Genomic DNA, 115343 nt, shown 5'->3' with positions numbered 1-115343 from the left:
CATCCGCGAAGATTGGGTGATCAAGCTCGACAAGACCTATGTTCCGATCCGGCTTGCTGCCGGGTATCCGGGGACGCCCGTCAAAATTGATGTCGCGATCGGCGATGGCCCCGTTGTCAATGTGGAGGCTGACTGGGCACCAGGTGATCCGCTCTGGTCGGGCAAGGTCGGCGCGAAGGATGTGACAGTGCAGGTCCGGACCCTGCGCGGTGGCTACCGCCTTGACTGGCAGGGTTATTCCGTGGTCGCGAAAGTGATGACACCGCGGATTGCCGAGCTGGATGCCCTGATGCCGGAGAAGCTGCCGCCGGACACGTCGAAGATGCTGCTGTGCCCGATGCCTGGTCTGGTGGTGTCCATCGCGGTGGCCGAAGGACAGGAAGTCAAGGCAGGTGAGCAGCTTGCCGTCGTTGAGGCCATGAAGATGGAAAACGTGCTGAGAGCGGAACGCGACTGTGTCGTGAGTGCCATCAAGGCAACGCCCGGCGACAGTCTTGCCGTAGACGCCGTGATCATGGAGTTTTCCTGATCCGGGGTGATGCGCCTAACGCAGCCTGATTGACAGGCATCGGATACTGCCGATATTCAGCGGCCTGCGACCATCCGGTCCAGGCCGCTTTCTTTTTCAATACGTTGCGGGGCATCATGACGACTTCGACCATTCTGTTCGATCTGGACGGAACCCTGACTGACCCCTTTGAAGGCATCACCCGTTCAATCGGGTATGCGGTTGAAAAGATGGGTGGGCAGGCACCTGATGTGGAAGAGCTGCGCTGGTGCATCGGGCCGCCGCTCTGGGACAGCTTCAAGGTACTTCTGGGATCGGAAGACAAGGCTGTGCTGGATCAGGCCGTAGCCTTTTACCGCGAGCGCTACACGGTAACGGGACTGTTCGAGAATTCCCTGATCGAGGGTATTCCCGAACTGCTGACAACACTCAGGAAAGACGGGTTTCTTCTTCACGTCTGTACCTCAAAACCCCACAGTTACGCAGGTCGGATCGTTGAGCATTTCGGCCTGATGGACTTTTTCGGAAAGGTCTACGGTGCGGAGTTGGACGGCACGCGGTCCGCGAAGGCCGAGCTGATTGCGCATATCCTGAGCGAGGAAAACATCCAGGCGTCGGAGACGGTCATGGTTGGTGATCGCAAGCATGACCTTGTCGGAGCAAACGCCAACGCAGTGGCAGGCATTGGCGTTTTGTGGGGCTACGGTAGCCGTGAAGAACTGGCCGCCGAAAATCCGGTATTGATAGCAGATAGACCTCAAGACATAGCCGCGTATTTCGCGAACCGCTAATGGCGTCCACTCCGACACGGTGGCAATGAGAGTGGCTTCTTGCTGCCGGCAAACTTTCTTAACTCCGAATTTATCGATTTTCCCGTAGGTTAAGCTCAAAGGAGTGCGCCTTGGCAGAACGGATGCATGCAACGGATACCCAAAATACGTCGGTACCGTCTGAAAAGGCGGTTGACGTCGGGTATTATTCGCCTGCCAAAAGACCGCCGCCGTCGCTTCCAGCCGGTTACGTCCTGCACCAGGTCACTGTTCAGCCGCTATCCTCTTGCCCGTTTCAGGTCTGTCTTCTGGATGTCGGGGCGACGGGGGAGTTGCCGACCTGCGATTTTCACAGAATACGGGATACGACCCTCATCATCGCTTGTTCGTCGGGAGAACTGGCAGCAAAAACTCAGCTGACATTGCTGGAAGGCGGGGTGGATGATGTTGTCGACGCCGACGACACGGACCTTCTGCTGCTTGCCCTTAAACGCGCGGAACTCGTGATCGCGCGGCAGGGTGGGCTGTTCCGCAAATGCCGCGATCTCGCCATTGAGAGGGATAACCTTCAGTCTGCAATCGACAACCTGCCTTCACCGATCTTCTTCAAGAACCGGGCCGGCATCTACAGCGGCTGCAACAAGGCTTTTGAAGCGTTTATCGGTTTGCCGGCCAGCAAGGTGAACGGCGCCAGTGTTTATGACGTGGCACCAGCTGAATTGGCAAAGGTCTATGAAGCGGCCGACGAAGAGCTGATGCAGCAGGGGGGTGTTCAGATCTATGAGGCGGACGTTTGCTATGCAGATGGTGAGCGCCGAACGGTGACCTTCCACAAGGCTGTTACCCGTGACCGGGTCTCCGGCGAGGTAAACGGCCTTGCTGGATCCATGCTCGACATCACTGAACGCAAACGTCTGGAAGAACAGCTCAAGTGGGCAGCAGAGCGCGATGCCCTGACAGAGGCCTACAACCGTCGCAGGTTTTTCGAGCTGGCGGCTGCAGCAAAGGAACGGGCACAAAAGACGTCAGCCAGCCTGTCCATCCTTGTGCTTGACGTTGACCATTTCAAACTGATCAACGATCGATACGGCCATGCCTGCGGCGATGCAGCGCTCAATCATCTTGTCGGCCTGCTGAAACGTGAACTTCAAGAGCCGCATATCTTTGCAAGGGCAGGCGGTGAGGAGTTCTATTGCCTGCTGGAAGGGTGCGACCTCAATGAAGCGTTCGAAATCGCCGAGCGCATTCGAAAGGCCGTCGAAACCGTGCCCCACTTGCACGATCAGCAGCTCATCTCGATGCGGGTCAGCATAGGGGCTGCCACCGTTCGTGACGGCGAGAAAATCAGCCAGACCATCGCCAGAGCTGATGAAGCGCTATACAGCGCCAAGCAAGCTGGCAGAAATCGGGTTTGCGTGGCCTGATGTGCCGTTGAGGTGCCTTTCGGCATGTTTCCACTATTGCATCCTGTCTATTTCAGGGATACTGAAAGCCCTTGGAGAGCAGTTCTCGGGGCGGGGTGAAATTCCCCACCGGCGGTATCGGGGAAACCCGGAGCCCGCGAGCGCTTCGGATAAGATGTTCGAAGGTCAGCAGATCCGGTGAGATGCCGGAGCCGACGGTTGAGGTGGCGTCAAACGAAGCCGCCCGAAAGTCCGGATGAGAGAGAACTTGACCGCCGCCATTTGATGATGGCCGGTGGGCGTGTGTCTTTTGAGACTGTTCTGAACGATGACGGAACGGATCGCAGATAGGACGCCCATGTCAAACAATTCGAAGAAGCCCATATTTGCCGCGCTTGCCATGATCGGGGCAGGGGCTTCGTTTGCCATCGTGAACGGCGCCCTGCAGGCCTCGACCATGCAACTGGGCGTGCCGTCAACGTCCGCGGCCTTCTGGCAATATGCACTGGGCCTTCTCGTTGGCCTGCCATTCGTCCTGCGGCGCGGCTTTTCCGCCTTGAAGACACATCAGATCGGATGGCATCTGACGCGGGGTGTTCTTGCGGTGATCGGGATCCAGTTGTGGGTCGCCGGTCTCGCGCGGGTCGAGATCTGGCAGGCAATCGCCTTGGTGATGACTTCGCCGTTTTTCGTGATCATCGGCGCCAAGCTGTTCTTCAGGGAACGGGTTGGCCTGATCCGGTGGCTCGCGACGTTGGCGGGCTTCTCCGGTGGCATGGTGATTCTGGAGCCCTGGACTGAAGGCTTCAGCCTGGCAGCACTTTTGCCGGTCGGGGCAGCTGCATTCTGGGCAGGAACTTCGCTCGTCACCAAAAAGCTGACTGCAACTGAAGATGCCGATTCCATCACCATCTACCTGCTGCTGCTCCTGACACCGGTCAATGCACTGCTTGCGCTGGGAGAGGGCGGTATCGTGCCAACCGGTCCGGCGCTGTGGCTGCTCGTGGGGGCCGGCGCCCTGACGGTGCTGGCAAACTACCTGCTGACCCTTGCCTACCAGAAGGCCGATGCGGCTTTCGTGCAGCCTTTCGACCACCTGAAGCTTCCGCTGAATATAGCGGTCGGCTTCTTCGCTTTCGGTTTTGCCCCGAGCGGTGCATTCTGGCCGGGAGCGCTGGTGATTGTCGGTGCGTCGCTGCTGGTCATGCTGGACGAGCAAAAGCGCGATACGCAAGTGTCCACAGCCTGAAGCACACGCAGGCGTTTGCGAACAGGCAGGTTTGCACTAAGCTTTTGCAGCATCGCGAACTTCGGAGACCTGAATGACCGCCGATCCATTGACCGTTCACGTGCTGATTGAGGGCAGGGTCCAGGGTGTTGGGTACCGCGCCTGGTGTGCGGGTGAAGCTGAAGACAGGGCACTGGCCGGCTGGGTGCGCAATCTCAGCTCCGGTGGGGTCGAAGCCGTGTTTTCAGGCCCATCCGATACCGTTGTCGACATGCTGGATGTGCTCTGGCATGGGCCGTCTCTTGCAAGAGTAAACCTGGTCAAGGACCTTGAGCCGGTAGAGCCCTGCTCGGGTGCCTTTGAGGTGCGCGATACGGCTTAACCGGCTGTGGCCAATCGTCTTTTCTATATCAATCGCGACATTCGAAGTTGAGTTGTCACGGAAATATCGCAATGATCTGATCTTTCAGATGAAGCAATCGGTGCCGCGCGGTCGGTGCCGAAACGTGAAACCGGGAGATTTTCAGTGAAGATTGCGATACTTGGCGGTGATGGTTTTGTCGGCTGGCCCACATCCTTGCATTTGTCGGATCAGGGCCATGAAGTTCATATCATCGACAATCTGAGCCGTCGCTGGATCGATGCCGAGCTAGGCGTGCAATCGCTGACGCCCATGGATTCGATCCAGGAACGCACCCGGATCTGGAAGCAGGAAACCGGCAATACAATCCGGTTCCACCTGATCGATATTGCCCGCGACTACGAAGTGTTCAAGGCCTGGCTTGCAGAGAACCGGCCGGATGCCATCATCCATTTCGCCGAACAGCGCGCTGCGCCCTATTCGATGAAATCGGATCAGCACAAGAACTACACGGTCAACAACAACGTCAATGCCACGCACCATCTGCTCAACGCGATGGTGGAGCTGGATCTTGATGCGCATCTTGTCCACCTCGGCACCATGGGCGTCTACGGCTATTCCAGTGTCGGTGCGGCAATTCCGGAAGGCTATCTGTCGGTTGACGTCGAGACCCTGAACGGCACCAAAGCGGCTCAGGAAATTCTTTATCCGGCCAACCCCGGCTCGATCTATCACATGACCAAGTGCCTGGATCAGCTGTTGTTCCAGTTCTACGCAAAGAACGACGGGCTAAAGGTCACCGACCTGCACCAGGGGATCGTCTGGGGTACGCATACCGAACAGACCCTTCGCCACAAACAGCTGATCAACCGGTTCGACTATGACGGTGACTATGGCACGGTTCTGAACCGGTTCCTGATCCAGGCAGCCATCGGCTATCCGCTGACGGTTCACGGCACAGGTGGCCAGACACGGGCTTTCATCCATATCCAGGATTCGGTTCGCTGCATTGAACTGGCGTTGAAGAACCCGCCGAAAAAGGGCGACCGGGTCAAGGTGTTCAACCAGATGACCGAGACCCACCGGGTGCGGGACCTGGCAGAGCTGATTTCCCGCCTTACCGGTGCGAAGGTTGCCTATCTGCCAAACCCGCGCAAGGAAGCGGCAGAAAACGATCTGGTTGTCGAGAACAAGCAGTTCCTGGAACTGGGCCTCAATCCGATCACGCTGGAAGAAGGCCTGTTGAGCGAGGTGGTGGACGTCGCGAAGAACTTTGCCTACCGCGTCGACCGCAGCCGCGTACCGGCAGTTTCCGCCTGGACCAAGGAAATTGCCGACGAGATCGAGCGGGATCCGGAACATCCGCGTCTGAAATCCGTCTCCTGAGGCCGGGAATGCAAGACACTCCTCAGTTCGACCAGGCACCTGGAAGCACATGTGCCTATGTGACACTGGTGACGAACCGGGACTATGTGCTCGGCGCGACGGCGCTTCTGCGCTCGCTCCGGCATTCGGGAACCGAAGCCGACCTCGTGGTCCTCTACACGCCCGGGGTCGGTGAGGCGGATCTTGCCGCCCTTGCGGAATTCGGACCTCGGCTTGGCCGGTGTGAGCGCCTGCCAACGAGCGAAAGCTTCAACGCGCGCCATGAACGCGGCCGCATTCACAAGGCGGCTCCCTTCACAAAGGGCGACAAGCCGGTCTTTCACACGCCTCTGGACAACTTCGTCAAGCTGCGGCTGTGGCAACTCGAGGAATATGACCGGGTCATCTTCATCGATGCCGATGCCATCGTGCTGCAGAACTGCGACAAGCTATTTGGCTATCCCGAGTTCTGCGCAGCGCCCAACGTCTACGAAAGCCTGCAGGATTTTCATCGGCTGAACAGCGGTGTCTTCACCGCCCGGCCGAATATGGCCACGTTCGAGGCCATGCTGGCGCGTCTGGACAGGCCGGAGGCCTTCTGGCGGCGTACGGACCAGACGTTTCTGGAAGACTATTTTCTCGACTGGCACGGGTTGCCGGTGTTCTTCAACACGCTCCAGTATGTCTGGTTCAACCTGCCGGAACTCTGGAACTGGAAGCAGATTCATGTGCTGCATTACCAGTATGAAAAGCCCTGGCAGGAGGGGCATGAAAAGACCGCCAAGTTGCGTCCTCTGATCGATCTCTGGCAAGCTTTTGCGACCGGTGTCGGCATTCCGGACGATATGGCCGGTCTGCCCGGTCCTCTGGAGTGGGCGGCAAAGCAGGCATCCTGATGCATGTTCTTCTGACGGGGGCAAGCGGGGTAGTTGGCCGGTTCATCCTGAAGCGGCTGCTTGATGATGGCTGCATGGTCACGGTTCTTGGAAGACGCCCGGTTGACGACGTCGCGGCAGCCTTTCGGACCTATGACCTTGCTGACCCGGATCCTCAACTCCCGCAAGCCGATGCACTCGTTCATTGTGCACTGGTCCATGAGCCCGGCAAGTTCCGGGGCGGTGAGGGGGGCGATCCAGAGCGGTTCAGGAAGCTGAATGTCGACGGTACCCGGCGTCTTTTTGAAGCGGCCACGAAGGCGGGCTGCCGGAAGGTCGTTTTCCTCTCCAGCAGGGCTGTTTACGGTGATCACCGCCAAGGAGAAAAGCTCGCGGAAACGGATGCACCTGCACCCGATACGCTTTATGGCGAGGTGAAGCTTTCAGGGGAGAGTGCTCTCAAGGCGTTATGCTGCCAGAGTATGCGCGGCATCGTTTTGCGCGCGACCGGTGTTTACGGTCCAGGGTCAGGCTCGGCAGACCACAAATGGTCTCGGCTCTTCAGGGACTTTGCAGCCGGTATTCCGATTGCCTCGCGCAGGGGAACGGAAGTTCACGGGGACGATCTTGCTGCTGCCGTTGCCCTGGTTCTGGAAGAGCGACGGGTAAATGAAGAACCATTTCAGATCTACAACGTCTCGGATCTCCTGCTCGACCGCCAGGACCTTCTGGCACTTTATGCTGCCGAAGCAGGTTTGAACCTTGAGGTGCCGGCAACATCGGACCAGACGCCAGGCGAAATGACGACAGACCGGCTGCGGGCACTTGGGTGGTCGCCTGGCGGAACTGAAAAGCTGAAAGTGTTTCTGAGCTCAATAGCTAGGCGCGGTGCGGCCGGCACATGACGCTCAGCTTGTGAGCGAGCTTTATTTGCCGGTATGGCAACAAAAAAGGCGGGCTCAGCGGCCCGCCTTTTCCATTTGCCTTTGTGCCAGATCAGGCAGCGCGGATGTCGTCGAAGAAGCGGTCGACCTTCGAGCTGAGGTTTGCGGATTCGCTGGTCAGTGCCTCTGCTGTAGACAGAACATCCGCGGCGTTTCGGCCGGTTGACTGAGCGCCACTGGAGACCTGGATAATCGTCTCGGAGATGGCGTCCGTACCCGTAGAGACTTCGTTGACGTTTCGCGAAATCTCATTGGTCGCCAGGCTCTGCTGTTCAACCGACACAGAGATGTCCTTGGAGATCTCGGACATTTCCGCAATGACGTTGCTGATATCGCGGATGGCTTCAGCAGCGCGGTTCGAAACGGTCTGCATCGCCTGGATCTGCGTTGCGATTTCCTCTGTCGCCCGTGCAGTCTGGTTGGCCAGGGATTTCACCTCCGATGCAACAACCGCAAAGCCTTTGCCGGCTTCACCGGCGCGGGCCGCCTCAATGGTGGCATTCAGCGCCAGAAGGTTGGTCTGGGCGGCAATGTCGTTGATCAGGCTGACGATCTGGCTAATCCGGTCGGTGGTCGCCACCAGGCTCTGTACGGTCTGATCCGTCTGGGAAGCCGCGCTGGAGGCCCGTTCGGAAATGCCGGCCTGCTCTTCAACGCGCCGGGCGATTTCGGCGATAGAGGACGTCAGCTCCTCGGAGGCTGCGGCCACCGAGCGGACATTGGCAGCGGTGTCGCCGGTGGTCCGGGCAGCCGATTCCGCATCGGTCGAGCTTTGTTCGGAAGTTTGTGCCAACTCTCGGGCAGTGCGTTCCAGTTCTTCTGTGGCGTTGGAAACGGTTTCCAGAACGCTGCGGATTTCCTGGTTGAAACCACCAAGCAACTGGTCGACGGTTGCTGCCCTGCGATGCTTGGCTTCCTGCTCGGTCGCGCGTTCGGCTTCCAGGCGACGCTGTTCCTTGCCGTTGGTCTTGAACACCTCCACGGCATTGGCGATCGAACCGATCTCGTCGTTCCGCTCCAGGCCCTGGACCGGGGTTTCCAGATCGCCTTCCGCAATCTGGGCCATTGAACTGGTCACGGACGCGAGCGGACGGGCCAGCAGTGTCTGGAACAAGGTACCAAGGATGGCAAGCATCAGCACGGTTGCAATCACGGTCGCAAAGAGTGCCGAATAGCGGAAGCTCGTCAGGCTTGCAAAAGCGGCGTTCCGATCAACGGAAAGGCCAATCTGCCAGTCGACCGGCAATCCTGTGACCGGAACGAACTGGACGATACGGTCGCCATCAACACTGGACGCGTATTGCGGTTCTGCACTGACCTTGACCGGCTCGTTGGGAAACAGCTCACTGAGCGGCTTGGAAATCATGTTGCTGTCCGGGTGCACCAGGATGATGCCCTTGGAGTCGGCCACAAAGACGTATCCGAGGCCGCTCATGTTCGACGAGGCGAGCATGTTCGCCAGGGTGGTGATGTCAAAGTCACCACCGACCACACCGGAAAGGGTGCCGCCGGTTTTTACCGGTGTTGCAGCCGTCACGATGAGATTGCCGGTTGATGCATCCTGATAGGGAGCAGTGATCACGGGTCCGCCTTTTGCAACGGCATCCTTGTACCAGGGGCGCACGCGCGGATCGTAGCCTTCGGGCAGATCTGCCGGCGGCCACATGTTGAAGGCACCGTCTGCTTCCACGCCGAAATAGGTTGCGCTGAAATTGCTGGTCAGGGTCTTTAGGTCGAAGAACTCGGGCGTTACCTCGGGCTGCTTGGCAATGCGTTCGGATAAGGCCTCGATGAGCATCATGCGCGCTTCGAACCAGTTTGTGACGATATTGACTTCCGACTGGCCGACACCGGTCATGTAGTCGCGAACTTCGTCAGTCTTAGCGTTACGCTGAAGGGTGTCGTTGAAGAGGCCGAAGCCGGCGAAGATCAGAACAATGACGCCGGCGGCGGCCAGCAGGATTTTGGTGATCACGCTCCGACGGGAGCGAACTGAGAGAGCCTGGGTCACAAACTTCATTCCCATGGTTGAGAAGGTTTGTGTCTGTATTCGCTCATCTGAATGAAGGAATACTAAATCTGACTGGCTACAAAACGGTCTTCGAACTAAAAATTCCAAAACTTCATGGAAATTCGAATGTTACTCGCAAAAATAACAATGGAATTTCTTGAAGTTGCTTTTTGTCCTTTGTTGCAACTCGAGCTTGAACTCGATATTACCTAGAGTTCAGTTCGTCTGTTTGAGGCCTGCGCCGCGCGAGTGGCTTCACACGGAAACCGTGGGGCCAAATATCTTTTCAAATTCGGCCCGCAGGACACTGTCGTTTTCGGCCATGGTAACGGGCAGGCCTAGATCCACGAGACTTGTCACGCCATGTTCGGTAATGCCGCAGGGCACGATACCGTCAAAATGATCCAGTTCAGGCTCCACGTTGAAGCTGATGCCGTGGAACGTGACCCATTTGCGCAGGCGGATGCCGATTGCGGCGATCTTGTCCTCGACCGTCGCCCCGCGGTCTGGCCGGCGCACCCAGACGCCGACGCGGTCTTCCCGGCGTTCGCCGCGAATGTGATAGTGCCAGAGCGTGCTGATGAGCCAGGCTTCAAGTGCGGAAACAAAAGCCCGCACGTCCTGCTGACGCCGCTTCAGATCGAGCATGACATAGGCTACGCGTTGCCCGGGCCCATGGTAGGTGTGCTGTCCGCCGCGTCCTGTCCGGTAGACCGGAAAGCGGTCGGGAGCGACCAGATCGCTGTCCTTGGCGCTGGTACCGGCGGTGTAGAGCGGGGGATGTTCCAGCAGCCAGACCTGTTCGTCGGCTTCGCCTGCAATGATTCTCTGGACCCTTTCATCCATTTCCCGAAGCGCGGTCTCATAATCGACCAGTTCGTCGGAAATCCGCCATTCGACCGGCCGCGAGCCGGAAACTGGCAGAAAACTGAGGGAAAGAGCGTCTCTATCGGCGGGTGACATGTGGATGACACTTCATTGTTTTTTGAGCTGGCTTGCCATGCCGTGGTATGGTTAAGCGCTGGCGGGTCAGTTGCCCTATTTAAGGATCAAGGCGTCCGATGACTACCTTCGATGAAATCAAAGTCGATATTTCCGTCGTTCTCGGGGAGAACGAGATGCCTGTCCACCAGTTGCTCCGCATGGGGCGTGGCGCCGTTATCGACCTTGATGTGGCCGAAGACGACGATGTGAAGATCTATGCCAACAATACGCTGGTCGCCAAGGGGCAGGTGGTTTTGCTCGGCGAGCGGATAGGCATCTCGATCACGGAAGTTCTGATGCGTCCGCCGGACATCCGGCCCATGCGTACCGATGGCCCTCTGTGAGGGACTAAAGCATTTCTGCATAAGAAAAATCGCGTGCCTGTGAATTAATGCAAAAAGGCCTCTTGCGCCCCCAAATTCCTTTTGCTACATGGAGCGCCTCGACGCTGAGAGGCGCCGGGAGCAATCGAATATGCGGTCGTGGCGGAATTGGTAGACGCGCAGCGTTGAGGTCGCTGTGGGGTAAAACCCGTGGAAGTTCGAGTCTTCTCGACCGCACCATATTCGAAGCATTTCTACCGATGCTTCCTCAAAAGGCTGCCCCTCCGGGTGGCCTTTTTGCTTTTCTGCACTGCCCGCAAAATACCTGATTGCTCTGGGAAAATTTAGATGCCGGCTTTTTGGCTTTGTTGCGATGTGCTTTTCTGCATGGAGCAGGTCTCAGCGGGCCACTGGCAAAAACCGGTCCGGCACATTCATGCGAAATCGAAGGAAGCCGCACGTGTTCAATTTCCGTTCCATCAGTACTTCGTCCTGTGCCGCAATGATGACCCTGAGCTTGCTGGCAGGTCCGCTTCTGGCGCAGGAGCAGGAGCAGAAGGCAATCGTCCCGGCCGGCGCAATTGCCGGTGCGGTGACGTCTCCCGTCGACGGCGACATCAATCGCTTTCGCGCAATCCTCGTCGAAACGGAAGAAGGCGGCGATCTCTACGTCTTTACGGACGCCGGAGAGGGCTGGAAACAGGTTGCCCATGCGAAAGACATGGTGTGGCGTGGCGGCATGTATGGCCAGGAGCCCTGGATGGAAGCAAACGAACACGGTTCGTTGAAAATCTATTCGGAAAATTCGGCCGTCGGACGCAATCGTTGGGAACAAGTCCTGACCGTTGCCTATCGCAACGGCGTCTTCCGGGTCGCCGGCTACACCTATTCCTACTACGATACGCTGGATCCGGATGCGAACGGGCAGTGTGACGTCAACCTTCTGACGGGCAAGGGGGTCCTGAACGGGAAGAACTTCAAGACTTCACTCGGTGCCTTGCCTGTGCAGGATTGGACCATGGATACGCGGCCGCCGGAGTGCGAGGTCGAGTGATGCGGCCTTTGCGGCGAGTGTCCGCACTGGCTGTGGAAGCGGTTCTGAAGGGCTTTTGATGACGCTTTGTCGTGTTGTTGTCCGTCATTGAGAAGACACGGGAGGGATGACATGTCTGATACCGCAAGGCCGGATTGGCGCTGGGTGATCCGCGGCATGATTCTGACGCTCGTCATCTGCCTGTTGCTGATACAGCTCTTCCCCGAAATTTACGCGGTAAAGGATTTCTGGCTTGTCACTGTGCCGAGTGGCGCCTTTTGGGGCAGCTTCTTGTCGAGTCTCTTGAACGAGCCGGGGCTCTGGAAACTTCTCGTGACGAGCGCGGAAGGTGCTGCGATGATCGTCGTGCTGTTTCTTGTGGTGTTTCGTCCGCTGATTGCCTGGAAAGCGTATCTGGTCTGCGTCGCTTTGACTGCCGTCTCGGCAATCCTGTTTTTTACCTACGTCCTTCCCGCAATGCCGAACAGCACGCTGCTCATGGTCTTGACCGGCAGTCTCTATTCATCGTTCCGCTATGGCGTCACGCTTGCGCTGCTCTATGCGCTCGCGCTCACGTCCGACACAGCGCCAACCAATCGGCAGCCTTCCGCCCATGCGTGAAGGTGTGAGAAAAGGCCTTGCGGAGCGACTGGTGTCCCTCCGGAGCAGGTTCGTTTTCGTGTGGCTGGCAATTGCATTTGTGTCGCCGGCGGCATTTGCGCAGTCGCTTTCCGTTTATCCTGCCGTTGACCCGGGCAGGTTTGGCGCGATGACGTGCCAGCAGCTTTGGTATGTCGAGCAGGAGGTGCTGGCTGCGGGCAGAGTGTGTCTTGCCAGCGAGAGAGCGCGCCGCGCATTCCGCCGTGCGGAGCGATGCATTTCCGATGACGAGGCCATTCTGCCACAGGACACCCGTGACTATCTCGATCACTTGCGAAGCGTTGCAGCGGACAAGGGGTGCAGCGGCCCCGAGAGGCGCTGAAGGACTTCAAGGAAAGTTGGCAGGCTTTTGAACCAGAGCGGCATTTCCGAGTTAAGTCTGTGGACCGGTTTCGCTTTTCCGGTGGCGCTTTGCCGCCGCAAACGCTAGATCTGGTGAGGAGTGTCCGGTGCCTTTCGCCGGAAGAGTTCGTTGCGTTTTGAGGGGAGGCGCCAGATGAGTGAAGCATCCGAGCTTGATGTCACCGCCTCTTCCGTTCCCGACATTCCGGTGCGCGACGAGGATGAGCATCTCAATCGCGAGTTCATTGCGGCTGTTGAAGCGGCAATCGAGGCGAACGATCAGGATGGCCTGAGACACCTTGCCGCCGATCTTCACGAAGCTGACACCGGTGACCTTCTCGAGACGCTGGATCCGGAGGATCGGGCGTCCTTTATCCGGCTTCTGGGTGAGGACTTCGACTATACCGCGCTGACCGAGATCGATGAGGCAGTGCGTCTGCAGGTTCTGGAAGACCTGCCGACGGAAGTCATCGCCGAAGGTCTGGGCGATCTCGATTCGGATGATGCGGTCTACATTCTGGAAGACCTCGATGAGGACGACCAGGCTGCTATTCTGGAAGAGCTGCCTTATGCGGACAGGGCCCAGCTGCAAAAGGCTCTGGATTATCCGGAAGAAAGCGCCGGCCGGCGCATGCAGACCGAATTCATTGCGGTTGCCCCGTTCTGGACCATCGGTCAGACAATCGACTACATGCGCGAGGCCCGCGACCTTCCGGACAGCTTCTACGAAATCTACGTGGTCGATCCGACGTTCAAACTGCTCGGGTCCGTTCACCTGGACAAGATCCTGCGCACCAAGCGGGACGAGAAGGTCACTTCCATCATGGAGGAGACTCGCCAGGCGGTGCTCGCGACGGAAGATCAGGAAGAGGTCGCCCGCCGGTTTGAGCGCTACAACCTCGTTTCCTCCGCCGTTGTGGACGAGAACGATCGCCTGGTCGGTGTTCTGACGGTTGATGACATCGTCGACGTCATCCAGGAAGAAGCGGAAGAAGACCTGCGTGCCCTGGCCGGTGTCGGTGACGAAGAGATTTCCGATAATGTGATGACCATTGCGCGCTCGCGGCTGACCTGGCTGGTCGTCAACCTTGGCACCGCCGTGCTTGCCTCGGTGGTGATTGCGCTGTTCGAGGACACGATCGAGGCCATGGTGGCGCTGGCGGTGCTGATGCCGATCGTCGCTTCCATGGGGGGCAACGCCGGCACTCAGACCATGACCGTTGCCGTGCGTGGTATCGCGACCCAGGAACTGGGTGCGCGCAATCTTTTGCGCGTTCTCAACCGTGAAATCCTGGTGAGTGTGTTCAACGGCGTCGCCCTGGCCATCCTCATCGGGGTGACCGCCTGGATGTGGTTTGGCAGTCCGGGACTCGGCGTGGTGATTGGCGGTGCGATCGTGATCAATCTGCTGTTCGCGGGTCTCTCCGGCCTTCTGATCCCGATCGCGCTCGACAAGATGAACGTCGATCCGGCGATTGCCTCGAGCGTCTTCGTGACGACGGTGACAGATGTGGTCGGTTTCTTCGCCTTTCTCGGCATCGCGGCGCTTTGGTTTGGCCTGCCGTTCTAGCCTCCAATCGGCAGGCCCCGTTTAAAGGTCAGTCACCGCATACCAGAACCTTCTGTCGCAGACACGCGGCCGTGCGGTGATGGAAGGCTTCGCGATAGGCGCTGTCCGAATAGAGTGCGACCAACGCGGTTAAATCGGGATAGGCGCCGATAGCGACCAGATCCCAATCCTCGTCCTGCCCCAGGAACATGCCCTGAAACGGTCCGACATAAAGGAACCGTCCACCGGCCCGCTCCATGGCCGGCATGCTTGCGGCCGCATAACTGGCAAACGCTTCCTGGCCGGTCTGGCCCGTCGTTCCGTCCGCATATGTCGCAGCGGCATTCAGCTTGAAGAAATTGATCAGGGTTACGGGTTTGTCGCTCGCCCGGCTGAGGATCTGCGTCCATTGGCTTTCCGTCGGGCTGGTGCCGTCGGTTCCCGGGCCGTACCAGGTTACGAATTGGGCTGACTGTTGCTTGACGTTCATGAGGCTTCTCCATAACTTTACACGTGTCAAATTACAGGAAAGTTTACACGTGTCAAGTCAAGCCAGAGTGCAGCGCACGCGCGCGGAAATTCTCGATAGTGCCTGGACGCTCATCTCGCAGCGGGGCGCGGACGTGTCGCTGGCGGAAATCGCCAAGGCGGCAAAAATCAGCCGTCAGTCCGTCTATGATCACTTTGGTTCGCGTGGGGGGCTGATCCTGGCACTCGTCCGGCGGGCTGATGAACGTCTCGACATACGGGCAAAACTGTTTGCAGCCTTTGACAGGCCACAGCCGCGGGAACGGCTGGATGCTACCGTTACCGTCTGGATCGGCTTCGTGAAGGAAATCTACCCTGTTGCCTCGGATCTTATCCGCCTGCGAACCACCGATGCGGACGCATCGGCGGCGTGGGAAGACCGGATGTCGGAACTGAGGCAATGGTTGCTTGTATTGACTGGATCGCTGGAACGCGACGGTGCGCTGCAATCCGTCTGGACAGCGAAGTCGGCTTCAGAATTTCTCTGGGCGTCGTTCAGTGTGCAGGCATGGGGTCTGTTGACACAGGACTGCGGCTGGGATGAGGGCGAGGCGGAAGCTGTCCTGACGAGGACACTCCGGCAGGCATTGCTGACGGAAAAATGATGCCGCGGAGGTCGTGAATGTGGGTCACTAAAAGCAAACACACCTTACGCGAAGTGGAAAACCCTGGTTCAAAGGTTCGGCGGGCAGGCCATGCCTGGACTATGGCTGCTTCCTGTCGAAAGTTTTGTTGTCGAATTCAACAAACACGACGCCATGGAGGCGGATGCCGGTCGACAAAGACTTGAGCTGCGCTGCAAAAGGTCACGCAGACCCGTTATTGCCAAAACAAAAGGCCCCGAGATTTGTGCTGGTGCAGCAACCTCCCGGAGCCTGTTTGATGGCTACTCATTTTACCCGCTGCTCAATGCCAGGTATCACTCCAGGCCTGCTTTACGCAAATTGTCCCGAAGCGTCATGACCTTTGCCTGAAGGTCGATGACTTCTTCCAGTTTCAGTCCGGTCGAAGACATGATGCAGGTGCTGAAATGTTCCGTTTTCTTCTGCAAGGCGCGGCCCTTGCGGGTCAGTTTCAGGATAACCTGGCGCTCGTCCTTGATGTTGCGTGTCCGCGTGACCAGCCCCATGGCTTCAAGCCGCTTTAACAGTGGCGTCAGCGTGTTGGTGTCGAGCTGCAGCTTGGACGTAATGGTACCAACAGGAACGTTGTTGGTTTCCCAGAGCACCGTCATGGCCAGGAACTGCGGGTAGGTGAGCCCGACTTCCTTGAGCAACGCCTTGTAGACGCCGTGCATAGCGTGGTTGGCGGAATACAGCGCAAAACACAAGTGCCGGTCGAGCGGCAAGCTGCCATCATGGATTTTCTGACTGTCGTCGTCCTGGTCGCTGGCAGGATCATTGGCAGCGGATACAGATGCGGCCTGTTCGGTGCCGGGATCTTCGCCAGCCTGCGTTTCCGCAGAAACGTCAGGCGTCTGCCCGGTATCAGCTATCTCTTGGCTGACAGGCGTCTCGGCGACGGCAACGTCAATTTCCGCTTCGCGTGCGTCGTTGCTTTCAGCGCTGGAAGCTGCTTCCGCCTCAGGCTTGGCAGCGGCCTTCTTGCGTTGTTTCTTCTCAGACTTTTCGGCTTTTGCAAGCTTGTCTTTTTTTTGTTTTTCAGTCGCTTCCGGCGCGGAAAATCCAATCGCGTCCAGCAGGGACATCTGGTTTGTGGTCTCGCTCATTCGCCCCTTATAAATCGCGCGCGATATGGTCGCAACTGTTGACGAACTGCAGGCGTGTGTATATGTGGGTAATTTATATCGTGTACGATTAAAGCTTATGCGATAAATATGGCTAGATGACTTGATATTTGAGAGAAGGAGCCTGCAGATGGCTGTTGATGTGAAATATGAAACCAGGGCAAAGGCCACCGGCGGCCGTGATGGTGCGGCGGAGACGTTGAGCGGATCCTTCAAGGTCAAGCTGGCGACGCCGAAAGAACTCGGCGGCGCAGGCGGCGAAGGCAATAACCCGGAAGAGCTGTTCGCAGCCGGATATGCAGCCTGCTTTATTGGCGCGATGAAATTCGTCGGTGGGCAGGAAAAGATCGCAGTCCCGGCTGATACGTCCATCACCTCGACGGTTGGCATCGGGCCGCGTTCTGAAGGCGGGTTCGGTCTGGCGGTCGCGCTGGAAGTGTCCCTGCCGGGTTTGGACAAGGCTGTAGCTGAAGACCTCGTTGCCAAGGCACACCAGGTTTGCCCCTATTCAAACGCCACCCGGAACAACATTGACGTCAAGCTGACTGTCGTCTGACACGGATTGTCCGGTTCGAGCTTTTGTGGTCGAGCCGGACCTCCTTTTGGGCTTCTGTTGGTGGAAAGGAGCTTTCGTGAGCCTCTTTGTTATCGATCTTCACTACACTGCTGATCTGCGGGAAATAGATGCTCTGGCGGAAGAACACAGGTCCTTCCTGCGGGATCAGTATGAGGCCGGCCTATTCCTGGCATCCGGTCCGAAACAGCCGCGAACCGGTGGTGTGATCCTGGCGCGCGCTGCTGACCGTGTCGAAGTCGAACTGGCGATCAACAAGGACCCATTCAAGTCGGCGGGCGTTGCGGAATATACCGTTACGGAATTCAAGCCGGTCATGCACGCACGGAACTTCCCGATTTGACGCAATCACGGGCGATCACCTCTGTGCGGAATGCAGCCGCCACACGACAATTCCAGATGACGATGGCGATTTGAAAGAAAACCTTGCCGGGTAACCTGAAATTCCCGGCGGATGGGTGTTAAGAAGGGCCGACCTGTCTCACGCGGAGAATTAAGAACATGCGGCCGAAGCTCGATGGCATCCTGGAAACCGCCGTTTATGTCGACGACATGGAGACGGCTCACTCCTTTTATTCCGAAATCCTGGGATTGAGGCGCATGGTCGCTGGAGAAAGGCTGTTTGCCTATGATGCCGGCCCCGCGCAGGCGCTTCTGGTGTTTCATCGCGGCCATACCGGGGAGGACGTTGAGACGCCGGGAGGTATCGTTCCCGGGCACGATACGTCGGGGCACAGTCATTTCGCGTTTCGCATTGGGTCCGACCAACTGGAACCCTGGCGGGCTTACCTGGGCGAGATGGGAGTGGAAATTGTCAGCGAGGTCATATGGCCGGCAGGCGGCACCAGCCTTTATTTCAACGACCCGGATGGCAATGTCCTGGAGCTGGCAGCAGCCCCGCTCTGGCCGAATTACCTATCGTGATTCTTAACAGTTTTGCGGCAGGGTGACGGCGTTTGAAAGTCATAACAGGTGGCGCAATGAATTTCTTGCAAGCGGTCCTGCGGACATTGTTCTACGTTGCCGTCGGCGGGGTGATTTCGATTGTCGGAGCGGCGTTTTTCTTCATGAACTGGGAGCCTGACCGGAACCAATACACGATCCGCGGCATCGATATTTCGCACCACCAGGGTGATATCGACTGGGCGCAGGTGGCGGCGGACGATATTGCCTTCGTCTACATGAAGGCAACCGAGGGCGGAGATTTCAAGGACCGTGCCTTTGCCCGCAACTGGGCCGGAGCAGGAGGCGCGGGTCTGGCGCGTGGTGCCTATCATTTCTTCAGTTTGTGCAAATCCGGCCGCGAGCAGGCCCAAAACTTCCTGTCGGTTCTGCCTCAGGACAGCGACATGCTGGCGCCGGTGGTGGATCTGGAATTCACCGGGAACTGCGCGCGCCGTCCGCCAGCCGAGGAAGTGCTGCAGGAAATCAGTGATTTCGTTGCTCTGGTCGAGCAGGGGCGCGGCAAGCAGGTCATCCTTTATGTGCCGGAGGACTTCTATCTGGACTATCTGAAGGGCAAGGGCCTGAACCGCCGTCTCTGGACGCAGTCGATCTGGCATTCTCCCGGCTATGTGTCAGACTGGTCGCTCTGGCAGTACCATGACCGGGGCACGATCAAAGGCATTTCCGGCGATGTCGATCTGAATGTCCTTCATCCAGAGAAGAGCTTGGATAATCTGAAATCCTGATTGCTCAAGTTCATGAAATATAAGCTTTAAAATAGACGTGTTGACTTTAACGTAAAAAGACGGAACTGTGCGCTCCAACAAGGAGCGGGCATGCAGCGTTATTACACCATCACCCAGCTGACGCAGGAGTTCGACATTACCACCCGAACCCTGCGGTTCTACGAAGCGCAGGGGCTGGTGTCGCCGACGCGCCGGGGTCGTCAACGCCTTTACACACCTGGTGATCGTACCCGCATCAAATTGATCCTTCGCGGCAAGCGTCTCGGATTTTCCCTGAACGAAATCAAGGAAATGATCGAGATGTACGGCAGTGCGCCCGGTGAAACCGGCCAGCTGCGGCTGCTCCTCGACAGGATCGCCGCCCGCCGGGCAGAACTTCTCGAAAAACAGCGCGATATCGAATTGACCCTGGTTGAACTCGACGATGTCGAGGCCGGTGCAAAGGCGCGCATGGTCGAGCTTGAAACAGGCCCGGACCAACTGTCTGGCGCCGTTGCGACCTCGGAGGACAAGTGATGGATCTTTCGCCTCGAGACGAAAACTGGGAACCCCGTGTCCGCGCCAGTTTTGCCGCGCAGAAATTCATGACCCATCTGGGGGCAAAGATGGTTCACGTCTCGCCCGGAGCGGTCGATCTGGAATTGACGATGCAGCCGGAACTGACACAGCAACACGGCTTTTTTCATGCCGGTGCGACGTCTTCCATTGCGGACAGTGCGGCAGGCTATGCAGCTCTGACGCTGTTTTCCGCCGGCTTCGGGGTGTTGACCAGCGAATACAAGATCAACCTGCTCAATCCGGCGAAACAGCCGGTGCTTCTTGCGCGTGGCCGGGTTGTCAAACCGGGACGAACGCTGACCATAGCCAAGGCGGATGTCTACGGACTGGATGACGGCGAACAGGTGCATGTCGCAACGGGGCTGTTCACGCTCATGAGCGTTGCCGGCGTCAAGGATTGAAGAATGACCGATATCACCATCAGGCCGCTGGAAAGATCCGACAAGCCGGGCTGGCTCGAACTCTGGAAGGCCTATCTTGCATTCTACGAGCAGGATCTGGCGCCGGCAGTGACGGAAACCCTCTTTGAGCGACTGCATTCCGATGCAGGCCACCGCGCGTTCGTGGCAGTTCAGGAGAATGAGCTGGTTGGACTGGTCCATTACCTTTTTCACGATAGCACCTGGGCCAGTTCGTCCACCTGCTATCTGGAAGATCTGTATGTCAGCGAGAAGCTTCGTGGTGGCGGAGCCGGCCGCAAGTTGATCGAGGCGGTCTACAGGGCCGCGACCGAAGAACCGTCTGCCAGCGGCAAAGTCTACTGGCACACACATGATCACAATACACGCGCCCGGCAGCTTTACGACCGGATCGGCGTTTTGAGCGATTTTGTCCGATACGACAGGCCTTAAGAACTCTGGGAGGTAATCAAGATGATCCGTAACGATTTTCCGGGTTTCAATTTCGATCTCGGCGAAACCGCCGACATGCTGCGCGACACCGTTCGGTCCTACAGTCAGGACCGGATTGCGCCACTGGCAGAAAAGATCGACCGCGAGGATTGGTTCCCGCGGGAGCTCTGGCCGGAAATGGGAGACCTTGGCCTTCACGGGATCACAGTGGAGGAAGAATGGGGCGGTTCGGGTCTGGGCTACCTGGAGCACTGCATTGCCATGGAAGAGGTCAGCCGGGCGTCCGCCTCCATCGGCCTCAGCTATGGCGCCCATTCAAACCTGTGTGTCAACCAGCTTCGCCGCTGGGGAAGTGACGACCAGAAGAAGCGCTATCTGAACAAGCTCGTGACCGGTGAACATCTGGGCGCGTTGGCCATGTCGGAGCCGGGCGCTGGCTCAGACGTCGTTTCCATGAAACTGAAGGCGGAAAAGAAGGGCGATCGGTACGTCCTCAACGGCTCCAAGATGTGGATCACCAACGGTCCGTCCGCCGATACGATGATCATCTATGCCAAAACCGATCCGGAAGCCGGGCCGAAGGGCATTACCGCATTTCTGGTCGAGAAGAGCTTCCCAGGTTTTTCCGTCGCTCAGAAACTGGACAAGCTCGGCATGCGCGGGTCCGAAACCGGTGAACTGGTGTTCCAGGATTGCGAAGTACCGGAAGAAAACGTCCTCGGCCAGGTTGGCAAGGGCGTCAACGTGCTGATGTCGGGTCTGGACTACGAGCGCGCCGTTCTGGCTGCAGGGGCCGTCGGCATCATGCAGGCAGCCATGGACGTGGTCATTCCCTATGTCCACGAGCGCGAGCAGTTCGGTCAGCCGATCGGCACGTTCCAGCTTGTACAGGGCAAGGTCGCGGACATGTATGTGACCATGAACGCCACCAAGTCCTATGTCTATGCGGTTGCCAAGGCGTGCGACCGGGGCGAGACCACGCGCGAAGACGCCGCTGGTGCAATCCTTTACGCTGCCGAAAACGCAACCAAACTGGCACTTGATGCAATCCAGCTGCTTGGTGGCAATGGCTACATCAACGAATATCCGACCGGGCGTTTGCTGCGTGACGCCAAGCTGTACGAGATTGGTGCGGGAACTTCCGAAATTCGGCGAATGCTGATCGGTCGTGAGATCTTTAACAAGACGGCCTGATCACCGAACTCGGAGAATGGCATGAAACAGACCCGGCTTCCCGAAAAGCCCGACGCGAAATCTCCGGCGGGGGCCGATATCCGTTTCATCATGGATGGGCCGACAGGAAACATGATCCATTCGACTGTTCCTGTCGGCCAGACCAACCGCGCAACACGGCACAGGACCGTGCATGAGTTCTGGCATGTGCTTTCCGGCCATGGACAGATCTGGAGGTCCAACGATTCCAGCCAGGGCGTTGTCGACCTGGAAGCCGGTGTCTCCATCGATATCCCGGCTGGAACAGCTTTCCAGTACCGCAACACCGGTGAAAGCGTTCTGCAGTTCATCTGTATCTCTATGCCTCCCTGGCCAGGGGATGACGAAGCCGAATTTGTTGATGGGCCCTGGGAAGCGACGGTCGTCAGCACCTGAGACCAATCCTTCTAGCGAACCGATCCGGCTATTTCTGCGTATCGCTGTCACGACGAAAGTGAGGCAGTGAATGACGTCAATTGCGGTAATCTTTGGGGCCAGCGGCGGAATTGGCTCAGCCATGAGAGACCACCTTGAAGCGGGCAGCGGCTACGACAAGGTTATCGCCCTTCATCGAACGTCGTCACCACCTCTCGACCTGCTCGACGAACGCATGATCCAGGCCTGTGCCGACTGGATAAGGGAGGAAGAGGGGGATGTTCGATTGTTGTTCGATGCCACCGGAGCTCTCACCTTGGGCAGTGCCCGTCCGGAAAAGAGCCTGCGCGAACTCGATCCTGAAATCCTTGCCCGTTCATATGCGATCAACGCCATTGGACCGGCACTGCTGATGAAACACTTTTTGCCGCTCCTCCCGAAAGAGGGAAGAAGTGTCTTTGCGACGCTTTCGGCCCGGGTCGGTTCGATCGGCGACAACGGTCTTGGCGGATGGTTTGCTTACCGGGCCGCCAAGGCTGGGCTCAATCAACTGGTCCGTACGGCGTCTATCGAGCTGGCACGCAAAAATCCCTCTGCTATCTGTGTTGCGCTTCATCCCGGCACGGTGAAAACACCCTTGACCGAGAACTTTGCGAAAACCGGGCTCGATGTTCAGGAACCGGCTGTTGCAGCAGAGCGTCTTGTCGATGTGCTGACCAGTCTTACGCCTGCAGACACCGGTGGATTTTTCGATCAAACCGGCAGGCCGATCCCCTGGTAGGCTTGGCGTGGGCTTAAATCCCGGCATGTTGCGATCACCAATCGTTCTTCGTCCGCTCAATTCAGGTTTTGGAGGGGAACTCTTTCGTTTTTCAATGCCTCAATTTCAGAAACCCCGCTCGCTCGCTCAAACGCGTTTGGCGCATCCTTGCTAGCCGGTGACAGGGAGTTGCAGCACGGTCGTAGAGCAAGTCGATTGACAACATACCAACTGGTCGGTATGGGTGGTTTATGACAGAGAAACCTCAAAAGACCAAACGGCCGGACGCGCGGATCAAGCTGCTGGATTCGGCACTGCGTGTGATCCGCATGAAGGGCTACACGGCCACCACCGTCGATGATCTGTGCCGGGAGGCGGGCGTGACCAAGGGGGCCTTCTTCCACCACTTTCGTTCGAAGGACGATCTGGCAGTGGCCGCTGCGGATTATTGGTCTGAAACGACCGGGACTCTGTTCGAGAAGGCGGCGTATCACGATCCCGAAGATCCGTTGGACCGGGTTCTCGGCTATCTCGATTTCCGCAAGGCACTGGTGCAGGGCGATGTGCCGGAGTTCACTTGTCTGGTCGGGACCATGGTCCAGGAAGTCTATGACACGAACCCCTCCATCCGCGATGCCTGCAACCGCAGCATAACGGGGCACGCCGCAACGCTGGTTTCCGATATCGCAGAAGCAGCTGAAGCCCGGGGCGTTGAAGTTCCAGGTGGTGCGGAAAGCCTGGCACTTCACACACAGGTCGTGATCCAGGGGGCATTCGTGCTGGCAAAGGCAGGCAATGCGCCGTCGATAGCAACTGACAGCATTGATCATCTGAAACGTTACGTCGAACTGTTGTTCGGCCGGTCTAGAAACGGGAGAGCGCAATGAGTGAAGTCGAAATTCGCAAGGAAGGTCTGACACTGGAACTCAGCCGCGTCATTGCCGCGCCGCGCGAGGCGGTCTGGCAATGCTGGACCAATCCCGAATTATTGAAGCAGTGGTTTTGCCCGAAGCCCTGGTTCGTACCGAAGGCCGATATGGACGTCCGTCCGGGAGGGCGTTTCAATACAGTGATGGCCGGTCCGGAAGGGGAGCTGTTCGAGAACGTCGGAATGTTTCTGGAAGTTGTCGACGGTGAGAAGCTAACGTTCACGGATGCCTATTCGGAAGGATATGTGCCGCGGGAAAACGCGTTCATGACCGGGTATGTGGAACTGGCAGATGTTCCCGGTGTTGGTACGCGCTTCACATGGGGGGCTCGCCACACTTCGGAAGCAGACAGGAACAAGCACCTGGAAATGGGTTTTGAGGAAGGCTGGAAGGCCGCTTCCTCCCAGCTTGATGAGCTTGCTAGGTCGATTGCCATTGAGGGCTTGCAAACAACTCCTGCGTTTTCCGCCAAGGTACGCACTTGCCTGTTCTTCAGTGAGAAGGGCGAAGAAGCCGCCAAATACTATACGTCCCTGTTGCCGGATAGCGTGATGGGCTCGGTCTTCAGGCCGGATCCGAATGGACCTGTGCTTGTTGCCGAGTTCACCCTGGCGGGCTCACCTTTCATGATACTGAACGGCAACCCGGATATGCAGCCAAGTTACCTGACCTCGATTTCCATACTGACGGAAGATCAGGCGGAAACGGACCGGCTTTGGCAGGCGCTCCTTGCCGATGGTGGGGAAGAAGGGCAGTGCGGCTGGTTAAAAGACCGCTACGGTGTTCACTGGCAGATCGTACCGAAGGCGTTGCCTAGGCTGATGCATGCAGGCAATCCGGAACGGGCTGGCCGTGTCAGTGCTGCCCTGATGAAGATGAGGAAGATCGACATTGCCGGGCTGGAATCCGCTGCCTGAATTGGAGCATTCACGCAGCTCGTTGTCTTGATGGCCCAACAAGGCTTGAGCGAAGAATGAAAATCCGAAACGCCGCCTGTGAGCGGCGTTTTGCTTTTGTGGAACAGACACTTTCACCGGGATTGCCGTCCCCGTTCTTTCCGTGCAACTTTGCAATCCGGAGGAGTGGATATGACACATAACGATCCCGTCCACATTCAGCTTGCAACCCCGGAGCGCTGGGCAGATCTGGTGGATCTGTTCGGACCGGAGAGGGGGGCGTCTGGTGGTTGCTGGTGCATGTGGCCGTTCTTGCGGGGCAGAGACTGGAAAGCGATGACCCGTGATGAACGGCGCGATGCATTCCAGCAGAAAGTGGACGGGGGTCCGGCGCCAGGGCTTCTGGCCTATCGCGGCAATCTGGCCGTGGGATGGATCGCACTGGGTCCACGCATGCAGTATCTGCGTTTTCAGCTTGGAAAAACCACCCAGCCGCTGCCGGATGACAGCGAACAAGCGCTGGCGGCGACATATGCCGTCACCTGTTTCTTTATCAGAAACGGACATCGCAAAACCGGGTTGATGTCTGTGTTGCTCGATGCAGGCATCGATCACGCCAAAGCGCAAGGAGCGCATCAACTGGATGCTTGTCCAATGGAATCGGAAAAGCCCCTTCAATGGGGAGAAGGCTTCGTAGGTATAGCAGACGTCTTCCGCAGGGCAGGTTTTGTCGAAATCGCACGCAGAAGCCCTCGGCGGCCGCTGATGCGCAAACTTCTTTGAATGGATTATCCGAATGACCGGTGAAACCGACCTTGCCACCCTGATCTCCCAGATGCGTCCGATGCTGGATCCGGAGCCTTATGTGTTCTGCACCTTCGCTTCGAAATCCATGACGGACCTGGCGGAATACGACCCGATCGGGCTTTTTGCGGAAACGGAGGGCCTGACAGCGATCCTGCCGGTGGAGCGTGCGCGCGAACTGGGTTTGGCCGAGGCCGAATGGTTTCGCCGGATAACCCTGACGGTGCATTCCTCACTTGAAGCCGTGGGGCTGACGGCGTCGATCTCGGCTGCATTGGCCGCTGAGGGTATTTCGGCAAATGTGGTCGCAGCCTATTTTCACGATCATGTTTTTGTGCCCGAAGAGCGCGCCGATGATGCCCTGGCAGCACTGCGCAAACTCGCCGGAGACATCTGACACTACTTTTCTTAGTTGGCCGAACTTCGGGCTGGGTGGCGAATTCGGTGGATTTTCCCTTGCAATTTCCGGTTTGCCTTCCCATTCCTAAGCGGGAGCAAGCGGGGTAAGAGCATGCAACGGGTCAAGCGGCGTCTGGCGGCAGTTATGTGCGCAGACGTTGCGCAATATTCCAAGCTCATGGAGCGGGATGAAGACGGAACGCTGGACCGGCTCAAGGCCTATCGGTTGGTGATGTCTGCGCTGACCGAGCGTCACAATGGACGTATCGTCAACACATGGGGTGATGCTGTCATCATCGAATTCGCCTCGGTGATGGAGGCTGTTCAATGCGCTGTCGACATTCAGAACGAGCTTTCCGTTCGCAATGCGGACTTGCCGGACCTGAACAGGATGGAGTTTCGCATCGGTATCAATCTCGGCGACATCATGGTCGAGGGCGAGGATATCTACGGCGACGGTGTGAATGTTGCTGCCCGATTGCAGGAAATCGCACCGAGGGGCGGGATCATGCTCTCCCAATCGGTCTATGACCAGGTCAAGACCAAGATGGCGCTGGGCTTTGAGCCGCTTGGCCCTCAGCACGTCAAGAACGTTACCGATCCCGTTGAAACCTATTGCGTGCGTATTGGCGGTCGCAATGCGCCGGAGGAAAAAAGGTCCGGGCAGGAGACGAACGGAACTGCGGAGCGACGCCAGACCGAAATTCCAAGACCGGAATGGGAACGAGACACCCAGGCGGTTGCCTCCGGGTTTGAACAGGCGCGCCGTTGGTTGAGGGCTCAGCCAAAGCGGGTGCGAAGCTGCGTTTTCATGATCGGCCTGTTTTTCGTGATCAACCTGCTGACATCTGGCTTGTCCACATTGTGGTTCGTCTGGCCGTCCCTGCCTTTTGCAGCCATGCTGGTTTGGTATCTGCTTGTCGGGCGACAGGAAAAGCGCTTCGGCGAGACGACGGGACCGGGTGATTGAGAGAGGGCAATGTCACGTGTTGCCGATCTGATAACTCTTTTCACGCTAATCAGGGTCTGATGATTTGCGAGTGCAACTGACTTCGCTTACACATGGACCAACGCGGGGCGGCGAAACATTCCGTCAGCCCATCGAAAATGCCGGCCAGGCCGGCCCAACAGCAAAGGGAGCTTAATCCTGCGCATGAAAAACTATTCGACCACGGTGCCTGCACGCCTCGACGATGAAGACGAGGATAAGCCCAAGAGCCAGCCGTCGATCCAGGTCGACAAGCATCTGTTCGAAGCGCGCACAGTTCTGATCACCGGTCCGGTGACACAGGACATGGCCCGCGACGTGTGCGCCCGGCTTCTGGCGCTGGCGCAGGTTTCCAACGACCCGATCACGGTCATTGTTTCGTCTCCGGGCGGTCATGTCGAATCCGGTGACATGATTCACGACACCATCAAGTTCATCGCACCCGAGGTCCGTATCCTCGGCATGGGCTGGGTGGCCAGCGCCGGTGCTCTGATCTACGTGTCGGTTCCCAAGGACAAGCGTTTCTGCACGCCGAACACTCGCTTCCTGCTTCATCAACCGTCCGGTGGTGCCGGCGGCATGGCTACGGATATCGAGATCCAGGCCAAGGAAATCATCAAGATGCGTGATCGACTGAACAAGATCTTCGCGGCGGCGACAGGCCAGCCGATCGAACGGATCGAAAAAGACACCGATCGCGACTACTGGATGAGCCCAGAAGAGGGTATCGACTACGGTCTGGTCGGCAAGATCGTCACAAGTGTGGACGAACTGGGTTGATCCCGACTGACCTGACTGCAAACGTAGAAACGCCGGCAAATGCCGGCGTTTTTTCTATCCGAACCGATCAGAGGCAGATCGGTTCGGGTTCGACGGAATAGACCATTACCGGTGCAACCGGCTTGGGGTTGAGCACATGCGGCCGAAGTCGGGACATGAGCTCACGCAGGTGCTCTTCGTCTCCGGGGGCAGGGGCGCCGTCGAAGATGACTGCGACAAGGTGATCCACGAAGCGTTCGTAGATGTTGTTGCAGGTGCAGATCGGCGCCAGCAGTTCACAGACGGGCTTGCCGTCGTAAAATGGCGCTCCACCGGCAAGGAAGATCAGGAACTCGGTCAGATCGTCCGAGTGTTCGAATTCCGGCAGAAAGCTGGTCACGTCGAAACACGGGTCCTGTTCCAGTCTCGCTTTGAGGCGAGGCATTGCCCGCATGATCGCCTTGCGACCGCCTAGTTTCATATAGAGTGTCATCTGGCTAACCCTCATTGATCCTTCATTACGATGTCGCCAAGATGACTCAGAAAGCGTGCCAGCCCTGTGACTCCGATCACGGATAAACCCTTTGTCAAAATCACCAGTGCCCGCTAATGGCGAATTGGTGCGTTGAAAACAGCCCCAAAGCGGCCGTTTTCAACGGTTTGAGCAGGAAGATGTCGGTAAAATGTGACAGGCGCGTTACAGAACCCGTAAACAGCGGTCAGTCAGGCCCCGCGGAGGCATCGGCGTCCACATTGTTAAAAATAGTGAGGCATCTAAGGAATGCGCGCGGTGGTCGGATCGGCGAAAAGCCTGACCAAATCGAAGCCTGTCAGCAATAGCCAAAGTTCGGATCAATTTCATAAATGCTGCGAATCGATGCGCCCTGACTTCCGGCATTCGCCGGACTTTCCGGTCTCGATGGCCGCTGCCGTCGGGACGGCCTCCCCGGCGATGAGGCGGGCTCTGCCGGTTTCCTTTGCCAAATAAAGATTTCTGTCAGCCCGTTCAAAAAGCGAGGCTGGGGTGTCTTCAGGCCTTTTTTCCGCCAGACCCGCGCTTGCGGTGTAGGCGTATCTCTTGCCGCGCGCGAACATTGGTGTCGCGTTCAACAGATCAAGCATGCGACTGACGACTATCGTTGCTTGCGCCAAATTTGTTTCCGGCAGGATCAGCGCGAATTCTTCACCACCCACACGGCAAACGACATCCGTCTGGCGAAGATGTTCCAGACACCTTTGCGCAAAATGAACGAGGATTTCATCTCCAAGCTGATGGCCATGGGCATCGTTGATCGACTTGAAATGGTCCAGGTCGATCAGGGAGATGCAGAAGTCGTGGTCATAGCGAGCAGATCGATTGTATTCCTTGTCCAGTTCCTGATCGAACCCGCGGCGGTTGGAGATACCGGTAAGCGGATCCGTGAGTGCCAGGTTTTCAAGTTCGGTCCGCTCCTGACCGAAATGCAGGATCTTGTTGTTGAGCGACGAGATGTCGGCATTGAGCGCGGCAAACTTGCTGGAAAGGTTCATGTTCTCATCGAAGCGGACAAGAACGGCGCCATCAATTCCGGTGCCAGGCACAGACAGTCTGTGGCCGAAAGCAACGCTTTCATATCCGGACAGAAGTTTCAGGCGCACCGGAACGGGAGTGGTTGAAGACCTGCACATCGACAGGTAGTCATCCACCTGCGCAGTATCCCTGACCTTATCTGAAAGTTGTTCACCTACGCCAATTCCGGCAAGAGATTTGGCTGCCCTATTTGCGAGAACCACACGGCCATAATCGTCCAGCAGCAGAATAGGCTGGGGCATGGTCTGCACAAGGGCCGATATGATGGCAGTGGACCTGGGCACGGCTATCGAACCCTGTAGAATTCTTTGCCGTTGACGTCGTTCTCTACACTCGGAGCCAGATGGACAACAACACGACAGTCAGTATCACCGCGGGCAATTGACCTGTCGATCTGGACCCTGGCATAGCCATGGCAATCTGCAGCAATTCTTCCGAAGACGTTTGTCGTCATCATGCAGAGGGACGGGCGGTCCTTGACGCGATCTCCGAACGGGCAGCGGGCGTTCTTGAGGATCAAGACCTTGTCGTCTTCATATTCGACACTGAACTGGCCGCCGATCCGTCGTTTCAGGTCAGCCAGGACGTCTGCGAGCAAAGGCCTTGGGATCTGTTCAAGATGCAGGGCAGACTTGTAATCGGAATTGATCTTTTCACCGATGCGGTTGGCTACCAGTGCGATGAACCCCTCCGCCTCGTTCACTCCGACAATTTCCTGCAGTGCTCCGCTGAGCTCTCGAATGATCTGATTGAAGAAGTCGGTTGTCTCCAGAGGGATCTGAGCCTTGGTGATTTCCGGCTGCTGCTGGTCCACTTCAATCGGCAGGCTCATGATCGATCCTCCTAGGGTTGCAATCTAACGTTGGGTGAATTTTCTTTCGAATCAATTAAATCGTTGAAATAAAGAGACAATAATGATGCAACCTGGAGATTTGTGACAATGCGTGGGCGGACGTCTATTTCTCGAATATTGTCGAAATTGTCGATCGGGAGAACGACTGGAAAATCCGAACCAAGACCGTGAAAACCATTTTGGCTCAAAGCTGTCAGGATGTGTGCTCACTTCAGCTTCAAGTCTCAATATTGTCGGTTTCACCGTATCTTTGTCACGCATCGGGCCCGCAACGATTCGGATTTTTCAGATGTATGTTTACCTATCCAAGATCGGCGGATTTATGATCCTGCCATCCAATTTTCTCGTTGTTCTGATGGCTTTGGGATTGGTGCTCAGCCTTACGTCAAAGTGGCGGCGCAGTGGACGGTTTCTGACTTTTGCCGGTTTTCTTGGTTTGGTGGTTTGCGCTTTCTCACCGGCAGCCAACTGGTTGATTGTGCCCCTTGAGGACCGTTTTCAGCGTCCCGGCACTTTGGAGAATTATGACGGGATCATCGTTCTGGGTGGTGCCGTGGACACGGTGGTGACCGGCGTGCGGGGCGACACCGCCCTGACAATGTCCGCCGAGCGCATCACCATCACTGCGCGGCTGGCCAAAGCGCTGCCGGAGGCGAAGATCATCCACACCGGTGGGCAGGGCATGATCGTGTCGGACCAGGCAACAGAAGCCGAAGGGGCTGCGCGACTGTTTCGAGACTTCGGCATCTCTTCCGATCGCGTCATTCTGGAAGACAAGTCCCAGAACACCTGGCAAAACGCAGTCTACGCAAAGGATATTGTGCAACCACAGCCCGGACAGCAGTGGCTTCTCGTCACTTCGGCCTATCACATGCCGCGCGCCATGGGAGTGTTCGAAAAGGCCGGTTGGACCGGGGTGACGGCTTATCCGGTGGACTATCGCACGCGTGGACCGCAGGACAAGTCGCTCGGCTTCGACGGTGCTTCAAAAGGCCTGCGGCGCTTTGATATCGCCTACCGGGAATGGGTTGGTCTGGCTGTCTACTGGATGCTTGGCAGGAGCACGGAATTCTTCCCTGGTCCATGAATTTGCAAAACCCTTTCGACAGTCAGCGACTTTTGAAATCGAACCTCTTTTACTGTGCGGAGCGTGTTCCCATATACTGGGCTCAATCAGGGATTTGAAAGGACGTGGGCTGATGGTCCTCGAAGCGCCGATCGTTGCGGCAGACGTCGTACAATGGCTCTACAGCGATGCGCCCCAATTGAAGGGGACGCTGGAAATCGTCACTGAGATGGCGAAACGTCTGCGCGCCGGAAAAGTTCCGGTCGATCGTGTCACCACGGGGATCTGGGTGGTGCATCCGAACGTGCGCGCGGAAAGCTCGATCTGGGTCAACGGCCAGACACCGGAATTGCGCCTTCACACTGCGGAGAACAAATCGCAGGACGAATACCAGAAAAGTCCGATCAAGCGCGTGCATGAAACGCAGAAGGCCGTTCGTGTGGAAATCGGCAAGAAGCCGGCTGTCGCCGACGAATTTCCGATTACCGCAGAGCTGCGCCAGGAAGGCTATACCGACTATATCGCACTACCCATGCGGTTCTCCGACGGTTCGGTGAAAGTTGCGAGTTTCGCCACCAAGACACCAGGCGGGTTTTCAGGGTCGCATATCGGCGTTTTTGAATCGCTGATCCAGCCGCTTGCCCTCGTTTGTGAATTAAAAACACTGCGCCGCACCGCAGAAACCGTTCTGGACACCTATGTCGGCCCGCGGGCGGGTTCGAAGGTTCTGGACGGCACCACGCGGCGTGGAGAAGGCGAGTGGATCAAGGCGGTTGTCAGCTTCGCCGACATCCGTGGGTTCACGCGTCTTTCCAACACACTTCCGGCGGACAAGATCGTATTGTTTCTGAACAAGTATTTCGGAGCGATGACAGCAGCTGTCGAAGCCCACGGTGGCGAGGTGCTGAAGTTCATTGGCGATGAAGTGATGGCGATCTTTCCGTATGAAACCGAAGAGGAAGCCAGGGACGCCTCGGTGCGTGCGCTGATGGCAGCACGTGAAACGCTGACGCGGATCGAGGCGATCAACACGGCCCGAACCTGTTCGGTCACACCTGACCTGAGCGTTGGAATTGCCCTTCACGCGGGCGATGTCTTCTACGGCAATGTCGGCAGCGAAACGCGGCTGGACTTCACGGTCGTCGGCCCAGTGGTCAATCTTGCGGCCCGTATTGCAGAGCTTGCAAAGGACCTGCAGCGCCAGCTTCTGGTCTCGGATGCCCTGGCCGATATCATGGGGTGCCGGTCGGGCCTTTTCGGCCGTTATCAGGTGAAGGGGTTTGATGAACCCGTATCGGTGTATTCGCCGGATTTGTCCGCGGATCCCAAGTTCGGATATTGCCCCAAGAGTACAGCTGCTCTGGCCTTGGAAACGAACTGACGACGTAGCAGGACCAGGAGAACGGCGAGGGTGGTTGCGGCAAATACATAAGGCCCGGCGAACCACCCAAGGAAGCCGATCGAAAAGAACAGCGCTCGCTGGCCGCGATTGAAATGGCGGCCGGCGAGAACGCCCAGCTCCCCCGCCTGCGCAGCCATTTTCGCGATCACTTCGTCAGGTGCCTGACCTTGTTGCGGGACTGCGCCCATGACGATGCTGGCATAATTGAAGAGCCGGTACGCCCAGCCGAATTTGAAAAATCCATAGGCAAAGATCAGCATCAGGGCGAGCACCTTGATTTCCCAGAGCGCGCGGCTGTCGGCCACCGGGATGGACAGGTCACCAGCGACCTGAACGATGCGTTCCGTTGCATCCAGCAGCGCAAAACCGCCGCCGATCGCCAGTAGGGACGTTGACGCGAAGAAGGCGGTGCCTTGTTGCAGACCGGACATGATAGACGTGTCCATGATGCGGACTTCCCGCAGGCTCATGGCACGCATCCAGCCGCGTCTGTAGGTTTCCATGGCGCTGGACAATGTCTTTTTACGCAGCGGACTGACATCGATCAGCAAATTGAAACCGAGCCAGGCAAACAGAAACCAGGCGGCTGCTGCCAGGTCCATATTCGAGAGCGCGTGCATCCTGATCCCTTTTGATTCTCCGGTGGCCGAATCCGGTCATGGTCTGTCTTACCAGACTTTTTCCTGGTCCCTAACAGGCAGCACCGAGAGGACTAAGTGGCTGAATTTCCTGATGCGAAACGAGGAATGCAAAAATGCGGGATCTGCTGCTCTTTTTTTGCGCTTGCGAAATGGTAATGGATCGTTTACCTCCTCGCCTCAATGGCGCCATATTTGAGGTCGGTGGGACCCGGCGCCGCACAACAATATGTAGGGTTTTTATGGACGAAAACGTGCAGAAATCTTGTTGGAGCGTCACTCTCTGGACTGTCGCTGCAGTGGGCCTCGCATTGACGATGGTACTTCTGTTCAACGATGTTGAAAGTGCACAACAAGCCGTCGCCGCCGCCAAATAAGCCAGCGGGACGCAAGGAAAACAAAGGCGCAGCGTGAGGCTGCGCCTTTTGTCGTTTTAGGGGACATTTTATGCGAGCTCGGTATTCTCCGAGCTGAGAAGGCGTCGCTCGAACTTCGGGCGTGTCAGTTTCCGGCAGAACTGGTTGAGAACGAAATCTCGGGTCTGTCCGACGGCCCGTAGGACTGCCTGAATTCCATTTGCCGCACCACTGTCCTGTTGCCGGGATGGCTGATGAGGAATGCGGTATAGGCTCTTTCACCCAGAGGCAGCAGTACAAGTTGTACGGTGCCGGATCCTGGCCAGTCCAGTTCCGCGCCCCAGGCCGGAACATCTTCCGGATTGTCTTTCCCGAACAATGCCTGAATGTCGATGTCATGAAGCAGGGACGTTCCGTTGGCGTCCCACGTCAGCGCGGCCAGGCCTTGTTCCAGCGGAAACAGGCTGAGTTTGGCGCCGTTGATCTCGACATCAAGACGGTTGGTGGCATCCCTTTCGATCAGGGCCGTGCCTTCGTTCATGTCGGTTGCCAGCGCGATGCGTTCCCCGTTGCTTTGAACAAACCCTTCTGTGTTCACCACCTTGAATATGCCAACGGGGATGCTTTCCGCCTGAAGTGGCAAAACGGAAACGAGAAAGACCAGCAACGATGTGAGTGTACGTAACACGCCCGGACCCTGTATTGAGCTTTTGTCCGGATCATACACCTTCAAAACTTTAGAAAGTCTTTGTCCAATACCGGACTCGGTGCGCTAAGCTGCTCGAAACTCAAGGTTATCGTCTATTTTGACAGGGATACCACGAGGTCCTCTATTGTCGAATGTTCCGGTTGCCAGCCAGTTGCCCTTTGGGCATGGCTGACGTCGACGGACTGCGACAAGGCAAAACCGGCGGCCCAGTCGGTAAGCGGTTCGGTTGCCTCAGGGGCCGGAACTGTCATGATTTCCAGCGGCAGTCCGTGGCGGGCTGAAATGTGAGATGCCAGATGACCGACCGAGATGCCGGGAATGCAGCTCGCGATCAGGGACATCCGGAACCGTGCGTTCTTGAGGGCAAGAGCATAAAGCGCGGCAAGGTCGTTGATTTCAACAAGCGCCCATTTGGTTTGCGACGTCGCGCGGGTTTCAAACGGCCTGCCTTCCTTTAGGGCGGCCGTCATCTCGGCAATGGGACCGGTCGTCTGGCCGCAGGCGAGGGCCGGATGAATGACCGTCAGATTGAGATCCGTTCCGTGTGACAGGGTCCTGATCGTCTCGGTCATGAAGCGAAACGCGGGTAAGGGCGCGAACTGGGTCTTCTCGGTCAGCAGGCTGTCGCCTGTCGTTGCGGGAAAGAGCCAGATGCCTCCAGTGTAAATAATCTTGAGCGGCTGCTTGCGGTGCCTTGATGCCTGCTTCAACGCAAGCATGCTCTGGCGGTCAACACGGCCCATGTCTTCGGAAAAAGTTGCACCAAGATGGATGACGGCATCGCATGAGGCCGCCCGTGATACCCAGCTTTCCGGTGCTCGCAGGTCGCCCGGGTAGGCGCTTGCACCGAACGCACGCAGCTTTGCCGAGGACGCGTCAGAGCGGGCCAGACCGATTACCCTGGCACCATCCTGAACCAGCCGCTTTACCACGGCAGAACCGATCTCGCCGGTTCCACCCGTTACAAATACTTCCATGGGCAAAGAGAACCCCGTTCTTGCCATCGGCGCAAGCTGAAGCTGCCTGTGAAATTGGACAATCCACCGCCGTTTCTCGCCACAATCTTGACCTTGGCGGGAAGCCTGATACGTCAGAAGCATGACCTTGCATCTGGTAAAACTGTGCGTCGGCGCGGACAGCGTCGAATCTCTTCAGGCCTGGATCGATTTTCGTATGGAGAACGCCCGCAAATCGGGACTTCCGGCGGAAACGATCCATACGACGCGCATGGTGCCAACCCGCAAGGACGAGCTTCTGGACGGTGGTTCTCTCTATTGGGTGATCAAGGGCAAGATCCAGGTGCGTCAGCACCTGATCGACATCAGGCCGTTTACGGATCAGGCGGGCGTCAAACGCTGCGACCTGGTGATGGAGCCGAGACTGATCCTGACGCAGTACCAGCCCAAGCGGCCGTTTCAGGGCTGGCGATATCTGAAGGTGCAGGACGCGCCGGCGGATCTGAAGGCTGGTGGTGCGGCACACGCCATGCCGGAGGACATGCGGCGGGATCTTACGGAACTCTGCCTGCTTTGATCCGCTGATATCAGCCTGGATCCGGCAGGGCCTTCTGAAGATGCGTGACCAGTGTGCCGAGTTCCGGCCAGCCGCGCCCGAGGCCCGGGTTCTCCTTCTTTCGTGTCATGGCAAGATGGGCATAGCCATGCACCAGCGACCACACGAGTATCTCGATTTCTTCCGGATCGGTCCCTTCAGGGATCAGCGGTGCGCATGTTTCGCGCAGGATGGCGTAGGCCCTTGAGGCGTGCACCGCGAATTCCTCGTCATCCTCATTGAACTTCTGTCCCGAAAAAATGAACAGGAACAGCTCCGGGTGGCCGGTGGCGAAATCCAGGTACCCCTGACAGATCGCGCGCAGTCTTTCTGTTGCCGGAGGAGGAGACGCATCGAGGCGTTGTTCCATCGCCTGGCAAAACAGGGCGAAGCCGCGCCCTGCAATCGCCGTCGACAAACCTGTGATGTTCTTGAAGTGATAACCGGGCGCAGCGTGTGACACACCCGCCTTGGCAGCGCATTCACGCAACGAGAGCTTGTCCGGACCACGTTCTCGCAAAAGCGCCACACCTGCATCAACCAGGGCTTTTCGAAGACTGCCGTCTCTTTTGCGACGAGGAGGAGGAACTGTCATGTGGTCTTCATCGGTCATTCGCTTGACAGTGTCAAGTTTCGCTCTATCTTGACACTGTCAAGTTATGTTGGAGGGTCGGTATGTCGATGGTTTCTAGGTTTGCAGCAAACGTCGCTTTTTGGACGGCAGCCGTGAGCGCCGCTCTGGTCGCCGTGGCTTCATTGAGGTTTTTGGCGCTGGGGGTATCCGCTTCTATGGAATTCGTGGCGCATAACCTCGACGGAAATGCGCTGATGCTTTACGCCCATATCGGTGTTGCACCGATCGCACTTGCGTTGATGCCGTTTCAATTCATGACAAGGCTGCGAGCCAGCAGGCCGAAACTGCATCGCTGGCTGGGGCGAGGGTATGTCGTGTCGATCCTGATCTCGGGGATTGCAGGACTTCAGCTGGCCTTTCACACGACTGCAGGGACCTTCGCTGCAACAGGCTTTGCGGTTCTCGCAGTCTTGTGGCTGGCGACGACCGGCATCGCGTTCGCCTTTGCCTTGAGGCGGCAATTCCCGCGTCACCGGGCCTGGATGCTGCGTTCGGCGGCTCTTACATTTGCTGCCGTAACATTGCGGGTCTATCTGGGGAGCAGTATGGCGGCGGGGGTCGATTTTGATGTCGCCTATCCACTTATCGCCTGGCTGTGCTGGGTGCCTAACGTGCTCGTCATGGAGGCATACCTGCAGATGGCTCGGCCCGGAAGGACACGCCTGATTTCAGCGACGGCGTAAGAACATGATCGGCTGCGCCATGTCGCATCCGACGGCTTGAGACTTGCCAAAACGGCTGCCCCGACCCAAGTTGAGTGTCACCAACTGGCAGAAGGAGGCGGCCGTGAACGTCAAGACCGGCAAAGGCACGGTAGACCCTATGGTCAGGCAGGACGCCCGCGTGCCTTCAGCCGAATCCGATGTTGCTGCCTTTCTTCAGAAGGCCAAGGAAATTGCACCGCAACCGGGCAGCGGCGGGCGGTTGGTGTTTGCCCTGGACGCTACCATGAGCCGTCAACCGACCTGGGACCAGGCCTGTCAGATCCAGGCGGAGATGTTTCAGGAAGCCGGCAAGATTTCAGGCCTCAGCATCAAGCTTGTCTATTTTCGCGGTTTCGGTGAATGCCGGGCGTCCCGCTGGTTTTCCAGCGGCACTGAGCTTGCCCAGGCCATGAGCCGGATTTCCTGTCAGGGTGGGCGTACCCAGATCCGAAAGGTCCTCTCGGCTGCCTTGTCCGCTGCCGATACCGAGAAAATTGCGGCACTGGTCTATGTCGGCGATTGCATGGAGGAGGACGTGGATGCCCTGTGTGACAAGGCTGGTCAGCTGGGCATGCTTGGTGTGCCGATGTTCCTGTTTCAGGAGGGGCGTGACGGCGTCGCTGAGCGCGCGTTTCGCGAGATGGCCAGACTGACCAACGGCGCCTTTTGCCGGTTTGATTCCGGGTCTGCCCAGCAACTGGCCGATCTTTTGAAAGCGGTTGCCGTTTTCGCCAGCGGAGGCCGGACGGCACTCCAGCAGCTGGAAAAGCAAGGCGGCAAGGGCGCAACGCTTCTGCTGCAGCAGCTACCATCGGCCCGCTAGAGCCCGGAAAGCGCCGGGCTCGCACTTCCTTGCTGTAGCCGGTGCCGGAGGTTTACATACTCGGCAACTTTCGACACGTGACTGGAGTAGGGCCGGGGCATCCCAATGTGATGGTCCCGGGCCGGCGAACGGGGAACCAACCGCCACATGATTTATTTGATTATCGGCTTGATACTGCTGACCGCCCTGTTGACGCTCGGCAACAAGTTCGTGAACGCCAATCCCGCAAATCTGGCCAGAGGACTGCGTCTCTTCGGAGGAGCGTTTCTGATGGTGTTGGCGCTTGTCTTTGCGCTGACGGGCCGGTTCGTGTTTGCCATCCCGTTGTTCGGGCTTGGCTTGTCGGTGCTGGGGATGTCCGGGCTGAACTGGCTCTCGTCAGGCTACAAACCTCAGAAAACCTCCGGACAACGTTCCCGTGTGCGGACCGCTATGGTGGAGATGGAACTCGATCACGATACCGGTCACATGACCGGGACCGTGCTGGCAGGCACCTATCAGGGGCGCGAGCTGGATCAGTTGACCGAAACGGACCTGGAAGCCTTTTGGCAGGAGACGGCCCAGGACGGTCAGAGCCAGAAGCTAGTCGAAGCTTATCTCGACCGCAGGCTTGCCGGTTGGCGTGAACACTTCCAGGCGAATGGAGCAGAGCGGCAGGGAAGCGCGGCGAGCTCTGGCCCCATGACAGATGAGGAGGCCTACCAGATCCTGGGGCTTACGCCCGATGCCGGGGACGCGGAAATTAGAGCCGCGCACCGCAGGCTTATGATGCGGGTCCATCCCGACCAGGGAGGCTCCGGTTTCCTCGCGGCGAAAATCAACGAGGCTAAAGACACGCTTCTCAGAAGACATTGACGGCATCCGTTACGCGGTTACTGGTAGATGGCGAAGCAAGCGTATTTTGCCTTTTTCAAGCTTTTGCAGGCATTCCACGCAGCTGTTTTGGTGTCGAAGCCGACGAAGCGGGCCCGGTAGAGGGTCTGTCCGTTGGTGTCGACGGGTTCGGTGTAAGGGACCCGGCCACGAAGGGCGGATCCGGTCTTGGCCTTGGCGTTCTTCAACATCGTGATGGCCTGGCCTTCGGATTCTGTTGCGGCGATCTGGACCTGCCAGCCCGGCTCGACATCGCGGGTGTCGCTGGTTGCAACCGTAACGCTGTCGTCGTCGCTGCTGTTGTCGGCAGCGGTGGTTTCAGGCGCTGCAACCGTTTCAACCGGCGTCGTGTTGACCGCGATCGTCTGAACGGAGACCGTCTTGACCGACTGCGCGGAGCCGACAGCGCGCTGGCTGTTGTCCGACTTCACGACTTCTGCTCTTGCAGCTTCGATCAGGGCAGTCCGGGAAATCGAATTGGTGTTAAGCGGCTCATCCGGGCTTGAAGGCGGGATCGGCGGCAAAGCTGTTGCGACTGCAAACGTGCTGTCAAAGCGTTGCTTGACCAGTTTCGGCGGTAGCGGAACGTCGTTGCCAAAGCCTGGAACCGGAGCAGGGGCCTGGGCCGAAGCCATGACTGGCGCATTGGACGCAGTCACGGGAAGGGGGGCCGGAGCCGGTGTCGGAATGGCGCCTGGGTTGGACGGTGCGGTGAATGCCAGCACCATGGGCTCACCCGTTGCAGGCACAGGTTCGCTTCCCGGCTTGCTGTTCGGAAGAGGCGGATTCTTCAGCGCAATTGCCACGAAAGTCGGTTCAGACGTGTTCTGAACGATCAGCGGGGCCGTTTTCGGGCCGCGGCTTGCCTTGGGCAAATAGGAGTTGATGAGCTTTGTCATCTGCGCGTTGCGTGACGCGCCGGTCTTTCCACCCATCACGACGGCCACAATCTGCCGACCGTCCCGGTTCACAGATGTCACCAGGTTGAAGCCGGATGCCCGGATGTAACCGGTCTTGATGCCGTCTACGCCCTTTACGCGGCCCAGCAGCTTGTTGTGGTTGCCATAGGTGCGTCCGTTGTACTTGTAGGCACGGGTTTTGAAGTAGCCGTAGTACTGCGGGAACCGTTCCTGAATCGCGCGCCCAAGCGTCGCCATGTCGCGGGCCGTCGTACGCTGCCCGCTGTCGGGCAGGCCGTGCGGGTTGCGGAAAGTGGTCTTCGACATGCCGATCTGGCGCGCCGTACGGGTCATGCGCTCGGCGAATTTCTTTTCAGAGCCACCCAGGTTTTCAGCGATCACGGATGCGACGTCGTTCGCGGACTTGGTAACAAGTGCGAGGATGGCGTCCTTGACCTTGATCGTGCCGCCGGGCTTGAGGCCCAGCTTAGAGGGCGGACGTGCGGAAGCGTAGCTGGAAACGCTCAGGTTGGAGTCCAGCGACAGTCGCCCGGCTTCCAGTTCCTCGAACACAAGATAAAGCGTCATGATCTTGGTGAGCGATGCCGGGTACCGGTAGGCGTCAGCCGAAGAGGAGTAAAGTGTCTTGCCGGTTTTTGCATCAACGACGATCCCCGCATATTTCGGGTTGGCCATCGCCGTTGCCGGGACCCCCAGGAGCACCAGGCCGAGGGTCAAGATCTTAGCGGTGCGGGCGAGAGCCCGTCCTTTGCGAAAAATACGCATCCCAAACACAATTACTATCCCATTCTGGGTCACGTGGTTCGTATCTGGAGCGGCACGGTTCGGATCTTAACCCCCTGCGATTCAAAGCCGCGGCCCCGTCGTTCTCCATGTCATTTGATGGAATCACGGTTACGAATGAGTAAATGAATGATCGAAAAAGCACTTAAAAAAATAGTTTTTTGTTAGAGTTAATTGTTGGTTAAGGTTGTGTTTTACGTACTTGATAAGAATTGTTTAGATCTAAATCTTATTCCCATTTGTTTTATTGGTTAAGCGTTCGTTTATTTTCGGTGTCTGTTGTTCCGAAGTTGGTCAAATTCAATAATCTGACTGAAATCTTGCTGAGGCTCTGTTGTTTCCTGCTTCCGGTTGCTGGTGCCGATCTCGATCAGGGGCGTCTGTTTTCAGAGGGAAGTCTGACAGCTTACGCCGTGGAAGGATTGTCAATTTCGCGTAATGGTTGTTTTTGCAATGCAAAATCGCCTTGACACTTATTGTGCAGTGCATTACGACAAAATCCCGTTAGGTAACGCGATACGCGCGCCGGGCCGCCCCATAAGGCCGATGCTTGGGATTGGAAACCGGTTCGCCGGAAAAGGGCAGAAAAATGATGAACAACTTTGATGAAATGCAGAAGATGAGCAAAGACAACATGGATATGGCCATGGCGTCTTTCGGCTCCGTCAGCAAGGGTTTCCAGGCCATCGCCGCTGAAATGGCCGACTACCAGAAAAAGTCCTTCGAGGAAGGTTCCGCAGCTGTTGAGAAGCTCGTTTCCTCCAAGTCCCTCGACAAGGCATTTGAAGCGCAGGCCGACTACGTCAAAACCGCTTACGAAGGTTTTGTTGGCGAGATGACAAAGATCGGTGAAATGGTCACCGACATGTCCAAGGATGCCTACAAGCCTTACGAAGGTGTGATGGGCAAGCTTGCGAAATAAGTTTTCCTTTTAGCCGTCGCAGGACGGCTTGAAGTTTCAAACCCGGCTCCGACGAGCCGGGTTTTTTCGTATATGCACAGATTTACAGGCTTGCCGCGGTTCATCCTGCCATTTGCGGCCGGATTTCGAAATGCGTTCTCTTGCCACCTTTTAATCATTAACGGGCAACCTACATTCCTCTTGACCGACAGCGCAGGGACTACAAATGCGCTGTTGACCTTTATGTTGATGAAATCGACCATTGCGCGAGCGCGGCTTGCGCGGCAGGATTATCACTGAGAATGCGTATTCGCGGCGCAGTCCGTGCTGCGGAAAGCTCTGGACCAGCTGCGCAGGGCAGTGTGTTCAGGATTCGAAATTTGGTGATGGCCGGAGTGATAGAGGCAAAAGAAACGGCAATGTCGGCGGGCTCTGATTATGACAATGACGGTGGCGACGCCGGAACGGTTACAGTCACCCGTACCAAAACAGTAACCAAGCGGCCAAATCTCTATCGAGTGCTGCTGTTGAACGATGACTACACTCCGATGGAGTTCGTCATTCACGTTGTGGAGAACTTCTTCCAAAAAAACCGCGAAGAGGCGACCCGCATTATGCTGCATGTTCACCATCACGGCGTCGGGGAATGCGGGATTTATTCCTACGAGGTCGCGGAGACGAAAGTCACCCAGGTGATGGATTTCGCGCGCAAGCATCAGCATCCGTTGCAATGCGTCATGGAAAAAAAGTGAGGACAAACGCACGTGCCTTCCTTCTCACGCAGTCTTGAAAAAGCACTTCACCAGGCTCTGGCCTTCGCCAACGAGCGACAGCAGGAGTATGCAACGCTGGAGCATCTTCTGCTGGCGTTGCTGGACGACCAGGACGCGGCTGCGGTCATGCGGGCTTGCAACGTGGATCTGGAAACGATCCGCCGCAATCTGGTTGAATATATCGAAACCGAGCTGGACAACCTTGTCACGGACAGTGACGAGGACTCCAAGCCGACCGCTGGCTTCCAGCGCGTGATTCAGCGGGCGGTCATCCACGTCCAGTCGTCCGGCCGGGAAGAGGTGACCGGCGCCAACGTGCTTGTTGCAATCTTTGCCGAGCGCGAAAGCCATGCGGCCTACTTCCTGCAGGATCAGGACATGACCCGTTACGACGCGGTCAATTATATCTCGCACGGCATTGCCAAGCGTCCCGGCATGTCCGAGGCCCGTCCAGTCGAAGGGGCGGATGAAGAAGATGTGATGCCCGGAGCTGAAACCGAGAAGAAGTCCAGTCAGAAGACGGACGCTCTTGAAGCTTACTGTGTCAATCTCAACACCAAGGCCACCAACGGCAAGATTGATCCGCTGATTGGGCGCGACAGCGAAATTTCGCGCACGATCCAGATCCTGTGCCGCAGGTCGAAGAACAATCCGCTCTTCGTCGGCGACCCGGGTGTCGGCAAGACCGCCATTGCGGAAGGGCTGGCGCATCGCATCGTCAATGGCGATGTGCCGGATGTCCTGAAGGATGCCACCATCTTCTCGCTCGATATGGGTTCGCTGCTGGCGGGTACCCGCTATCGCGGCGATTTCGAGGAGCGGCTGAAGCAGGTGGTCAAGGAGATCGAGGACTACCCGGGTGCGGTGATGTTCATCGACGAGATCCATACGGTGATCGGCGCCGGTGCAACCTCTGGCGGGGCGATGGATGCGTCCAACCTCCTGAAACCCGCGCTTGCTTCCGGAGCGATCCGCTGCATCGGTTCGACCACCTACAAGGAATATCGCCAGTTCTTCGAAAAGGACCGGGCGCTGGTTCGCCGCTTCCAGAAGATCGACGTCAACGAGCCGTCGATCCCGGACGCGATCGATATCCTGAAGGGGCTGAAGCCTTACTTCGAGGACTTCCACAAGGTCCGTTACACCAACGATGCCATCAAGGTGGCTGTGGAGCTGTCGGCCAAATATATTTCCGACCGCAAGCTGCCGGACAAGGCGATCGACGTGCTGGATGAAACCGGTGCCTCGCAGATGCTTGTTCCCGAAGCCCGCCGCCGCAAGACCATTGGCGTGAAGGAAATCGAGAACACGATTGCCACCATGGCCAGGATCCCGCCGAAGTCCGTTTCCAAGGACGATGCGGAGATTCTGGAGAACCTCGGCAAGGATCTGAAACGAGTTGTCTACGGACAGGATGAAGCTATCGGGACGTTGGCCTCTGCCATCAAGCTGGCGCGTGCCGGTCTGCGTGAGCCTGACAAGCCGATCGGCAGCTATCTGTTCTCCGGCCCGACAGGGGTCGGCAAGACGGAAGTCGCTCGGCAGCTGGCATCTTCGCTGGGTGTTGAACTGATCCGGTTCGACATGTCCGAATACATGGAGCGGCACACCGTGTCGCGCCTGATCGGTGCACCTCCGGGATATGTCGGCTTCGACCAGGGTGGTCTCTTGACCGACGGCGTCGACCAGCATCCGCACTGCGTGCTGCTGCTGGACGAGATCGAAAAGGCCCATCCGGACCTGTTCAATATCCTGTTGCAGGTGATGGACCATGGCAAGCTGACCGACCATAACGGCAAGCAGGTCGATTTCCGCAATGTCATCCTGATCATGACCACCAACGCCGGTGCCGCGGACATGGCCAAGATGCCGGTTGGCTTCAATCGCATGAAGCGGGAAGGCGACGACGCCGAAGCGATCAACAAGCTGTTCACGCCGGAGTTCCGCAACCGTCTCGATGCGATCATTCCGTTCGGCAATCTGCCGATGGAAGTCGTCTACAAGGTGGTCGAGAAGTTCGTCATGCAGCTGGAAGTCCAGCTGGCTGACCGCGGCGTGACCTTCGAACTGACGGAAGATGCCGTCAAGTGGCTTGCCGACAAGGGCTATGACAGCCAGATGGGGGCTCGCCCGCTTGGGCGGATTATCCAGGAGCACATCAAGCGGCCTCTGGCCGACGAGGTGCTGTTCGGCAAGTTGAAGAAAGGCGGAATGGTCAAGGTCACCGTGTCCGAGGACGGCAGGGGTCTGCTTCTGGAAAGCATTGAGGAGCGTGCGACACCGCCAAAAGCCAAGGCCAAGACCGAAACCAAGGCAAAGCCCAAGCGCCGGCGCAAGCCTGCTGCCAAGGCAGCGGCCGCCAAGGATACGAAGCCGCCTGCAGGCAAGAGCGGTCCGGCCAAGAAAAGCCTTGTGCCCAAGGTACCGCTGGCCGACTGAGGCCCTGCACAATCAGATAGGAAAGGCCCCGAAGAGATTCGGGGCCTTTTTGTTTTTCGCATGCACAGACGACGCGCAATGCGCGAAACGGGCCGGGTTGGAACACGCCCTGGGCCTGTTCTCATTCATGTTTGGAATTGAAACCATTCAGGAAAATCATTTGCCGCCACCGGGCTGCTTGCCTAGCTATGAAGCAGACACTTTCGGGAGAACGGACATGAGCGATAACAAGGTTGCGATGATCACCGCTGGCGGCTCCGGCATGGGGGCCGATGCAGCAAGACGGTTGGCTGCAGATGGGTTCCGGGTCGCAATTCTGTCGTCCTCCGGCAAGGGGGAAGCGCTCGCGGAGGAATTGGGCGGGGTCGGGTTCACCGGATCCAATCTTGTTGCAGACGACCTGACCTCTTTTGTCAGCAAGACGGTTGACGCTCTTGGCCGGATCGATGTTCTCGTCAATTCGTCCGGACATGGCCCGAAAGGCGATATTCTGGAAATCTCCGACGAGGACTGGCATCTCGGCATGGACTACTACCTGATGAACGTCGTTCGGCCGGCACGCCTTGTCGCCCCGATCATGGCTGCACAAGGTGGTGGAACGGTGATCAATATCTCGACATTCGCCACCTTCGAGCCGGACCCGATGTTTCCGACTTCCGGTGTGTTTCGGGCAGGACTTGCCAGCTTCACCAAGCTGTTTGCCGACAAGTTCGCTGCCGAGAACGTGCGCATGAACAATATCCTGCCCGGTTTCATAGACAGCCTGCCGGAGAAGGAAGATCGCCTGGCGCGGATCCCCATGGGCCGCTACGGCCGCTCGGACGAAATCTCAAGCCTGATCGCCTATCTGGCCAGCGACGAGGCGGCCTATATCACAGGTCAGAACATACGTATCGATGGTGGGCTGACGCGGTCGGTGTGAGCTGTTCAGAGGGCATCAAAAGGGAGTTCGGAAATTCGCGTGCCGAACTCTTTCGCCGATTGGCACTCTGGACAGAAAATCTCCAAAAAGGTAAGGCTACCTTACTAACTGCCCAGAGATGAGTCAGCTTGATGACGGCTCCTGATCAGCCAGATATCGACCAGGAATCCCAGAACCCGCCGGAACATGCCCGGGTCTGGATGGCGCGTGGAGCGCGGGCGGCGGTGTCTATTCCAGCGTTTATTCTGACTGCCGCGTTTGTCGGATATGCGGGGCTTGCCCGTGAAACAGGGCTGACGCTCTTTGAGACGCTGGCAATGACCGGTTTCGTCTGGGCGCTGCCTTCCATCGTGGTTCTGACCGGCGCGATTTCTTCCGGAATGGGTATCCTTCCTGCCGGAATTGCCGTCGCTCTTGCGTCAGTCCGCCTGATGCCGATGACCATGGCCTTGATGCCGCTGGTCAAGGTGCCGGGCAAGACAAAGACCTGGCAATTGCTGATCGCGTCTCATTTCGTCGCGGTGACTGCCTGGGTGTTCGCGATGAAGCACCTGCCGGACATGCCGAGGGAAGGGCGTCTGCCGTTCTTCATTGGTTTTGGCGCGGCGGTGACCAGCTTCGTCTTCTGCATGACCGGTGTTTCCTACCTGTTGGTTGAAAGCATGCCGGGCATGGTGGCAGGTGCCTTGTTCCTGCTGACGCCTGTCTATTTCCTGTGCTCGCTCTGGGGGGCTGCAAGGCTCAATGCCGACCGGGCGGCCATGGTCGCAGGACTGCTGCTCGGACCGGTCTTCTTCACCTATCTGCCCGGACTGGATCTGCTTTGGACCGGCCTTGTAGGCGGCACGATTGCCTACCTCGGAACCAGGATCATGCGCAGGGGGCTGTCGTGATGGAGGGATCGACGGCAGGTGGATTGGTATCCGAAACCTGGTGGCCACTGGTGATGATCATCATCGCCGGCTGGTTTGCAACTGACGTCTGGCGGTGGCTGGGTGTCTTTGCCGGCGGCAGGCTGCGTGAAGACGGCGAACTGCTGATCTGGGTGCGCTGTGTCGCAACCGCACTTGTGGCCGGAGTGATTTCCAAGCTGATCCTGTTCCCGCAAGGTGTGCTGGCAGAAACACCGCTCTGGCTGCGTCTGGCTGCCGCCGGTTTCGGCTTCGCGTCGTTTTTTGCAGCCCGGCAACGTGTGTTTGTTGGCGTACTTGCCGCAGAAGTCTTTCTCGTTTCCGGTTGGCTGATCCTCGACACGATGGCTTCCTGACACCAAGCGATTTCCCGTGTTCACTTGCCCGCCAGATAGGCTAGGTTGAAGAGTACGGCGATTGCACCCGGTCAAGGAGAGGAACATGGCGGATCAGGTCGAACTCTTTTATGCACCTCAGACACGCGCCACCGGCGTACGTGTTCTCCTGGAGGAGCTGGGCGCACCTTACAAGCTGAATGTGCTCAATCTGAAGTTGGGTGAAAACCGGACCCCCCGATATCTTGCCGTCAACCCGGCTGGCAAAGTTCCGGCATTGCGCGTTGGCGAGGCAGTCATTACCGAACAGGTCGCGATCTATATCTATCTGGCCGACCTGTTTCCCGAAAAAGGACTGACACCCTCGCTGGATGATCCACTGCGTGGACCGTACCTGCGATGGTTCGTGCATATGGCATCCTGTTTTGAGCCGGCACTGATCGACCGCGCACTCAAGCGTGAAGAACCGCCGCATTCCATGTCCGCCTATGGTTCTTTTGACACCGTCATGGAAAGCATGCGTGCCCAGCTGGCAAAGGGACCCTTCGTCCTTGGAGAACGGATGACGGCTGTCGACGTTCTGTGGGGCATGGGGCTGCGGTGGGGAACAATGTTCGGCATCGTACCGGAATTCGAAGAATTCACCGCTTACATCGAGCGGTTCGCCGAAAGGCCGTCGGTGGTCAAGGTACTGCAGGAAGACCAGAACATGGCCAGGGAGCAGGAAGACGCTGCTGTTCAGGCGGGCGTCGCGTAAAATTTTGTCACAAGCGGCGTCTTCTCAGCGATGCGCAGCACCGTCTGCCGTTACCCTCTCTTCTATCCGCAATCCTGACAGGACAATCCTTTGCCGCGCACTATCTAACGAAACGTCGTTTTTGCGGCACTAAACTTCGAATGGGGGATGATCGGATAAAACGCAGCCGACCTAGAGTTAACGATTGAAACCGGGCGCAAGCCAGATGGTGACTGTAAACTTGGAGGTAATCTGACGATGAAGGACAAGTACAAAGATACGGAAATGCTGGAAAAGCTGGGCGAGGCCGCGAGATCTGGCCGCATTTCCCGCCGTGATTTCCTGAATTATTCCATGGCTGCCGGTGTTGCAGCTTCCGCCGCAACAGGGCTCTGGACCACGAAAGCCAAAGCGCAACCAAAGCAGGGCGGAACCTTCAAGGTCGGCATTCATGACGGCAACACATCAGACACCCACGATCCGGGCACCTATCTCACCATCGCCATGATCGTGCTGGCGCATACTCACCGCAGCTATCTTACCCTGATTGAACCAGACGGGTCTCTTGGGCCGGATATCGCCACCGAATGGACGGCGAATGCGGACGCAACGGAGTGGACTTTCAAGCTCAACGAAAACGTCACCTTCCACTCCGGCCGCAAGATGACAGCCGACGACGTCATTGCATCGATGAACCACCACCGCGGCGACAGCACGACCTCCGCGGCCAAGGCTCTGCTGACCGACGTCGCTGATATCGTCAAGGATGGCGACAACACGATCGTATTCAAACTGTCTTCGGGCAATGCGGATCTGCCGTGGCTCATGACCGATTACCATCTGGCCATCTGTCCGGCGAACGCCGATGGCTCGATCGACTGGGCTTCGGGCGACGGAACCGGTCCCTACAAGATCGAAACCGGTGACTTCGGTGTCAGGTTCTCTCTGACGCGCCATGACGGCTGGCATCTGGACGGTGCACATTTCGACGGCGTGGAACTGATCATCCTGACCGATCCGAACGCCCGTCAGACAGCTCTGGTTACTGGCGACGTGGATGCCGTTTCGCTCATCGATCTGAAGACGATGGGTCTGCTTGCGCGCAATCCAAACCTGGAGATCGACAATGTGCCGTCTGCCTCGACGCTCACGATGCCGATGTTCTGCGACACGCCTCCGTTTGACAACAAGGATGTTCGCAACGCACTCAAGCTCGCGATGAACCGCGACGAGATCATCGAGAAGATTGCCTTTGGTGCAGCGACAAAGGCAAACGATTTCCACCACTCGCCAGCCATGCCTTATTGGCCGGATGACATTCCCCAACACGACTACGATCCGGATCAGGCGAAATCGCTGCTGAAAAAGGCCGGTGCCGAGGGATTGTCCATCAGCATCTCCTCTGCTGAATCCATCTACTCCGGTGCGGTCGATCTTTGCGTGCTTTATGCCGAACATGCCAAGGCGGCAGGCATCGACATCAAGGTCGTGCGTGAACCGAACGACGGCTATTACTCGGATGTCTGGCTGAAGAAACCGTTCTGTGTGGTGGCCTGGGGGGCGCGTCCGACACCGGACGTAATGTATTCTCTGGCCTACAAGTCCGATGCCGCCTGGAACGAGAGTCATTGGCAGAACGAACGTTTCAACGAGCTGCTGTTGATGGCGAAAGCCGAATTGGACGACACCAGGCGGGCGGAGATGTACCGGGAAATGGCGCTGCTTGCGCATGACGACGGCGGCACGATCATCCCGTTCTTCCGCAACTTCGTTTATGCCCGCCGCAGCAATGTTCAGCATGGTGAGCAACTGGCATCGAGCTGGGAGCTCGACGGTGCCCGTGCCTGCAGCCGCTGGTGGTTCGATAGCTGATTGAGCATCGAGAAAAGCGCCCGCCCGGTTTGAAGCCGGGCGGGCGTTGTCTGTTGTGTGCTGAATGGCTGGAGATGCTCGCCTGGCTTTAGGCCAGTGCGGCTCGTATCTTTTCTGCTTGGGCTGCCAGCACGTCATTGTCTGCCATCGCGCCGGTGTGCGGTTTCAGCGAAACGCCCTCGAAACGTGGAATGACATGGACATGGGTGTGGAATACCACCTGGCCACCGGCAGGTTCTGAGAATTGCTGGACGGTCGTGCCGTCGGCATCGAAGGCCTTGATCACCACCCTGGCCATGGTCTGCGTTGTTGCCATGACCGCGTTGAGATCGTCCGGCGCGATGTCCAGGATGTTGCGCGAAGGGGCTTTCGGGATCACCAGAACATGACCATCGCCGCGGGGCATGATGTCCATGATCACCAGTGTTTTGTCGTCCTCGTAAACCTTGTGGCTCGGCAGTTCGCCGCGCAGGATTTTGGCAAAGACATTCTGGTCGTCATAAGCGGGCGTGGACATGTTTGCATTCCTGTCTGATAGGCAAAAGAATTTCGCGAAGCGGTGTTCAGAAACGAGCCACCCCGACACTTCAGGGTTGATCAAAGGACTATCAATCGATTCCGATCAAGAGTTACTCCTGATCTAGTCCGAGTTTTCTTGCAGCTGCAAGCCGCGACATGCGGCAGAACCGCCCGGATGAGTTTGCTCAAGCCGCGGTTGTTCAGGAAACGGTTTCGGTGGCCAGTTGACCGGCATTTGATGCTTCAGGATCCGTTTGCGATGCGCATGTGAGCTTCAACCCCAGGTCCTCCAGCCTTGTCCTGTCGGGTTTGTAGAACATCCAGTTGCCGATCCGCTTTCCCGTTACCAGGCCTGCTTCCGACATCTTTTTCATGTGCGAGCTTACGGTCGGTTGGCTGAGGCCCACCTTGTCGGTGATGAAACCCACACACACGCCGTCGTCCACGAGATCTCCGTCCCGCTGGCGGGGAAAGTGGGCTCGAGGGTCGAGCAGCCACAAAAGGATCTGCAGCCGCACAGGGCTCGCCAGTGCCGCCATCGCCAATGAACTTGACTCTACATCTATATTGATATTCATCTATATAGATACTCTTCGATATAGATTGGTGGTTCGATCATGGAAAATAGCCTTCTCGGCCTTCAAGCGGAAGCCTTTTCGAACGGCGCGGCGCGCGGCGTGCGTTATCTGAAACAATTGCCGGATCGGCGCGTCGGGCCGAATTTGTCTCGTCTTGCCGAGCTCGATCCGGGTTTGCCGGAGCAGGGCGCCGACGTTGGCGATATTCTTGATCTGCTCGAGACCGTGGGCGGTGAGGGCACTGTTGCGACGGCGGCAGGTCGGTACTTCGGTTATGTCATAGGGGGCGCATTGCCTGCAGCCTCCGCGGCCCGGGCTTTGCTCTCCGCGTGGGATCAGGTTGCAGACGGTTTGACGGGACCTTCCGTGATCAAGATGGAAGAAACGGCGGTGTCCTGGATCGTTAGGCTTCTGGGGCTGCCTGAAGGTACCGATGGCGCTTTCACCACCGGTGCGACCATGTCGAACATGGCGCTACTGGTCACCGCGCGCGACACGCTGTTGTCGCGCCTTGGCCACGAAAGAGGAGAGGGCCTGATTGGCGCTCCCGGCTTGCGGATCGTCGCCAGCGCAGAAATTCATGCAACCGTGCTGAAATCCCTTCGGATGGCAGGCCTGGCCACGAAATCGATCGAGTGGGTGGAAGTGGACGAGCAGGGGCGGATGCGGATCGACAAGCTACCCGAACTGGATGATCGCACGCTCGTTTTGTGCCAGGCAGGAAACGTTTGCAGCGGAGCCTTCGATCCATTTGACGAACTCGGCGACAAGTGTAATGCCGCTGGTGCCTGGCTTCATGTTGATGGCGCTTTCGGACTGTGGGCAAGGGCCTGCAGCGATACGGCAACGGCTCTCAAGGGACTTGAGAAGGCAGACAGCTGGGTGGTCGACAGCCACAAGACACTCAACACGCCATATGATTCAGGCTTGGCCTTGTGCCGCCATCCGCAGGAAATGCAGGCGTCGATGGCAATCGGGGCCACCTATCTGCCGGCGACCGTATCAAACCCGGCCAACCGCGCTCCTGAATTCAGCCGGTCTGCGCGCGGAGCCGAGACCTGGGCTGCGCTGCTTTCCCTCGGCCGGCAAGGCCTGGAGGATATGCTGAGCCGTTTTCACGGTCATGCAAGGCGCATTTCAGGGGATCTGACAGCACTCGGGTTCGAAGTGCCACATGAGGTGCATTTCAACCAGGTGTTTGCGACGCTGCCGGGGGCGGAAGACGCCTGTGCCCGCATCGCTGGCCATGTTCAGGCTTCCGGTGAAGCCTGGTTCGGTCAGGCCTCCTGGAAAGGGCGACAGGGGTTTCGCATCAGCGTCTCGAACTGGTCAACCCGGACGGAAGATGTGGACCGGCTGATAGCTGCTGTTGCAAAGGCAAAGGCCGAGGTGATGGCCCCGGCCTGATGCAGCTCACATTGCAGAAGACGTGACCCTGGTCAGGTCCTTTCGGGCCACAGATATGACAGGGTTGCGTTCGAGCGTATGACCACGAATTCCTCGCGTTTTTCCCATCGGCCCAAAACGTTGATTTCAGTCACCGAACAATTGCCGTGCTGACGCCGCAAGGGATCGCAGGCGCGGGCTGCAGTGGTATAGAGTTTCGCCCGTCGGGTCTTGAATTCGTTCAGCCAGGCTTCGGCATAGATTCCGGCACTGTCCACCAGATCGGCGTCCACTTCCTGGTAGTTGAGAGGCTTCTCTGTCTCGAATGCACCGGGGACTTGCTTCTCTACGAACTCAAGCTGCATCCTGATCTCGGCAAATTTCGGATCATCCTTGAATTGCTTGGCTTTTGTCAGCTTTACCCGGCAATTCGATGCAATTGTCTTCACTAGGAGCTTGCATTCGGCTTCCGCGATTCTGGGGGCCTGACCGGAGATGAAGACCTCGATCATGTCCATGTCGGCAGGAGCCCCAGTTTCCTTCAAGAGCTCTTTCACCGATACGGGCATGACGATATTGACCACCCGTCCGGCATCGAGGTTCTTGAAGTCCGTGAGGGCGACGTAGCCGTCTTTCAGGGAACCGCCTGAGCCATGCCTGGCGTTGTGGACTGTCGCCTGTCCTTTTAGCGGATCGTTCTTGAAGCCGAAGACAGTGTTCGCGACGTTGGCAACACTGAACATGATGTAGCCGTAGTAGAGCGTCACTGCGAAAAAGATCACTCCGCAGGCGATTTGAAGGATACGCATCAAGACTGTTCCCTGTTGCTTATGAACCGGAATTGGAATTGGCGGTGCTGTCACGTCCGAGAGCCTTGTCGACCAGTGGCCTGATCTGCGCCATCGCCTTGTCCTCGTAGCCGGACTTGCCAGCTACTGCGATGTTCTCGACCGGCGTCATGATGACGAGTGATCCCCCCAGTGGACGGAAGGGAATCCGGTCATCAAGATTTTCCGGGAGTGGCCCAACGAGCACGTGAGTTGACCGTTCCACGCCCGCGAGATTTTGCTCGCTTCTTATGCCGAAGGCGCTCTTGAACCAGCTGTCGTACTTGCGATAAGCCGCCTTGTTCTTGGCAACTGGCTCTTCATGAAGGCTCGGATTTTCCTTGGCGTTTCTTGCGAAAAGCCAGTGATCTTGCATCTTTCGCCAGGGCTGAACACCGCAGGAACGAAGGGTTCTTGCACCGGCCATTTCAACAGGCACGTCAGGATCAAGATTGGCGAAAGCGATATCGCCGACACCGAGTGCCACCACATGCGAGATACGGGCGCCAGGTGCCAGATGTATGTTCCATAGGATCTTGCCGAATTCGTTTTGCAGGATCAGGTAGACCGGCTTTTCGGTTTCCGTAACCACGACATCGACAACAGGAAAACTGTCGTCCTTTGCACTGAGTACCATCGTGTCGACACGGATCTTTCTGGGGTCGTCGGCTGGTTTTTGGGCGTTTTCAGCCAGCTTTTGTGCCCGTTCCCGAATTTTCGTTTTCGACCAGGTATAGATCGGCGCATGCATGTTGCCTGTGCCGACATGCACATTGCCGATATATTCTCCGAGGTTGGGTTTGCGGAAGCGGCAGAACGCAGTGGGCTGCTGCATGACCACCTTCGCGGGAAGGTCGGTGTCCAAGGTCGTTTCCTTGTACCCGGTCACCGCGGACTGGATCCAATGAGGTGTCCCGTCTTCCGCTACGAGGACGCCGGGTGATGCCTTGTAACCGCGCATGTCGCGCTTCAGACCGGACTGAGGGTCTCCGGATGGAACGTTATCCGAGCAGGCGAGCAAACCGAAGCATAAGGCTACGGCAAATCCTTTTTTAAAACGCATCCGTAAGCTCCGGAAATGTCTGGCGTTGGGTATGCGTTCACAGGTTGTATCATTCGTCTTAAGGTTTAGTTTCGCCGGGAGGGCAATTCTTGCGTTACTGGCGGTTTAAATCGGGAAATGTTCTTCTGATGTCTTGTTTGCGATGCTGAAAAATCTCTCTAGATAAGATAAAGAGGCGTGGTGATCAGTATTCACCCCGACCCGGCTTGCGTCAGGTCGGGGCGTAATGTCAGGCGGCTTCGCCCAGTTCAGATCCGTCTTTGACCAGTTTTGCAACCGCTGCGAAGTCCAGCTTTCCGGAACCCAGGACAGGAACCTTGGATACCACACGGACTTCTGCCGGTATCATGAGGTCCTGTGCGCCTCGGGCTTTGGCGCCTTCAACGAAGGCTGCGCGGTCCGCATCCGGGTTTTCCGTCACAAGCACCAGCTTCTCGCCCTTGCGGGCATCCTTGATGGCGGCAACTGCGGACAGATGCTGCGGCCAGATCTGACCCGCCAGGGCTTCCACGGCGGACAGAGACACCATCTCGCCTGCAATCTTGGCGAAGCGCTTGGCGCGGCCCTTGATGATGATGTACCCGTCGTCGTCGATCTCGACAATGTCGCCGGTGTCGTGCCAGCCGTCGACAAGTGGTTCGACGACGCCGGGATTTTCGGCCTTCAGATAACCGACCATCACGTTCGGTCCCGACACATGCAGTCTGCCGCCGGTTTCCACACCAGGTACGGGCTCAAGGCGTGCCTTCATGCCGGGCATCAGTTTGCCGACCGTGCCCGGACGGTTGTACATCGGTGTGTTGAGCGCGATGACCGGTGCGGTCTCGGTCACGCCGTATCCTTCCAGAACACGCAGACCGAAGCGTTCCTGATAGATCTGCCTGGTTGACGGTTTCACCGGCTCCGCGCCTGCAAAACAGTAGCGCAGGGAGCGGAAGTCGTAGGCATGGGCAACGCGGGCATACCCGTTGAGGAAGGTGTCCGTACCGAACAGGATCGTCGCATTGGAGGTGTAGATCAGCTCCGGAACGATCCGGTAATGCAGGGGCGAGGGATAGAGATAGACCGGGACACCGGATATCAGCGGCAGGATGGTGCCCGCGGTCAGGCCGAAGGAATGGAACATTGGCAAGACGTTGAACACCTTGTCGTTCGGGGTGAAATCGATTCTGGCGGCTGCCTGCGTGGCATTGGACAGGATGTTCCTGTGTGTCAGCACAACACCTTTCGGTGTTCCCTCCGATCCGGAGGTGAACAGGATTACTGCCGTGTCGTCCGCTTGCCTGCGTACCAGGGGGCGACTTTTGGTCAGAAGGCCGCGGATCTTGTCCATGAAGCCGATTTCAGAGCGCAGGTCTTCCAGCCAGATGATGCGAACGTGGTCTTCCAGGTTTGAAGCCAGTTGCTCCAGACGGGCCTGCTTGACGAAGGCGCGGGAAGACAACAGCGTACGAACATCCGCAGCACGGCAGGCCGCGAGAATGTTTTCCTGACCGGCGGTGAAATTGATCATGGCGGGCACCTTGCCGGCAGACATGGTCGCCAGAACGGTAACGGCAGCGCCATTGGCATTCGGCAGCATGATGCCGAGGGTGTCTTCTCCGCCGGTGTGCCGCAACAGTTTGCGGCCAAGCACTGAGACGCCTGTCAGCAGTTTGCCTGCATTCAGCTTTCCGGACACCGGATCCTCAACCGCCAGCTTGCCGTAGCCGTATTCTTCTGCCGTGGCGATTACCTTCTCCAGGATCGTCACGTCTTCCGTCAGGCTGGTTTCAAACATCAGTTCGGACATGACGCTGTACAGCTTGGCGCCAGCTGCAGCGCGCCGCTGACGTCCCCTCAGTTCGTCGTCGAGGTCCAGGCGGGTAGGTTCCATGATTGTCACCTTCACTTTGGGGAACAGACGCTTGCGGATCTGGCTTGGGTTCAGGTAGGAGAACGGCGTTTTCTCAAGGCCGTCGATGCGGATCGGGACGATCATGGCCCCGGTCTTGTCGGCCACCATTGCCGCACCGTCGTAGACCTTCATCAGGCTGCCGGTGACAGTCAGCCGGCCTTCCGGGAAGATCACCATCGGTTCGCCGGAGTTCACCACCTTGATCAATGCGCGGGTGGCCATGGGTTTTGACGGGTTGATCGGCAAGGCATTCGCAAGGTGCAGGAAGGGTTTGACCCACCAGCGCCGGGCAATGTCATAGTCGATGGCGAAGGACGGCTTCTTGTCGGTCAGGGTCAGAGCCAGACCAGCGTCCAGCAAACTAACGTGGTTCAGCGCCAGGATCGGGGCTTCGCCGGCTTTTTCCAGATTTTCCAGGCCTTTGACTTCCATCCGGAAGATGGCGCGATAGAGGATCGAGATTGCATCGCGCATCGGGTTGGTCGGCAGGATCTTGAGCATCACGATAGCTGCGACAAGGTTCAGCCCGGCCAGCGCCAGAAAAATTGCAGGAACGGAAAATCCAAGTTTCTGGGCTCCTGCCAGCAACAGTCCACCAACCGTCATCAAGGCAGCGCCAAGGGCGTTGGACGCTGCTATCCGGCGGGCACGCACCTGCGGTTTCGCCCAGGTCTGGAGTGCCGTGAAGGTGGGAACAACCAGCAACGCACCGGAGATGGCAAGGCCGGCCATATCGACACTGAGGCGAATTACGCCCTCATGGGTGAGGAACTCGCGCAAACCAAATGCTGTTGCGGTTGCCGGCAGGCCTGCCAGGGTCAATGCCGCATCCAGGCAAAAGAGCGCCAGCAGAAGCGTTCCGACAGGAGCCGGCAAAAGGACGACACGGCCAGCCAGAAGCCAGGCGGCAATTGCCGACCCGATGCCAATCGAAACGGCGAAGACGGTCAGGAAATAGGTGACGGCAATTTCTTCACCGCCCAGGAACGTCTTGACCATCAGTGGCAGAACAGCGAGCACCATGGCACCGATGAGCCAGAACCAGGCATTCATCATGGCTACCAGGAAGAGACGACGATCGGCAGCCAGATCTCTCACCACGCACCATGTGGATGTCGCAAGGTTCCAGTCAATCGTCAGATGAGGGGCTGCTGCCGGTGCGGAGGGAATTTGCCGGCTCAGCCCGTAACATGCGAGAGCCAGGGCTATCATCACTGGGGCAAAGATCAGGGTGGGAGCGCCGGTGCTGAACAAAAGGCCGGCGGAAATCGTGCCGCCGAGGATTGCCAGAAAAGTTCCCGCTTCTATCCAGGCATTGGCGCGCGGCAGGTTTGAAGCCGGCAGATGATCCGGGAGCAGCCCGTATTTGACCGGGCTGAACAAGGCAGACATGGCACCAAACACGAATAGCGCGGCAAAGAGGATGGGGAGGGAGGACAAGGCCATGCCTGTCACGGCCAGGCCTGCGCCTGCAATTTCTGCAAGCTTGGTTGCCCGGGCAATCCGTGCCTTGTCGAATTTGTCTGCGAGTTCGCCCCCGAGTGCGGACAGAAACAGGAAGGGCGCGATGAAGACAGCCCCGGCCAACGTTATCAGAACACCGGTGTTGCCACCGTCTGCGCCGTGTCCACCAACCTGGAACAAAACCAGGAACACCAGGGCGTTTTTCAGGAAATTGTCGTTGAATGCAGAGAAAAACTGCGTCCAGAAGAGCGGTGCGAAACGTCTGGATGTCATCAGTGACGCGCTCATGAGGTCCTCCTTCGAAGCAGTTATCTGTCAATCTGCTTCATAACCTTCAATCTTTGAAACCCGGACGGAGGGTTAGATACTCCGCCCGGTTCTATTTCTGGATCAGACTTGTTCCGGCTTGCTGATGTCCATCAGCAGTTTTTCCGTCTTTGCGTCTTCCAGGCGGTTATGGAACTTGTTGGCTTCTTCGCGATCACGCATGGTCTTGGTCAGGGTGACCGCTGTATGGACCAGCATGATTGCGGCCATTGCATAGAAGCCTTTCGCGGAGAAGCTTGCTTCAAGGTTCCAGATGCCCAGGGCCATCATGATAGCGGCAACTGCGAAACTGCCGGCGGTAAAAATGGTCCAGTTGTTGGAATGTTTGACTGTGGGTTCCTGCATGGTCTTGTCCTCGTGTTAGCTGCTTTTTTCCAGAAGAAGGGGAATGTCGGATTTCAAGCGGGCGAGCACATCGTCCGCTCGGGTTTTCACAGGTGCGCCGCAACCTGCATCGCCCAGTTTCTCGATAACCGCACTCGGGTTATCCGCTGCCGACAAGGTCTTGAATTCCTGTTCGGCCAATTGGTCGCGTTCCTGGCGTCGGCGGATGTCCTCCAGCTGTCCTTCTGCAAGGGCGAGTGCCGACTGGCCGGTACTGGAGCCAAAGGACTGTGCTTTCTGGATCTGGTCGCGAACTTCAACGGTGCGTTCACCGCGCTTGAGGGCGCGCAGACGGCTCTGGGCGCGGTGCAAGGTTTCCGTGAGGCTTGAAAGATCGCCTTCGAACGATCGGATCGCCTCTTCGAGCGCCGACTTTTCGTCTTCCAGAAGTGCGATAGCTTCCGCAGCCTCTCTTGCGAGGGGTTCAAGACCTTTGAGGAGGGCGTTGCGAGCCCTGTTCTCAAGATCTTCGAGGGATGCATTGATTTGCCACAGCCGCTTGCGGTCCTGCTGCTGTTCTGCCTTGGCGCGGGCCAGAGCAACCTGGGCAGCCCGGACGGAAGCGGCGGCTGTACGCGTGTTGATGGAGAGGAGAGCAAGAGACTGATTGTCCCGGCTTTCCTCGGCGCTCGTTAGAAACAGCGCTCTCAGTTGGTTCATGAATGGCTCAAACATCGTGCCTCTCTCAAAAGGTGAACGTTGTTCACTATTTGACAAAGCCACATCATTTTGATTAGGTCAAGATGAAAAATGAACAAAGTTCACTTTTGAGGTGCGATACGGTTAATGGCCGGAGTTCAAAAAGCAAAAAGCGAAGAAACCCATCGTCGCGTTCTGGAAGCGGCGATTGCCGCTGTGGAAGCAGGGGGCATGGAAGCGGTCAACATCAGAAAGATCGCGGCTGATGCCGGTTACTCGGTGGGGTCGGTCTACAAGCATTTCGCGGACCAGGATGCGTTGTTGCTTGCGGTCAACTCGGTGACGCTCGGCCGCATCAAGGATCTGATGGCATCGAAAGTCGAAACCGTGGACGAGCCTTTGGCTCGGCTCAAGGTGCTGGCGCTGGCCTATCTGGCGTTTGCGCGCGACAATCGAAACCTCTGGATGACATTGTTCAGTCATCACTTGCCTGAAGGCAAGGCGGTGCCTGAGTGGCATATTCAGGAAAATATCGCGCTTCTCGGATTCATCGCAGCACCATTGCGCGAACTCGATCCAAGCATGATGGAAGAAGATCTCGCAGCCCGGACACGCACCGCTTTTGCGGCGGTACACGGTCTCGTCACGATCAGCCTGGAGGCACGGTTTGTCGGCCTGTCCGGAGAAAAGCTGGAGCAGGAAATGAACTTTCTGGTCGAGCGCCTGGCCGGGTAGGGAGGTCCCTGGCTGCCAGGCTGGAGATTATCCTGCTGAGGTTTACCAGGCTCTCACCCGTTTCTCCGGTGGCAGCCACATCGGATCGCCCTCCTCGATGCCGAAAGTCTCGTAGAACGCATCGACATGCTGTAGGGCGGCAAAAGCTCGATAAGGGCTCGGAGGATGCCCGTCTCCGGCGACAAGCATGCGCAGGAACGGATCGGAAGCCTTGGCCGTCCAGAACTGGGCCCAGCCGATGAAACAGCGCTTGGCCGGCGACAAGCCATCTATCTCGACATTTTCCTCAGGATGCTCGGCCAGATAATCCATCAGGCTTTCATAGGCGAGCGTGATACCGCCGACATCGGCCATGTTCTCTCGAACATTCAAGGGGCCGTTGGCGTTAAGGCCAGGCAGCACTTCGAACGCGTTGGCCTGGTCGATCAGTTTCTGGGCCTCGCTGTCGAAGGCATTTGCATCTGCTTCCGTCCACCAGTCACGAAAGTTGCCTTCCGCATCGTATCGGCGGCCACCACTGTCGAAACCATGGGTCATTTCGTGGCCGATGACCGCGCCGATCCGGCAGAAGCGCAAGGGAGCGTCCATGTCGTGGCTATAGGCTGGCGGCTGGGTGATGGCCGCATTGACCTCGAAGCCGTTGATGGAGGGCGTGTAGCCGGCATTGATGACGATCGGCAGCGTCGTCTGCGTGTTGAATTCCTCGTGTACGACGGGTTTTTTGATTTTCTCCAGCATGCGGTTCATGGAAAACGCTCCAAGATTGCGCATGTTTTCTACGGGATCGTCCCCGATCTCGAGTTTGGAATAATCGACCCATTCATCGGGATAGCCGACTTTGTAGTAGAAGGTGTCGACCTTCTTCAGGGCTTCGGCAAGAGTATCTTCCGACAACCAATCTCGCGTTTCTACGCGCTCGCGAAACTTCCCGTGAATGCGCTCGACCATCTTGATGACTTCGGCCTTGGTCTCGTCGGAATAGTAGGTTTCCACGAAGAGCTGGCTGGCAGGATGGCCGAGGTTCTCTTTCAGCAGGTCGTACATGTGCTCCTGACGAGGGCGGTCCGTTCGGGCACCGGTCAGGACAAGATTGAACTCCTTGGCGGGTTCTTCGAAGGCTGACGTCAGGAATTCCTTGTAGTTTTCGATAACCCGATAAGCCGCATAGGCTTTCAGATCTTCAAGCGGTGTTTCCTTCAGCACTTTTGAGAGTTCTGGCAGAGCCCTTGGTTCAAACATGAAGACTGCATCGGGTTTCTCAAAGCCGACTGTTTCAAGATAGAGAGCGAGGTCGAATTCCGGCACCTGTGCCTGGACCTCTTCATAACCAAGTTTGCTGTAGCGGTTGCGTGGATCGTTGCCTTCCTCGGGCGTCAGTATCCCGGCATAAAGCGCTGTTTCTATTCGAAGTGTGATGTCGGCGATGCGGGCGGCATCGTCCTCCGGATAACCGGCGACCTTCATGACTTCCGCCACATAGGCACGGTAGGCAGGAATGCGCGGATCGCCTTCCTTATTGCGCAAGAGTTCGAGATGGTGGTCCTCAACGCCGAAACTGGGACCTACTGAAAAAATTGCGTAGTGCTTGCTGTCCGCTGGATCTGCGCTGGGTGCGAAAATCGCGAACAGGGCCGGTCCGGACATTGCGGCCTGGTCAGCCGCGAACCGGGTAAGGTCGTTCAGGGTTTCCAGGGCTTCGATGGCGTCCAGGTCACTTTGGATCGGTTCGATGCCTGCAGCATCCATCGCCTCGACATTCATATAGGCCTTGTAAAAGTCACCAATTAGCTGCGTCGGGCTACCCTTGGGCGCTTCCGCGGAGCTTTCGCTTGCCTTTTCGGAAACAGCCGCAAGCTGCTTTATCAGTCTTTCGCCGATAATCGAAAAAATATCCCAACGCGCCTTGTCCGCTGGTCGGTTCACCCGGTCGAGCCACTTGCCTGAAGCATAGCGATAAAAATCGTCGGCCGGATCCACAGAGGTATCCATATTCTCGGGCGAGAACTGAAGGTCGTCCGGGGTCAGCGGGGGGAGGCTGTTTTCCTCAGCGAAGGCAGATCCGGAAAGCAGCAAGGTGCTCGTCAGCAGAAGTGGGATAATTTTCATTTCAGTGCCCCCGGGAGTGCTTTTTACCCCGCGTAAGAATAGAGTTCCGGCTGCAGATGGCAATCCGATTAGTGCAAGGGTTGTGGCGACAGCGTTCGAGAGCGAAGTGGCACCTTGCGCAATCGAGCCGACTGTGTCGGGCGCACGGTTTGGTCTTACGTTCCGCAGAAGGTTTGATAGGGACCAAACGCCTCCGGGGCAGGAAGGGCATAGCTCTCAAAGCCGGTTCGTTCTTCATACGGAGCTTTTAGAACATCCAATAACTCATTGAGCATAAAATACTCTCCAGTTTCCGCGCTCTGGAGTGCCTCTTCCACCTTGTGGTTCCGTGGAATGTAGAGCGGATTGACAAGGTTCATCGCCGTCCTGGTATCTGCAGGCGCTCTACCTTCACTTTCGAGACGTTGCATCCAGCGCTTCAGCCAGCCGTCTATCTGTGTCGGATCGACAAAAAGCTCGCGCAGCTTTTGCGGGGCGCCGACAGCAGCCTCGCTCAGGTGCCGGAAGAAGAGCGTGTAGTCGACCGATTGTTCCTGCAGGACCGAAAGCATCGTTTCGAACAGGTCCTGATCTTCCGCGGTTTCTTCAACTAGACCCAGCTTTGCACGCATCCCGTTAAGCCAGGCTGCGCGGTAGATATCAGGAAAGCGGCCGAGTTCGGCGCTTGCCAGTTCGACTGCCTTGTCCAGATCATCGGGCTGGATCAGGGGCAACAGGGTTTCGGCAAGCCGGGCAAGGTTCCATTGCATGATGACGGGTTGGCGGCCGAACGCGTATCGTCCACCATGGTCGATGGAGCTGAACACGGCTGCCGGATCATAGGCGTCAATGAAGGCACAGGGGCCATAGTCGATTGTTTCGCCGGAAATCGTCGTGTTGTCGGTGTTCATGACACCGTGAACGAACCCGACAAGCACCCAATTGGCGACCAGCGCTGCCTGGCGCTCGACTACCCCCCGGAACAGCCGGATATAGCGGTCCGGCTGTCCGGCAAGATCCGGATCGTGGCGGTCAATGGCGTAGTCGGCGAGCTGGCGGACTTTGTCCGTTTCACCGCGTGCCGCAAAATACTGGAAGGTACCGACCCGCAAATGGCTTGCGGCGACACGGGTCAACACAGCGCCCGGTTTCGGACCATCCCGGTAGATGGTTTCTCCGGTGGTTACGGCTGCCAGTGCTCTTGTCGTCGGGATGCCGAGTGCATGCATGGCTTCGCCGAGGATATATTCGCGCAAGACCGGCCCCACGACAGCCTTGCCGTCTCCACCACGGGAGAAGGGGGTCGGTCCCGACCCTTTCAGCTGAATGTCCTTCCGATTGCCGGTGCTGTCGATGATCTCTCCGAGAAGAAGTGCGCGGCCATCTCCCAGCTGTGGCGAGAAGCCGCCAAACTGGTGGCCGGCATACACCTGGGCAAGGGGGGACGCGCCGTCCGGCTGACGGACCCCGGCAAAGATCTCTGCGCCTTCGGATGTTTCCAGAAGGTTGGAATCAAGGCCGAGTTCTTTTGCAAGTTCACGATTGAACACCACAAGCTGCGGCGTTGGCACCTTCGCGCCTTCCCAGGCCACATAAAAGCCGGGCAGGTCCCGTGCGTAGGAATTGTCGAACTGGAAAATGGGCGGTCGGGCGGTCATGGAACCTACAGTGTACGGTGGCAATTGCTTTACCGCTTAATATAGGAAGTTACGGCCGTCTGTCCGCCCCGGTCAGGTCGGAAATCGAATTCATGTGAACTTTGAGGGGGAGGCAGTGCGGCCTGTCACGCTGCGTAGGCCGCCAGAAACACCTTCACCGCTGCTGCAACATTGGTTTCGATTTCTTCTTCGCTCGGCTTTGGGCCGGCATTGAGCAGCATGCGCCTTAGAACGCCCGCCACACACAAGTCGAAAAACTGGCCTGCCGCCAGTTCGACATCGCAGTCCTTCAACTCGCCGCGGTCGATCCGCTCCTGGATGAAGGCACCAAGGTCGCGTCGGCCCTGGCATGGACCGGCTTCGTAGAGCAGAACGCCGAACTGAGGGAATTTTTCCGCAGCGCCGACTACCATGCGGAGGGTCGACAATTTTTCCGGATTCGCCATTTTCTGCAGATAACTGCGGCCGATACGGTGCAGATCGCTTTTCACGTCAGCCCTGCTGACGAGGGCTTCCCGCAGGATTTCCGCCTGGCTGAAACGTTCTTGCAGAATCAGCGCCTCGAACAGCGCTTCCTTGCTGCTGAAGTAGACGTAAAGCGTGCCTTTGGAAACGCCGGCTTCCTTGGCGATAACCTCCATACTGGCGCCATCGAATCCCTTTGCACGGAAGACTTTTCGTGCTCCGGCAAGAATCTGCCTGCACTTGGCGTTGTCGGTCTTCTGAGCCGGATCTTCGGCTGTCGCCGGTAGTTCCTGTGTTTCGGTTGTCATCGCAATCTCGAATTTCTGCCGTCTTTCAGTAGTTTACCGCTAGTATTCGGTCAAACACACGGTTTTTCTCAAAAAGCATTCTCATAAATGCAAAGGTCAACTGTTCGGCAGGTGGTTGGTCAATCTCAACACTATCGGCCAACAGGACGAACCATTCAATCTTTCCTGGTCAGACCAGCTGTGTCTGCAAGTCAAAACGCCCCCTAAAAAAATATCTTCGACAGGATCCGACTTCCGGACAGGTGATGCGTCTCGCGTCCCCCTCCCAAAGTGTCTTGTTGCCGTCTTGATCAACCAGGTTGTTGAACAGGGGGCTCTTGTGCATTGCAAAAAATTCGCCGGAACCCTTGCGTTCGCCAAGGGGATGAACATATAAATGCCATTGACCGAACCGTTCAGTCAATGCCTGGGCGGTCAAGAATTTTGGGCAAAGGATACCATCGTGGCACTCAGAGAAGGCCGCAACGAAAGCGGCGCGATCGGCGGTGGGCCGCAGGCTGCGAGCCGCCAGGATCAAGACAACGAGACTTCAGTAGCCTCGAAAAGCGGACAGGTAACACCATCTTCCGCGAAAGACACAAGCGATAACAAAGGCGGGCAGGTGGCAGTTTCGTCTCAGGCACAGGTAACAACCGCAACGACCACCGCAGAAGCGCCTCCACCGAAAAAGAAGGGCAAGGCCAAGCGGGTCTTCACGCTGGTTCTGCTCGCCGGTCTCGGCTTTGGCGGATATGAGGCGTACCATTGGTGGACCGAAGGCAGATTCATTGCCAGCACGGACGACGCCTATGTGACCGCGGATATCACCGTCATCCTTTCCAAGGTGTCCGGTTATGTTGCGTCTGTCGCTGTCGGCGACAATCAACGCGTGAAAGCCGGTGACGTGCTGCTGAAGATCGACGATGGCGACTACAAGCTTGCCGTCCAGTCCGCAAAGGATTCCATCGACAGTGCCCGTGCAACGGTCGATCGTATCGCGACCCAGATTACGGCTGCCAAGGCCTCCGTGCTGCAGGCTGAAGCGTCTGTTGCTTCCGCCAAGGCGCAGAAGGACGAAGCTTCCGCGAACTATGATCGTCAGAAAAGACTGGCGGACAACAAGTTTGCCAGCCAGGCAACGCTTGATACTGCCGATGCCTCACTGAAAGGCGCGCAGGCGGATCTGGAAAATGCGCAGGCGGCGGTGACGCTGGCCAAAGCCAATATCGATGTGCTCAACGGCCAGAAGAAAGAAGCCGAACAGGCAGTGGTTGCTGCCAAGACAGCTCTTGAGAAAGCCGAGCGCGACCTCGCCTTTACCATCATTCGGGCACCGGTCGATGGCATCGTCGGCAACAGGGCAGCCCAGGTCGGCTCCCTTCTGCAGCCGGGAAGCCGGATTGCCGCGATCGTGCCGTTGGCCGACACTCACATCGATGCGAATTTCAAGGAAACTCAGCTCGAGGGTATCCAGCCCGGGGCAGAGGTTGAAATTTCCGTCGACGCTTATCCGGACCAGCCGATCAAGGGAACCGTGGAAAGCATTGCGCCTGCGACCGGTTCCGTCTTCAGCCTTCTGCCGGCGGAAAATGCGACAGGCAACTTCACCAAGGTGGTTCAGCGCGTGCCGGTGAAGATCAAGGTTCCGGAAGAAGAAATAACAAGCGGACATCTGCGAGCTGGCATGTCGGTGGTTGTCGAAGTCGACACCAGGACAGGTGGCCAGAAAGACAACGTCGCCCTGTCGGCGCTCCACTAGACCTTCAGGTGCGGATCAAGGGTCCGTATCAAATCAAGTCCTCCCCGCGGCCTCCAACCGCACAAGCCCGGTATCCGCATCTTGCGGATGCCGCCCCTTTGAAGAGCAAACCGTCGACAGCAAGACCTGCGCGGATGTTCCAACAGTATCGAATGATCGGCTACAGGCCATTCCGTCTCTTTCGGCTGAATGACCGCCGGTTCAAGGCTACGTCACATGAGCGAGACGGCACAAAGCGCATCCATCGACGGACGCAAGCTGTTCACCTTCCTCTGCATGGTGTTCGGCATGTTCATGGCGATTCTGGATATCCAGATCGTGTCCGCATCCCTGTCAGAAATCCAGGCCGGGCTTGGAGCTTCCCAGGACGACATTCCCTGGGTGCAGACAAGTTACCTGATAGCGGAAGTCATCATGATCCCGTTGTCCGGATATCTCTCGCGCATGCTGTCGACGCGCTGGATGTTCGCGCTGTCAGCGGCCGGTTTCACAGTGATGAGCCTGATGTGCGCCACTGCCTCCACGATCGAGGAAATGATTGTCTACCGCGCCTTGCAGGGGTTCCTCGGTGGCGGCATGATCCCGACGGTTTTCGCGACGGCTTATCTGATTTTCCCGCGTGAGAAATTCAACGTCATCTCTCCCGTGATCGGTCTTGTTGCAACGCTGGCACCGACCATCGGTCCGACGTTCGGCGGTTATCTCACCGAATTCGGCTCCTGGCATTGGCTGTTCCTGATCAACGTGGTGCCGGGCATCTTCGTTACGCTTGCCGCTGTTACCCTGATCGATTTCGACGAGCCGGATCTGTCTCTGCTCGATCATTTTGACTGGTATGGCTTCGCGGCCATGGCCATCTTCCTCGGTTCTCTGGAATTCGTTCTTGAAGAAGGCTCGGGCGAAGACTGGTTCCAGAGCGGCGAGATCGTTTTCTTTTCCGCAATCACTGTGCTGGGAGCTGCGATCTTCTTCTGGCGGGCGTTCACGGCGCGAGAACCCATTGTCGATCTGAGAGCCTTTGCCGACAAGAACTTCGCCATGGGCAGTCTTTTCAGCTTCATCATGGGGGTGGGGCTCTACGGCCTGACGTATCTTTATCCGGTCTATCTGAGTGGCGTTCGCGACTACACCTCGCTGCAGATTGGCGAGACCATGTTCGTGAGCGGACTTGCCATGTTCCTTACAGCCCCGATTGCGGGGCGGCTGATGTCCGTACTCGATCCGCGTGTGATGATGGCAATCGGCTTCTCGGGCTTTGCGATCGGCACCTACATGGTGACCGGTATTACGCACGACTGGGATTTCTGGGAACTGCTGGTTCCGCAGATCCTGCGTGGCTGCTCGCTGATGCTGTGCATGGTGCCGATTAACAATATCGCCCTTGGTATGTTGCCGCCGCAGATGATCAAGAACGCATCTGGCCTGTTCAACCTGACCCGAAACCTGGGAGGAGCCGTCGGTCTTGCGGTGATCAACACGCTGCTGACCAATCGGCAGGATTTCCACTACGAACGTATTTCCGAAACGGTCAACTGGTCGCGTCCCGTCGTCAACGAGACATTGACCAACATGACACATGCGTTCTCGGAACTGGGTCAAAATGCGGAAACAGCGGCCTTGAAGACGTTGTCTGGCATCGTCACCCGCGAAGCGTTCCTGCTTTCCTTCTCGGATATTTTCCTGATCCTGACAGGCTTGTTCCTCGCTCTTGTCGCCGCGCTCTATTTCGTGGAGCGACCGAAACCGGCACCTGCCGGTGGTGGCGGTCATTGATTTCAAGATAGTGGATCATCCGGACGAGCACTGCCGTGTCGATCAGGCCTTTCTGTCCGGTCCGAAACGAATTCTTCGTTGCATCCGGCCGCCGCCAATTCGCGTATTGGCCGGTCTTGACGGTGGCGGATGATCGTCAAATGCAGCCTGTGCACTGACGTCACCCTTCGTTGCGGTTTGGCCTTGTGCAAGCCTGTCGGCCATCCATCGGGCAACCTGAGGTGTCGCGACACTGGTTCCGTCGAGAGACACCAGCGAGCCGCAGCGTGATCCGGCGCTCAATATGCCTCGCAGGACCGGTGTGTCGTCGCTGACCGCGGCTGCATCCGGACCGTTTCTCGTCGGACCGGTTGCATTGAATGCCGTTGTTACCGGACCAGCGGCAGAATAGTCGGCCAGATCGTTGCGGGTTTCGACATATCCAGCAAGAACTGCGGGAAACTCGCCGCAGGCAAAGCCGCTTATGGTGCCGCTGCGTTTGACCAGGCAATCGGATCCGGGCGGATCGATCGGCAAGGGGGCCCCAAAGCTGTCGAAACGCTGATAGTCGTCATTGTCGAAATAGGATTGACGTCCCAATGCCGGGAACCCGGGCAAGGTTTCGTCGCGCCGTATCCAGACCTGAACCCGATCAGTTTCGGTCAGGGCAACATTCTCGATTTCGATTTTCCAGACACCGGAAGGTGCCAAATCATCCGTGACGTCGTGATGAAAGGTCGGATGAACGCCGACGACAATGCAACCGCGCCAGGTTGGCGCGTGGGGAGGTGTGTAGAGGATCCGGCCGAATTCCACGTTGTCTCCGGAATGGAGGATCGCAGTCTCTCCAGGCACTGTTGAAACCGGCGTACTCCTCGGTCCCACGGGAGGCGTAACGCGCACTCTCACTAGGTTGTCAGGGTTCTCCTTCGGCGGCATCCAGATTTCGACGTAGCTCGCGCTGCGGTCGTCAGGTTGAATGCGCCAGTCTAGGCTGGCGGGCCTGACGTTACCCGTATCCTCATCCGTAAAGGTAACCTCCGCGTGGGTGCGCGCCAGATTGCCGTTCCCGGCAGGAAGAGCCACCTGGATTTCACGCTGGGTGGTCGAGTGAAGCTCGTGATCGATCTTCGCTTCGATCAGACCGGTACCATCGTGCGGTCCTGCAAAATTCCCGAAACTGAAATTGACCACCAGCGGGATCCGCTTGCCGTGATCGGTCTCGAGCCGGTAGCGTTCCGCGTGTATCTTGATGAAGTCGATCGCGCGTCCCAGAGCTGGCAGGATCTGCGCTCCGCTGACATCCATGGTGAGATCGGTTGGCAGCTGCACGCAGATGATGGGGCGCGTGTTGTCCTTCGTGCCGGGTTGGTAACCGGCGGCAAGTCCCATCACATGGGTGCCGTGGGACACTCGCATGGCGGCCGGCTTGAGGCCGGGCCAGCTGTAGTCGATCAATCCGCACTGACTGTAGAAGCGGTTCTCATCGAGGAGCCCGCTGGCCGTGTTCGCGGCAAGCAACCCGTCGATTTCGCTCCTGGCAAGGGCGTGCCCCTGCGGGACGACTAGGGAGCCGGTCCGCGGTTTGGCGTCCATGATCCAGGCAAAGGAAACGCGTGACGCATTTGGGTCGGTTTTCCGGAAAAGTTCATGGCCGAACGCGATGCCGTTGTCGATGACAGCGGTAACAACGGAACCATCCTCGACAAATATTTCCGGCAGATTGCCGGGCATGATCTGCGCGCTCGTGTCGAGCTGTCCGACCGGAACGACAGTCCCAAGGATGATGCGCTTTATGCCGAGTTGTCCCGCGTTCCTCGTCGCTTCCTGCAAGAAGATGTCTTTTGCGTAGAGTGAGGGATACAGGATCGCTTCTTTGGCCGCCCGCTGTTGCGCGGTATAGAAATTCGGGATGAGGACTGCGTCCTCAAGCCCGTTGCCACCGCCGATATCCTTGGCCCTGGCGATCAGATCATCGAGTGAGATGTCATCGAGCTCGACGAGGATGTCCCACCAAGTGTCTTCTTCTCCGGATCCGAACTTTGCTGCAACAGCCAGCCGCCAGTTCGTGACCGGATCGATTGAAAATTCATCAAGGGTTCCGTTGGTATCCGACATGACTTGACCTCCGGTTCGACTTTGCTATGCGATCACGAGCCGTCGTCTTCCAAAGGCGGGGCACCATCCCCACCATCCTCGAGTGTTCCGCCACCGCTGCTGCCACCGGCACAGGGTTCCCTCAGGTCGAGCCATTCCTGCTTTGCGCGGTTCCACAGCCAGGCCAGCGGCCTGGATTGAATGGTCGTGCCGGTGAGGGACGTTGTGGTTTCGTCGGCCCAGGCTCCCGGATCCTTCTGCGTGTGGGTTGCCGGATCGTAGAGCTGTGTCCAGTCGAAATCCCGGCTGTCAGGATACTGGTCGCCGTGGAAAGCCCATCCCTTGATTTCATTGGAACCCTGGCACCGACCCGCGAAATAGGCGCCGAGTGTAAGCCCGAGAATTGCGCCGGCCTCGCTGTCTACCGGAAAATGTACACCCGCGACGGTGCGGTTTACTGCAATGCGCGAGGCCTGACGCATGAACATCTTGCCCCAGATCGTGTCGTCGTAAGGTACAACACCGGCATCCCTCAGGAGGAGCCAAAGGACCCGGGCCAGCGTGAAGGCTTCCGTCGAATGACCGCTCGGCAGGGTGCCATGCGTGGGCGTCAGGATCATCGGCTGGATCTGCGGGGAGAATTCTATCGGACGCTTGCAGGCCAGGGCATACTTGATCCGCATCTCCACCAGGTTGGCGAGACCCTGCGCAGTTGCCAACAGCTCGATCGTATATGGTGTTCGAGCCGGTGCGATGAATGCGATTGACCGCAGAAATTCAACAGGTGTGCTGAGTTGGGCGATAATTTCAGCCGCACGATCCTGCCGCAGGTCTGCATAATTTGCCACAAGATCGAGCTGCTTCTTGAAGATCGCCATGGTTGGGCGAGACATCCTGGCGAGCATGGCATAAGCCGCGAGTGGCGTATCGGTCCCGTCAGGGTTGCTGGTCACGTTCAGGTGCCATACCTGAGCCGTTCCGGAGCACGTTCCCTCAAACTTGAAGGTGAAGCCGAGCCTCGATGCCAGTTCAAGTGCGTAAATGCTTTGCCGGACTTCCGGAGAGAGGCGGCCTAGAAAAGCATCGTATTCCGGGCAGTTCTCCTGGATGGCCGCCGTAACAGTCTGCCAGGTTCCGGCAATGCCATCGTGATTGGTGATCAGCGCGTTCACGATCAGCGGTGCATCGAAGGAAGGGGCGCCGCCGAACCCGCCAAAACCGCCAAATCCCCCGAAGCCCCCAAACCCTCCAAACCCGCCAAATCCCCCGAAGCCGCCGAAGCCCCCAAATCCTCCAAAGCCCCCGAAGCCGCCTGCCGGATATGCTGTTTCCCTTGGTGTCATGACTAACTCTCCCTACCTTTTCGATTGGCCGGTTCCACTCCATTCTCAGGACGGCAGTCCGGCTTGCCTTAGGGTATCGGCGAAGTCCTTCCCAACCTGAAACTGCGCACTTGGCGAATTCTTCAGCCAGCGGCTTACGGTCAGATCCGGCTGACGCTCGCGCAGTTCGCTTATGGTCTGAGCTGCCAGTTCGGTGTGTCCAAGACGCATTTCCGCGACAGCCTTGGCACGCAGCGTCGAGGTGTGCGCACGGTTGGAGCGAAGCGACTGGTTGGCGAACTCGAGAGCGCGGTCATATTTTTCGGCCGTAACGCAAGCGGATGCCGCAAGCGACAGGAAAAAGTACCTGTAGGGATCGATGGGAGACAGGCGGAGGGCCAGTTCCGTGTCCTTGACAGCCTCCTCACCAGCTCCCTTGAACGCGAAGAGAGTGCCGCGCAGCAGGCGGCCCATGGCGTAATTCGGATTGTACTCGAGGGCCATGTTGTAACGCTGTTCAGCTTCTTCGAGCTTGTGCGCGAGATTTGTGAGGGCAAATCCTTCGGACACAAGGGCCGTGACATTTGTCGGGTCGTGGTCGAGCGCGGTTTGCGTGCAGCTCAAGGCTAGGGATTTTTCGCGCTCTGGCGAATCCGTCCACCCCTGTTGAACCGCCAGAACGTGCCATTTTGCCTTCCATGCCAGGGCCATTGCGGGTTGGCGCGACGAACGGTGAATCAGTTCGTCAAGAAGTTCGGCGGCGTATTCGAAATGATGGCGCGAGAGCCTGTAGATCAGTCCGATCGCACTCATGAGAAGCGAATAGGCATCGAGTGTCTGCATCGGGCAGGACAGTGCCTGTTGCACCTCGCTCCGGAAGATTGCCGCGTGGCAATCCTTGGCGAACTGATACATGACGGATGAATCGCTAAGGAGGGTAGGAACCTCCTCGCTCAGGCGATCCGACCAGATCACGCGCCCGGTTTTTGCGTCGGCGAGTTCCGCGTCCAGAATTACGTGGTTCGCATCACCGCTATAGGTCCCCGACAGGACAAAATCCGCCTGAAGCGTCTCCGAGATCTTGGCAAGGGAGATGTTCCGCATGCGAAAACCTGTCGTCGACAGGCGGGAAATGACATTGAGTTCCGAGGACCGGGACAGTGCGACGATCAATTCCTCTGCGAGCACTTCACCGAGCACGTAATTGTCTCTTGATCTGCTGCGTGGCGTGAAGGGAATAACCGCGACGGTGGGGAACAGGTCTTCGAATTGCTGTAACGGAAAAATGCTCGGGTGGGTTCCCACGGGATGGACCCTGAAGGCCCGCACCGTCTCGGCGACATTCTTGAGGTGGCAATCACCAAGATCCTCGAATTCCGCGTCGAGTTCGCTTGCCAAGGCATCCCTGACCTCGGCGGAGGCAACAATCTCTCCGGGGCGGGCAAGTGACATGAGACGGGCGGCAATGTTGACGTGGCTGCCATAAATGTCGTCATCGCCGGTGGTGAGCACGTCGCCGGTGTCGATACCGATGCGAACCTGCAACCGGTTCACGGCAGGGAGTTGCTCGTTGATCTTTGCCAGTTCCGTGGTGAGACGCATTGCAAATCGGACTGCACTCGTTGCGTGCTCGATTTCAGCCAGAATGCCGTCGCCCAATGACTTCACGAGCCTGCCATCGTGTTCCGGCAGAAGGTCATCTTTCAGGTAGGCGACAAAGGAGAGCCAAGCTCCTATGGATGCATTGTCGGCGGTCGTAAACAGCCGCGCAGATCCAACTACGTCGGCAAAAAGTATTACTTTCTGCCGATTCTCCCATTTTTCGAATAGCCGTACGGGCTTTCGGTATTCAGCGGCTGCCTGCATGAATTCCCTCGTAGCGACAAAATCGCTCCACCTGAAAACAGTCTTAAATCAAATATTAGGCACCAATTTTTCGTAGAAATAATGAGGTAATTAACAATGATTGTTTCACGTAGACAGATTTTCACACGCATTTTCAACGCGAGCTGCGCCGTGGACAGGCGAAAGCGCTCTGTGTCCACTTGCGTGCTTGATAATATATTTCCTTTTGTCGCTTCTAGCTTGCCGTCAATCTTGCCATCTGTAAAGCAATACATTTATTACGCTAGGGAAGTTTTCCTTAAATATTTAAATTTGATTTTTTAGATGCGCACTTGCACGCGATCCTCAGAATATAGGAGGGGTGCGATGTGCTTCCGGTGCAATTGGCACTCGTGAAGCCTTCCGGCTGTCCTTTTCGGTTGTTTTCCTGATCCTGACAGGCTTGGTCCTTGCCTTTGTCGCCGCGCTCTCTTTCGTGGGGGAACCGAAACCGGCACCTGCCGGTACCGGCGGAGGTCATTGATCCGTGTGGTCGGCTATCTAGCCAGGCGAAGTGATTTCGTCTTTGAACGCCGGGAAGAGGGGGATCTTGGAATATTGCAACTTTCAATACACGTAATGGTATTGCTGTCGCATTCCGTCAACCTGGGGCGTTACATCTTCGTTATTTCATGCTAACGTAGCTGCCTGTTTGAAAAACAGATTGATGCGCTTTTGATTTGCAGGCGCCGCAAGTAAATTTTCGCTTTTCAAAATTCAGATGACTGTTCTCTCGAGTTTTCAATGGGAGGAAATAATGGCAGGCATAAGAAAAGACATTGCCAAGCTCGGCGGGCCATGGTCCGACACGATGCTTTGGTATGCGCGAGCCGTTGGTGAACTGCGGTCGCGCCAGTTGCGTGATCGGACAAGCTGGCTCTACCTGGCAGCGATCCACGGCATCAATCCTCAAGGCTGGATTGACCAGAACATCATTTCACCGACCACGCCGGCACCAAACGCCGACGAGCAACGATTGATGTTCAACCAGTGTCAGCATGCGGGTTGGTTTTTCCTGCCCTGGCACAGGGGCTATCTGCATGCGTTCGAGGCAATCCTGGCAGACTGGATTGTCAGCCAGGGCGGTCCGACTACATGGGCATTGCCCTACTGGAATTATCTCAACGGGTCTGATCCTGCGTCTCGAGACTATCCGCAGGAGTTTCTGGACAGCACCATTCCGGGTGACAACACGCCGAACCCGTTGGCCAACGCATTTCGTGGCCCTGCCGTGAAACTTGGTCCGCAGGCCTGGATCAATGTCGACATTTCGCTCGACGCGCAAACCACGCAGACCGTTTATACATCAATCCCCGGCACGCTTGGATATGGCGGTCCTATCAGCGGCTTCGACCAGCAGGGCAATGCATATGGTGCGGTCGAAAGTGACCCGCACAATTTCGTGCATGTCATGGTGGGCGGCAACGTACCGCCCAGTCCGACCGGCTGGATGTACGATCCGGATTTTGCCGGTCTCGATCCGATCTTCTGGGTTCACCATTGCAACATCGACCGCTTGTGGGCGGCCTGGATGACCGGGGGAGGCAACTCCCAGGAAACCAGCCGGCCCTGGCTCAACGGGCCGTTCCCGCGCCAGTTTGCGATGCCGGACGCACAACAAAATATTTCCATTTTCACGCCGGAAGACACGCTGCCGGGCGCGGCTCTTGCGCCGGTCTATGATAATCTGATCGATGGAACGGGCATTACGCCCACCGTGGGGATTGCAATGGCCACTACACCGACAGGTCGGGGCACTTCGACACTCGTCGGGGCAAACGACGAGGTGCTGCAGGTTACCGCAAGTCCGGTAACGGCACGCGTGAAACTGGCTGCAGCGCCAGTTGCGGCCCTTGCTGCTGCAGCCCCGGCCGCAGCGGAGCGACTTTATCTCAACGTTGAAGGTGTCCGGGGAAATTCTCCGAGCGGTGTTCTTTCCGTTCGTGTTGTTGCGCCAGGCATACCGGATGCGGAAATCAACGAAACTCTGGTGTTCTTCGGCCTTGGAAAGGCCAGTTCAACCGACGGTTCGCACGCAGGCAACGGCCTGTCATCAACCGTGGAAATCACTGACAAGGTTGCGGCCATGCAGGCGCGTGCTGGTGCTGCAATCCAGGAGCTTGAAGTCAGCCTCGTTCAGCCCGAGGGAGCCTCGTCGGAAATTACCGTCGACCGGATCAGCATCTACCGTCTCAGGGTTAGATGACATGTCCCGGCTGGCGGCCTTTGCCGTGCAGACCGGTCGGGGCGCAATGCCCTGGCTGGTTGCCTTGAGCGTGGGCAGCTACCTCCTGCTCGGTTTCGCGCAACCTGCTTCGAACGTCGCGGCTCTTTGCGGGCGTCTGAATGTTGCGCAATCCGTTTTTCTGCCCGCACCGAACCTTCAATTCTCGCAGATCTTTCAAGCGGTAGCTGCGGACTGGATCCTGATGGTCGTCGCCATGATGGCGCCGCTGGTTGCCGCCAATCTGTCTTATGTCGGCCGAGTGGTGCATGCGTCCCAAAGGGTGGCTGCAAGTATTGCCTTTCTGCTCGGTTATCTTTGCGTCTGGATCTTGTCGGGCCTGTTGCTTGTGCCACTGGCGTTTGTCCTGGCGCTTACCGGCGCCTGGATCGACCTGTCGTTGGCGCTCGGTGTCGCTGTCGTTTGGAGTATGTCCCCGCTCGCCCAATGGGCCAGAAACAGGTGCCACGGTACCAGCCGGATGGCAGCTTTCGGACAGGAGGCACAGGCTGATGGTTGCTGGTTCGGTCTTCGAACCGGGGCGGCTTGTGTGTTTGCCTGCTGGCCCTGGATGCTTGTGCCTTTGCAGGTGGAGACCGGCCATATTGCCGTGATGGTGCTGACAGGTCTCTATCTTTTCGCCGACCGGATTGCACCGCCTGCCGCACCAGTCTGGCGCCTGCCTCCGGCACTGGAAACTGTTCTGGGGGTGTCGCTCCTGCCAGGAGGACGCGGACCAAACGGGCACAGTCTGCGCCACACCAAGCCGCTTGCTGCAACAAGCCAACTTGTCCGGACACGCCATTGACGGTCAGAGGAGGAAATCATGCCGATCAATTTCATTCCGAACGACCCGAGAGCCGGACACCCGCCTGCAGCCGTCATCGAGGCGCATGCTGAGCGGCCAGATGAACTGGCCCGGTATGTCTATCTGGGCTCCGTCCCGGAAGACACATATCCAACTGACAGCGACGGCTTTCTGTTCTGGCAATGCCGCGAGGCCGCTCTCAGAGCCATCGACCTTTGGGAGTTGATCGACGGGAGCACGCTGACCACGTGGCAAAACGGGAAAACCTTGCGGTTGAAACACAAGACACCGGGGCAGCCCCAGCTCAATGCCTTTTACGACAGGCTTTCGCTCTCCTTTTTTCAGGTGGATGCTGCCGGGGGAGACAGTTACCGCTCAGGGGCAAGTACGGATGTTGTCGCACACGAGGCGGGTCATGCCTTTCTGGATGCAATTCGCCCGGATCTTTGGGGTGCTTTTCAGGCGGAGCCGGGTGCTTTTCACGAAGCCTTCGGAGACTGCATCGCAATTCTCGTCGCGCTTCAGGACGAGGCGACCCGCAAGGTGCTTGTGGATCAAGGTCTGTTGAGACAGAAGAACTTTGTAGAGTCCACTGCAGAGGATCTGTCCCACGGTATTGCTGTCCTGGTCGACGCAAATCACAATGCGGCGGTCCCTCGGCGCGCTCTCAACACACATCAATGGGTGATGCCGGCCTCCTTGCCGGTGTCAGGTGGCCCGGGCGTTCTGATCAACGAAGTACATTCGCTGGGCATGATCTTCAGCGGTTGTTTTTACGACACGCTGACGAACATCTATCAGTCGCGCGGTGTGGAGAGCGAAAAAGGATTGCTGGCGGCGGCTAGGACGGCGGGAGAGTTGCTGGTTTCTGCTGCGCGTACGGCGCCACTTAAACCCCGATTTTTCCAGTCTGTCGGCAACGCCATGCTGATTGCGGACGGAATGCGCAATGCCGGGGTCAATGCCCAGGCGATCCGGGACGGGTTCGAGAGCCATAATGTGCTGTTGAATGCCGAACAACTGACATCCCCCACCGTGGTTCTGGCTGGCCGGCCGCCTTCGGAAACCGTTCATTCCGTTCGTGATGTGCTGACACAGGCCTCCCGCCGCAGCCTGCTGGAAGTCACCGGAGATGATACGGATCAGCGGTTCTACGGCAGCCGGGTTCAGCTTGGCGACCAGTCGGTAGCAGCCGTTCGGCGGCGCCAGAAAGTCTCGCTCGCAGATGTCGCCAGCGATCTGGAAGGCGTCTATTGCTACGTTGAGGAAGACGTCCTCATCGGTGAGCAAAACGGGAATGCCGCCCTGCTGGGCGAAGTGGAAACAGTTCGGCAATCCGCTGTCGAGGCACAAAGCTTTGTCTTCAGCCTGCATGCCGCCGGTCAGATTTCCGAAGAGGCCCACAGCCAGGCGGGCGACGATACGATCGGTGCGGTGAGCCATGTGGTCAGTAACGTGGGGGAGGAGCGTCGATTGCTTCGAAAGCGTTTCAATTGCCGGTGTCACGCTCTTCCAGGTACGGCAAGGGCCTTCCTGTGTACTTGATCAGTTGAAGCCCCTTCGCCGAAGTATGCGTCTTCCGGTCTCATCAGTTTCGACATAGTGCGTCGGTTGTCCGAGCAGTGGCGACGCCATGCCTTCAAGCTCTCCTGCTTCAGCTTGGCCTGCCTCACCTGGTGCCATCTCAAGCTGGCCATTGGCCCGCAGACTTTGAATGTAGGCCTTTGCCTCCTTGATCGTGTCTTCAGCAACCTCTTTGAATGCGACAGGGTGAGGGCTGTCCGGCTGTTCAATGACAAACGACGTGGGAAGGTTCAGGAAGAGGCCGGAGAGGGCGCCAAGTGCGCTGTCTTCCACGGATATCAGGCAATGACCTTCTGCTTCGATCCGCTCCGGGCGGAACGAAACTTGCTGGAGGTCGACAACACCTTCCGCGGCTGCCAGAACCGGCAGCACCAGTTGCAGGTTCTCGGCCGCGTTTCTTCCGGTTTTTCGGGCAATCTTCAATAGCATTGCCGGCCAGCCAGACATTCCATCGGCGCCAGTCTCCTCCAGAAGTAGTTTCGGTAAACCTGGCGGGAGAGCGGCGTCCGTGCTGCCGGGTCTGGTGTCGACCAAAACACATTCCGATGCGGGATCATTTACCGCGAAACGTTCCTGCAATTCTCTCAGGATTGTTGTGTCAACACCGGGTTTGTTCGTCTCAACGACCGGGGAGGAGCCAGCTGGAAGCCGTAGCTCTCTCAAGGTGGACAGGACTGCAGCCGCGTCATTTGACGAGCGAACAACCAGCGCAAAGGCAAGCCGAGCTCCCGTTTCACCTCTCATCTGGCCAATCGCATCCAATGCCTCACAGACGAAGGGTCTGAGGGCGCCATGCGGGTCAAGAAGACTGTCCGGTGTCAGAAGCAGCAACCGCAGCAGTTTGGCCTCCTGGTTTCCTCAGACGCGTTGCAGGAATTCAATGACCCGCCGGGTGAGCAGGGCAGACGCTTCTGCATCAAACGATGGTAGCGAGCTGTCGGCGAAATAGTGCTCCTCTCCGGGATAGAGAAAAAGAGCCGCATCCTCTGCCGTTTCAACGATCTCGCGCGCGGCATCGATGTCACCTTCGCCGACGAAAAAAGGATCATTGTCCATAGCGTGGATTTGAACAGGGACGGCGTTAGGCCAGGGCCCAAAAGACCAGTCACCGCTGATCGGCAGGCAGGAGTGGAACAGCAAGGCAGCCCGTGCTCCAGGCCGGGTTTGAGCTAGCTTCTGCGCCGGTAGCACACCAAACGAGAAACCCGCGTAGACGAGATCGTGGGGGAGTTCATCTGCCAAACGGACACCGCGTTCACGCATTTCGTCAAAGCCGGTTTTCTCGATGAAGGCGAGGCCCTTCTCGATGCTGTTGAACGTATTACCCTCGAACAAATCCGGCGTGTGCACTTTGTGGCCGGCCTGTCGCAGATCGTCTGCAAACTTCAGCACCCCGGAAGTCAAGCCAAGCGCATGGTGAAACAGCAGAACCTCAGACATCTGGCTCCTCCAGAAGTGGAAAATAGCACGCAGAAAGGCATCGTGTCATCGGTGGGCGCATGCAACGGCGCGACCCGTTTCCGGGGACGCCTGTACGTCGGACGGACTTCTGACTTTCCGAAGCTGATTGGCAGCGAAAGCGGTAACAGGCGGGACTGCGCGCGGGCAGCACGGAGGTTACGCGATCCCTATTTCCTTTCGGGGTGGCAGACCTCCGATGCTCTTAGCACGCCGCGCCTGTTGCCTCGCATTTTTGCCTTCCGGACTTTGTGGTCCGGAAGGCTGTATTCGTGGAATTGAAGATCCGCCGCTTGCTTAGGCTTACTGCGGTGGCGGCGCAGCGTTCATAATCCGCTTCGACATGTCCTCAACAGACGTGGAGAAACTGGCAATCCGCGGCGGGAATTCCTCGAAGGAGGCAACAAACTTGTTCACCAGGCCGAGTGCCGGACCGATGGCCCAGGACCTGTTTTCCTGCCATTCGTCAAATCCCCGGGCGTCGTGGAACCGTTCAAAGGGATCGAGATCGAGGCGCGTGATCAATGGGGAGGTCATTTCGTATTGGTTGCCGTTGAACCAACGGTCCTGACTGGTGAACAGGAACTTCCATTCCCCGAAGCGCAGGCCGTGGAAAGTGGTTTCAGTGAAATAGAAGAACTCCATCCGGTTGGAGGGCCCGGTTTGGGTCAGCAACGGGGTCTGGTCATAGCCATCCAGATGAACCTTGAATGTCTTGCCGCCAATGTCCGCACCTGCCAGCAGCTGTTCCTTGATGTCGGGCTGACCCAGTTGAGACATGATGGTCGGGATCCAGTCCTCCATGGTCATAAGTTCGCCGGTGGTGGTTCCTGCCGGCGTTACTCCGGGCCAGCGCACTGCCATGGGCACCTTGAAGCCGCCTTCATAACCGCCCACGCCCTTTTCCCCCCGGAAAGGCTGGTTGCCGCCGTCGGGCCAGGAATTGGACGCCGCACCGTTGTCGGTGGAGAACATCACCATCGTATTGTCGGCGACGCCGAGTTCGTCCAGCAGGTTCAGAAGCTCACCCACGTCGTCGTCCAGTTCCACCATGCCGTCGGCATAAACATTGCCGGTGCCGGTGATACCGTCATAATGGTCGTTCAGGTTGGTGCGATAGTGCATGCGGGTGGTGTTGTGCCAGACGAAGAACGGCTCGTTGGCAGAGACAGCCTCCGTAATGAAGCGCTTGCTTTCTTCAAGCACGTCCTGGTCGAGGTTGCGCTGAATTTCCTGGCCGAAGGGCCCGAGATCCTCGATCTCCTGACCGCCATCTGCTTTTGCAAAGCTGTGAATGATGCCTCGCTGTGCCAGGTTCGCATCCTCGAAAGCCTGTGCCGGATAATCCACCTGCTCGACATATTCCCCGGCGTTCAGGTGGTAGAGGATCCCGAAGAATTCATCAAACCCGTGGTTGGTGGGTAGATGTTCGTCCCGGTCACCAAGATGGTTCTTTCCGAATTGTCCGGTGCGGTACCCCAGGGGCTTGAGCATTTCGGCCAGTGTCGGATCTTCGGACGAAAGACCTTGAGGCGCACCGGGGAGACCGACGGTGGACAGGCCGACCCTAAGCGGGTACTGGCCCGTGATGAAGGCCGCCCGGCCTGCGGTACAGGACGCCTGGGCATAATGGTCCATGAAGAGCATGCCTTCGTTTGCGATCCTGTCGATATTCGGCGTTTCGCCTGCCATCATGCCTCGATGGTATGCCGAGATGTTCCACATCCCGACGTCATCCCCCCAGATGACGAGAATATTTGGCTTGTCTGGTTCCTGGGCTGTGGCAGCTACCGGGGCCAGGCAGGCAGCAAGTGCTGCTGCCGCAATAAGTTTCAACATCACGCGGCTCCTTCACGAACGATAAGTCCATCAAACAGCCCAATGATCCCATACGTCAAATGGGTTGCAAAAAACCCTTATGCTAACTTTGGGTGTGAGTTAATGCGAGTGTTCGAACAGGAAGGGTATATGCCACCGGAAAGTGAGCTGCTGATTTCGGGACATGGTGGCAATGACTTCCAAAGTTGCGCCGACCAGACAGATCAGTGAACGTTGACGATTAACGCAAAACGAGGCCCAATTCGTTGCTGGATAATATCCCGGGAAAATTGCATACTGGAGCTTCGCTACCAAATTGAAGGTGCTCCTTTTTCTTCGGTTTTGGGAACTCGTATTGAAAAGCGGCGGGGCAGACTGGCGAGTATCAAGGTAGAGAACTGCCTTCATGCAAAATCGGTCTGTCAAACGGGCACTAAGTGCGCAAGCAAGTGGAAACCGACACACAGGGCCATGCAGCAAACCCGTAGCGACTTTTGAGGCAGGAGAGGCGGACGTGGGCGAGACCAGAACCAGCAAAGCACGCAGACACTCACTCACCTTGAAGGTGTCGCTGTTCGCACTGATGTGCCTTGCGGGCACACCGCAGCAGGCAAACTCGGCTGAAAGCGGTGTCGGGTTTTATCTGCTTGGGTCCAAGGGGCCATTTGCGGCGGTGCTACCCGGGCCGGGTGTCTACTTTCAAAATGACGTCTATTTCTATTCAGGGTCTGCCGGGGCGAGCCGTGACCTGCCTGTTGGCGGCAGGATTATCGGCAATGTCGACGCGACCGCCTACATCGATCTCGCAACAGGCTTGTGGGTTGTACCGACAAGCGTACTCGGGGGCAGCCTTGCCCTGCAGGCGACGGTTCCCTGGGGTGGACAATCCGTCGATGCTTCACTTGATGCCGGCGGAATTCTCGGAGCCTCTGTCAGCGATACGGTGTTCACGATCGGTGACCCCGTGGTTGGCGCCTCGCTGGGCTGGCACAACGGCAATTGGCACTGGACGACGGGTTTCCTTGTCAACGTGCCGGTGGGGGACTACCAGAAAGGCGAGATTGCCAACGTTGCCTTCAACCGTTGGGGGCTCGACATCAACGGTGGCGTAACCTGGTTCGATCCTAAAAGCGGTTGGGAGGTTTCCGGTGTAGCCGGTTTCACCTTCAACGGCGAAAACCCGGCCACGAACTACACCACCGGAACGGAATTTCACTTCGAAGGGGCGCTCACCAAAACCTTTTCACCCCAGTTCTCGGCAGGGCTGGTCGGCTATTACTACGACCAGATTACAGCCGACAGCGGATCCGGCGCGAGGCTCGGCGATTTCGAGGGACGCGTTGCCGCTCTTGGTGGCACGGCCAGCTACAATTTCCAGCTTGGGCAGACACCGGTCTCGACACGTGTGAAGGTTTACCGCGAATTTGCTGCCGAAAACCGTTTGGAAGGGACTTCGGCGTATCTCACCCTGACGATCCCGCTAAGCGTGAAACAGTAGATCGGGCATAGCCCAGTCAATTTGTGGTCAATGCGAAGTGGCAGCTTATTCGAAAGCCTGCGACTAGTCGCACAGTCAGGCTTAACAACCAAAACCCGCCCGATCGTTTCCGATAGGCGGGTTCTTTCGTCTGGGCGCCGGGAGCCGCGCTGTGGCCGGTGGGAACCGGCCTGGGCGAACTCCCGGCTAAGCTTTGTGTGCGATCGAATTCAGACTTCCGGCCGGTGTCGGCTGTACGTGAATGCATAGTATGGCTCGCGGGGAATATAAGCTATTGAAATTCAAGGTCTTTATTCTCAATTTTGGCTCAGTCCTTCCCGGATTTTGGCCAAAGCCGTACTCAAATGCATGAATAATCTGGCTCAATAGAAGCCTAAGTCCTTGAAGTCCGGACGGCAGGCACAAAAAAGCCTCCCGGAATGGGAGGCGTTATCGACGATCGCGGGTCTGCCGGTTCAAGGCGTCGGAATTAGATCCGGATCGGCTGACCGAACCCGGTCCAACGCATAGAAGGTTGCCGGGATCTGGTCCTTGGGAAAGGCGGGCGTGACGCCCAAACCATCAAGGCGTTTCATCATGGTCTGGAGATGAGCCCCTGATCTGCGGGCGAGGGAACTGGCGGTCTCGAACTTGTCCATGAAGGCGGTCAGGACGTCTCGCTTCACGATGGTCTGCGGGCAGCGGTTGATCGGGTTGACCGCGATTTCAGCATCAAGGTGATTGTGCGCGATGAGCGCCTTGATCACCTGCGTCGTGGTCTTCAGCTTCTGCTCGACTTCGCGAAGGGAGTAACCGCCGTGGTCCTCCCGACGGACAAGTGACTTCACCTCTTCCGGATCAACGAGTACGGCAAGAAAGCCAGTCAGGTCCGGATCTGTTCGGATCGTGCCCAGGCGATTGTCCAGGATCAGTTGCACGACTTCCAGTGTGGAGCAGTTCGCCATCTTCGCTGCACGCAGGATCGGTTCCAAGGACTTCTCTTCACCCGTTACTGGCGCTGCTCCACCAGCCAACGCTGCCAGGAATTCGTCGAGATCGCGTTTTGCGAAGGCATGGTTCTTGAAGACATCTGTTCCTCCTTGGAGCCAAGGCTTCAGAATTCCTGCCTCGAACAGTCGCCGGTCAACAGGACGAGGCGCGTTGATGTAGGCCTGGGCCTGCTTGAGGGACATGCTCTCTTCGATCCGGTCCAGATAGAACTTGGCGTCGTCGGCACGGAACAGGGTTCGTTCGTTTGACAGGGCAATCTGTTCGTCAGCAATCAGCCCGACCGCCTGGAGAACCTTTCGAAGCCGCTTTGGATGGGCTCCGGTTTCAAGGTGGGCGGAGTGAATGGAATGAAGGACCCGTTTTGTCGGTCGTTTGCCGAAAATCTCGTCGTCAGGTCCCATGGGCAACGTATTGAAAGCATGCTCGGTGATGATCTCGCGGAGAGCGTCGTAAGCGGTGTCGCCGGTCTCATGCGCCAACCATTCATAGAGACGCCCATAGATCTGCTTGGGGCCCCACGCGTGTCGCGTTTGCATGAATGCCCGCTGCATGTCGTTGAGGTGCGCCCGGATGCTCTCGGGGCCATGTGCGGCAATCTCAAAGCCGGCCTGGCCAGCGTCGTACCATTGGTCCTCCGACAGGGTTTCCGCCATCACCTGGGCGCCATGGATCTTGGTGGCTCCGATGATTTCACAGGCCCGAGCGGCAGCATAGACGGGGAGGGACGAGAGCCAGAACTTGGACGGTTGGTCTTTGATACGGCTCAGGACATAGGTCTCGAAGTCCGACGGCACCCGGTCACGTGCCTCGGCAACATGCCCGTCGATGTCCTCCGCAAAGGGTCGAATAAGCCGCGAGAAGTCGTGCAGCATCTGAGGGGTATCCTCGGTCGCTGCCACGATCAGAGGCGTATTGTGTTTCGGGCAAGTTCGGACCGATGCAATCATCCAGGACCAGCGGCCATATGGCCGAACCCTCTCATGGTCAGCGCTGCACTCCAGATCTGCCTTGATGCAGTGAGGACAGACGCGAACCGTCGAGCGGCGAAGCGAAGCCCTGGGAAGGGGTTCGGCGTTCATCTTGAAAGAACGGTCGCCGGTGCGCTCAAGGATTGCGCACGGCAAACGTCCGTTCTCGAAGCCGACAAGCTCGGCGAACTCGCCAACCTCATTCGGGTCGCCATCGCAAAGGGACTGGAAGTTCAGGCCCATGTCTAGGCAGAAGTCACGGGCACGGCGAGATGCCATGGCGGCGACGCGCGACACGAAGCTCGTGAGGGTTTCATCCGGGTGACAGGTGGGGATGTAGAAGGGATCGAGTTTCATGCTTAAGCCCCCCGGACGACCTTGCGACTCCGCTTCTTCGGCTTCGGTTCTTCCTCAACTTCCTCCTCGGGAAAAAGGGTGTTGCGGACGTCAACGTTCTGCCACTCGACGCCGTCGGCGAAGACATTGTGCTCCGGGCGGCAACCGGTCTTGGCCTCATAGGCCCGCTCGAAATCACCCATGAGGGGGTTCTTCCTCCCTTCTTGAAGGGTCAGGAAAAGGGCTTCCTGCACGACTTCGATAAGGTACCCCAGGCGACCTTCGGTGCCATGGAGGAGACGGCTGGCGAGTTCCGGAATTGGAAGGCCGTCGAGGGACAACTCCGCTTTGTGACTGAAATTGCCGAGAACGTTTCGAATTTCCTTCAGGTCTTCCTTGCGGGCTGTCAACTGGTCGAGGCGAACAAAGGTGCTGCGGCGGCGCAGTTGGAAATCACTCTCGATGACGTGAGCGAGTTTGGGCATGCCGGACAGGATCATCCAAATTGGCCAATCAGCGTGCTGCATCACCCCCTTAAGGGTGTCGCAGACCTTGAGTGCCTCGGTAGGGTTATTCAGCTGAGTCAGATGCTGCAATTCGTCAAGGTGCAGGAAGCGGATCTTGCGCAGGGCGAGCTGCTCTCTGACCACGCGCCAGACGACGTTTTCCCGAAAGTCGCGGTCAACCGGATAGCCCAGACTAATCAGGATCTCGATGCCTAGCTGTTTGAGATTGCAGGGAGAGGGAGCCCGGACAGAGACGACAAAGGTCTTGTCCGATCGGACGGTCATCCCGAGGTTGGCAAAGGCGCGCTCCAGAGAGCTGGACTTCCCTGTTCCAGACTCTCCAACGACGACGACTGCCCTGCCTTCGTTCAGCCGCCCGACGCGGCTGAGGCCCAACTGCGTCTCAACGGTATTGTAGTCGTCGAAGTCGTCAAGCAGCGTGTTTAGGCGGTCGTACAGAATATCATCGCAGGGGTGAGGATAGTAGCTGTGCTTCAGCTTGACTTCGCGGGCCGCAACTTCCGGATTGCGCTTTCGTCGGCGGCGCCGTCCCTCCCGTCGTACCGGCAATTCAGCTGCGGCGGGTTCGTTGTGGTGGGTTTCAGTCTGCATCTCAGTCCTCCAGAACATATTCGAAGCCATCGTCATCATCGTCGTCGCCCAGGAACGGCATGGTATCCCTGACCAGCGACGCGGTGGTCTCACCGAAAGCTTCCGGATCGCTCGCCACTCCGACGTCATCGGGTTCATCGAGGCCCAGGATGTCGCCGTCGAACGCCTCATCGACCCGCACCCGGTCGTCAGAGAAATGGGCTTCGAGATGGGCGAGGTTGGTGGCTGTGAAGACCGGTGATGCGATGCCGCGGCGGGCGCGCGATTCATCTGCAAGACGACGAAGATCTGCGAGTGCCTTACTGGCGATCGGGGCAGAGCGGGCGGCTTCTTCGCCGTACCTTGCCAGCATGCGCTGCCGGTTTTCGACATGCGCTTCCAGAGAAACTCCATGCATCTCCAGCGTGGTGCACGGAACTTTGAGCCAGCCCTTGGGCGTCTCGACCGAGATGTGTCCGAGGTCGTCCGGATCGAAGCGAACCCTCAACTTCTTCCGAAGGCGAAACTCCCGTCGAACGCTTTGAAGCTCCGTGGACTGGTACTTGTTGCGGTAGAGCTGAATACCTTCACTGGAGAGGTCGCGTTCAACGGTGCCCCCGAAACAGGCACGCATTTCATCTTCGCTGGGGGACAAGGGCACGCCGACCTTGTTTTTGAGTGCAAGCCAGGCTTCTCGCGGTGTTTGAGTGCCCAGGCCTTCATGGCGAGTGTTGTGGTAGACGTCGACCACCCACCGGACGAGTGCCCGGCCGAGTTCTTCGATCGTCAGTGAGGCGCGTGCTTCTGCCTCGTAGTCTCCTTTCTCCACGACATTGGTGAAGGTCCGGCCTTCAAAGAGCGAAATGACTCCGGAGTGGAAGCTGCTGAACACACGCTCGATGGAGCCGCGTAGGTAAGGCGCGCCAGCAACGGCGTAGTCGACAGCGATCCCGGCATCGATCGCTGCGGTGCTGAATGCACCGGCGACATAGGCCGGGCCGTTGTCCACGCGGACCATTTGGATCCGACCAGCCATATCCCAGGGGTGGTCGCAACCGGCGACCTTCGCGATATCGCTCTTGTCGGTCATTGCCATCTTCAAAGTCGCGATGGCGAGATCAGTAGTCGCCGTACGAGCCAGCTGCATCGCCAGGATGCACTTGGTTCGAACATCGATGGCCGCCGAGAGCTGCATGCGCCCGACTTCCTCATCCAATTGCTTCTTTGCAGTGATGCCCAGCCCTTCCCAGACGGGATTGCCCTGGAGCAGGGTTTGAAGCGAGACCTGCCACTCGTCCATCTCGACGAGCTGCAAGGGCCACTCCGGGTCATGCTTGCCTTGAATGTATGCGTACTTCTTCTTAGCAAACGACACACCACGCCGGCCGGCATCGACGTGATAGGGCGCCAGCTTGCGAATTTCCGCACGCATTGCCGCTTTGCTCGGCAGCGGCAGCGCTGGCAGCCCTTTTTCGGCACGCACTTCGTTCAAATCGTTGAAATGTTCGACAAATTCGCGATAGACCTTCTCCATGGTCGGCTTCAGAAGGCTGGCATATTCGCAAGCACCATTGCGCAGAAGCGCCCGGACGTCCGGATGAAGGCGATCCGCCCGGTTGCCGCACTTGTGCTTCAAGGGACAGAGCGCCATCACATTGAAGTTGGCGGCTTCGTACTTCTGAAGCCACCGGCGGACGGTGCTGGGACGCGGGATCTTGAAGGTTCCACCCGTCTGCTGGCTGCTGAACCGCGTTCCCGGAGCATGCAGTGCAAGCCGGGTGCCCCACTTGCCGTGAAGGATCGCAATCGCTTGCTCCAGCGCGGCGTCACTGCGCGACGCCTCACCGGCAGCTTCCATCTTGAGGAATTCATCGCAGATGAACTGGCGGAAATGAACGAGTTCCGCGACTTCCGGCTTCAGGTCGGAAAGCCTGACGTTGGGACCGATCTTGAGAGCCTGCATGGAGAGGTCAAATGCGCCTCGTTCCTCAGTGAGGAGCCCCTGCGCGACAAGGTCGTTCAGTTCAACGTACGTGAACCTTTCGTGGACGTCCGGGTTGTCGACACGCCGCAGAACGCAGAACGTCTCATCGGAGAGAGCTTCGGTATACGAAACTCCCTTGATGATGATTTCGGAATGGGGGGAGAAACGGATCCGCGAGGGGGAAGTGGAGGAGATGGTCTGGTTCGTGTTGAGGTCTGACATGTTCAAATTCCTTTCCTTGTTAGGTTGCGTTGCAGATTGATTGGCTGGGGAGCTATTGAGGGAACGCGCGTCACCGGCTCCAGATGATGCGCTTGTGTTGCGTTGGGCAGAGCGCCATGGCCTTGAAGTCACCGGCTTCGTACGTGCGGAGCCATGACCGGACGGTTCTAGATTTCGGGCAATCGAAGACGTCGATCGGCTGCGAAGAACCGGAGCGGATGTGAGAACTGTCCCGTTCTGAAATGTGGCGCAGCCAGTCGGTGTAGATGTGGCTAACCGCGACCTCCATGGAGGCATCGCATCGAGAGGCCAGGCCATTAAGTTCCAGGGCAAGAAACTGGTCGCAGAAGTATCTCTGGAACACCACGCGATCAGCAATTTCGTCTTCGAGATGCCAAAGCTGGATTTCGTGATCGTGTTGGAGGCCAAGCTCGATGGAGGACAACGCTTCTCGGTCCTGGACCAAAAGGCCCTGCGCAATCAGATCCTGGAGTTCAGCGTTGGTGAACCTCGCGTAGACGCGAGGGCGGTCCACACGTCGCAGCACGCAGGTAGTTTCGTCCGATGACACCACGACGTATGGGAGCCCGTCGATCGAGATCTTTGTTTCGGTATCGAGCGGGTGCAGAGCATCGGATCCGGTAGCCGCATCTGCGTTCTGGTCGTTGTCGGTGAGTTCGGTCATGATCAATTTCCTTCTCAGTTTGGCTGCCTTGAAATTTCGAGTTCGGTGTTGTCGTTGAAGAGGCCTCGGGTGACCGGCTTCGGCTTCTGCACGTCGAGGAAGTTCAGAACAGCGTTGAAACCGGGTGCTTCGCGTGCGAGGCACTCCGGTCACGGCACTCCTCTAATTCGAGGGCCGTGACCGGGCTGGTGGTGTTGTCGGTTTGGGAGGCTTGCGAGATCAGGAAACCTATCGCAAAGCGGCAGCGCTTCTCGCGATGTTTGCGAAACAATGCGCGATAATGCGCTCCATTCCGTTCAGGTCGGCCGGCTCGTATCGCTCAAGCCAACTACGGACGAGACGCGGTTTGGGGTGTCCAAATCTCTCGACGCTATTGGGATAGCCGAACTTGGCCCCGGGAGAGTTCTCAGAGTAATTCTCAACCCACTCGGCGCAAAGCGCAGCGATCGTGTTCTCCAATGTCGCGTCACTACAAGTCGAGTGAGCGTCAATACCCATCTTCCGGAGATTTCCGCAGATGAACTGGCGAATTCCGACCATCTCGACGGCTTGGTGCGTCAGGTACGGAGCATCGCGACTAAGATCGACTTCCACGTCATACGCATAAGGTGCAAGTTCGCCGCGTGCCTCGAAGAGGATCCTCCAGGCGACATATGCCTGGAGTTCCGAGTTCAAGCGCCTCTCGACATCAAGCGGGTTGTCAACGCGGGCAAGCACGCAGCCGTGTCTGTCCCATGTGACTGCCGTGTACTCAACGCCGCAGATGTCGATTTTCGAATCTGCTTTGACACAGATCGGGTATTCCGGAGACGGGGTCGGCTCGTTCTGAAGTTCGGTGCTATTCTCGGTCATGTTCAAATTCCTTTCTTGTTAGGCTGCTTTGCAGATTTCGAGTTCGGTGTTGTCGTTGATCCGACCACGGGTCACCGGCTTGAGCTCCTGGGAGTCGATGAGGTTGAGGACCGCGTTAAAACCGGCCGCCTGGCTGTCGAAGAGAGCGACCAGAGAGGCGAACCGGAACACCCCGTGCATCGAGGCAAGGTGCCGGCGCAGTTCTTCGATGGTCTCTTCGTCCCAGAGATTTCGCGCCCGCAGGATCAGCTCGGCATTCCGGACAAGATCGCGAGAAATCTCGCGATCGGTGCGGACAATGAACTTGTCCGCATAGGCCGGATGCTGCTGCTTGATGAGGCGATGAACCTCATCGATCCCGCTCTTCTTTCGGCGGTTGAGGGGCTTGACGTCGCAGGCAACCGTTTGACCATCGTTGAGATGGATCAGAAGGTCGAACGTGTGCTTGCGAGGCTTCCCGTCGGCGTCGACATAAGGCACCGGCTTGGGCTGTTCCTGAAACTGCATCACATCCGGGTGCGCCAGCAGGATCGTCTGAAGGTCCCTTTCAAGGGTACTTTCGTATCCAGCCCAGCGATGGCAGGTCTGGTTCAGGAGAAATCCGCGGGACGAAGCCGTGGATTTCAGAGCGACTTTGCGCGAAGCGAGCGAGGGGCGGGGTGACTTCGTGTATTTCGAATTGTCGTTTGACATGGTGGTTTTCCTTTGTGCTTGGATCTGACGTGACTGTTCACGGCAGATATTCGGCAGGCGGAACCACCGGCATCGATGTTGCCCGGACGGGCAGACGAGCGGATACGGTTCAATGCATTCCACATGGCAAAGTTCTCCTGTTCCCGCGCGGCGGCGGGTTCGAAATTCAATCGCTTGAGGGGAGAGCTGCTGTGCCGGTTAAAACGACAAAGAAGGGAATTCGTTTCCCGACATCAGCAACGGATGCTGTTCGACACGACCGAGGAGGTCACGAAGAGACAGCGCTAGGTAATCCACTGCAACGGATGTCATACCTCAGACATCGCGCAAGCAGTCGGTTACCCAACTCAAGCGTTGTGTATCGGGAGATCTTGTGCGGCTTCGCGGAGAGCCGAATTGTTCTGCATGAAAGTCATGGTCGGCTACCTCCTTTATCCTGCCAGACTGAGCTGGTGGGTGAAGCCGAAGTCGAAACACGCATCGCAACCTATTTGCGACCGGCATTTCGGAGGCAAACCTACTACCAGGGTTTTTCGCATTTGGGGAGCCCAGCCGGAGAGCGAACCGGGGTTAACGATAACAAGCTGCATTTAGGTTCTCGCCAATTTTATGGTTGTTGAATCTACGGATGGCGGAATCTCTGAGTTTTTAGCCAGATGCTCTGCAAGTTGGCGTCGATCAAGCTTCGCTGATTCTTGTAGATCTTTTGCGATCGCTAGCAGGGTTGGCTTGTTCAATTTCAAGATTTCACGTGCGCGGCGCATCTGAGTTTTCAAGACCAGATCGCATTCTCTGGAGAATTTCTCATCGGACCGGACCATTCTTTGAAGGATGGGCTCGGTGACGTCGGCCCTGAAAACCAACCCGCCAGACAGGCCAGAACAGGCCACAAGCCGGGCTGCAAGCATCGTTGCCTGCTCAAGATCCGAACCGGTCACCAGCCCTGAACCGTCAGACGGCTCATCGAAGAAAAGATCTTCCGCGGCGTGTCCGGCCAAGAGCACAGCGATACGGTTGAGATAGTCGCTGCGAACCTTGAAACCCGAGTTGGAGGAGGGGAGGACGGTTTGTCCCCCGCTTTCAATCCGGATGCCATTCGCCGGCCGGACATAGTCTCGAACGGTGACCCCCGTCGCGATGATGCCCTGGATCACATACGCCGCCACAACGTGTCCGGCTTCGTGAAACGCAAACCTCTCCAGAAGTAAAGGAGGAACTTTCGTCATTTCACTGTTGAGAGTGTTGAGTACCTGTTGGGCGTCCATTGCCCTGCCTGATCGTCTCGCCGTCCTCCGGCAGTCTCTTGCAAGCCGCTCCAACTCCGCCCCTGTCCATCCCTCGGTCAAGCGTCCAATTTCGCTGAGATCCGGTTCTGGAAGTTCAGACTTCAGGTGCTGACTGAAGATTGCCTTCCTCGCTTCGTGTTCCGGCGGAAGGATTTCGATAATGCGTTCTAGGCGACCGGGCCTGAAGAAGGCGCGGTCGATCGTCTCCAGACGGTTACAGGCGGCAACGACGACGACACCGTCGCGCTTCTCGGATCCATCGATCAGCTCTAACAAGCCGGTGATCAATTGGGTCGCATATTCTGGCGCATGACGCGAAAGCGTCTCACGGTTGCCGACGGCGTCGAATTCATCGACGAATAATATTGCCGGCGCGTTTCGCCTTGCTTGGTTGAAGGCCGAGTTGAGGCCTTTCAGCATGTCGCCGAGATGTCCGAGTGCCTGGGACTTCGACAGGGAGCATTCGATGAAACTTGTGCCACAGGATTTAGCAAGGGCTTTTGCGAACACCGTCTTCCCGGTGCCTGAGATGCCAAATAGAAGAACGCCACGATCGACGTCGCGCCATGAAAGCGCACCAGACTTCCAATCCTTGAAATCCCGAGCGAGCTCGAGGCCCCAGGATTTCGCATCACCATATCCGGACATGTCTTCGAGCGGTAAAACCCCATCGTCGTCGCGTCCGTTGGAGCTGTTTGATGTTTCCGCTTCAGCCATCGCATCAAGGATGCCGAGGGCTGCCTTGAGTGGCCGGTTTCCACGAAAGGCGATCGACAGGCTGGAGATATTGTGAGCGATGAGGTCGCCTGCGATAGGATCGCTCAATTTAAATCCTCGAGAAATTAGGAGGGCGGCTTGGATATGACGCCTTGTCGGACCGACCTCGATGGTCGCTTCTACGATATTCCGGAATGAGCCGGTAATCGGATATTGCGGGGTCCCGACAACAACCAGCCGCTCATTTTCGGTCACTCTCTCCAGAAGTAGAAACCCCTCCAACTTCTCCTTGCGCCTGTACCTGGATTTTCCCCTTTGATCGAAGAAGTATTGAAATTCCGGAGCAGTGCCTCTGCCGGGACCTTCAGGGTCGAGGCTCTGAAGTTCAATCTCAAGGGCCCTTTCATAGAGTGTCGTGTCGTGGTCGTTGGGCAGTTCGACGCCGAGGATGTAAGCTGAGCGGCGTTGGAGTTCCGGACGTCGCCGGAGCGCGCGGCGAACTGCCATGCGGGCCATCAGTAGGCCCACGTCGCGTCCGGTCCCGGCAATTAAATTTGGGCGTTTCATTCGAGTGCTTTCAGACAAGGCTGTCGCGTTCGCTCCGAAGGATTTTGGAACGTCGGCTTCGGGTTTTGGGGAATTTGGGAGACTTGAAAGAAGCCAGCAGCGCCATGAACCCTGGCGGCCGGTTCCAATCTTTCCGAGTTCGGGGAGCTATGCTGGGTATTTAATCCAGCTGATCAGTAGCTTGTTTCTTCGGGGCGGATTCATCATTGATTTCGAGGGGCTTTTACCCGTTCACTCCGTCTGGCTGCCGATGATGCAAACGGACGACGTCGTCGACATGTTCGCCGAGCCTGGACAGTCCCTTGGTTGTTACCGCCCAGCGAAGATCCTGTGATACCCAAAATAATGGCTCCAAGAATGGCCCAGTTTCTGACCTCGCTATGATGCCCGGGAAGATGACGAGTGTTTTGCTCCAATCTTGAAGGGGAGGGCCAGATGTTGCCACAGCATCCGACAGGTGCGCGCCCTTTTCGAAAGCGATTATATCGCGCGCGATTTTGAAAATTGCAGATGTTTTCAGGTGTGGGACGATCAGTCCCGGAGGTGTTGAAGCATGCACGATTTGGCTCGTTGTTTTGAACGTGGGGAAGGGTTCCCGCATATGAAGGTCTGCGGGTCTGTATTGGTCGATGCTGTTGGATTGAATGCTTTGAGGGCTTACAAGGTTGAAGGATCAAAATATCAAGTAAAAAACTCAATAGTTTGACTGACAGCGTTCATACGGACCAAACAGCTACGCGATGATCTTTCCGGTAAACGCCCTTCAATTGTATTTTTGATGAATTCGAATTTATTCGGTCTCGATGTAGCGGGTCGTTATTTTTCCTGATGTCTGCGTTGATCGTTTTTTTGTTCTGGATGCATATTCTTTAACAAAGAGTGAACGAAAATTTCGGTCGGCATAGCCTCGAACATTGCGTTCGATCGAGTGGACGCTCCAGAAACTCAGATGCCCTCAGAGCAGAGTGTTGGCATTTCCGTCGATGTCGTTCGCGGAAACGAAACCTGAGTCCTTCCGACAGAGGGATTCAATCCTGCGAATTTGGATTATGAAGCGTTTTGGGCGTCTCATGAGGGTGATGACCTGTTCGCAGACCACGGGCGCGATTATGGTGTTTCTGGCGACCAAAATGGTGGGTCACCTCTTTGAAAATTTATTTTTCAGACGGGGCAAAATATCGCTTTTCAGACGTCCGTTTGGCGTTTGGTTGTTTGGAAACGCTTCTTGCGGATATGAATTGGGGTGCCTTCCAGCCGGAGGTCACTGTCGTGTTCTCATTCCTCGGCCGAGTTTTCGCGCAAAATCATCCGGAGTTATCCGATTGAACCGGAGTGCAGTCGTCGAGGCCGGCGCCGAGTTTGAGCTCGCGACGTCGGGCAAAGAAAGCCACCTCGTTCTCTCCAGGTTGCGTCATTTCCTCGGTGAATTTGTCCAGCCACTGCATCGTTTCGTTGTCGCTCTCTGCGGTGAAATTGGTCCGCAGCGCGGAGCGTGCAGGAGAGAGAGTGACTTCGGGCGTCGTCGGGGTCGGCTCATTGCTCATATGACACAAACTCCCTGGTGAAGTTGCGCGGATCCCAACGATCGTAGTTTCTTGCCTGGCGGTCTTCAACCGGGAACGGCGGTTCTACACCCAACTGGAGGAGATCGTGGATCTCAGCTCATGGGGCAGGGAGAACGAGCGATAGGCAATTCAGACTTCGACAGCAAACCGGCACTCAGAAGCTCTGGCGTGGCAAAATGCTTTCGCATAAGCCTCCAGTTCACGAGTAGTCCGCACTCGCCTTCGCTGTGTTTCATCATTTCGGTCAGGAAGTCCGCTCTGAACGCGACGCCGAAATAGACGTGTTGCTCTGCATCTTTCCACGTCGGGTCAATCACTGCGCCGCTTTCATCTACGAGCCAGGCGTGTTGAATCGGTACTGGGAACGCCGGGTCGAGCGCATATCCCTCTGAATAGAAAAGATCCCTATGAGTGCGAGCATACGCAGTGGCGTTGGAATAACATGCCTTGGCGTCCCCACGAGGTAGCCGAGACGATGCATCCTGGCTGGGGCGGAATTCAGAGCCGAATTGCTGCAAAGCTTGGCTTGGTCCGAATATCGGTTCGTCAGCGGCAAGGGCGTCGATGTAGTTTTTTAGCTGTTCGATAGCGTGTTGGTGGGCTGTCATAGGTGTGTCTGCGAAGTCCAATCTAAAAAAAGAAACCGCCATTCCTCCTAGACGTCAAGGCGCCGGATTGCAGATGGACCTGCTCGGCTCTTACTGCGGCTTATGTCCAGTCACCTACCAAACACTGCGGATCATTGCCGTCGCAAATTTCTGAGTGAACTAGCGTCGGAAGGATTTCAGAGTGAATCGCTTCACGCTCCTGCCGCCGTTCCTCATCAAGACTTCGTTCAGCCCGGGCTTTTCGAGAAGCACGGTCTGAAGCCGATGCGAGCTCGCGAGAGCTGAGGCATCCGCTGGAGCGATGTCCGCAGCCAGAATGAGGAGTTCCGCGCATCTGGCTTCCGTCTTCGGTGCTTCGGTCTCGAGCAGAAGACGGTCTTCCATCGCGGCGACGAGATCGTCCGAAGCGCGGATCGCCATCCATCGTTCAAGATCGGATCCGCCCAGGTTTGCTTCGAGATCGAGATTGCGGGTTTGCAGGCATGCAATGCGGCGGTCACAGGCTTCGATCAGGTCGTCATGGAGATCTTTCGCAGCGGCAGACATTCGAGCGATCCATTCGCGCATGAGGCCGGACTGGACGGCATTCTTGACTGTGCCATTGGCCATGAGGGCCGCGCTGCCGATAACGGGTGCCAGAACAATGGCTCCAGCCGCCCCGATGGTGACAAGGCCAACCCACGCCCCGGCCTTGGTTCCAACCGCTCCCAACAGGCCGCGTGAGGCCCCGTCGATCATCATCCACGCGGGGAGATCTCCCATTGGAATGCGCCCCCGGGCGACTTCAAGGCCGCCGCGCAGCAAACCGATGGACAGAGCGAACTCCAGTATATCCGGATCCGCCAGATCGGCTGCATGTCCAAGCGTTGTAGAGAGCATCTCCTCGACGGTGGGGAGGTCGAAACCGGGGAGGGTTGTGACCAAGGGAGCCCATGGCTCTCCATGCGCCCGTGCCGCCTCCACAAGCGCAGCATTGGCGATCACGGGAATGTCGGGGTTCTTCTCGAAGTGCTCGGAGAGGATCGAAAGGCTTTTCCCGCACTTCACCTGCACCTCGGACCCGTCGACCAGCAGATCGAAGCCTTGCTGGTTGCTGGCCTCCGGGAAGGAGACTGCGTGTCCGTCCGCAATAAGACGGTCGAATACGAGACGCTCGGCGGTGTATCCGCGCAACGAGATCGCGGCGCCGACGCTGGTGAATTCATGGACGCTCGCCGCGAAATCGAGAGGATCGGCGAGATCCGCCTTGCGGGAGAAGTCAGCGGCCTGAAGAACCTTGGGATCCATCGCCACCGAATGCCAGATCATCTCTCCGGCGCTGAGGCTGAAGACAAGAAGGCCGTCGGCGGCGTCGGTGGCGGACGGTCGGACGTTCCAGCGCCCCGGCGGCGCTATGGCGGCACGCGGCATCGGAGATCGCATCCATCCGTCCAGTGTGGCCTTGCGTTTGCGGAGCGCGACAAGGTCCCTTTCCCGCAGCCAGAGGACATCCCCGTCGTCAAGGCCTCCGAGAACGCGCATGTCGGAAAGGAAGGTTTCCAGACCGACATCGCGATTTCCGGACCCGGAAGCGGACAGGAGAACCGTTAAACGCGCGGCGATCTGACTACGTACGATTTGCGCGCCCTTTCCCATGCCGAGCCAGGCGATGGCCGACACGCCAACCATGACTGTCAGCGGATTGATCAAGGTGGCCAACAGGGAAACAAGGGCGGGGCCGCCGACCAGAGGGATGAAGGCGCTCGCTTGCGCCGCCAGAATGTAAGGGGCGAACCCGGCGTTGGCGACGACGAGGGCGAATGTTGCCCAGCTGCTGCCGGCCGTCATGGCCGCAATTGCCGCTTCGTGGCCCTTGCGCAAGGCCTTCGCAATTTCGGGGTCCGCGTTTCGAGCTGCGGCCTCGACCATCTCGGTATCTGCGAAGAACGCCAGGAGCTCCTCCGCGACGATCTCTGGAAACGGCATCGGAACGGAGCGGCTCGCCATTCGTGTCAGGGAGTTCCGGATGTCGGAAGCGGCGCCGCTGATGCGCGATTTCAGGTCCGTGCCACGCACCGGTTTCGCTTCCGCGTGAAGGCGCTGCCGTACCCCCGGGCTGAGGCGTTCGGACGTTCGCACCGCCATGGCGGATGCGTATTTGATCGCGTGTTTGACGGAAAGGGGTGGCGACGAGGGAACGTCCAGGCCCTCGGAAATGCGAACCAGAAGACGAAACCTCAACGAGGCATCCGGTATTCTAGAATTGAAAAGACGGGTCCGGGCCTCTTGCAGGCTCGTCGCGGTCTCCTCTCGGCCAAGACCGATGCGGTCGCGAACGGCATCGACGGCGCCGACCGCCAGGGACAACCCGTCGACGGATTCGATCATCGCGATCATTCCGCAGAGTTGCTCTCGGGAAAGGGTTCCGATCCCCGAGAGGATGTCTATGGCGCGAATGTCCGGAGCGGCAGGTTGAATTGCTGCGAACGCGTCTTCGTTCAGTCCGGGGGCGGAAGCCGGATGGTTCATGCTCATGGAAACTTCTTCTACCCCCATAGCAGTCACGCCACCTGGTCGTGACACGTCACTTAGTGAACAATGTCCACCGGACGATCTCAATTATCAAATTTCGCTAAATGAATGCCTATACTCGGCTGTAGACTGAAACTGATCGAGCTCCATCTCAAAACCATGAAATACTCTCCGTGTTTAACGCACAGACTTTTAGAATCTGAGAATCTTTGGTAACTCGCTTCATTCGGATTACATGTCATCCGAGCCAAGTCGCGCGCATCTGAGCCAATGTTGAGGATCACGCTTCCCAGCGGTATGAAGGTCATGTAGTTCGATCCAGCGACTTTCTGGGAATTGAAGTAAACTTTAATTTTAGGGCTTCTTGATTACTCGCGACCACGCTTGACTCCAAATTCTTCCTTGCTTTGCCTTTGTTGTCGCCTGCCAATCGATATCTTAGGCTCAGCCGCGGCCTCGGTGTGATATTCAAGCAGCAGCCAATTGGGAGGATCCATGAGCCCTTCGCAAGAAGACCACGAGGCGTCGAGTAGCTTATTGACCGACGAGAACATCGAACTTGTCTCCGCTAAGCTTCAGGAACTCCGGCTTCGGCTTCTCGATTCAACCCGCCGGAACCCGCTGATCAATATCCGCTTCAGCCCGGCTTCGACCTCATTCATCCGCGTTGTGGACGAACTTCCCGACATCTTGCGCCACAACCTCTCTCAGGGGCGCCAGATGCGGCTAGCGGCGTTGCCTGCCCTCGAAGACGAACTCCCGGACGAGCAGACGGACAATTTCAGGGATGCGCTCTTCATCGCCCGGCAGGAAGACGAGCCCTATCTCGCCGAGATCGCCAAAATCGAACCCGACGAAGCGAAGGCGGAAGAAAAGCTGGTGAAGGCCGAGCGATCCCTAAAGGATCGCCTGCGCGAAGACCTTGGCCTGTCTCCGCGCCAGACCAAGGACGCGCCCTCGCTCGCTGAACATGCCCGGATTCACGGCATCGAGCCAAGCTACATTCTTCCGCTCCCTGAGAACGAGCACCACGACGGGAGGCACGTCGATGACGATATCCAGACCCTCCTGCTACCGGACCGGCTGCAACGGTCGGCGAAGTCCATTCTTGAGAAAGGACGGTCCTTCGAGCGCGAGACTGGGGTCAACGTGCTGCATGCTGTCTTCGGCATCCTGGAGTGGAAAAGCCCTGACGAGAACGATCGCTTCGTTTCGCCGCTGCTATTGCTCGAGATCCGGATCGAGAGGAAGCAGTCCACGCATGGCGCCGAGTTCTACCTGCGCGGCATCGACCAGGTCATGGTCAATACAAACCTGGCGCTAAAGCTCCTTAACGAGAAGAAGCTCGCCTTGCCAGACTACGAGGGCGGAAGCGTCGAGGATTACTTCGAGTCGGTCGAAGAAGCAGCGCCTCCGGGCTGGCACTGGAAAGTGCGCCGCGAAGCCTGCATTGGAATTTTCCCGTCCTCCAAGATCGCGATGTACCATGACCTCGATCCGGAAAAACGCCCGCTGGCGGAGGAAGAGACAGTGGTGCGCCTTCTCGCCACGACAGGGGTCGGCGACGGCGCCTATGCCGAGACCTACGGCACCGACGACCCCGAGATTTCCAGCAAAGTCCCCTACGTGGTGATGGATGCGGATGCATCGCAGTATTCCGCCCTCGTCGATGTGGCCGAACAGAAGAATCTCGCGATCGAAGGCCCGCCGGGCTCGGGCAAGTCGCAGACCATCGTCAACCTGATCGCCTCGGCGCTTGCTGACGGCAAGAAGGTGCTCTTCGTGGCCGAAAAGCTGACCGCGCTCGACGTCGTGCGCAACCGCCTTGATGCCGCTGGTCTCGGCAACTTCATCCTGCCGCTCCAGGCCGGCCGCGGCACCGCCGATACCGTCTACGAGAGCATTGAGGCCCGCCTCGAGATGAGCCGGGCGTCCGGCCCCGGACGCCACAGCTTCAACTCGCGACAGCGCGCCCTCGAACGGGACCGCGCCATCCTCCAGGGCTACCTCGATGCGCTAGGCGCGATGCTCGGCTCGACGGGACTCACGGTGCACCAGGTCATCGGCCATGCTATCGCCACGGCCGAGATCCGTGAGGCCTTGCCGCGAGAAATCCGCCGTCTGCCGATTCCGAACGCCTGGGAGATGGGCGCGATCGAGGTCGAGGCCCTGGTCTCAGAGGCGGAAGCCTTCAGCACCCGGCTCAGACGGATAGCGCGTATGCCTACCGTTTGGCGCTCCTCGACTGCGCCGATCACATCGCACGATGTCGCCGAAGACCACGCCGAGGCGGCGCGTAGCATCGCGGAAGAGCTCGAGGTCTTCGAGAGGGACATAGCGGGCTCGTCGATAGCCATGTTCATGACTGCAAACCCCTTCGTGATCGACATGAAGAAGATCGGCAATCTGCTTTCGACCGCCGCGCGTGACGAGGGCCGGGTAACCCCAGACCTGCTCGACACACTTACAGATCCCGCCGCCCGCCGCGCCGCCCGGGATCTCTGCGGCCAGGTCAGCGAAAGACAGACACTCATGGCCCAACTCGGCCACAGCCTGCACGATGCCGACGGCTGGAACGTGTCCAAGCGCCTTGCGGCTGCTGCCGAGTTCGCTAAGGCGCGGGGCGGACGGCTCGATCCCGAGCAACATCGCACGAGGCTCGCCGAGATCGAAGGTGCGATCGCCGAAGCTCGGGTGGTGCTCGGCGCCGCGTCCCGGCTTCCACGGAGCTGGACATCGTCCGGCCGGCCCCTGACGGAGATCCGTGATGGGGCGAAGCGCATCGCAGCGCAGTCCCCTGGTGTCCTATCCCTACGATGCGGCGACCCGATGGCCTCCGTCGATGCCCTGGCCATGGAGATCGAAACCCAGATCTCTCGCCTTTCCACCGAGATCGACCGTATCCGGCAGGCGGTGCCCTCCGCCGGCGGCGCCCACGACGCAGGTGAACTCAGGAACGCGGCGGCCGCGATCGACAGCGCTGGCTTCTTCGGGCGCATGGGGTCTACCTACAAGGCTGCACGCAATACATACACGAACATACTCGGAGGGCGGCGCGAGGACAGCCCAGCTGAGATGGCACGTAGGCTGCGTGAATATGCGGACTGGCTCGACAGCCGCCGGGAGTTCGATAACAGCGCACGCTACGCAGAGCGCTTCGGTGCACACTTCCGAGGCTTCAACACCGAGATGGCGGCGATCAGCCGTGTAGTGACCTTTCATGGGATCTGCAAGGAGATCGCCGGCGCCAGTGTGGATCTGAAAGCCTACCTCGAAACCGGGGAACTCGATCCCGTCCTCACCTTCGCGGAGTTGGAGGACATGCCTCCATTGCCCCTCTCTGAGGCCGAGGTGAAATTGCGCGAGCTCGAGGAGACCGCCGAGAAGGAGCGACGCTATATCACCGAGGCGGATAGCCACATAGAGCTCTTCCGCGACAGAATGAGCCTGCCTCTTTCGGAGATCGAGGAGATCCTGGCCCTTAAGACGGCTGAGGCAGACCTCGCTCGCAAGATCGAGGAGAGCCCGGCGCGCGAAGCGCTCGGTTCGGGCTTCGCCGGCCTCACTACCCGGACCGACCTGCTCAGCATCCAGTGCGACCTGGCTGAGGCGATCGCCGCCACCGATGACGCGGACATGGCGCTCGCGGCAATGCGATCAGGCCGGGCGGCCAACATGGCGAAGGAATTTGAGACCTTTGCCTCCCGTCGCGCCAGTCTCGAGACCCAAGTCGACAGCTTTGTTGCCGATCTCGGGCTTCCCCAGGATCTTTCGACGCCGATGGCGCTGGCCCGGCGCACGGCCGACCTGCGGGAGGCGGCGGCCGATCCGCAATCGCTGCTCGACCGGGCGCAGTTGAAGCGCGCCGAGGACAGCCTGCGCGGACAGGGGCTTGGTGAACTGATCGACTGGGTGTTGGCCGAGGACGAAGCCTTCGATCCGGTACGCCTCGCATCGATTGTCCGCGCCCTGGTCGCGCGCTCGATGGCAGACGTCGCCTACAAGGAGTGGGGCGCAGCACTGCAAGGCTACGACGGACAGGACTTCGACCGCATCCGGGGCGAGATCCGCTCCAAGGATCGCGAGATGATCAAGCTCTCCCGCGCCGCGGTGGTGCAGGAGCTCCTGGAATCGGCCCGGCCGCCGGCCGGCAACAACGTCGGCCGAAAGTCGACCTTCACCGATATGAGCTTGATCTACAATGAGCTCTACAAGAAGAAGCGCCGTATCAGCATCCGCGAATTAGCAAGCCGCGCTGGCCGCGCTCTCGTGGAGTTGAAGCCTTGCTGGATGATGTCGCCGCTCGCGGTCGCGCAATACCTCCGCCAGGGCATGCGATTCGATCTCGTGGTTATCGACGAGGCTTCGCAGATGACGCCAGAAAACGCCATCGGCGCGATCAGCCGTGCCGACCAGTCGGTGGTTGTCGGCGACACCAAGCAGCTGCCACCGACGAACTTCTTCCAGAAGGTGCTCGATGACAGCGACACCGATGAGGACCTGCGCGAGGATAGCGAGAGCATCCTCGACATGGCCAATGTTGCCTTCATGCCGGTGCGCCAGCTGCGCTGGCACTACCGCTCGCGGCATTCGGCGCTGATCCAGTTCTCCAACCAATGGATGTACAAGGGCGAGCTGACGATCTTTCCCTCGGCCCAGGAAGACCACCCCGATCTCGGCGTCGAGGTGATTGAAGTGCCCGGTATCTACAAGGGGCGCCGCAACGAGATCGAGGCCCGTGCTATTGTCGCCGCCGCGGTCCATCACATGACCCATCGCCCCGAGCTCTCTCTCGGCATCTGCACGATGAACTCCGACCAGAAGGACCTGATCCTCGAGGAATTCGAGCGGGAGCGCGACCGCAACCCCCAGGTCCAGGCTTTCGTCGAAAAGTGGGAAGAGGAGAACGACGCGCTCGAGGAATTCTTCGTCAAGAACATTGAGACGATCCAGGGCGACGAACGGGACGTGATGATGATTTCTACGCTCTACGGACCGGAATCTCCCGGGGCCAAGGTGCTTCAGCGGTTCGGACCGATCAACTCGGCCCATGGCCACCGCCGACTGAACGTCCTCTTCACCCGCGCCAAGCGGAAGATCATTACCTTTACCTCGATGAAGCCGACCGACATCCTCGTTGACGGCAACAAAGCGCTCGGCGTGCGGATGTTCCGGGCCTGGCTCGAATATTCGAAAACCGGACACATCCCGGATGCGGCCGGCCCGCTGGGCGGCACGGAGAGCCCATTCGAGGACTATGTCGCGGCGCAGATAGAGCGCCTCGGCTGCGAGGTGGTCCCTCAAGTGGGTGTCGCAGGCTTCCGCATCGACCTCGGCGTCCGGCACCCAGACTGGCCCTACGGCTACATTCTGGGTGTCGAGTGCGACGGTGCGGCCTACCACAGCTCGAAGTCGAGCCGCGATCGCGACCGGCTGCGCCAGGAGGTGCTAGAGGGGCTCGGCTGGCGGTTGCACCGGATCTGGTCGACCGACTGGTTCCGCAACCCGCGCGCCGAGATTGAGGTTCTGAGGGAGGCGCTCGCCACCGCGCTCGCCGATGCCAAGGCGCGGGGCGTGAAGCACTCCGAGCGCCTTGATGCGATGGCACTGCTGACCCGCTTGGCTGAGGAAAAGACCTCAGGCGTAGAAGAGGTTCCTTTGCAAACCCGGTCCGAGCCAAGGCCTTCGTCTGCTGCGTTGATTGCACCAGCCGCACCACCAAAGCCCGAGCAGGAGAACTTGCCGTTCGAGCAGCCCGCGAGCAGCGCCCTCTACACAGCGGCAAGCCGGGTCGCGGCGGAGCCGACCGTGGCGCTTGGCTCGAAAGTGAAGGTAGAGAACATCACCGACGGCAAGAAGCTCGCCTTCACGCTTGTCGAGGGTGAGAATGCACCGGAGCAGGGGAAGATTGGCGTTCACACTCCGCTCGGACAGGCCCTGCTCGACGCACAGGTGGGGGAGGAAGTAGAATATCAAGTCGGCTCGCACATCAAGGAGGTGCGGGTGCTTGAGATCGGATGATGAAGCGAGAAGGCACTATGCACTGAGCGATGACAGACAAGCCTCACGGCGTCTGTGGTTCTTTTACTCACGCAGAACGGGAACGACAGCGCCGGATGTCATGAGCACGATCAGTCCGCGCTCGGCTCCGGTCATGTCTAAATAAGCCCGCACCTGAGCGCGATAATGATCGAGCGTTCCCGGCATCGGCGTCACATCGCTCTTCCAGTCCACGACGACGGCGGGGCGGCCCTCGGCCGTCAGGGTCAGGGCGTCGGCTATCCCGGCCGTTGCGGTTTCCACGCTGTCGGCCGCCTGTGCGGAATAGACGGGAAATTCGGCCAGAAGACCCGGCCGCAGGGCCGCGATGTCAGGCAGAGCCAGGGTCCGGGCCACACAGGCCGCCAGTTCCTGCGCCGACAGCCCCGTGGCCGGGTCGGCGACCGGAGACTGGCCGAGGTCTCGGATGAGGTGGCCAGCCCGTTCGGTCAGGGCGGCTTCCGCTTCGGGGATTTCGCCGGTCAGCACCTCTTCCATGAGCTTGTGGAGGATCAGCCCGCGCTCGCGGCCCCCCTGCACGAGGACGGCTGCTTCCAGCTCGGGGGGCTGATCGTCGGCCGATCCCGTCCAGAGCGCGGATTCTTCTTCCCGCAGCATGGTCCCGGCGGCGTTTTCGTCACGGCTGGGCGCGAGCCAGGTCAACCGCGTCTGCGCGGCCGCGATGGCTTCGGCTTCGGCGGCGAAGCTCGCGCGCGTCTGGGTGTTGCCCGCTCCCGCACCTGCGGCCGCGAGATCGGCAGGGAAGTGAGAGACGTCCAGGCCGGGAAGGTCGGCGAGCGACAGATCGACGAGACCGATCCAGGCAGATTTCGACGGCGTGGCGTCGAGCCGGGGCAAGACGAGGAGTTCGCGGGCACGGGTGGCCGCGACATACCAGAGCCGGATGCGTTCGCGGTCTAGCTCCTCCTTTTCCGCCTGGCGCGCGGTTTCGTAGCCCTCGGGCACGACGCCCAGGACCGGGCAATAGAAGGTCTCGGTCTGGCGGTCGATCACGGCGCTGTCGGGCGCCATGACGCCGGTCATGGTGTTGACCGGAATGACGATCGGCCATTCCAGCCCCTTGGCCGCGTGCATGGTGAAGAGCGCGACCGCCTCCTCCTGGGCGTCGGGCCGTCCCTCGACGGCGCGGGCCTCGTCGGACCATGCTGCCGTCATCGCCTCGGCGAAGGCGCGCAAACCGCGCACGGCGTAGCCGGTCGACAGGCTGAGATAGAGATCGACATTGGCGAGCGCGCGCTCGACCTGGCCGCGATGGCGCTCGAGGAGGAGCGGACGGACGCGCAACACGTCCACGGCCTGCGAGAGCAGCTCGTGCGGGGTCGTGCTGTTGCCGCGCCGGGAGAGCGATTGCAGCCGCTCGATGACTTCGCGCGCGAACGGGTGCGCGATGACGGCGGGATCGATGCTGAGATCCAGGCGCGGAATCCGATGCGGCTGTTCCTCCGAGCGCGGAAGTCCCCAGATGATGTCCAGCAGGTTTTCTTCGGTGAGGCCGACCAGAGGCCCGCGCAGCAGCGCGCCGAGCGCCAGGGTGTCGCGGCGGTCGGCCAGAACGCGGGTCAGCGCGATCAGATCCTGGACCTCTTGGCGGCGGAACAGCCCCTTGCCGGCTTGGGTCGCGACAGGGATGCCGCGGCGTTCCAGGGCTTCCTCATAGCGCCACAGCTCCGCGCCGGTTGGCGCCAGCAAGGCGATGTCGCCCGGCTGGCAGTGGCGCTCGGCGCCGCTGCGACGGTCGATGATGGGGTGGCTTTCGATCAGCCGGGCGCACAGCTCGGCGATGGCGTCGGCTTCGGCGTCGCGCTGCTGTTCGGCACTGGCCTTGCCGTTTTCGTCGGCCACCGAGATGTCGAGAGCCGCTACGCACAAGCCGCCCCGATCGTCATGGAACGGGTCGAGAGCGGTGAAGCCCGGCTGGCCATTGGCCGAGAGCACGGCCTCGAAGCGCTCGTTGACGAAGGAGAGGATCGAGGCGCAGGAGCGGAAGTTGGTGGAGATCGATAGAAGGCTGCCGGCGTCCTGAGCTCGGAAGGCGTCGCGCGCCTGCACATAGGCGCCGACGTCGGCGCCCCGGAAGCGATAGATCGCCTGCTTGGGGTCGCCGACCAGAAAGAGCGCGCCTGGTCGGATTTGGAACCGGGTCCAGTCGTCGTCGTCATCGACCGGCTCGCCACACAGCCGCCAGAAGATTTCGGTTTGCAGGGGGTCGGTGTCCTGAAACTCGTCGACGAGGACATGGGCGAAACGCTCTCCCAGCGCCTGGCGCACAGCGTCGTGGTCGCGCAGCAAGTCGCGCGCGGCGAAAATCAGATCGTCGAAATCGAGCTGGGCACTGGCGCGCTTGTGGTCGCGATAGCGTCGCAGGATCGGACGCGCTTCGTCGATCAGCGCGGCCAGGACATGGCCGGCGACGGCCTGCGCCAACGCGACGCAAGCGTCGCAACAGGCGGTGTAGTGGGTCTCGGCGGCGTCGTTCAGCCGGTCGCCATCGGCCTTGGAGAGACCGGCCTGTTTGGCCGTGGCGGCCCATTTGCCCTTCTTGCGGTAGGAGGCGAAGGCGCCGGTCTTGGTGCAAAGATCCGGGTGGGGCCGCGCGGTCAGGAGCCGAACGACGCCCGCGGGCGTCGCGGGATCGGGACCATTCGTCACAGCGGTCGCCATTTCGGCCAGCCGCTTGACGATCGTCACCGTTTCCGGCTCGGCCGCCGCCGCGCCATCCATGAAGTTCGCGAAATCCGCCGTGGCCTGCCGGAACGCCGTGAGGTGGCTGCCAAGCGGAGAGGCGGGCGGGGCCGTGAGCGTGGGGCGATGGCGCAGATTCTCGGCGATTTTGTGGATGAGCGCCACGGTCTCGCCGGGGCTGTGCAGCACCATCTCGGCCAGGATACCGCCCTGACCGCCGGACAGGCGTTCGCGCAGCCAGCCATCGACAATCTCAAGGAAGGTGAGGTCGGCCTGGTTACGATCCATGACGCCTGCGCCGGGATCGAAGTCGGCCTCCGCCGGATAGGGCTTGATTAGGCGCTGGCAGAAGCCGTGGATGGTCGAGCAGGTGATTTCGTCGATCGCGGCGCTGGCGGCGGCGAGATTGTCGCGATGGGCTTGGGACAGCTCATCGGGCAGCGCCACGCGTAGCTCGGTCGCGATCGTGCCGGCCGAGAGATCGGCGACGAACTCGCGGACACGCGACAGCAATTCGCTCGCGGCGAGTTCGGTGAAGGTAACGGCGGCGATGGAGCGCGGCGCGACGCCTTCGGCCAGCATGGCGGCGATGCGGCCGGCCATGACGGCGGTCTTGCCTGAGCCCGCGCCGGCCTCGACCAGGATCGAGCGATCATGGAGGCTGATCGCATCGCGGCGCGCACTGTCGTCCTTCAGCACCTTGCTCATCATTCCGCCTCCCAGACCTGAGCGACTTCGCCAAGCCGCTCCGTGGCGGCCGACATTTTGCGTTTGCAATAGGTGGCGCTGGCGTTGGCCGGCAGGGCGAAGGCGAGGTCGTCATAGCCGCCGCCGGTATCCGGGCCAGGCAGGAGCGCGCCTCCGGCGAGACTCGACCGTGCCGCGCGCAGATAGCCCGTGATCTCCTCGAGCACGGCCTCGGGATCGTCGAGCTGGAGATCGACGGGCTCGCGCGGGTAGAGCAGCGAGGCGCTGATAGCGACATCGTCACCGAGGAGCGCCTTCACCGCGAAGGCATAGAGACAGCGCTGAAGCTCTCGTCCGCCATTGAGGCGGATGTCGCCGCGCGGCGGCCGTCCAGTCTTATAGTCCCGCACGAGGGCGCGCTTGCCGTCGCCCGAGATGTCGAGCCGGTCGATATAGCCGGCGATGTTGAAGCCCGTGTCGGGAATCGTGACCGGCGCGCTCGCATCCCAAGGCGTTTCCGCGTCGGATTTCGGCTCCGTGCCGCCGAAGGGCACCTCTCCAAAGGAGCGCGCGCCTGGCAGGACATCACCACGATAGGACAAGGCGCGGCCTGCCATTACGCGGGCGTCGTCGATCGTGCGGCTCCAGATGACGGCCGGGGGAACCGGACGCTCGCTTTCCCAATCGGCGGCGACGGCTTGCGCGGCCCGCGCCACCGCGGCTTCGATGGTCTCGGCGTCGGCGGAGGCAAGACCGTCTCCGGTTTCGAGGTCGCGCAAGGCGCAGTCGAGAACCAAGTGAACGAGATCGCCAATCCCGAGCGCGTCGAGCACGAGCGGTTCGGCGCTGCTCTGCGGTTCACGCCATCCGAACGCATAGACCCACACGAAACTCAGCGGATTGCGCAGAAGGCGGCGCAGCGAGCTGGCCGACTGGGTGCGGCCGAGGATGGCGAGAACGAGCGGATGATCTGCCCGCACGAGCCCGTCATGGGGAGTAATCTCGGCCCGCCGCCAGTCGCGCCAGCAGCCCTGCGCACCGACCGCTTGCGGATCGGCTGCGAACTCTTGGGGCCGGGCCATGAGGCGGTCTGTTTCGCTGAAGGCGTGCGCCGGCGTCGCGTTGCGGCGCAGATAGGTTTCCTCGCCACGCCAGGCGAGCAGAGGGCTGCGTCCCAGGAGACGCCCGTCGCTGTCGCGCCGGGCGCGCGACAGAACGACGGTGTCGGCCGTCGTGGCGAGGATCGTCTCGAAGTCGCGGCGGTCGGCGAGGTTGACCGGCAGCGGATCGAGCACCGGGGTCGGGATGATATGGTTCGGGATCAGCCGGTCTTCGGTGACCCTGCGCGGCCAGCGCGAGGAATTAAGCCCGAGGAGCCGCACGAAGCGGCGGGGCGACGCCGCGAGCGCGCTGGCCGGCATCCAGGCGACGCAGACGCACGGTTCCAGTCCGTCGTCCTGCTTCAGGGTTTCCAGCGTGGCGTCGATCGAGGCGGCGGGGCCGGCCAGCAGAGCCTTGCGCCAGATTGCCAGCGCGCGGCCCTTGAGGAAGGCTTCTCCGGTCTCGCTGGCGGCCTCCGATCCTTTCACAAGGGTCTCGACCGCCGCGCGCAGCGCCGGAACATGGTCGGCGCCATCGGGCCAGTCTTCCGGCGTCAGCCGGGTCAGCAGGCGGTTCCAGGCGCTCGGCGTCGAGAGCGGCGCATCGGTCGGCAGCACCCGCAGCCAGCCTTCGGGCAGGGTCTCGAAAGGCCCGCTGTCCCGGCAGAGCGCCGCAAGGCGGCGCAGCCGCGACTGCGACAGGCCGCGAACCACGATGTCGGCCAGCGCCGCAGCCGCCTGGCCCTCGCGGGTGGCGACGATGCGGATGCCATGGACGAAGTGAAGGTCGATGTTGGCGTCGGCGCGCAGGGCCAGGAAATGATCGTCATAGTCGGCGGGCGAGGCGGTCGCGATGGCGATCTCCGAAGCCGGGATGCCCGAGGCGAGCAGGCTGCGCGCCCAGCGCATCGCCTCAATGGCCTCCTGATAGGCCGTCGCCGCGCTGGCGGAGCTAATTCCCGGGGCATGCGCTGGTGCGCGCGCGACCGTGGCGCCGGTGCCATCCAGCCATGCGGGAACGCTCCTTGGGCCGGCCGTCCATCGCACGGGGATATGGGCGGTGAGCGCCTGGAGCAGCGGCCGCCAACAGGGCGAGAGTTCGGTAAGGCCGACGATCTCCAACGGGCCGAGGACCGTCGGTGCATGACCGATACGGGCGGTTGCGGCGGTGACGATGTCGAGTGGCCGCATCATGCTGGGCGGAACCTCGTTGAGGACGGCCGTTTCCAGGCGCGCGATGGCGGCGAGACGCGGATGATCGGCCGCGCATGCGGCAAGATCGATGCCCGCGCGCCAGGCTTTGTAAAGCGTGTCGGCCGCCGCGTCGATCATGCCGGGAAGAGCCTTGATGCTCTCCAACTCCCCCATCGGCGTGGCAGGCAAAACCGCCTGGATGGCCGCGCGCAGGCTCTCGTCGTCGATAGGGCGGGCGAAGCCGCCCGCCAGCCGGACGGCGGCCTGCTCGAAGGACATGATCTGGAGGCCGTGACGACGGCTCCGAGCCGCTGTAAGGCGGCTCTCCCGCATCGCGAGGCGGCCATGAACGACCAAGGTGGAACGGTGCATGGTGGTCATCGTGAATAGCCCTAGATTTGTTCCGTCTGTTTTTGGATCGCGACAAAATCCGCGACTAGGGAACCACGGGCGGGCGTGATCGACCGCTGGTCTGGGTCATTCTACTACCTGACGGCCGCAGCGTCATTTCCGTGTTGAGTGCGGAAGGATTAGCGAAGGTGTGGACGTCTTCTTGCGAAGCTGATTGATGTAAACAAGGAACACTTCCATCGATCCAACCGGAGGTTTTCCCCGGCTGGAACCAGAACGTTGCCTTCAATCAATGGCAGTGATACCCGCCGGTCTTGTGATTGGTGTGGCACCCTTGGCTGTTCGTGCCTCCGCTATGGGCAATGGCAGCTGTCGCAAACACCGTTGCAAGCATCGAAATCAAGATAGTACGCATTTGTTGTTCCTCCCAGCTTGGTAAGGCTACAACCGTAACTCTCTTAAAAGTAGAAGTGAAGTCTGTATAATCAAATAGGTTGAAACATTCAGCCTAGGGTCAATTGAATTTCAGTGCGCAGCAGCTGGGGAACTCTAGCTTCCGGTGCTCCAAAATTCTGGCTCGCTCAGCGGTTGAGGCTTTCAATCAAACGGGCCTGATACCTCGGTGTTTTTCTGATTACGCGGCCTCCCAAACCTGGTTGAGAATTCTCGCGGCTATTTCCGCTTTGTCCTGCGGCAGAAAGCGTCCGTAGTGTTTCGCCACCATGTCTGGTGTATCCTGGATCGCATAGCTGGCCTGCTCGTACGATCCGGTCTGCTTGAGAATGTGTGTCGCAAGCACGTCACGCACGTTATGCGGTCCATGTGGCAGCAGCCCTTCGATCGCGCCGCGTCCGGTCCAGGGGTTATAAATGCCGTATCGCTGGATGACAGTTCGCCACGCCTCAAAAAATGTGTTCTGGGAATAGGCGGCATTGGTGCTGGTGATTTTCGCCGTCTTGACGAAAAACGTGCCGGGGTCCGCCGCCGGTCCAATGAGGCGCGAGCGGTGCCTGTCGATCCAGGTCTCAATCATCTCGTAGAGTCTTCCGAGATCAGGCAGGATCAAACGGAATGGTTTCGATCCGAAAAATGAAGAGTTCGCGTTCTTGAAGGCGACGGAGGGGATCAGTATTTCCCATCCCCGATCTCTGGTGCTCCAGCGCAGTTCTCCTCGTTTCATGTCCTCCAGCTTTCGCTCGGACGTTGGCAGGTCGCCGGCCTTGCAAAGCAGGAGTTCTCTCAGGTTTTTCTGACGAAGCCCTGTATGCAGACCAATCCGGAGAAGTAAGAAAGAGCGGACTGCCTCGGCCGCCGCACGAGCGTGACGCCTTTCGTCTGGCATTCGGTGCAGGATTTCTTCGGTGATTTTCCGATACTCCCCGACCGGACTGGGAGCCTCGAGAACCGGCATGATTGGCTCAAACGGATCCCGGTGAATCTTCGCGACACGCTCAATCTCCTTGATGCGGCGTCGAGCGTGCTTGAACATCCGCTCACAGGCGGACGCCCAATCGTTTTGCGCATCGGAGATGTCCTGTTCCGAGATCAGCCCTTCGATCTTCTGAAGGCTGGATGCAATGCGTGGTGTTTGACGCAACCAACCGGTTTCCTCTCGGCACAGAGCGGCGGCCACGGACAACATGTCGATTTCCCATCTGGTATAGAAACCCCGCCGCTTTTCGCGCCAGTGCAGGTACCAATCCCAGACTTGTGGGAAGACCGTCATCGCGAAAGTCAGCACTTCCGGATCGGCGCCATATCCTTGGACGTCACCTTCAGAAGACGCCGTGAATGCGCCGAACCACAGTCCGAAATGTTCGACTTTCTGCGAGGCTGTCTCTGGGCCCCAGACCCCATTTCGCTGTTGGCCAAATGCCGCAAACGTTGAAGTCTTGAAACGCAGAAGTTCCGCCAGTTCGTCGTTCAACCGTTTTGATGCGTCCACAATGTCAGAGGGATCGCATGAGCTGCTTCTTGAAAATTTCCGCTGCGAACCTGTGGCCCAGTGAAAACGCACCGCGTAGCGCTGCCGCATGGCTGCCGCCTGGTAACGGCGATATTCGGTCGAGCCGCTTATGATCACGTTTCGCACCCACGAAAGGATCTCAGCCTGCTCGGTCCGTGGTCTCCGCCTGAAATCGTCCGGCAGGTGCCAGACAAATCGGCGCCGTTCGGCCGGAGTCATTTCATCCAGTTCGCAATTCACTGGACTTCCCTGTACGGCTTCCGAAACTCCAGAGAAGTATCCTTCCGGTAGACGGTAGCGGCGTTCGATGCGGCGCAGGATTTCCAGACTGATCGGGGAGCTTGGTGCAGTAATCCTTTGCCCCCATCCAACAAAGGTGCTGCGCTTGACGCCGTCTTCGGTGCGAACCACTGCATTAAAGAGGTGGTATATGGACTCCCCATGCCGCTTGGAATGCAGACGAAGCGCAGCACCAAAGTTCGAAGGCTCATCCCAGGTTGCCGCCAGCGGATCTGGAAATTCAACAACTGGCCGCGGTGGCTTGCCCCGACGCCCACGACCACTTGAGTGGTACTCTCGCGCCGTACGAGGGGGAACATTCGTGGACTGATAGGTTTGTTCATATGCTTCCGGTCGCAGCGATCTTTCGGTGATGGCTCGTGCAACCGCGTCAAATATCGGCTGTAGGTTCGACCTCTCAGCCATCAGACGGCGAGAGTTCAATCCCAAACCCTCTGCCAGTGCCCGGACGTCCAGACGGCTTCCCCTGTACGTTGGATATTCGTTCCTCTCCAGTAGGTCGACCAGGTGTCCGCGGAGAACCTCCACATCCTGCGGTGCGAACACGGGCGCGAGGCGTTTTTCGCAAAAGGTTGTGATCATGCTTGGGGTGAGGACGGATCGTTTTGATTTCATTGACTAACTTCCAAAGGCTAGGGAGGCGCTGGCCTATCGGGAGTCGGAACTGGAAGAAAGGGATTGTGCCGCAAAGTCTGTGAAAAACTTCCTTTGATTGTCCTTTGAAATTAGGAGCAGCAGCGCGGGATCAATCATAGTGTTCATGCAGTGCGTCTTGGTTTCGTTGATGCAGGGTTGCCGAGCTCGGTTTGAAAGGGTGATCGAGTTGGCTACCGATGCCGATACTTTATTGGGGAGAGTGAATACGCTCTGGATCAGTCTTGGCCAACAAGTGGGATGCCGTGATGGGAATTCGTTGCCCAAAGTGTGGGGCCGAGATGAGACGCAGGGTTGCGAAACGCGGACGAAATAAGGGACGCGAATTTTGGGGGTGTTCGCGTTACCCGGCATGCAAAGGTATCGTCGGAGGAAATATCGTAAGCCTGAATGTGACGTCTCGCGCGTCCAAGCCGTCGAAAATAAGACTGACCGACATCGCACTTGGTTTCAGTGTTTTCCTGATCGTCAGTACGGGGCTTTCAGTCTGGTACGAAGGAGTCCCAAAACTCGCCGGATTGTTGAGCCGCGGATCCAAAGGACCCGGAGAAACCATTGTCGGAAGGGCTTCGATAATAGATGGAGACACCATCGAAATTCGCGGTCAGCGAATTCGATTCAACGGCATCGACGCGCCGGAAACCAATCAGAATTGTTTCCGTGAAGGTGGTGAAAGGTATCGCTGCGGACGTCAGTCCGCAAACTTTCTTGATGGCTACCTCGCGGCGTCCAGACCGACAACCTGCATCTTCGTCGAATGGGATCAATACGGTCGCTACGTTGGAGACTGTTATCGTGCCGACGGCGAGAGTGTTTCGGTTGCCCTTGTAACTGCCGGACATGCTTTGGACTGGCCTCGTTACAGCAATGGTGCCTATGCCGAATACCAGGCGAATGCGTCGGCGAAAAAAAGTGGCGTTTGGCAGGGGGCGTTTGAAAAGCCTTGGGAGTACCGCGCCCGGAAGCAATCCGATCAACAGGAACAGCGCGAAGAGGATCGAACCGTCCGGACAGGGAATAGTGGAGGAAACTGCAACATCAAAGGCAACATAAGCCTTTCGACCGGCGCACGGATCTATCATCTTCCAGGACAGGAATTTTACGACAAAACCCAGATCAATACGGGTAGGGGTGAACGATGGTTTTGCTCCGAAACGGAGGCTCGAGCAGCGGGCTGGCGTCGAGCGCAACGCTGAGTTTCACAATCCGGGCTGAATTGGCGAGATAACGAGAATTCGGCTGCCCCGGTCTCAACTTCACTTCAATCAAGGGTTTTGGTATCTAGGACTGCATCTGATTCAGAGGTAATAGTGCATCCCGATGACAGTCGAAAGCCAATTCAGGTGAATGAGCCGAGTGAAAATCACAATACGCTCTCGAAGTTTCGGCTGGATATCCCAGTCGAGCTGACAGCCTTTCTGAATTCAGCCATCGCCCGGATCGGGTACCTCTTTCCGACTGCGCGGATCGATGCCCGAGATGGATATCTGGAAATTGGGCTTCCGGGAAACCTTGATTTCGATGATTTCAGGCAGCAGCTTTTTTATGCGATCTATCGCGAGAAGATTCGGGAAGAAGGCAAGGACAGCAGACAAGCTCTCAATCTCGCGGTTTTCGGAAAATGAAGGTCTGGCCACTCAAATTTCGCGAGCATGCTCATGGGGAGCTCTTGTTCACGAACGACGCTGGTGGTTTTTTCAGGAGCGATCAGAAGTTTCTCGATAGGTATGTCGACGACACCCTGACAGACGAAGACTTCGAGTTTCTGAGGCGTCATGGTCACGCCTACCGTGACACGAGTGACGCCGCCTTCGATGGCTTTTGCGGTCGATGGGCAAGGCGGATAAATCCAGTTTCGAAACTGAATTATTTCATTCTGATCCCCACGCTGAGATGCAACCTGAGCTGCGACTACTGCCAAGTCTCTCGTGCGCCGGAGACGGCATCCGGATTCGATTGGAATGACGAGATCCTGCGACAGTTTTTGGGATCCCTTTCAAAGCTGGACACCGAGACCATAAAGATCGAATTCCAAGGAGGAGAGCCCTTGCTCCGCTTGGATATACTGGAAGAGGTCCGGGAGTTTTGCCGCAATAATTTCCGACAAGCCGAGTTCGTCGTGTGCACCAATCTTCAGTTCGTTTCGGAGAAGGCTTGGGAATTTCTAGGCGCAGCAGACACGTTCATCAGCACATCGTTCGATGGTGTGGAGGAGGTTCATCGATCACAGCGAACGAAGGAATCCGTCGTGCACGACGAATTTCGGGCCAATCTCCAAAGAGCGTTTTCGCGCTTTGGAACGGCAAAGGTTTCAGCGCTTCCGACGCTCGACGTTCACAATCTGCCGGACCCGGACAGCGTGATACGGAGCTTCGTTGAGCTTGGTCTCCGTTCAATTTATCTCCGCCGCGTCAATTACCAGGGATTTGCGCGAAAGCGGTATGACTTCAGGGATACGCAAGAGGCCTGGATGGAATTTTATAGGCGGTTCGTCGACCGATTGGTCGAGCATAATTGGAAAAATGACGATGCGGTCGAAGAGTATTATCTGAGCCATTTGCTCCGGCGGATTTTCATGACGGGCCTCCAAAATCATGTCGATCTCAGGAATCCGAATTGGCTGGGATATGACTATCTCGTCGTCGACTTCGACGGGAAGTATTATCCCACCGACGAAGCGCGCATGGTCTCAAGGATCGGTCGCATGGATCTCTCCATCGGAGATGTCGACAGCGGGATAGATGCGCGGAAGCGCGACGTTCTCAATTCGGCGGCTTCAAATTTTGACGATCCGGATTGCATCCACTGCGTCTACCAGGCCTACTGCGGTCCCGACGTCATCGATGACCTTTCAAGATATGGTCGCATCGATATCCCTCGACACGAAACGGCTCACTGCCAACATCACACGGCGCTTTTCGGTTTCGCATTCGAGTTGATCTACTCGGAAGATCCCAAAGTGCATCGCTCGCTTGGTCATTGGCTCGGAACACCGACATATCGGACGGAACTGGCGGCGAGGCTGAAATGATCCCTTTGAGGGTCGCGATCGACCCCTTTCCCATCTCGGATCCGCTTGTGATCCGGCTCCAGAATGGCGGCCCTTCCGAGGAGGGAACTGCCGGCGCTATCCACCGCGGTCAGGGCTTTGTCGAATACGACGTTTGCGGACTGTCCCTGACGGTTAGAACTTCGGACCCAGATGCCCTGGACGGTGACGTCGTTATGATATTGCCGGGCCAGAGGTCACTCCATCGCTTGATAAGGAACGGCTCGCTTCACAATACGTTCCTGGTGACCGAGCAATGCGATCAGAGATGCGTCATGTGCTCCCAGCCTCCCAAGGCGTACCACGTGGATTTGTTCGACCCCTTTTACGAAGCCGCTTTGTTGGCACCATACGGAACGACGATCGGGATATCCGGCGGCGAGCCGATGCTTCACAAAGGCAGGCTCTTTGATTTCTTGCTCCGAGTGCAGGAGCGCAGGCCGGATATCGAGTTTCATATCCTCACCAATGGACAGCATTTCGACAAAAACGACGAACCGGTC

Annotated in this window: 99 protein-coding genes, 1 tRNA gene and 1 riboswitch (2 of these 101 running past the window's edge); of the genes, 58 read left to right on the top strand and 42 right to left on the bottom strand. The window is 58.2% G+C overall.

Features of this window, described 5'->3' with window-relative positions; all coding sequences use genetic code 11:
* From ACYQ6M_RS15945 to ACYQ6M_RS15910, 8 genes are all read left to right on the top strand, one after another.
* Positions 1-529: the end of an acetyl-CoA carboxylase biotin carboxylase subunit gene (locus ACYQ6M_RS15945; protein WP_460074607.1), read on the top strand. The gene continues 1484 nt to the left of window position 1, outside the view; 529 of the gene's 2013 nt are visible here — the last part of the coding sequence; its start codon lies beyond the left edge, outside the window; its stop codon occupies positions 527-529.
* 116 nt (positions 530-645) lie between these two features.
* A complete protein-coding gene (locus ACYQ6M_RS15940; RefSeq protein ID WP_055656604.1) occupies positions 646-1299 on the top strand; it encodes an HAD family hydrolase in 654 nt (217 codons plus the stop codon).
* 110 nt (positions 1300-1409) lie between these two features.
* A complete protein-coding gene (locus ACYQ6M_RS15935) occupies positions 1410-2702 on the top strand; it encodes a sensor domain-containing diguanylate cyclase (RefSeq protein ID WP_208992318.1) in 1293 nt (430 codons plus the stop codon).
* A 77-nt stretch (positions 2703-2779) separates the two neighbouring features.
* A riboswitch (FMN riboswitch) is annotated at positions 2780-2953 on the top strand.
* 86 nt (positions 2954-3039) lie between these two features.
* Positions 3040-3930, top strand: a complete 891-nt coding sequence (locus ACYQ6M_RS15930; RefSeq protein WP_168688043.1) for a DMT family transporter — start codon at positions 3040-3042, stop codon at positions 3928-3930.
* A 73-nt stretch (positions 3931-4003) separates the two neighbouring features.
* Positions 4004-4291 carry an acylphosphatase gene (locus tag ACYQ6M_RS15925; protein ID WP_022998281.1) on the top strand — a complete coding sequence of 96 codons (288 nt, stop codon included), beginning with the start codon at positions 4004-4006 and terminating at the stop codon, positions 4289-4291.
* 144 nt (positions 4292-4435) lie between these two features.
* The gene (locus ACYQ6M_RS15920; protein WP_228930208.1) at positions 4436-5656 is read left to right on the top strand and encodes an NAD-dependent epimerase/dehydratase family protein; all 1221 of its coding nucleotides are present in this window, start codon (positions 4436-4438) and stop codon (positions 5654-5656) included.
* Between the two features lie 8 nt (positions 5657-5664).
* The gene (locus tag ACYQ6M_RS15915) at positions 5665-6531 is read left to right on the top strand and encodes a glycosyltransferase (protein ID WP_460074606.1); all 867 of its coding nucleotides are present in this window, start codon (positions 5665-5667) and stop codon (positions 6529-6531) included.
* The gene (locus ACYQ6M_RS15910) at positions 6507-7415 is read left to right on the top strand and encodes an NAD-dependent epimerase/dehydratase family protein (RefSeq protein WP_460074605.1); all 909 of its coding nucleotides are present in this window, start codon (positions 6507-6509) and stop codon (positions 7413-7415) included. Before ACYQ6M_RS15915 ends, ACYQ6M_RS15910 begins: the two co-directional genes overlap by 25 nt.
* A 91-nt stretch (positions 7416-7506) precedes the next feature.
* On the opposite strand, the gene ACYQ6M_RS15905 is transcribed toward ACYQ6M_RS15910, so the two are convergent.
* The gene (locus ACYQ6M_RS15905) at positions 7507-9429 is read right to left on the bottom strand and encodes a methyl-accepting chemotaxis protein (RefSeq protein WP_460074604.1); all 1923 of its coding nucleotides are present in this window, start codon (positions 9427-9429) and stop codon (positions 7507-7509) included.
* A gap of 291 nt (positions 9430-9720) precedes the next feature.
* Complete coding sequence (lipB, locus tag ACYQ6M_RS15900; RefSeq protein WP_022998286.1) at positions 9721-10428, bottom strand: lipoyl(octanoyl) transferase LipB; 708 nt, start codon at positions 10426-10428, stop codon at positions 9721-9723.
* A 98-nt stretch (positions 10429-10526) separates the two neighbouring features.
* On the opposite strand from lipB, the gene ACYQ6M_RS15895 reads away from it, so the two are divergent.
* From ACYQ6M_RS15895 to mgtE, 6 genes are all read left to right on the top strand, one after another.
* On the top strand, positions 10527-10793 hold the full coding sequence (locus ACYQ6M_RS15895) for a FliM/FliN family flagellar motor switch protein (RefSeq protein WP_022998287.1): 267 nt from the start codon (positions 10527-10529) through the stop codon (positions 10791-10793).
* Positions 10794-10925: 132 nt separating this feature from the next.
* A tRNA-Leu gene (locus ACYQ6M_RS15890) sits at positions 10926-11012 on the top strand.
* Between the two features lie 220 nt (positions 11013-11232).
* A complete protein-coding gene (locus tag ACYQ6M_RS15885; RefSeq protein ID WP_460074603.1) occupies positions 11233-11826 on the top strand; it encodes a hypothetical protein in 594 nt (197 codons plus the stop codon).
* Positions 11827-11937: 111 nt separating this feature from the next.
* Positions 11938-12426: a hypothetical protein gene (locus ACYQ6M_RS15880; protein ID WP_460074602.1), complete on the top strand. Its 489-nt coding sequence runs from the start codon at positions 11938-11940 to the stop codon at positions 12424-12426.
* A gap of 31 nt (positions 12427-12457) precedes the next feature.
* The gene (locus tag ACYQ6M_RS15875; protein ID WP_152510592.1) at positions 12458-12787 is read left to right on the top strand and encodes a hypothetical protein; all 330 of its coding nucleotides are present in this window, start codon (positions 12458-12460) and stop codon (positions 12785-12787) included.
* Positions 12788-12961: 174 nt separating this feature from the next.
* Complete coding sequence (gene mgtE, locus ACYQ6M_RS15870; protein WP_152510593.1) at positions 12962-14377, top strand: magnesium transporter; 1416 nt, start codon at positions 12962-12964, stop codon at positions 14375-14377.
* A 28-nt stretch (positions 14378-14405) separates the two neighbouring features.
* Here the strand turns inward: mgtE and ACYQ6M_RS15865 are convergent, their stop codons facing one another.
* Entirely contained in the window at positions 14406-14846 is a 441-nt protein-coding gene (locus ACYQ6M_RS15865; protein ID WP_460074601.1) for a DUF1330 domain-containing protein, read from the bottom strand.
* Between the two features lie 49 nt (positions 14847-14895).
* Here ACYQ6M_RS15865 and ACYQ6M_RS15860 point away from each other — a divergent pair, with 49 nt between their 5' ends.
* A complete protein-coding gene (locus ACYQ6M_RS15860) occupies positions 14896-15489 on the top strand; it encodes a TetR/AcrR family transcriptional regulator (protein WP_460074600.1) in 594 nt (197 codons plus the stop codon).
* Between the two features lie 314 nt (positions 15490-15803).
* Here the strand turns inward: ACYQ6M_RS15860 and ACYQ6M_RS15855 are convergent, their stop codons facing one another.
* The gene (locus ACYQ6M_RS15855) at positions 15804-16613 is read right to left on the bottom strand and encodes a MarR family winged helix-turn-helix transcriptional regulator (protein ID WP_460074599.1); all 810 of its coding nucleotides are present in this window, start codon (positions 16611-16613) and stop codon (positions 15804-15806) included.
* 148 nt (positions 16614-16761) lie between these two features.
* On the opposite strand from ACYQ6M_RS15855, the gene ACYQ6M_RS15850 reads away from it, so the two are divergent.
* From ACYQ6M_RS15850 to ACYQ6M_RS15775, 16 genes are all read left to right on the top strand, one after another.
* Positions 16762-17187, top strand: a complete 426-nt coding sequence (locus ACYQ6M_RS15850; protein WP_152510597.1) for an organic hydroperoxide resistance protein — start codon at positions 16762-16764, stop codon at positions 17185-17187.
* Positions 17188-17263: 76 nt separating this feature from the next.
* Positions 17264-17548, top strand: coding sequence for a YciI family protein (locus ACYQ6M_RS15845; protein ID WP_152510598.1), 285 nt, complete (start codon positions 17264-17266; stop codon positions 17546-17548).
* Positions 17549-17706: 158 nt separating this feature from the next.
* Positions 17707-18129 (top strand): VOC family protein, encoded by a 423-nt coding sequence (locus ACYQ6M_RS15840; RefSeq protein WP_075282976.1) that lies wholly within the window; start codon positions 17707-17709, stop codon positions 18127-18129.
* 56 nt (positions 18130-18185) lie between these two features.
* Positions 18186-18896 (top strand): glycoside hydrolase family 25 protein, encoded by a 711-nt coding sequence (locus ACYQ6M_RS15835; protein WP_022998298.1) that lies wholly within the window; start codon positions 18186-18188, stop codon positions 18894-18896.
* Positions 18897-18986: 90 nt separating this feature from the next.
* Positions 18987-19412 carry a MerR family transcriptional regulator gene (locus tag ACYQ6M_RS15830; RefSeq protein WP_022998299.1) on the top strand — a complete coding sequence of 142 codons (426 nt, stop codon included), beginning with the start codon at positions 18987-18989 and terminating at the stop codon, positions 19410-19412.
* On the top strand, positions 19412-19855 hold the full coding sequence (locus ACYQ6M_RS15825) for a PaaI family thioesterase (RefSeq protein ID WP_022998300.1): 444 nt from the start codon (positions 19412-19414) through the stop codon (positions 19853-19855). Before ACYQ6M_RS15830 ends, ACYQ6M_RS15825 begins: the two co-directional genes overlap by 1 nt.
* Positions 19856-19858: 3 nt before the next feature.
* Entirely contained in the window at positions 19859-20305 is a 447-nt protein-coding gene (locus ACYQ6M_RS15820; RefSeq protein ID WP_077292711.1) for a GNAT family N-acetyltransferase, read from the top strand.
* 21 nt (positions 20306-20326) lie between these two features.
* Entirely contained in the window at positions 20327-21499 is a 1173-nt protein-coding gene (locus tag ACYQ6M_RS15815) for an isovaleryl-CoA dehydrogenase (protein ID WP_062488596.1), read from the top strand.
* A 21-nt stretch (positions 21500-21520) separates the two neighbouring features.
* Entirely contained in the window at positions 21521-21913 is a 393-nt protein-coding gene (locus ACYQ6M_RS15810) for a cupin domain-containing protein (protein WP_460074598.1), read from the top strand.
* Positions 21914-21983: 70 nt separating this feature from the next.
* Positions 21984-22673 carry an SDR family NAD(P)-dependent oxidoreductase gene (locus ACYQ6M_RS15805; RefSeq protein ID WP_460074597.1) on the top strand — a complete coding sequence of 230 codons (690 nt, stop codon included), beginning with the start codon at positions 21984-21986 and terminating at the stop codon, positions 22671-22673.
* 230 nt (positions 22674-22903) lie between these two features.
* Complete coding sequence (locus ACYQ6M_RS15800) at positions 22904-23539, top strand: TetR/AcrR family transcriptional regulator (protein ID WP_460074596.1); 636 nt, start codon at positions 22904-22906, stop codon at positions 23537-23539.
* Positions 23536-24498, top strand: coding sequence for a VOC family protein (locus ACYQ6M_RS15795; protein ID WP_460074595.1), 963 nt, complete (start codon positions 23536-23538; stop codon positions 24496-24498). The genes ACYQ6M_RS15800 and ACYQ6M_RS15795 overlap by 4 nt, the downstream gene beginning before the upstream one ends.
* Positions 24499-24813: 315 nt before the next feature.
* On the top strand, positions 24814-25260 hold the full coding sequence (locus ACYQ6M_RS15790) for an N-acetyltransferase family protein (RefSeq protein WP_460074594.1): 447 nt from the start codon (positions 24814-24816) through the stop codon (positions 25258-25260).
* A gap of 13 nt (positions 25261-25273) precedes the next feature.
* The gene (locus tag ACYQ6M_RS15785; protein ID WP_022998308.1) at positions 25274-25678 is read left to right on the top strand and encodes an ACT domain-containing protein; all 405 of its coding nucleotides are present in this window, start codon (positions 25274-25276) and stop codon (positions 25676-25678) included.
* A 114-nt stretch (positions 25679-25792) separates the two neighbouring features.
* Positions 25793-26650: an adenylate/guanylate cyclase domain-containing protein gene (locus ACYQ6M_RS15780; RefSeq protein WP_075282967.1), complete on the top strand. Its 858-nt coding sequence runs from the start codon at positions 25793-25795 to the stop codon at positions 26648-26650.
* A gap of 183 nt (positions 26651-26833) precedes the next feature.
* The gene (locus ACYQ6M_RS15775; protein ID WP_022998310.1) at positions 26834-27448 is read left to right on the top strand and encodes an ATP-dependent Clp protease proteolytic subunit; all 615 of its coding nucleotides are present in this window, start codon (positions 26834-26836) and stop codon (positions 27446-27448) included.
* 67 nt (positions 27449-27515) lie between these two features.
* Here the strand turns inward: ACYQ6M_RS15775 and ACYQ6M_RS15770 are convergent, their stop codons facing one another.
* From ACYQ6M_RS15770 to ACYQ6M_RS15760, 3 genes are all read right to left on the bottom strand, one after another.
* Positions 27516-27920 carry a globin family protein gene (locus ACYQ6M_RS15770; protein WP_031268347.1) on the bottom strand — a complete coding sequence of 135 codons (405 nt, stop codon included), beginning with the start codon at positions 27918-27920 and terminating at the stop codon, positions 27516-27518.
* 365 nt (positions 27921-28285) lie between these two features.
* Positions 28286-29248: a GGDEF domain-containing protein gene (locus tag ACYQ6M_RS15765; protein WP_460074645.1), complete on the bottom strand. Its 963-nt coding sequence runs from the start codon at positions 29246-29248 to the stop codon at positions 28286-28288.
* 35 nt (positions 29249-29283) lie between these two features.
* Positions 29284-29829 (bottom strand): methanogen output domain 1-containing protein, encoded by a 546-nt coding sequence (locus ACYQ6M_RS15760; protein WP_447238218.1) that lies wholly within the window; start codon positions 29827-29829, stop codon positions 29284-29286.
* A 310-nt stretch (positions 29830-30139) separates the two neighbouring features.
* Here ACYQ6M_RS15760 and ACYQ6M_RS15755 point away from each other — a divergent pair, with 310 nt between their 5' ends.
* Positions 30140-30937, top strand: coding sequence for a YdcF family protein (locus ACYQ6M_RS15755; protein ID WP_460074593.1), 798 nt, complete (start codon positions 30140-30142; stop codon positions 30935-30937).
* 112 nt (positions 30938-31049) lie between these two features.
* Positions 31050-32297, top strand: a complete 1248-nt coding sequence (locus ACYQ6M_RS15750) for an adenylate/guanylate cyclase domain-containing protein (RefSeq protein WP_209010165.1) — start codon at positions 31050-31052, stop codon at positions 32295-32297.
* Here the strand turns inward: ACYQ6M_RS15750 and ACYQ6M_RS15745 are convergent.
* From ACYQ6M_RS15745 to ACYQ6M_RS15735, 3 genes are all read right to left on the bottom strand, one after another.
* Positions 32183-32938: a DUF599 domain-containing protein gene (locus tag ACYQ6M_RS15745; RefSeq protein WP_075282964.1), complete on the bottom strand. Its 756-nt coding sequence runs from the start codon at positions 32936-32938 to the stop codon at positions 32183-32185. The two genes, ACYQ6M_RS15750 and ACYQ6M_RS15745, sit on opposite strands and share 115 nt — an antisense overlap.
* Before the next feature lie 519 nt (positions 32939-33457).
* Complete coding sequence (locus ACYQ6M_RS15740; RefSeq protein WP_152506418.1) at positions 33458-34000, bottom strand: hypothetical protein; 543 nt, start codon at positions 33998-34000, stop codon at positions 33458-33460.
* Positions 34001-34113: 113 nt separating this feature from the next.
* Positions 34114-34998, bottom strand: coding sequence for an SDR family oxidoreductase (locus ACYQ6M_RS15735; RefSeq protein ID WP_208984181.1), 885 nt, complete (start codon positions 34996-34998; stop codon positions 34114-34116).
* Between the two features lie 121 nt (positions 34999-35119).
* Here ACYQ6M_RS15735 and ACYQ6M_RS15730 point away from each other — a divergent pair, with 121 nt between their 5' ends.
* The gene (locus ACYQ6M_RS15730; RefSeq protein WP_022998320.1) at positions 35120-35554 is read left to right on the top strand and encodes a DUF1489 family protein; all 435 of its coding nucleotides are present in this window, start codon (positions 35120-35122) and stop codon (positions 35552-35554) included.
* Positions 35555-35564: 10 nt separating this feature from the next.
* Here ACYQ6M_RS15730 and ACYQ6M_RS15725 read toward each other — a convergent pair whose 3' ends face one another.
* Positions 35565-36167: a TetR/AcrR family transcriptional regulator gene (locus ACYQ6M_RS15725; RefSeq protein ID WP_460074590.1), complete on the bottom strand. Its 603-nt coding sequence runs from the start codon at positions 36165-36167 to the stop codon at positions 35565-35567.
* Positions 36168-36298: 131 nt separating this feature from the next.
* On the opposite strand from ACYQ6M_RS15725, the gene ACYQ6M_RS15720 reads away from it, so the two are divergent.
* The 3 genes from ACYQ6M_RS15720 (at position 36299) to ACYQ6M_RS15710 (ending at position 38588) form a co-directional block, all read left to right on the top strand.
* Positions 36299-36889: a DUF2306 domain-containing protein gene (locus ACYQ6M_RS15720; protein WP_460074588.1), complete on the top strand. Its 591-nt coding sequence runs from the start codon at positions 36299-36301 to the stop codon at positions 36887-36889.
* A 139-nt stretch (positions 36890-37028) separates the two neighbouring features.
* The gene (locus tag ACYQ6M_RS15715) at positions 37029-37733 is read left to right on the top strand and encodes a vWA domain-containing protein (RefSeq protein ID WP_460074644.1); all 705 of its coding nucleotides are present in this window, start codon (positions 37029-37031) and stop codon (positions 37731-37733) included.
* Positions 37734-37880: 147 nt separating this feature from the next.
* Positions 37881-38588, top strand: coding sequence for a DnaJ domain-containing protein (locus ACYQ6M_RS15710; RefSeq protein WP_152506423.1), 708 nt, complete (start codon positions 37881-37883; stop codon positions 38586-38588).
* 17 nt (positions 38589-38605) lie between these two features.
* Here ACYQ6M_RS15710 and ACYQ6M_RS15705 read toward each other — a convergent pair whose 3' ends face one another.
* Positions 38606-40291 carry a serine hydrolase gene (locus tag ACYQ6M_RS15705; protein ID WP_075282958.1) on the bottom strand — a complete coding sequence of 562 codons (1686 nt, stop codon included), beginning with the start codon at positions 40289-40291 and terminating at the stop codon, positions 38606-38608.
* Between the two features lie 607 nt (positions 40292-40898).
* Here ACYQ6M_RS15705 and ACYQ6M_RS15700 point away from each other — a divergent pair.
* The 8 genes from ACYQ6M_RS15700 to ACYQ6M_RS15665 all read left to right on the top strand — a co-directional run bounded on the left by ACYQ6M_RS15700 (position 40899) and on the right by ACYQ6M_RS15665 (position 49198).
* Positions 40899-41231, top strand: coding sequence for a phasin family protein (locus tag ACYQ6M_RS15700; protein ID WP_031268356.1), 333 nt, complete (start codon positions 40899-40901; stop codon positions 41229-41231).
* A 398-nt stretch (positions 41232-41629) separates the two neighbouring features.
* Entirely contained in the window at positions 41630-41962 is a 333-nt protein-coding gene (clpS, locus tag ACYQ6M_RS15695; protein ID WP_031268357.1) for an ATP-dependent Clp protease adapter ClpS, read from the top strand.
* A gap of 12 nt (positions 41963-41974) precedes the next feature.
* Entirely contained in the window at positions 41975-44422 is a 2448-nt protein-coding gene (gene clpA / locus ACYQ6M_RS15690; RefSeq protein ID WP_460074585.1) for an ATP-dependent Clp protease ATP-binding subunit ClpA, read from the top strand.
* A 217-nt stretch (positions 44423-44639) separates the two neighbouring features.
* Entirely contained in the window at positions 44640-45344 is a 705-nt protein-coding gene (locus ACYQ6M_RS15685) for an SDR family oxidoreductase (RefSeq protein WP_075282995.1), read from the top strand.
* A gap of 131 nt (positions 45345-45475) precedes the next feature.
* Complete coding sequence (locus ACYQ6M_RS15680; protein WP_075282957.1) at positions 45476-46237, top strand: AzlC family ABC transporter permease; 762 nt, start codon at positions 45476-45478, stop codon at positions 46235-46237.
* Positions 46237-46611: an AzlD domain-containing protein gene (locus ACYQ6M_RS15675; protein WP_022998331.1), complete on the top strand. Its 375-nt coding sequence runs from the start codon at positions 46237-46239 to the stop codon at positions 46609-46611. The genes ACYQ6M_RS15680 and ACYQ6M_RS15675 overlap by 1 nt, the downstream gene beginning before the upstream one ends.
* Positions 46612-46696: 85 nt before the next feature.
* Complete coding sequence (locus ACYQ6M_RS15670) at positions 46697-47347, top strand: glutathione S-transferase family protein (RefSeq protein WP_062488615.1); 651 nt, start codon at positions 46697-46699, stop codon at positions 47345-47347.
* Positions 47348-47584: 237 nt separating this feature from the next.
* Positions 47585-49198: an ABC transporter substrate-binding protein gene (locus ACYQ6M_RS15665; RefSeq protein WP_055654603.1), complete on the top strand. Its 1614-nt coding sequence runs from the start codon at positions 47585-47587 to the stop codon at positions 49196-49198.
* Positions 49199-49286: 88 nt separating this feature from the next.
* Here ACYQ6M_RS15665 and ACYQ6M_RS15660 read toward each other — a convergent pair whose 3' ends face one another.
* Positions 49287-49715, bottom strand: a complete 429-nt coding sequence (locus ACYQ6M_RS15660; protein ID WP_460074582.1) for an HIT family protein — start codon at positions 49713-49715, stop codon at positions 49287-49289.
* Between the two features lie 202 nt (positions 49716-49917).
* A complete protein-coding gene (locus ACYQ6M_RS15655; protein ID WP_200863732.1) occupies positions 49918-50295 on the bottom strand; it encodes an ArsR/SmtB family transcription factor in 378 nt (125 codons plus the stop codon).
* Between the two features lie 39 nt (positions 50296-50334).
* On the opposite strand from ACYQ6M_RS15655, the gene ACYQ6M_RS15650 reads away from it, so the two are divergent.
* Entirely contained in the window at positions 50335-51702 is a 1368-nt protein-coding gene (locus ACYQ6M_RS15650) for a pyridoxal phosphate-dependent decarboxylase family protein (RefSeq protein WP_460074580.1), read from the top strand.
* 32 nt (positions 51703-51734) lie between these two features.
* Here ACYQ6M_RS15650 and ACYQ6M_RS15645 read toward each other — a convergent pair whose 3' ends face one another.
* From ACYQ6M_RS15645 to ACYQ6M_RS15625, 5 genes are all read right to left on the bottom strand, one after another.
* On the bottom strand, positions 51735-52490 hold the full coding sequence (locus ACYQ6M_RS15645; RefSeq protein WP_460074578.1) for a hypothetical protein: 756 nt from the start codon (positions 52488-52490) through the stop codon (positions 51735-51737).
* A 19-nt stretch (positions 52491-52509) separates the two neighbouring features.
* Positions 52510-53571 carry a hypothetical protein gene (locus ACYQ6M_RS15640; protein ID WP_156912481.1) on the bottom strand — a complete coding sequence of 354 codons (1062 nt, stop codon included), beginning with the start codon at positions 53569-53571 and terminating at the stop codon, positions 52510-52512.
* Positions 53572-53800: 229 nt separating this feature from the next.
* A complete protein-coding gene (locus tag ACYQ6M_RS15635; RefSeq protein WP_460074576.1) occupies positions 53801-57220 on the bottom strand; it encodes an acyl-[ACP]--phospholipid O-acyltransferase in 3420 nt (1139 codons plus the stop codon).
* Between the two features lie 102 nt (positions 57221-57322).
* A complete protein-coding gene (locus ACYQ6M_RS15630) occupies positions 57323-57604 on the bottom strand; it encodes a YiaA/YiaB family inner membrane protein (protein WP_022998340.1) in 282 nt (93 codons plus the stop codon).
* Between the two features lie 15 nt (positions 57605-57619).
* A complete protein-coding gene (locus ACYQ6M_RS15625; RefSeq protein ID WP_460074575.1) occupies positions 57620-58303 on the bottom strand; it encodes a PspA/IM30 family protein in 684 nt (227 codons plus the stop codon).
* A gap of 126 nt (positions 58304-58429) precedes the next feature.
* Between ACYQ6M_RS15625 and ACYQ6M_RS15620 the strand changes: the two genes are divergently transcribed.
* Positions 58430-59017, top strand: a complete 588-nt coding sequence (locus tag ACYQ6M_RS15620) for a TetR/AcrR family transcriptional regulator (RefSeq protein ID WP_055654588.1) — start codon at positions 58430-58432, stop codon at positions 59015-59017.
* A gap of 42 nt (positions 59018-59059) precedes the next feature.
* On the opposite strand, the gene ACYQ6M_RS15615 is transcribed toward ACYQ6M_RS15620, so the two are convergent.
* The 3 genes from ACYQ6M_RS15615 to ACYQ6M_RS15605 form a co-directional block, all read right to left on the bottom strand.
* A complete protein-coding gene (locus tag ACYQ6M_RS15615; protein WP_460074573.1) occupies positions 59060-61123 on the bottom strand; it encodes a M13 family metallopeptidase in 2064 nt (687 codons plus the stop codon).
* A 155-nt stretch (positions 61124-61278) separates the two neighbouring features.
* Positions 61279-62760 (bottom strand): protein adenylyltransferase SelO, encoded by a 1482-nt coding sequence (locus ACYQ6M_RS15610; RefSeq protein ID WP_228867953.1) that lies wholly within the window; start codon positions 62758-62760, stop codon positions 61279-61281.
* Between the two features lie 125 nt (positions 62761-62885).
* Positions 62886-63533 carry a TetR/AcrR family transcriptional regulator gene (locus ACYQ6M_RS15605; RefSeq protein WP_055654581.1) on the bottom strand — a complete coding sequence of 216 codons (648 nt, stop codon included), beginning with the start codon at positions 63531-63533 and terminating at the stop codon, positions 62886-62888.
* 442 nt (positions 63534-63975) lie between these two features.
* Here ACYQ6M_RS15605 and ACYQ6M_RS15600 point away from each other — a divergent pair, with 442 nt between their 5' ends.
* Together ACYQ6M_RS15600 and ACYQ6M_RS15595 are read left to right on the top strand one after the other, a co-directional pair.
* Complete coding sequence (locus tag ACYQ6M_RS15600; protein ID WP_460074571.1) at positions 63976-65271, top strand: HlyD family secretion protein; 1296 nt, start codon at positions 63976-63978, stop codon at positions 65269-65271.
* A 216-nt stretch (positions 65272-65487) separates the two neighbouring features.
* The gene (locus ACYQ6M_RS15595; protein ID WP_460074570.1) at positions 65488-67044 is read left to right on the top strand and encodes a DHA2 family efflux MFS transporter permease subunit; all 1557 of its coding nucleotides are present in this window, start codon (positions 65488-65490) and stop codon (positions 67042-67044) included.
* 42 nt (positions 67045-67086) lie between these two features.
* On the opposite strand, the gene ACYQ6M_RS15590 is transcribed toward ACYQ6M_RS15595, so the two are convergent.
* Genes ACYQ6M_RS15590 through ACYQ6M_RS15580 form a run of 3 tightly spaced genes read right to left on the bottom strand, consistent with a single transcriptional unit; the run spans position 67087 to position 72308 of the window.
* Positions 67087-69141, bottom strand: coding sequence for a S8/S53 family peptidase (locus ACYQ6M_RS15590; protein ID WP_460074569.1), 2055 nt, complete (start codon positions 69139-69141; stop codon positions 67087-67089).
* A 32-nt stretch (positions 69142-69173) separates the two neighbouring features.
* Complete coding sequence (locus tag ACYQ6M_RS15585; protein ID WP_460074568.1) at positions 69174-70463, bottom strand: phosphatase PAP2 family protein; 1290 nt, start codon at positions 70461-70463, stop codon at positions 69174-69176.
* Between the two features lie 45 nt (positions 70464-70508).
* Positions 70509-72308 (bottom strand): adenylate/guanylate cyclase domain-containing protein, encoded by a 1800-nt coding sequence (locus tag ACYQ6M_RS15580; RefSeq protein WP_460074566.1) that lies wholly within the window; start codon positions 72306-72308, stop codon positions 70509-70511.
* Between the two features lie 775 nt (positions 72309-73083).
* Between ACYQ6M_RS15580 and ACYQ6M_RS15575 the strand changes: the two genes are divergently transcribed.
* The 3 genes from ACYQ6M_RS15575 to ACYQ6M_RS15565 are packed head-to-tail and all read left to right on the top strand — an operon-like array spanning position 73084 to position 76903.
* Positions 73084-74532 (top strand): tyrosinase family protein, encoded by a 1449-nt coding sequence (locus tag ACYQ6M_RS15575; RefSeq protein WP_209171461.1) that lies wholly within the window; start codon positions 73084-73086, stop codon positions 74530-74532.
* Between the two features lies 1 nt (position 74533).
* A complete protein-coding gene (locus tag ACYQ6M_RS15570; RefSeq protein WP_460074565.1) occupies positions 74534-75358 on the top strand; it encodes a DUF2182 domain-containing protein in 825 nt (274 codons plus the stop codon).
* A gap of 18 nt (positions 75359-75376) precedes the next feature.
* The gene (locus ACYQ6M_RS15565) at positions 75377-76903 is read left to right on the top strand and encodes a gluzincin family metallopeptidase (RefSeq protein WP_460074564.1); all 1527 of its coding nucleotides are present in this window, start codon (positions 75377-75379) and stop codon (positions 76901-76903) included.
* On the opposite strand, the gene ACYQ6M_RS15560 is transcribed toward ACYQ6M_RS15565, so the two are convergent.
* From ACYQ6M_RS15560 to ACYQ6M_RS15550, 3 genes are all read right to left on the bottom strand, one after another.
* On the bottom strand, positions 76904-77389 hold the full coding sequence (locus ACYQ6M_RS15560; protein ID WP_460074562.1) for a hypothetical protein: 486 nt from the start codon (positions 77387-77389) through the stop codon (positions 76904-76906).
* Positions 77390-77800: 411 nt separating this feature from the next.
* Entirely contained in the window at positions 77801-78382 is a 582-nt protein-coding gene (locus ACYQ6M_RS15555; protein ID WP_460074560.1) for a dienelactone hydrolase family protein, read from the bottom strand.
* A 321-nt stretch (positions 78383-78703) separates the two neighbouring features.
* The gene (locus ACYQ6M_RS15550; protein WP_460074558.1) at positions 78704-80239 is read right to left on the bottom strand and encodes an arylsulfatase; all 1536 of its coding nucleotides are present in this window, start codon (positions 80237-80239) and stop codon (positions 78704-78706) included.
* A 493-nt stretch (positions 80240-80732) separates the two neighbouring features.
* Between ACYQ6M_RS15550 and ACYQ6M_RS15545 the strand changes: the two genes are divergently transcribed.
* The gene (locus tag ACYQ6M_RS15545) at positions 80733-81716 is read left to right on the top strand and encodes a SphA family protein (RefSeq protein WP_460074556.1); all 984 of its coding nucleotides are present in this window, start codon (positions 80733-80735) and stop codon (positions 81714-81716) included.
* 455 nt (positions 81717-82171) lie between these two features.
* Here the strand turns inward: ACYQ6M_RS15545 and ACYQ6M_RS15540 are convergent, their stop codons facing one another.
* The 10 genes from ACYQ6M_RS15540 to ACYQ6M_RS15495 form a co-directional block, all read right to left on the bottom strand.
* The gene (locus ACYQ6M_RS15540; protein ID WP_460074554.1) at positions 82172-84031 is read right to left on the bottom strand and encodes a TniQ family protein; all 1860 of its coding nucleotides are present in this window, start codon (positions 84029-84031) and stop codon (positions 82172-82174) included.
* Between the two features lie 2 nt (positions 84032-84033).
* Positions 84034-85128, bottom strand: coding sequence for an ATP-binding protein (locus tag ACYQ6M_RS15535; protein ID WP_460074552.1), 1095 nt, complete (start codon positions 85126-85128; stop codon positions 84034-84036).
* 1 nt (position 85129) lies between these two features.
* Positions 85130-87313, bottom strand: coding sequence for a Mu transposase C-terminal domain-containing protein (locus ACYQ6M_RS15530; protein ID WP_460074550.1), 2184 nt, complete (start codon positions 87311-87313; stop codon positions 85130-85132).
* A 70-nt stretch (positions 87314-87383) separates the two neighbouring features.
* Complete coding sequence (locus ACYQ6M_RS15525) at positions 87384-87998, bottom strand: hypothetical protein (protein ID WP_460074548.1); 615 nt, start codon at positions 87996-87998, stop codon at positions 87384-87386.
* A 228-nt stretch (positions 87999-88226) separates the two neighbouring features.
* Complete coding sequence (locus ACYQ6M_RS15520; protein ID WP_460074546.1) at positions 88227-88850, bottom strand: hypothetical protein; 624 nt, start codon at positions 88848-88850, stop codon at positions 88227-88229.
* An 18-nt stretch (positions 88851-88868) separates the two neighbouring features.
* Positions 88869-89543 (bottom strand): TnsA endonuclease N-terminal domain-containing protein, encoded by a 675-nt coding sequence (locus ACYQ6M_RS15515; RefSeq protein WP_460074544.1) that lies wholly within the window; start codon positions 89541-89543, stop codon positions 88869-88871.
* Positions 89544-90133: 590 nt separating this feature from the next.
* Entirely contained in the window at positions 90134-92113 is a 1980-nt protein-coding gene (locus ACYQ6M_RS15510; RefSeq protein ID WP_460074543.1) for an AAA family ATPase, read from the bottom strand.
* Positions 92114-93417: 1304 nt separating this feature from the next.
* The gene (locus tag ACYQ6M_RS15505) at positions 93418-93657 is read right to left on the bottom strand and encodes a hypothetical protein (protein ID WP_460074542.1); all 240 of its coding nucleotides are present in this window, start codon (positions 93655-93657) and stop codon (positions 93418-93420) included.
* 113 nt (positions 93658-93770) lie between these two features.
* Positions 93771-94328 (bottom strand): hypothetical protein, encoded by a 558-nt coding sequence (locus ACYQ6M_RS15500; RefSeq protein WP_460074541.1) that lies wholly within the window; start codon positions 94326-94328, stop codon positions 93771-93773.
* Between the two features lie 117 nt (positions 94329-94445).
* The gene (locus tag ACYQ6M_RS15495) at positions 94446-96800 is read right to left on the bottom strand and encodes a hypothetical protein (RefSeq protein WP_460074540.1); all 2355 of its coding nucleotides are present in this window, start codon (positions 96798-96800) and stop codon (positions 94446-94448) included.
* A gap of 492 nt (positions 96801-97292) precedes the next feature.
* Between ACYQ6M_RS15495 and ACYQ6M_RS15490 the strand changes: the two genes are divergently transcribed.
* Positions 97293-102818 (top strand): DUF4011 domain-containing protein, encoded by a 5526-nt coding sequence (locus ACYQ6M_RS15490; protein ID WP_460074538.1) that lies wholly within the window; start codon positions 97293-97295, stop codon positions 102816-102818.
* A 63-nt stretch (positions 102819-102881) separates the two neighbouring features.
* Here the strand turns inward: ACYQ6M_RS15490 and ACYQ6M_RS15485 are convergent, their stop codons facing one another.
* The 4 genes from ACYQ6M_RS15485 to ACYQ6M_RS15470 form a co-directional block, all read right to left on the bottom strand.
* Positions 102882-106250 (bottom strand): UvrD-helicase domain-containing protein, encoded by a 3369-nt coding sequence (locus ACYQ6M_RS15485; RefSeq protein ID WP_460074537.1) that lies wholly within the window; start codon positions 106248-106250, stop codon positions 102882-102884.
* A complete protein-coding gene (locus ACYQ6M_RS15480; protein WP_460074535.1) occupies positions 106247-108901 on the bottom strand; it encodes a PD-(D/E)XK nuclease family protein in 2655 nt (884 codons plus the stop codon). The genes ACYQ6M_RS15485 and ACYQ6M_RS15480 overlap by 4 nt, the downstream gene beginning before the upstream one ends.
* A 259-nt stretch (positions 108902-109160) precedes the next feature.
* Positions 109161-109286: a YHYH domain-containing protein gene (locus ACYQ6M_RS15475; RefSeq protein ID WP_460074533.1), complete on the bottom strand. Its 126-nt coding sequence runs from the start codon at positions 109284-109286 to the stop codon at positions 109161-109163.
* 219 nt (positions 109287-109505) lie between these two features.
* Entirely contained in the window at positions 109506-111752 is a 2247-nt protein-coding gene (locus ACYQ6M_RS15470) for a hypothetical protein (protein ID WP_460074532.1), read from the bottom strand.
* Between the two features lie 263 nt (positions 111753-112015).
* Between ACYQ6M_RS15470 and ACYQ6M_RS15465 the strand changes: the two genes are divergently transcribed.
* From ACYQ6M_RS15465 to hxsC, 4 genes are all read left to right on the top strand, one after another.
* On the top strand, positions 112016-112987 hold the full coding sequence (locus ACYQ6M_RS15465) for a thermonuclease family protein (RefSeq protein ID WP_460074531.1): 972 nt from the start codon (positions 112016-112018) through the stop codon (positions 112985-112987).
* A 147-nt stretch (positions 112988-113134) separates the two neighbouring features.
* Positions 113135-113416: a hypothetical protein gene (locus tag ACYQ6M_RS15460; RefSeq protein ID WP_460074530.1), complete on the top strand. Its 282-nt coding sequence runs from the start codon at positions 113135-113137 to the stop codon at positions 113414-113416.
* Positions 113413-114822, top strand: a complete 1410-nt coding sequence (hxsB, locus tag ACYQ6M_RS15455; protein ID WP_460074528.1) for a His-Xaa-Ser system radical SAM maturase HxsB — start codon at positions 113413-113415, stop codon at positions 114820-114822. The genes ACYQ6M_RS15460 and hxsB overlap by 4 nt, the downstream gene beginning before the upstream one ends.
* Positions 114819-115343, top strand: the 5' end (the start) of a protein-coding gene (gene hxsC / locus ACYQ6M_RS15450; RefSeq protein WP_460074526.1) for a His-Xaa-Ser system radical SAM maturase HxsC. It continues 558 nt past the right edge of the window; only the first 525 of its 1083 coding nucleotides appear in the window; its start codon is at positions 114819-114821; its stop codon lies beyond the right edge, outside the window. Before hxsB ends, hxsC begins: the two co-directional genes overlap by 4 nt.

The organism is Roseibium sp. ROS1 (genome assembly GCF_054658215.1).
Note: the sequence above shows the minus strand (reverse complement) of the source record. Positions and strands in the feature narration are given on the sequence as shown.

What these genes read in the sequence shown, in the direction of transcription:
- ACYQ6M_RS15605 (WP_055654581.1), bottom strand. Translation starts at nt 63,533, where the DNA reads ATGACAACCGAAACACAGGAACTACCGGCGACAGCCGAAGATCCGGCT.
- ACYQ6M_RS15550 (WP_460074558.1), bottom strand. Translation starts at nt 80,239, where the DNA reads ATGTTGAAACTTATTGCGGCAGCAGCACTTGCTGCCTGCCTGGCCCCG.
- ACYQ6M_RS15880 (WP_460074602.1), top strand. Translation starts at nt 11,938, where the DNA reads ATGTCTGATACCGCAAGGCCGGATTGGCGCTGGGTGATCCGCGGCATG.
- ACYQ6M_RS15725 (WP_460074590.1), bottom strand. Translation starts at nt 36,167, where the DNA reads ATGACAGTTCCTCCTCCTCGTCGCAAAAGAGACGGCAGTCTTCGAAAA.
- ACYQ6M_RS15680 (WP_075282957.1), top strand. Translation starts at nt 45,476, where the DNA reads ATGACGGCTCCTGATCAGCCAGATATCGACCAGGAATCCCAGAACCCG.
- ACYQ6M_RS15595 (WP_460074570.1), top strand. Translation starts at nt 65,488, where the DNA reads ATGAGCGAGACGGCACAAAGCGCATCCATCGACGGACGCAAGCTGTTC.
- ACYQ6M_RS15515 (WP_460074544.1), bottom strand. Translation starts at nt 89,543, where the DNA reads ATGTCAAACGACAATTCGAAATACACGAAGTCACCCCGCCCCTCGCTC.
- ACYQ6M_RS15730 (WP_022998320.1), top strand. Translation starts at nt 35,120, where the DNA reads ATGACCTTGCATCTGGTAAAACTGTGCGTCGGCGCGGACAGCGTCGAA.
- ACYQ6M_RS15780 (WP_075282967.1), top strand. Translation starts at nt 25,793, where the DNA reads ATGCAACGGGTCAAGCGGCGTCTGGCGGCAGTTATGTGCGCAGACGTT.
- ACYQ6M_RS15650 (WP_460074580.1), top strand. Translation starts at nt 50,335, where the DNA reads ATGGAAAATAGCCTTCTCGGCCTTCAAGCGGAAGCCTTTTCGAACGGC.
- ACYQ6M_RS15755 (WP_460074593.1), top strand. Translation starts at nt 30,140, where the DNA reads ATGTATGTTTACCTATCCAAGATCGGCGGATTTATGATCCTGCCATCC.
- ACYQ6M_RS15810 (WP_460074598.1), top strand. Translation starts at nt 21,521, where the DNA reads ATGAAACAGACCCGGCTTCCCGAAAAGCCCGACGCGAAATCTCCGGCG.
- ACYQ6M_RS15775 (WP_022998310.1), top strand. Translation starts at nt 26,834, where the DNA reads ATGAAAAACTATTCGACCACGGTGCCTGCACGCCTCGACGATGAAGAC.
- ACYQ6M_RS15540 (WP_460074554.1), bottom strand. Translation starts at nt 84,031, where the DNA reads ATGAAACTCGATCCCTTCTACATCCCCACCTGTCACCCGGATGAAACC.
- ACYQ6M_RS15835 (WP_022998298.1), top strand. Translation starts at nt 18,186, where the DNA reads ATGAATTTCTTGCAAGCGGTCCTGCGGACATTGTTCTACGTTGCCGTC.
- ACYQ6M_RS15580 (WP_460074566.1), bottom strand. Translation starts at nt 72,308, where the DNA reads ATGCAGGCAGCCGCTGAATACCGAAAGCCCGTACGGCTATTCGAAAAA.
- ACYQ6M_RS15480 (WP_460074535.1), bottom strand. Translation starts at nt 108,901, where the DNA reads ATGACCACCATGCACCGTTCCACCTTGGTCGTTCATGGCCGCCTCGCG.
- ACYQ6M_RS15710 (WP_152506423.1), top strand. Translation starts at nt 37,881, where the DNA reads ATGATTTATTTGATTATCGGCTTGATACTGCTGACCGCCCTGTTGACG.
- ACYQ6M_RS15500 (WP_460074541.1), bottom strand. Translation starts at nt 94,328, where the DNA reads ATGGCGGTTTCTTTTTTTAGATTGGACTTCGCAGACACACCTATGACA.
- ACYQ6M_RS15620 (WP_055654588.1), top strand. Translation starts at nt 58,430, where the DNA reads ATGGCCGGAGTTCAAAAAGCAAAAAGCGAAGAAACCCATCGTCGCGTT.
- ACYQ6M_RS15805 (WP_460074597.1), top strand. Translation starts at nt 21,984, where the DNA reads ATGACGTCAATTGCGGTAATCTTTGGGGCCAGCGGCGGAATTGGCTCA.
- ACYQ6M_RS15685 (WP_075282995.1), top strand. Translation starts at nt 44,640, where the DNA reads ATGAGCGATAACAAGGTTGCGATGATCACCGCTGGCGGCTCCGGCATG.
- hxsB (WP_460074528.1), top strand. Translation starts at nt 113,413, where the DNA reads ATGAAGGTCTGGCCACTCAAATTTCGCGAGCATGCTCATGGGGAGCTC.
- ACYQ6M_RS15660 (WP_460074582.1), bottom strand. Translation starts at nt 49,715, where the DNA reads ATGTCCACGCCCGCTTATGACGACCAGAATGTCTTTGCCAAAATCCTG.
- ACYQ6M_RS15560 (WP_460074562.1), bottom strand. Translation starts at nt 77,389, where the DNA reads ATGTCTGGCTGGCCGGCAATGCTATTGAAGATTGCCCGAAAAACCGGA.
- ACYQ6M_RS15895 (WP_022998287.1), top strand. Translation starts at nt 10,527, where the DNA reads ATGACTACCTTCGATGAAATCAAAGTCGATATTTCCGTCGTTCTCGGG.
- ACYQ6M_RS15655 (WP_200863732.1), bottom strand. Translation starts at nt 50,295, where the DNA reads ATGAATATCAATATAGATGTAGAGTCAAGTTCATTGGCGATGGCGGCA.
- ACYQ6M_RS15575 (WP_209171461.1), top strand. Translation starts at nt 73,084, where the DNA reads ATGGCAGGCATAAGAAAAGACATTGCCAAGCTCGGCGGGCCATGGTCC.
- ACYQ6M_RS15590 (WP_460074569.1), bottom strand. Translation starts at nt 69,141, where the DNA reads ATGTCGGATACCAACGGAACCCTTGATGAATTTTCAATCGATCCGGTC.
- ACYQ6M_RS15665 (WP_055654603.1), top strand. Translation starts at nt 47,585, where the DNA reads ATGAAGGACAAGTACAAAGATACGGAAATGCTGGAAAAGCTGGGCGAG.
- ACYQ6M_RS15670 (WP_062488615.1), top strand. Translation starts at nt 46,697, where the DNA reads ATGGCGGATCAGGTCGAACTCTTTTATGCACCTCAGACACGCGCCACC.
- ACYQ6M_RS15640 (WP_156912481.1), bottom strand. Translation starts at nt 53,571, where the DNA reads ATGCGTTTTAAAAAAGGATTTGCCGTAGCCTTATGCTTCGGTTTGCTC.
- ACYQ6M_RS15505 (WP_460074542.1), bottom strand. Translation starts at nt 93,657, where the DNA reads ATGAGCAATGAGCCGACCCCGACGACGCCCGAAGTCACTCTCTCTCCT.
- ACYQ6M_RS15715 (WP_460074644.1), top strand. Translation starts at nt 37,029, where the DNA reads ATGGTCAGGCAGGACGCCCGCGTGCCTTCAGCCGAATCCGATGTTGCT.
- ACYQ6M_RS15510 (WP_460074543.1), bottom strand. Translation starts at nt 92,113, where the DNA reads ATGAAACGCCCAAATTTAATTGCCGGGACCGGACGCGACGTGGGCCTA.
- ACYQ6M_RS15940 (WP_055656604.1), top strand. Translation starts at nt 646, where the DNA reads ATGACGACTTCGACCATTCTGTTCGATCTGGACGGAACCCTGACTGAC.
- ACYQ6M_RS15865 (WP_460074601.1), bottom strand. Translation starts at nt 14,846, where the DNA reads ATGAACGTCAAGCAACAGTCAGCCCAATTCGTAACCTGGTACGGCCCG.
- ACYQ6M_RS15795 (WP_460074595.1), top strand. Translation starts at nt 23,536, where the DNA reads ATGAGTGAAGTCGAAATTCGCAAGGAAGGTCTGACACTGGAACTCAGC.
- ACYQ6M_RS15770 (WP_031268347.1), bottom strand. Translation starts at nt 27,920, where the DNA reads ATGACACTCTATATGAAACTAGGCGGTCGCAAGGCGATCATGCGGGCA.
- ACYQ6M_RS15565 (WP_460074564.1), top strand. Translation starts at nt 75,377, where the DNA reads ATGCCGATCAATTTCATTCCGAACGACCCGAGAGCCGGACACCCGCCT.
- ACYQ6M_RS15850 (WP_152510597.1), top strand. Translation starts at nt 16,762, where the DNA reads ATGGCTGTTGATGTGAAATATGAAACCAGGGCAAAGGCCACCGGCGGC.
- ACYQ6M_RS15825 (WP_022998300.1), top strand. Translation starts at nt 19,412, where the DNA reads ATGGATCTTTCGCCTCGAGACGAAAACTGGGAACCCCGTGTCCGCGCC.
- ACYQ6M_RS15735 (WP_208984181.1), bottom strand. Translation starts at nt 34,998, where the DNA reads ATGGAAGTATTTGTAACGGGTGGAACCGGCGAGATCGGTTCTGCCGTG.
- ACYQ6M_RS15555 (WP_460074560.1), bottom strand. Translation starts at nt 78,382, where the DNA reads ATGTCTGAGGTTCTGCTGTTTCACCATGCGCTTGGCTTGACTTCCGGG.
- ACYQ6M_RS15525 (WP_460074548.1), bottom strand. Translation starts at nt 87,998, where the DNA reads ATGACCGAACTCACCGACAACGACCAGAACGCAGATGCGGCTACCGGA.
- ACYQ6M_RS15535 (WP_460074552.1), bottom strand. Translation starts at nt 85,128, where the DNA reads ATGCAGACTGAAACCCACCACAACGAACCCGCCGCAGCTGAATTGCCG.
- ACYQ6M_RS15645 (WP_460074578.1), bottom strand. Translation starts at nt 52,490, where the DNA reads ATGCGTATCCTTCAAATCGCCTGCGGAGTGATCTTTTTCGCAGTGACG.
- ACYQ6M_RS15485 (WP_460074537.1), bottom strand. Translation starts at nt 106,250, where the DNA reads ATGATGAGCAAGGTGCTGAAGGACGACAGTGCGCGCCGCGATGCGATC.
- ACYQ6M_RS15570 (WP_460074565.1), top strand. Translation starts at nt 74,534, where the DNA reads ATGTCCCGGCTGGCGGCCTTTGCCGTGCAGACCGGTCGGGGCGCAATG.
- ACYQ6M_RS15615 (WP_460074573.1), bottom strand. Translation starts at nt 61,123, where the DNA reads ATGAAAATTATCCCACTTCTGCTGACGAGCACCTTGCTGCTTTCCGGA.
- ACYQ6M_RS15625 (WP_460074575.1), bottom strand. Translation starts at nt 58,303, where the DNA reads ATGAACCAACTGAGAGCGCTGTTTCTAACGAGCGCCGAGGAAAGCCGG.
- ACYQ6M_RS15495 (WP_460074540.1), bottom strand. Translation starts at nt 96,800, where the DNA reads ATGAGCATGAACCATCCGGCTTCCGCCCCCGGACTGAACGAAGACGCG.
- clpS (WP_031268357.1), top strand. Translation starts at nt 41,630, where the DNA reads ATGTCGGCGGGCTCTGATTATGACAATGACGGTGGCGACGCCGGAACG.
- mgtE (WP_152510593.1), top strand. Translation starts at nt 12,962, where the DNA reads ATGAGTGAAGCATCCGAGCTTGATGTCACCGCCTCTTCCGTTCCCGAC.
- ACYQ6M_RS15815 (WP_062488596.1), top strand. Translation starts at nt 20,327, where the DNA reads ATGATCCGTAACGATTTTCCGGGTTTCAATTTCGATCTCGGCGAAACC.
- ACYQ6M_RS15520 (WP_460074546.1), bottom strand. Translation starts at nt 88,850, where the DNA reads ATGACCGAGAATAGCACCGAACTTCAGAACGAGCCGACCCCGTCTCCG.
- ACYQ6M_RS15470 (WP_460074532.1), bottom strand. Translation starts at nt 111,752, where the DNA reads ATGAAATCAAAACGATCCGTCCTCACCCCAAGCATGATCACAACCTTT.
- ACYQ6M_RS15490 (WP_460074538.1), top strand. Translation starts at nt 97,293, where the DNA reads ATGAGCCCTTCGCAAGAAGACCACGAGGCGTCGAGTAGCTTATTGACC.
- ACYQ6M_RS15705 (WP_075282958.1), bottom strand. Translation starts at nt 40,291, where the DNA reads ATGCGTATTTTTCGCAAAGGACGGGCTCTCGCCCGCACCGCTAAGATC.
- ACYQ6M_RS15760 (WP_447238218.1), bottom strand. Translation starts at nt 29,829, where the DNA reads ATGAGCCTGCCGATTGAAGTGGACCAGCAGCAGCCGGAAATCACCAAG.
- lipB (WP_022998286.1), bottom strand. Translation starts at nt 10,428, where the DNA reads ATGTCACCCGCCGATAGAGACGCTCTTTCCCTCAGTTTTCTGCCAGTT.
- ACYQ6M_RS15800 (WP_460074596.1), top strand. Translation starts at nt 22,904, where the DNA reads ATGACAGAGAAACCTCAAAAGACCAAACGGCCGGACGCGCGGATCAAG.
- ACYQ6M_RS15585 (WP_460074568.1), bottom strand. Translation starts at nt 70,463, where the DNA reads ATGACACCAAGGGAAACAGCATATCCGGCAGGCGGCTTCGGGGGCTTT.
- ACYQ6M_RS15475 (WP_460074533.1), bottom strand. Translation starts at nt 109,286, where the DNA reads ATGCGTACTATCTTGATTTCGATGCTTGCAACGGTGTTTGCGACAGCT.
- ACYQ6M_RS15745 (WP_075282964.1), bottom strand. Translation starts at nt 32,938, where the DNA reads ATGCACGCGCTCTCGAATATGGACCTGGCAGCAGCCGCCTGGTTTCTG.
- ACYQ6M_RS15830 (WP_022998299.1), top strand. Translation starts at nt 18,987, where the DNA reads ATGCAGCGTTATTACACCATCACCCAGCTGACGCAGGAGTTCGACATT.
- ACYQ6M_RS15530 (WP_460074550.1), bottom strand. Translation starts at nt 87,313, where the DNA reads ATGTCAGACCTCAACACGAACCAGACCATCTCCTCCACTTCCCCCTCG.
- ACYQ6M_RS15785 (WP_022998308.1), top strand. Translation starts at nt 25,274, where the DNA reads ATGACCGGTGAAACCGACCTTGCCACCCTGATCTCCCAGATGCGTCCG.
- ACYQ6M_RS15915 (WP_460074606.1), top strand. Translation starts at nt 5,665, where the DNA reads ATGCAAGACACTCCTCAGTTCGACCAGGCACCTGGAAGCACATGTGCC.
- ACYQ6M_RS15630 (WP_022998340.1), bottom strand. Translation starts at nt 57,604, where the DNA reads ATGCAGGAACCCACAGTCAAACATTCCAACAACTGGACCATTTTTACC.
- ACYQ6M_RS15930 (WP_168688043.1), top strand. Translation starts at nt 3,040, where the DNA reads ATGTCAAACAATTCGAAGAAGCCCATATTTGCCGCGCTTGCCATGATC.
- ACYQ6M_RS15610 (WP_228867953.1), bottom strand. Translation starts at nt 62,760, where the DNA reads ATGACCGCCCGACCGCCCATTTTCCAGTTCGACAATTCCTACGCACGG.
- ACYQ6M_RS15820 (WP_077292711.1), top strand. Translation starts at nt 19,859, where the DNA reads ATGACCGATATCACCATCAGGCCGCTGGAAAGATCCGACAAGCCGGGC.
- ACYQ6M_RS15700 (WP_031268356.1), top strand. Translation starts at nt 40,899, where the DNA reads ATGATGAACAACTTTGATGAAATGCAGAAGATGAGCAAAGACAACATG.
- ACYQ6M_RS15840 (WP_075282976.1), top strand. Translation starts at nt 17,707, where the DNA reads ATGCGGCCGAAGCTCGATGGCATCCTGGAAACCGCCGTTTATGTCGAC.
- ACYQ6M_RS15925 (WP_022998281.1), top strand. Translation starts at nt 4,004, where the DNA reads ATGACCGCCGATCCATTGACCGTTCACGTGCTGATTGAGGGCAGGGTC.
- ACYQ6M_RS15855 (WP_460074599.1), bottom strand. Translation starts at nt 16,613, where the DNA reads ATGAGCGAGACCACAAACCAGATGTCCCTGCTGGACGCGATTGGATTT.
- ACYQ6M_RS15790 (WP_460074594.1), top strand. Translation starts at nt 24,814, where the DNA reads ATGACCCGTGATGAACGGCGCGATGCATTCCAGCAGAAAGTGGACGGG.
- ACYQ6M_RS15675 (WP_022998331.1), top strand. Translation starts at nt 46,237, where the DNA reads ATGGAGGGATCGACGGCAGGTGGATTGGTATCCGAAACCTGGTGGCCA.
- ACYQ6M_RS15750 (WP_209010165.1), top strand. Translation starts at nt 31,050, where the DNA reads ATGGTCCTCGAAGCGCCGATCGTTGCGGCAGACGTCGTACAATGGCTC.
- ACYQ6M_RS15635 (WP_460074576.1), bottom strand. Translation starts at nt 57,220, where the DNA reads ATGAGCGCGTCACTGATGACATCCAGACGTTTCGCACCGCTCTTCTGG.